Annotated in this window: 104 protein-coding genes, 2 pseudogenes and 1 riboswitch (2 of these 107 running past the window's edge); of the genes and pseudogenes, 47 read left to right on the plus strand and 59 right to left on the minus strand. The window is 72.3% G+C overall.

Features of this window, described 5'->3' with window-relative positions; all coding sequences use genetic code 11:
• Positions 1-401: the start of a class-II aminoacyl-tRNA synthetase family protein gene (locus tag BJY14_RS02495; protein WP_179842089.1), read on the minus strand. 859 nt of this gene lie to the left of the window's left edge; 401 of the gene's 1260 nt are visible here — the first part of the coding sequence; the start codon lies at positions 399-401; its stop codon lies off the left edge, out of view.
• A complete protein-coding gene (locus BJY14_RS02500) occupies positions 398-1645 on the minus strand; it encodes an acyl-CoA dehydrogenase family protein (RefSeq protein WP_246396441.1) in 1248 nt (415 codons plus the stop codon). Before BJY14_RS02500 ends, BJY14_RS02495 begins: the two co-directional genes overlap by 4 nt.
• Before the next feature lie 130 nt (positions 1646-1775).
• Between BJY14_RS02500 and BJY14_RS02505 the strand changes: the two genes are divergently transcribed.
• From BJY14_RS02505 to BJY14_RS02520, 4 genes are all read left to right on the plus strand, one after another.
• Positions 1776-2324 (plus strand): GNAT family N-acetyltransferase, encoded by a 549-nt coding sequence (locus tag BJY14_RS02505; protein ID WP_179842090.1) that lies wholly within the window; start codon positions 1776-1778, stop codon positions 2322-2324.
• Positions 2321-3334, plus strand: coding sequence for a 3-oxoacyl-ACP synthase III family protein (locus BJY14_RS02510; protein ID WP_312878923.1), 1014 nt, complete (start codon positions 2321-2323; stop codon positions 3332-3334). Before BJY14_RS02505 ends, BJY14_RS02510 begins: the two co-directional genes overlap by 4 nt.
• Before the next feature lie 88 nt (positions 3335-3422).
• Entirely contained in the window at positions 3423-3656 is a 234-nt protein-coding gene (locus BJY14_RS02515) for a hypothetical protein (RefSeq protein ID WP_179842091.1), read from the plus strand.
• 629 nt (positions 3657-4285) lie between these two features.
• On the plus strand, positions 4286-5272 hold the full coding sequence (locus BJY14_RS02520; RefSeq protein WP_179842092.1) for a DMT family transporter: 987 nt from the start codon (positions 4286-4288) through the stop codon (positions 5270-5272).
• A gap of 203 nt (positions 5273-5475) precedes the next feature.
• Here BJY14_RS02520 and BJY14_RS02525 read toward each other — a convergent pair whose 3' ends face one another.
• From BJY14_RS02525 to BJY14_RS02560, 8 genes are all read right to left on the minus strand, one after another.
• The gene (locus tag BJY14_RS02525; RefSeq protein ID WP_179842093.1) at positions 5476-5952 is read right to left on the minus strand and encodes a hypothetical protein; all 477 of its coding nucleotides are present in this window, start codon (positions 5950-5952) and stop codon (positions 5476-5478) included.
• A gap of 116 nt (positions 5953-6068) precedes the next feature.
• Positions 6069-6494, minus strand: coding sequence for a S26 family signal peptidase (locus BJY14_RS02530; protein WP_218905013.1), 426 nt, complete (start codon positions 6492-6494; stop codon positions 6069-6071).
• On the minus strand, positions 6491-8317 hold the full coding sequence (locus BJY14_RS02535; RefSeq protein WP_312878925.1) for an ABC transporter ATP-binding protein: 1827 nt from the start codon (positions 8315-8317) through the stop codon (positions 6491-6493). The genes BJY14_RS02530 and BJY14_RS02535 overlap by 4 nt, the downstream gene beginning before the upstream one ends.
• A 2-nt stretch (positions 8318-8319) precedes the next feature.
• Positions 8320-8838: a peroxiredoxin family protein gene (locus tag BJY14_RS02540; protein ID WP_179842094.1), complete on the minus strand. Its 519-nt coding sequence runs from the start codon at positions 8836-8838 to the stop codon at positions 8320-8322.
• A gap of 109 nt (positions 8839-8947) precedes the next feature.
• The gene (locus tag BJY14_RS02545) at positions 8948-9115 is read right to left on the minus strand and encodes a hypothetical protein (protein WP_179842095.1); all 168 of its coding nucleotides are present in this window, start codon (positions 9113-9115) and stop codon (positions 8948-8950) included.
• A gap of 280 nt (positions 9116-9395) precedes the next feature.
• Complete coding sequence (locus tag BJY14_RS02550) at positions 9396-13085, minus strand: caspase, EACC1-associated type (protein WP_179842096.1); 3690 nt, start codon at positions 13083-13085, stop codon at positions 9396-9398.
• Complete coding sequence (locus tag BJY14_RS02555) at positions 13082-13471, minus strand: hypothetical protein (RefSeq protein WP_218905018.1); 390 nt, start codon at positions 13469-13471, stop codon at positions 13082-13084. The genes BJY14_RS02550 and BJY14_RS02555 overlap by 4 nt, the downstream gene beginning before the upstream one ends.
• 289 nt (positions 13472-13760) lie before the next feature.
• On the minus strand, positions 13761-14117 hold the full coding sequence (locus BJY14_RS02560) for a TraR/DksA family transcriptional regulator (protein WP_179842097.1): 357 nt from the start codon (positions 14115-14117) through the stop codon (positions 13761-13763).
• 512 nt (positions 14118-14629) lie between these two features.
• Between BJY14_RS02560 and BJY14_RS02565 the strand changes: the two genes are divergently transcribed.
• The 7 genes from BJY14_RS02565 to BJY14_RS02595 are packed head-to-tail and all read left to right on the plus strand — an operon-like array spanning position 14630 to position 23974.
• Positions 14630-15787, plus strand: coding sequence for a hypothetical protein (locus BJY14_RS02565; RefSeq protein WP_179842098.1), 1158 nt, complete (start codon positions 14630-14632; stop codon positions 15785-15787).
• Between the two features lie 2 nt (positions 15788-15789).
• Complete coding sequence (locus BJY14_RS02570; RefSeq protein WP_179842099.1) at positions 15790-17136, plus strand: hypothetical protein; 1347 nt, start codon at positions 15790-15792, stop codon at positions 17134-17136.
• Entirely contained in the window at positions 17133-19826 is a 2694-nt protein-coding gene (locus BJY14_RS02575; protein WP_179842100.1) for a hypothetical protein, read from the plus strand. The genes BJY14_RS02570 and BJY14_RS02575 overlap by 4 nt, the downstream gene beginning before the upstream one ends.
• Positions 19826-20962, plus strand: a complete 1137-nt coding sequence (locus tag BJY14_RS02580; protein ID WP_179842101.1) for a hypothetical protein — start codon at positions 19826-19828, stop codon at positions 20960-20962. The genes BJY14_RS02575 and BJY14_RS02580 overlap by 1 nt, the downstream gene beginning before the upstream one ends.
• Entirely contained in the window at positions 20959-21543 is a 585-nt protein-coding gene (locus BJY14_RS02585) for a hypothetical protein (protein ID WP_179842102.1), read from the plus strand. Before BJY14_RS02580 ends, BJY14_RS02585 begins: the two co-directional genes overlap by 4 nt.
• Positions 21544-21576: 33 nt before the next feature.
• On the plus strand, positions 21577-22848 hold the full coding sequence (locus BJY14_RS02590; protein WP_179842103.1) for a hypothetical protein: 1272 nt from the start codon (positions 21577-21579) through the stop codon (positions 22846-22848).
• Between the two features lies 1 nt (position 22849).
• Positions 22850-23974: a TRAFAC clade GTPase domain-containing protein gene (locus BJY14_RS02595; protein WP_179842104.1), complete on the plus strand. Its 1125-nt coding sequence runs from the start codon at positions 22850-22852 to the stop codon at positions 23972-23974.
• A 25-nt stretch (positions 23975-23999) separates the two neighbouring features.
• Here BJY14_RS02595 and BJY14_RS02600 read toward each other — a convergent pair whose 3' ends face one another.
• Both BJY14_RS02600 and BJY14_RS02605 read right to left on the minus strand, forming a co-directional pair.
• Entirely contained in the window at positions 24000-25565 is a 1566-nt protein-coding gene (locus BJY14_RS02600) for a serine/threonine-protein kinase (RefSeq protein WP_179842105.1), read from the minus strand.
• Positions 25566-26014: 449 nt separating this feature from the next.
• Positions 26015-26887, minus strand: coding sequence for an AraC family transcriptional regulator (locus BJY14_RS02605; RefSeq protein WP_179842106.1), 873 nt, complete (start codon positions 26885-26887; stop codon positions 26015-26017).
• A gap of 193 nt (positions 26888-27080) precedes the next feature.
• On the opposite strand from BJY14_RS02605, the gene BJY14_RS02610 reads away from it, so the two are divergent.
• On the plus strand, positions 27081-27821 hold the full coding sequence (locus tag BJY14_RS02610; RefSeq protein ID WP_218905020.1) for a phytanoyl-CoA dioxygenase family protein: 741 nt from the start codon (positions 27081-27083) through the stop codon (positions 27819-27821).
• A 185-nt stretch (positions 27822-28006) separates the two neighbouring features.
• A complete protein-coding gene (locus BJY14_RS02615) occupies positions 28007-28801 on the plus strand; it encodes a LamG domain-containing protein (RefSeq protein ID WP_179842108.1) in 795 nt (264 codons plus the stop codon).
• Between the two features lie 356 nt (positions 28802-29157).
• On the opposite strand, the gene BJY14_RS02620 is transcribed toward BJY14_RS02615, so the two are convergent.
• The 7 genes from BJY14_RS02620 to BJY14_RS02650 all read right to left on the minus strand — a co-directional run bounded on the left by BJY14_RS02620 (position 29158) and on the right by BJY14_RS02650 (position 37584).
• Positions 29158-30252, minus strand: coding sequence for a TIGR03857 family LLM class F420-dependent oxidoreductase (locus tag BJY14_RS02620; RefSeq protein WP_179842109.1), 1095 nt, complete (start codon positions 30250-30252; stop codon positions 29158-29160).
• Positions 30253-30391: 139 nt separating this feature from the next.
• Positions 30392-32119, minus strand: a complete 1728-nt coding sequence (locus BJY14_RS02625) for a SulP family inorganic anion transporter (protein ID WP_179842110.1) — start codon at positions 32117-32119, stop codon at positions 30392-30394.
• A complete protein-coding gene (locus tag BJY14_RS02630; protein ID WP_179842111.1) occupies positions 32116-32448 on the minus strand; it encodes an ArsR/SmtB family transcription factor in 333 nt (110 codons plus the stop codon). The genes BJY14_RS02625 and BJY14_RS02630 overlap by 4 nt, the downstream gene beginning before the upstream one ends.
• Positions 32448-32630, minus strand: a complete 183-nt coding sequence (locus BJY14_RS02635; protein WP_179842112.1) for a DUF3073 domain-containing protein — start codon at positions 32628-32630, stop codon at positions 32448-32450. Before BJY14_RS02635 ends, BJY14_RS02630 begins: the two co-directional genes overlap by 1 nt.
• A gap of 155 nt (positions 32631-32785) precedes the next feature.
• Positions 32786-36037, minus strand: a complete 3252-nt coding sequence (locus tag BJY14_RS02640) for a DUF4132 domain-containing protein (RefSeq protein ID WP_179842113.1) — start codon at positions 36035-36037, stop codon at positions 32786-32788.
• Between the two features lie 116 nt (positions 36038-36153).
• Complete coding sequence (locus tag BJY14_RS02645; RefSeq protein WP_179842114.1) at positions 36154-36942, minus strand: alpha/beta fold hydrolase; 789 nt, start codon at positions 36940-36942, stop codon at positions 36154-36156.
• A gap of 18 nt (positions 36943-36960) precedes the next feature.
• The gene (locus BJY14_RS02650) at positions 36961-37584 is read right to left on the minus strand and encodes a LysE family translocator (protein ID WP_179842115.1); all 624 of its coding nucleotides are present in this window, start codon (positions 37582-37584) and stop codon (positions 36961-36963) included.
• A gap of 109 nt (positions 37585-37693) precedes the next feature.
• On the opposite strand from BJY14_RS02650, the gene BJY14_RS02655 reads away from it, so the two are divergent.
• Positions 37694-38641, plus strand: coding sequence for a LysR family transcriptional regulator (locus BJY14_RS02655; RefSeq protein WP_179842116.1), 948 nt, complete (start codon positions 37694-37696; stop codon positions 38639-38641).
• 27 nt (positions 38642-38668) lie between these two features.
• Here BJY14_RS02655 and msrA read toward each other — a convergent pair whose 3' ends face one another.
• The 3 genes from msrA to BJY14_RS02670 all read right to left on the minus strand — a co-directional run bounded on the left by msrA (position 38669) and on the right by BJY14_RS02670 (position 41134).
• The gene (gene msrA / locus BJY14_RS02660; RefSeq protein WP_179842117.1) at positions 38669-39178 is read right to left on the minus strand and encodes a peptide-methionine (S)-S-oxide reductase MsrA; all 510 of its coding nucleotides are present in this window, start codon (positions 39176-39178) and stop codon (positions 38669-38671) included.
• Between the two features lie 127 nt (positions 39179-39305).
• Positions 39306-40073, minus strand: a complete 768-nt coding sequence (locus tag BJY14_RS02665; RefSeq protein ID WP_179842118.1) for an NAD(P)-binding domain-containing protein — start codon at positions 40071-40073, stop codon at positions 39306-39308.
• Positions 40070-41134: a threonine ammonia-lyase gene (locus tag BJY14_RS02670; RefSeq protein WP_179842119.1), complete on the minus strand. Its 1065-nt coding sequence runs from the start codon at positions 41132-41134 to the stop codon at positions 40070-40072. The genes BJY14_RS02665 and BJY14_RS02670 overlap by 4 nt, the downstream gene beginning before the upstream one ends.
• A gap of 100 nt (positions 41135-41234) precedes the next feature.
• Between BJY14_RS02670 and BJY14_RS02675 the strand changes: the two genes are divergently transcribed.
• Positions 41235-41747, plus strand: a complete 513-nt coding sequence (locus BJY14_RS02675) for an Lrp/AsnC family transcriptional regulator (RefSeq protein WP_179842120.1) — start codon at positions 41235-41237, stop codon at positions 41745-41747.
• On the opposite strand, the gene BJY14_RS02680 is transcribed toward BJY14_RS02675, so the two are convergent.
• On the minus strand, positions 41730-42806 hold the full coding sequence (locus BJY14_RS02680) for a bifunctional NAD(P)H-dependent oxidoreductase/GNAT family N-acetyltransferase (RefSeq protein ID WP_218905022.1): 1077 nt from the start codon (positions 42804-42806) through the stop codon (positions 41730-41732). The two genes, BJY14_RS02675 and BJY14_RS02680, sit on opposite strands and share 18 nt — an antisense overlap.
• Positions 42807-42836: 30 nt before the next feature.
• Between BJY14_RS02680 and BJY14_RS02685 the strand changes: the two genes are divergently transcribed.
• The 3 genes and pseudogenes from BJY14_RS02685 (at position 42837) to BJY14_RS02690 (ending at position 44253) form a co-directional block, all read left to right on the plus strand.
• Entirely contained in the window at positions 42837-43319 is a 483-nt protein-coding gene (locus BJY14_RS02685; protein WP_179842121.1) for a MarR family winged helix-turn-helix transcriptional regulator, read from the plus strand.
• A 65-nt stretch (positions 43320-43384) separates the two neighbouring features.
• Positions 43385-43597, plus strand: a pseudogene (locus BJY14_RS46305) (transposase); the annotation flags it as partial.
• Positions 43588-44253 carry an IS5 family transposase gene (locus BJY14_RS02690; protein ID WP_312878929.1) on the plus strand — a complete coding sequence of 222 codons (666 nt, stop codon included), beginning with the start codon at positions 43588-43590 and terminating at the stop codon, positions 44251-44253. The pseudogene BJY14_RS46305 and the gene BJY14_RS02690, both read left to right, overlap by 10 nt.
• 15 nt (positions 44254-44268) lie before the next feature.
• Here BJY14_RS02690 and BJY14_RS02695 read toward each other — a convergent pair whose 3' ends face one another.
• Complete coding sequence (locus tag BJY14_RS02695; RefSeq protein ID WP_179842122.1) at positions 44269-45003, minus strand: haloacid dehalogenase type II; 735 nt, start codon at positions 45001-45003, stop codon at positions 44269-44271.
• A 129-nt stretch (positions 45004-45132) separates the two neighbouring features.
• Here BJY14_RS02695 and BJY14_RS02700 point away from each other — a divergent pair, with 129 nt between their 5' ends.
• Positions 45133-45318: a hypothetical protein gene (locus BJY14_RS02700; protein ID WP_179842123.1), complete on the plus strand. Its 186-nt coding sequence runs from the start codon at positions 45133-45135 to the stop codon at positions 45316-45318.
• A gap of 144 nt (positions 45319-45462) precedes the next feature.
• Here the strand turns inward: BJY14_RS02700 and BJY14_RS02705 are convergent, their stop codons facing one another.
• The 4 genes from BJY14_RS02705 to BJY14_RS02720 form a co-directional block, all read right to left on the minus strand.
• Positions 45463-46191 carry an RlpA-like double-psi beta-barrel domain-containing protein gene (locus tag BJY14_RS02705; protein ID WP_179842124.1) on the minus strand — a complete coding sequence of 243 codons (729 nt, stop codon included), beginning with the start codon at positions 46189-46191 and terminating at the stop codon, positions 45463-45465.
• Positions 46192-46379: 188 nt separating this feature from the next.
• Entirely contained in the window at positions 46380-47048 is a 669-nt protein-coding gene (locus BJY14_RS02710) for a CHAP domain-containing protein (protein WP_179842125.1), read from the minus strand.
• Between the two features lie 14 nt (positions 47049-47062).
• Positions 47063-47212, minus strand: a riboswitch (cyclic di-AMP (ydaO/yuaA leader).
• A 1014-nt stretch (positions 47213-48226) separates the two neighbouring features.
• Positions 48227-48868 carry a prepilin peptidase gene (locus tag BJY14_RS44825; protein ID WP_179842126.1) on the minus strand — a complete coding sequence of 214 codons (642 nt, stop codon included), beginning with the start codon at positions 48866-48868 and terminating at the stop codon, positions 48227-48229.
• Between the two features lie 6 nt (positions 48869-48874).
• On the minus strand, positions 48875-50065 hold the full coding sequence (locus tag BJY14_RS02720; RefSeq protein WP_179842127.1) for an NlpC/P60 family protein: 1191 nt from the start codon (positions 50063-50065) through the stop codon (positions 48875-48877).
• Between the two features lie 242 nt (positions 50066-50307).
• On the opposite strand from BJY14_RS02720, the gene BJY14_RS02725 reads away from it, so the two are divergent.
• The 13 genes from BJY14_RS02725 (at position 50308) to BJY14_RS02785 (ending at position 62372) form a co-directional block, all read left to right on the plus strand.
• Positions 50308-51378: a hypothetical protein gene (locus BJY14_RS02725; protein ID WP_179842128.1), complete on the plus strand. Its 1071-nt coding sequence runs from the start codon at positions 50308-50310 to the stop codon at positions 51376-51378.
• Complete coding sequence (gene cpaB / locus BJY14_RS02730; RefSeq protein ID WP_179842129.1) at positions 51375-52040, plus strand: Flp pilus assembly protein CpaB; 666 nt, start codon at positions 51375-51377, stop codon at positions 52038-52040. The genes BJY14_RS02725 and cpaB overlap by 4 nt, the downstream gene beginning before the upstream one ends.
• A 4-nt stretch (positions 52041-52044) precedes the next feature.
• Positions 52045-53640, plus strand: a complete 1596-nt coding sequence (locus tag BJY14_RS02735; RefSeq protein WP_179842130.1) for a CpaE/TadZ family protein — start codon at positions 52045-52047, stop codon at positions 53638-53640.
• A complete protein-coding gene (locus BJY14_RS02740) occupies positions 53637-54020 on the plus strand; it encodes a TadE/TadG family type IV pilus assembly protein (RefSeq protein ID WP_179842131.1) in 384 nt (127 codons plus the stop codon). Before BJY14_RS02735 ends, BJY14_RS02740 begins: the two co-directional genes overlap by 4 nt.
• Positions 54021-54023: 3 nt before the next feature.
• Complete coding sequence (locus BJY14_RS02745) at positions 54024-55355, plus strand: TadA family conjugal transfer-associated ATPase (protein WP_179842132.1); 1332 nt, start codon at positions 54024-54026, stop codon at positions 55353-55355.
• Positions 55352-56281: a type II secretion system F family protein gene (locus tag BJY14_RS02750; protein ID WP_179842133.1), complete on the plus strand. Its 930-nt coding sequence runs from the start codon at positions 55352-55354 to the stop codon at positions 56279-56281. Before BJY14_RS02745 ends, BJY14_RS02750 begins: the two co-directional genes overlap by 4 nt.
• Positions 56278-57165, plus strand: a complete 888-nt coding sequence (locus BJY14_RS47090; protein ID WP_179842134.1) for a type II secretion system F family protein — start codon at positions 56278-56280, stop codon at positions 57163-57165. The genes BJY14_RS02750 and BJY14_RS47090 overlap by 4 nt, the downstream gene beginning before the upstream one ends.
• A complete protein-coding gene (locus BJY14_RS02760; RefSeq protein WP_179842135.1) occupies positions 57149-58405 on the plus strand; it encodes a sensor histidine kinase in 1257 nt (418 codons plus the stop codon). The genes BJY14_RS47090 and BJY14_RS02760 overlap by 17 nt, the downstream gene beginning before the upstream one ends.
• A gap of 1 nt (position 58406) precedes the next feature.
• Positions 58407-59093 (plus strand): response regulator, encoded by a 687-nt coding sequence (locus tag BJY14_RS02765; RefSeq protein ID WP_179842136.1) that lies wholly within the window; start codon positions 58407-58409, stop codon positions 59091-59093.
• A 107-nt stretch (positions 59094-59200) separates the two neighbouring features.
• On the plus strand, positions 59201-59443 hold the full coding sequence (locus BJY14_RS02770; RefSeq protein WP_179842137.1) for a hypothetical protein: 243 nt from the start codon (positions 59201-59203) through the stop codon (positions 59441-59443).
• 123 nt (positions 59444-59566) lie between these two features.
• Entirely contained in the window at positions 59567-60973 is a 1407-nt protein-coding gene (locus BJY14_RS02775; RefSeq protein WP_179842138.1) for a hypothetical protein, read from the plus strand.
• Positions 60970-61179, plus strand: a complete 210-nt coding sequence (locus tag BJY14_RS02780) for a hypothetical protein (protein ID WP_179842139.1) — start codon at positions 60970-60972, stop codon at positions 61177-61179. The genes BJY14_RS02775 and BJY14_RS02780 overlap by 4 nt, the downstream gene beginning before the upstream one ends.
• A 23-nt stretch (positions 61180-61202) precedes the next feature.
• On the plus strand, positions 61203-62372 hold the full coding sequence (locus BJY14_RS02785; RefSeq protein ID WP_179842140.1) for a carbohydrate-binding protein: 1170 nt from the start codon (positions 61203-61205) through the stop codon (positions 62370-62372).
• Between the two features lie 480 nt (positions 62373-62852).
• On the opposite strand, the gene BJY14_RS02790 is transcribed toward BJY14_RS02785, so the two are convergent.
• Positions 62853-63404, minus strand: coding sequence for a DsbA family oxidoreductase (locus BJY14_RS02790; protein WP_179842141.1), 552 nt, complete (start codon positions 63402-63404; stop codon positions 62853-62855).
• A 114-nt stretch (positions 63405-63518) separates the two neighbouring features.
• Here BJY14_RS02790 and BJY14_RS02795 point away from each other — a divergent pair, with 114 nt between their 5' ends.
• A complete protein-coding gene (locus BJY14_RS02795) occupies positions 63519-64118 on the plus strand; it encodes a TetR/AcrR family transcriptional regulator (RefSeq protein ID WP_179842142.1) in 600 nt (199 codons plus the stop codon).
• On the opposite strand, the gene BJY14_RS44300 is transcribed toward BJY14_RS02795, so the two are convergent.
• Entirely contained in the window at positions 64078-64788 is a 711-nt protein-coding gene (locus tag BJY14_RS44300) for a TetR/AcrR family transcriptional regulator C-terminal domain-containing protein (protein ID WP_312879773.1), read from the minus strand. The two genes, BJY14_RS02795 and BJY14_RS44300, sit on opposite strands and share 41 nt — an antisense overlap.
• A gap of 73 nt (positions 64789-64861) precedes the next feature.
• Positions 64862-65074 (minus strand): annotated as a pseudogene (locus BJY14_RS47630) (GntR family transcriptional regulator); the annotation flags it as partial.
• A 766-nt stretch (positions 65075-65840) separates the two neighbouring features.
• Between BJY14_RS47630 and BJY14_RS02805 the strand changes: the two are divergent.
• A complete protein-coding gene (locus BJY14_RS02805) occupies positions 65841-67274 on the plus strand; it encodes an NAD(P)/FAD-dependent oxidoreductase (RefSeq protein ID WP_218905028.1) in 1434 nt (477 codons plus the stop codon).
• Positions 67274-68293 (plus strand): hypothetical protein, encoded by a 1020-nt coding sequence (locus tag BJY14_RS02810; protein WP_179842143.1) that lies wholly within the window; start codon positions 67274-67276, stop codon positions 68291-68293. The genes BJY14_RS02805 and BJY14_RS02810 overlap by 1 nt, the downstream gene beginning before the upstream one ends.
• A 114-nt stretch (positions 68294-68407) precedes the next feature.
• Here the strand turns inward: BJY14_RS02810 and BJY14_RS02815 are convergent, their stop codons facing one another.
• Entirely contained in the window at positions 68408-69847 is a 1440-nt protein-coding gene (locus tag BJY14_RS02815) for an MFS transporter (protein WP_179842144.1), read from the minus strand.
• An 88-nt stretch (positions 69848-69935) separates the two neighbouring features.
• Here BJY14_RS02815 and BJY14_RS02820 point away from each other — a divergent pair, with 88 nt between their 5' ends.
• Positions 69936-70511 (plus strand): TetR/AcrR family transcriptional regulator, encoded by a 576-nt coding sequence (locus BJY14_RS02820; protein ID WP_179842145.1) that lies wholly within the window; start codon positions 69936-69938, stop codon positions 70509-70511.
• A 40-nt stretch (positions 70512-70551) separates the two neighbouring features.
• Here BJY14_RS02820 and BJY14_RS02825 read toward each other — a convergent pair whose 3' ends face one another.
• From BJY14_RS02825 to BJY14_RS02860, 8 genes are read right to left on the minus strand one after another with little or no spacing between them, the layout of a single operon-like run.
• Positions 70552-71304: an SDR family oxidoreductase gene (locus tag BJY14_RS02825; protein WP_179842146.1), complete on the minus strand. Its 753-nt coding sequence runs from the start codon at positions 71302-71304 to the stop codon at positions 70552-70554.
• Positions 71301-72095, minus strand: coding sequence for an enoyl-CoA hydratase/isomerase family protein (locus BJY14_RS02830; RefSeq protein ID WP_179842147.1), 795 nt, complete (start codon positions 72093-72095; stop codon positions 71301-71303). Before BJY14_RS02830 ends, BJY14_RS02825 begins: the two co-directional genes overlap by 4 nt.
• Positions 72076-72915 (minus strand): alpha/beta fold hydrolase, encoded by an 840-nt coding sequence (locus BJY14_RS02835; protein ID WP_179842148.1) that lies wholly within the window; start codon positions 72913-72915, stop codon positions 72076-72078. The genes BJY14_RS02830 and BJY14_RS02835 overlap by 20 nt, the downstream gene beginning before the upstream one ends.
• On the minus strand, positions 72912-74573 hold the full coding sequence (locus BJY14_RS02840; protein WP_179842149.1) for a CocE/NonD family hydrolase: 1662 nt from the start codon (positions 74571-74573) through the stop codon (positions 72912-72914). The genes BJY14_RS02835 and BJY14_RS02840 overlap by 4 nt, the downstream gene beginning before the upstream one ends.
• Positions 74573-75343, minus strand: coding sequence for an SDR family NAD(P)-dependent oxidoreductase (locus BJY14_RS02845; protein WP_179842150.1), 771 nt, complete (start codon positions 75341-75343; stop codon positions 74573-74575). Before BJY14_RS02845 ends, BJY14_RS02840 begins: the two co-directional genes overlap by 1 nt.
• 10 nt (positions 75344-75353) lie before the next feature.
• Positions 75354-76178 carry an enoyl-CoA hydratase-related protein gene (locus BJY14_RS02850; RefSeq protein ID WP_179842151.1) on the minus strand — a complete coding sequence of 275 codons (825 nt, stop codon included), beginning with the start codon at positions 76176-76178 and terminating at the stop codon, positions 75354-75356.
• Entirely contained in the window at positions 76175-76918 is a 744-nt protein-coding gene (locus BJY14_RS02855; RefSeq protein ID WP_179842152.1) for an SDR family NAD(P)-dependent oxidoreductase, read from the minus strand. The genes BJY14_RS02850 and BJY14_RS02855 overlap by 4 nt, the downstream gene beginning before the upstream one ends.
• Complete coding sequence (locus tag BJY14_RS02860) at positions 76915-77883, minus strand: amidohydrolase family protein (protein ID WP_179842153.1); 969 nt, start codon at positions 77881-77883, stop codon at positions 76915-76917. The genes BJY14_RS02855 and BJY14_RS02860 overlap by 4 nt, the downstream gene beginning before the upstream one ends.
• An 85-nt stretch (positions 77884-77968) precedes the next feature.
• Between BJY14_RS02860 and BJY14_RS02865 the strand changes: the two genes are divergently transcribed.
• Positions 77969-78622 carry a TetR/AcrR family transcriptional regulator gene (locus tag BJY14_RS02865; protein ID WP_179842154.1) on the plus strand — a complete coding sequence of 218 codons (654 nt, stop codon included), beginning with the start codon at positions 77969-77971 and terminating at the stop codon, positions 78620-78622.
• Between the two features lie 78 nt (positions 78623-78700).
• Here BJY14_RS02865 and BJY14_RS02870 read toward each other — a convergent pair whose 3' ends face one another.
• The 5 genes from BJY14_RS02870 to BJY14_RS02890 are packed head-to-tail and all read right to left on the minus strand — an operon-like array spanning position 78701 to position 85032.
• Positions 78701-80347, minus strand: a complete 1647-nt coding sequence (locus tag BJY14_RS02870; RefSeq protein ID WP_179842155.1) for an AMP-binding protein — start codon at positions 80345-80347, stop codon at positions 78701-78703.
• Complete coding sequence (locus BJY14_RS02875) at positions 80337-81125, minus strand: ABC transporter ATP-binding protein (protein ID WP_179842156.1); 789 nt, start codon at positions 81123-81125, stop codon at positions 80337-80339. The genes BJY14_RS02870 and BJY14_RS02875 overlap by 11 nt, the downstream gene beginning before the upstream one ends.
• Positions 81122-82918, minus strand: coding sequence for a branched-chain amino acid ABC transporter ATP-binding protein/permease (locus tag BJY14_RS02880; protein WP_179842157.1), 1797 nt, complete (start codon positions 82916-82918; stop codon positions 81122-81124). Before BJY14_RS02880 ends, BJY14_RS02875 begins: the two co-directional genes overlap by 4 nt.
• Positions 82911-83786, minus strand: coding sequence for a branched-chain amino acid ABC transporter permease (locus BJY14_RS02885; RefSeq protein WP_179842158.1), 876 nt, complete (start codon positions 83784-83786; stop codon positions 82911-82913). The genes BJY14_RS02880 and BJY14_RS02885 overlap by 8 nt, the downstream gene beginning before the upstream one ends.
• 7 nt (positions 83787-83793) lie before the next feature.
• Positions 83794-85032, minus strand: coding sequence for an ABC transporter substrate-binding protein (locus BJY14_RS02890; RefSeq protein WP_179842159.1), 1239 nt, complete (start codon positions 85030-85032; stop codon positions 83794-83796).
• Positions 85033-85451: 419 nt separating this feature from the next.
• Here BJY14_RS02890 and BJY14_RS02895 point away from each other — a divergent pair, with 419 nt between their 5' ends.
• The 3 genes from BJY14_RS02895 to BJY14_RS02905 all read left to right on the plus strand — a co-directional run bounded on the left by BJY14_RS02895 (position 85452) and on the right by BJY14_RS02905 (position 89093).
• Positions 85452-86993: a serine/threonine-protein kinase gene (locus BJY14_RS02895; RefSeq protein WP_179842160.1), complete on the plus strand. Its 1542-nt coding sequence runs from the start codon at positions 85452-85454 to the stop codon at positions 86991-86993.
• A 132-nt stretch (positions 86994-87125) separates the two neighbouring features.
• Positions 87126-87950, plus strand: coding sequence for an SCO6745 family protein (locus tag BJY14_RS02900; RefSeq protein WP_179842161.1), 825 nt, complete (start codon positions 87126-87128; stop codon positions 87948-87950).
• A gap of 177 nt (positions 87951-88127) precedes the next feature.
• Positions 88128-89093: a MerR family transcriptional regulator gene (locus BJY14_RS02905; protein ID WP_179842162.1), complete on the plus strand. Its 966-nt coding sequence runs from the start codon at positions 88128-88130 to the stop codon at positions 89091-89093.
• 325 nt (positions 89094-89418) lie between these two features.
• Here the strand turns inward: BJY14_RS02905 and BJY14_RS02910 are convergent, their stop codons facing one another.
• The 7 genes from BJY14_RS02910 to BJY14_RS02940 all read right to left on the minus strand — a co-directional run bounded on the left by BJY14_RS02910 (position 89419) and on the right by BJY14_RS02940 (position 96189).
• Entirely contained in the window at positions 89419-90864 is a 1446-nt protein-coding gene (locus tag BJY14_RS02910; RefSeq protein ID WP_179842163.1) for a dihydrolipoyl dehydrogenase family protein, read from the minus strand.
• Positions 90861-91349: a VOC family protein gene (locus tag BJY14_RS02915; protein ID WP_179842164.1), complete on the minus strand. Its 489-nt coding sequence runs from the start codon at positions 91347-91349 to the stop codon at positions 90861-90863. Before BJY14_RS02915 ends, BJY14_RS02910 begins: the two co-directional genes overlap by 4 nt.
• The gene (gene gcvH / locus BJY14_RS02920; RefSeq protein ID WP_179849134.1) at positions 91349-91747 is read right to left on the minus strand and encodes a glycine cleavage system protein GcvH; all 399 of its coding nucleotides are present in this window, start codon (positions 91745-91747) and stop codon (positions 91349-91351) included. The genes BJY14_RS02915 and gcvH overlap by 1 nt, the downstream gene beginning before the upstream one ends.
• Before the next feature lie 177 nt (positions 91748-91924).
• Positions 91925-93655 (minus strand): MOSC and FAD-binding oxidoreductase domain-containing protein, encoded by a 1731-nt coding sequence (locus tag BJY14_RS02925; protein WP_179842165.1) that lies wholly within the window; start codon positions 93653-93655, stop codon positions 91925-91927.
• Positions 93652-94521: a DUF427 domain-containing protein gene (locus BJY14_RS02930; RefSeq protein ID WP_179842166.1), complete on the minus strand. Its 870-nt coding sequence runs from the start codon at positions 94519-94521 to the stop codon at positions 93652-93654. Before BJY14_RS02930 ends, BJY14_RS02925 begins: the two co-directional genes overlap by 4 nt.
• 31 nt (positions 94522-94552) lie before the next feature.
• Complete coding sequence (locus BJY14_RS02935; RefSeq protein ID WP_179842167.1) at positions 94553-95272, minus strand: SDR family oxidoreductase; 720 nt, start codon at positions 95270-95272, stop codon at positions 94553-94555.
• Positions 95269-96189, minus strand: a complete 921-nt coding sequence (locus tag BJY14_RS02940; protein ID WP_246395765.1) for an alpha/beta fold hydrolase — start codon at positions 96187-96189, stop codon at positions 95269-95271. The genes BJY14_RS02935 and BJY14_RS02940 overlap by 4 nt, the downstream gene beginning before the upstream one ends.
• A 39-nt stretch (positions 96190-96228) precedes the next feature.
• On the opposite strand from BJY14_RS02940, the gene BJY14_RS02945 reads away from it, so the two are divergent.
• Positions 96229-98997: a helix-turn-helix transcriptional regulator gene (locus BJY14_RS02945; protein ID WP_312878934.1), complete on the plus strand. Its 2769-nt coding sequence runs from the start codon at positions 96229-96231 to the stop codon at positions 98995-98997.
• A 171-nt stretch (positions 98998-99168) separates the two neighbouring features.
• Positions 99169-100197: an LLM class flavin-dependent oxidoreductase gene (locus BJY14_RS02950; RefSeq protein ID WP_446678443.1), complete on the plus strand. Its 1029-nt coding sequence runs from the start codon at positions 99169-99171 to the stop codon at positions 100195-100197.
• A gap of 162 nt (positions 100198-100359) precedes the next feature.
• Here the strand turns inward: BJY14_RS02950 and BJY14_RS02955 are convergent, their stop codons facing one another.
• The 4 genes from BJY14_RS02955 to BJY14_RS02970 all read right to left on the minus strand — a co-directional run bounded on the left by BJY14_RS02955 (position 100360) and on the right by BJY14_RS02970 (position 105143).
• Positions 100360-101988 (minus strand): MFS transporter, encoded by a 1629-nt coding sequence (locus BJY14_RS02955; protein WP_179842169.1) that lies wholly within the window; start codon positions 101986-101988, stop codon positions 100360-100362.
• Between the two features lie 115 nt (positions 101989-102103).
• Complete coding sequence (locus BJY14_RS02960) at positions 102104-103213, minus strand: FHA domain-containing protein (RefSeq protein WP_179842170.1); 1110 nt, start codon at positions 103211-103213, stop codon at positions 102104-102106.
• The gene (locus BJY14_RS02965; protein ID WP_179842171.1) at positions 103214-103651 is read right to left on the minus strand and encodes a hypothetical protein; all 438 of its coding nucleotides are present in this window, start codon (positions 103649-103651) and stop codon (positions 103214-103216) included. It lies immediately after the preceding gene.
• A 67-nt stretch (positions 103652-103718) separates the two neighbouring features.
• Positions 103719-105143 (minus strand): hypothetical protein, encoded by a 1425-nt coding sequence (locus BJY14_RS02970; RefSeq protein WP_312879774.1) that lies wholly within the window; start codon positions 105141-105143, stop codon positions 103719-103721.
• A gap of 742 nt (positions 105144-105885) precedes the next feature.
• Here BJY14_RS02970 and BJY14_RS02975 point away from each other — a divergent pair.
• The gene (locus BJY14_RS02975) at positions 105886-106251 is read left to right on the plus strand and encodes a cupin domain-containing protein (RefSeq protein ID WP_246395769.1); all 366 of its coding nucleotides are present in this window, start codon (positions 105886-105888) and stop codon (positions 106249-106251) included.
• On the plus strand, positions 106248-107645 hold the full coding sequence (locus BJY14_RS02980) for a tetratricopeptide repeat protein (RefSeq protein WP_179842174.1): 1398 nt from the start codon (positions 106248-106250) through the stop codon (positions 107643-107645). Before BJY14_RS02975 ends, BJY14_RS02980 begins: the two co-directional genes overlap by 4 nt.
• Positions 107646-107717: 72 nt before the next feature.
• On the opposite strand, the gene BJY14_RS02985 is transcribed toward BJY14_RS02980, so the two are convergent.
• A complete protein-coding gene (locus BJY14_RS02985; protein WP_179842175.1) occupies positions 107718-108548 on the minus strand; it encodes a LysR family transcriptional regulator in 831 nt (276 codons plus the stop codon).
• A gap of 95 nt (positions 108549-108643) precedes the next feature.
• On the opposite strand from BJY14_RS02985, the gene BJY14_RS02990 reads away from it, so the two are divergent.
• Entirely contained in the window at positions 108644-109375 is a 732-nt protein-coding gene (locus tag BJY14_RS02990) for an SDR family oxidoreductase (protein WP_179842176.1), read from the plus strand.
• Positions 109376-109645: 270 nt separating this feature from the next.
• Here the strand turns inward: BJY14_RS02990 and BJY14_RS02995 are convergent, their stop codons facing one another.
• Positions 109646-110323: a TetR/AcrR family transcriptional regulator gene (locus tag BJY14_RS02995; RefSeq protein ID WP_179842177.1), complete on the minus strand. Its 678-nt coding sequence runs from the start codon at positions 110321-110323 to the stop codon at positions 109646-109648.
• A 73-nt stretch (positions 110324-110396) separates the two neighbouring features.
• Here BJY14_RS02995 and BJY14_RS03000 point away from each other — a divergent pair, with 73 nt between their 5' ends.
• Positions 110397-112001, plus strand: a complete 1605-nt coding sequence (locus tag BJY14_RS03000) for an ABC-F family ATP-binding cassette domain-containing protein (RefSeq protein ID WP_179842178.1) — start codon at positions 110397-110399, stop codon at positions 111999-112001.
• Positions 112002-112103: 102 nt separating this feature from the next.
• Here BJY14_RS03000 and BJY14_RS03005 read toward each other — a convergent pair whose 3' ends face one another.
• Positions 112104-113189, minus strand: coding sequence for a helix-turn-helix domain-containing protein (locus BJY14_RS03005; protein ID WP_179842179.1), 1086 nt, complete (start codon positions 113187-113189; stop codon positions 112104-112106).
• A 100-nt stretch (positions 113190-113289) separates the two neighbouring features.
• Between BJY14_RS03005 and BJY14_RS03010 the strand changes: the two genes are divergently transcribed.
• Positions 113290-113995 carry the 5' portion of an MFS transporter gene (locus tag BJY14_RS03010; protein WP_179842180.1) on the plus strand. 533 nt of this gene lie beyond the right edge of the window, so the window shows 706 of its 1239 coding nt (coding positions 1-706); the start codon lies at positions 113290-113292; its stop codon lies beyond the right edge, outside the window.

Below are 113995 nucleotides of genomic sequence, written 5' to 3' on the forward strand. Positions count from 1 at the left end.
ATGGGCTCGCCGACCGCGACCTGGCCCTCGCCCGCCTCGAAGGCCGCGCCCCGGTCCGCCAGCGCCTCGAAGACGCCGGGCCACGTGTCCGCCGTGCGCGCCGAGCGCCAGATCACCTTGGGGGGACGGGTCAGCTGGCCGAGGACGTCCGCGCCGACCATGTGCCGGAGCTTGCGGGCGAGCTCGGCGGTCGGCTCGGCCGCGCCGGTCCGCAGCGCCACCGCGTACACGGCGTCGTCCGTACCGCGCAGCAGCCGGAAGCTCGCGATGCTCTCGGAGACGAAGAAGATCCGTCTGGCCAGCTCGGCGGCGAGTCCGGCGGGGACCGGACGCGGCAGCCGGATCGTGTGCTCCGTCGTGCTCGCTCCGGGCCGCCCGTGCGTGCTCGGCCGCGCGCTCATGGCGCACCCGGCAGGCCGAGCAGGCTCGCGATGATCGACCGCTGGATCTGCGACGTACCGCCGTAGATCGTGCCGGCGAGCGCGTCGCGCACCTCCCGTTCGATCCCGCCCTCGGTGAGGTAGCCACGCGCGCCATGGAGCTGGACCGCCTCCAGGGCGGTTTCGAGCAGGCCCTCGCTGACGACGAGCTTGAGGATCGACGACTCCAGCATGGCCAGCCGCCCCTCCCGCTTCAGCCAGCCGAACTTGTACAGCGTCAACTGCGCGAGTTCGAGGCGTATTCGCATGTCGGCCAGCGTGTGGGACACGGCCTGGAATGACCCGATCGGCCGGTCGAACTGCTCACGTTTCGCGGCGTGCTCGACACATGTCTCCAGCAGCCGCCGCATTGTCCCGACGCCGCTGGCGAAGAGGAAACCGCGTTCCCACTCGATCGTCGACGTGAATATCTGGTACCCGGCGCCCTCCCGGCCCAGCAGTTGATCCGCGTCGAGCCGGACGTCCGAGAATTGGATCTCCCCCATGGGGGCACCGCGCAGACCGGCCTTTTCCAGCTCGCGCGTGACCCGCACTCCGGGCGCGTCGGCGGGCACCAGGAACGCCGACAGCGCGCGCTCGGGGCCCTCCGATTCACTGGTCCTCGCGAACGTGACGAAGAGGTCCGCACACGAGCCGTTGCTGATGAAGGTCTTGGTCCCGTTCAGCACCCAGCCCGAGCCGTCCCGGTGCGCCGTGGCGGCCAGCGCCAGCATGTCCGAACCCGCCTGCGGCTCGGTCAGGGCGTGCGCGCCGACGACCGCTCCCCTGCACAGTTCCGGCAGCCAGCGGGCCTTCTGCCGCTCGGTGCCGTGCTTGACCAGGTAGATCGCGCAGGCCCAGACATGATTGTTGATCGCGAAGAGCAGGCCGTTGTTCGAGCATCCGTAGCCGAGCGCCTCGAAGGCCAGCGCCGAGGTGAGCGGATCGAACCCGGAACCGCCGTGCTCGCGGGGCACCGGCCAGCCCAGTGCCCCGAACTCGGCGGCCTTCCGCCAGCCTTCGGTGTCGAGGCTCCCCGACCTGTCGGATTCGTCGGTGCGTCCGCCCAACTCCTGGCGTGCAAAACGAACTGTTTCTGCGCACAGCTCTCGCTGTCTCGGGCTTATCGCGAAATCCACGCAGTACCTCCTGAGGGCATGGGCGGCGATCGGCACATGGCGAACGATGCCGCGCATGTGCCGCCGGGCGACCCACATGCAGAGCATGTCCGTCACCGCGTCCCAAGGCATGTCACGCAAACGCGGGACTTGCCCGCCCGCCACGCCTGAGGCATCTGTTGAAGCGGCCGTAGGCGTGTACTCCAGAACTGATGAGCGCCTTCACTAAGGAGAAAACGTGCTGTTGCGGATGGCTACCCCGGCAGATCTCGGCGGGCTGCTGGACATATACGACAGCACCCTGAGATGGCTGGCCGGGCGCGGCATCGACCAATGGCAGGAGCCCCGCCTGGAACCCGAGATGATGAAGGCGGCCATCCTGGCGTCCATCCACCACCGGCAGACCTGGTGCGCGATCGACGAACGCGGGCGACCGGCCGGCCTGGTGACGATCAAGCCGCACACGCAGCCCGGCCTCTGGCTGCCGGAGGAGGAGGCCGAACCCCATCGATACATTTACCTGTCGCTTGTATCCCGGGAGCACGCCGGCACCGGGCTCGGAGCCGACCTGGTGGACTGGGCCGCCTCCCGGGCCGCCAGGGAGGGAGCGCACTGGATCCGCGGTGACGCGTGGACCGGCAACACGCCCCTGACGGACTACTACCTGCGGCAGGGATGGGAACTGGTGCGGGTCGTCCACCGGCCGGACCAGCCGTCGGGTGTGCTGCTCCAGCGGCGCGCCGATGTCCGCGAGACCCCGCGCCTGGTCGAGGTGACCGAGACGTGAGCGAGGGCGGGAGTGCGGCGCGGTCCGGGATGGCCGCCGGCATCGTTTCGGTGAACGGCTACGTCCCGCAGCGAATCGTGAACAACGACGAGATCGCGGCGTGGTCGGGAGCGGCGCCGGAGTGGATCGTGCGCAAGACCGGCATCCTCGAACGCCGTTACGCATCCGCCGGCACACCGACGTCGAGGTTGGCGGTCAACGCGGCACGCCCGCTTCTCGACGACGAGCGGACCAGGAGCGACATCGGCCTGGTCATCGTCGCCACTTCCACACCTGATCGGCCGCAACCGTCCACCGCCGTGCTGGTGCAGGAGGAACTCGGGCTGGCCTACGTTCCCGCGTTCGACGTCAACGCCGTCTGCTCGGGCTTCCTCTACGCGCTCACCATCGCCGAGGCGTTCGTCGCCGCCCGCCCCGGGCTCCGGCTGGCGCTGGTCATCGGCGCCGACAAGTATTCCGCGGTGGTGGACAGGACCGACCGGCGCACGGTCAGCCTCTTCGGTGACGGCGCCGGTGCGGCACTGGTCGGCAGGGTGCCGGACGGCTACGGCATGGGCGGATCATTCTTGCTGGCGGACGGGGCGGGAGCCGCGCACGTCCAGATCAGGGGCGGGGGCACCGACAGGCCGCTCACCCCTGATCGGCTGGCGGACGGGGAGCACCTCTTCAGGATGGACGGACGCGCCGTCCGCGAATGGGCGCTGGAGTTCGTACCGAAAGTGGTCCGCCGGACACTGGAGGAAGCCCGCGTCTCCTTGAGTGAAATCGACAGAGTCGTGTTCCACCAGGGGAACGTCCGCCTCGTCGAGGAGCTGGCCGCGGCGATGGGCCTCGATCGCGAGAAGCTCGCGCTCACGGCGCCGCGCTACGGCAACACCGCCGCCGCGTCCATACCGATCACGCTCGCGGCGGAACACGCCAGGCGGCCTCTGCGGCGGGGCGAGCGGGTGCTGCTCGCCTCCATCGGCGGGGGAATGACCGCCGGGTCCGTGGTCCTCACCTGGTACTGACCACGGTGGGCCCGCGGCCGCCCGGCCCGGAGAGAAGACCGTCTCGCCAACGCTCGAAGGGCGGAGAGAGATGACACCGTTTCCTACCGTGCCCGAGGCCGCCGACATCCGCATCCCCGTGCACCCGTCACTGATCGTCGAGGACCGCAGTGGCGACCGTTACGTCCTGGTCGCCTCCGTCTTCAAATTGGAACTGTCGCTCTGGGTGTACGAACTCCATCGTGACGACAAGCGCGTCGTTCACATGTCCAGCCTCGCCGGCTGGCGCATCACCGGCGAGGCCGGCGAAACCGTTAGTGACGAGGTTCCCCGAACCGGCTGATACCGGCACCGATGCCGCGGCTTCGCCAAGCCAGGGACGTCCATCGCGCAGCGAAGCGGTCATTTCGGGCCCGCTACAACTGATTTTTAGCGGCGACAGTATTTTGGACCGTTCTAATATCTTCTGAACAGGCGCGACCGGTCCATCGCACGGTCATGCCCTGCTCGCCGGACCGTCAAGGGACCACCCGGCCGCCAGTCGAGCATTTCGGCACGCGACCAGCCTCAGGACGACTCGGCCGACAATATAGGAACGATCCAAAATGGCGTCCATTCCCGCCGTTTCATGCTCTGTCATGCCCGTGAGCTGCGAAGACAAGAAACGGCGGACCGGCCTCGTGCACCGGGCGGGACGTCCAGTGAACGTTCCCTCCGCTAAGGCCGATCCGCCGCTCCTGTGCGCCCCTGCCGACGGGTGACTAGTCCGCCGCAATGAAGAGGGGCTTACACGCTTGACAGAATAGCACTTTCGACGAAGCGATCATCCTGTTAGCATCCGATTGAAACTCAAAGAAGAGCCCGTTACGGCTCTCTCAGCGAGTTGCACTGTCAGCTAGGTGCAACCAGGGAGAGCCGGGCGGACACCCGGGACTTCCTGGTGCACCGTGCACCGAAAGGGGAGTCCCCCAAATGGGCTTCACCAAAGAGAACGGAGCGGCCAAGCTGGGTGAACCCAGCGAAGCGGTTCCGCCGCAGGGAAAGCTCGCCGCCTTCCTGGTGGCAGCACTCGTGATCGGCGAGACCGGCGTCATCCTCCAGCTGTTCTTCAACGTGATCAAGGAGGAGGGGCCCATCATGACCTCCTTCCTGCAGACCGTTGTGGGCACTGCGCTGCTGTGGTGCGTCGTCCGGCCCAAGCTCAACGCCGGATGGCCGCTGTGGTGGCGGGCGCTCGCCGTCGGGGGATCCAGCGTGGTCAGCCTCGTCGCAGCGCGTGAGGCCATGACGCTCGTCCCCTACGGGACGATCACCTGCCTGGCGTTCGTGTTCGGTCCGATGTTCGCCATGACCTTCAGGATCGGCCGCGCCGCGAAGGCAAGGACGTTGAAGAGGAAGTGGACGATCGCGTCGCCGTTCCTGGCCGCGGCGTCCGTCTTCCTCCTCGTCGACGGACTCGGGTCCGGCGACCTCGTGGGCTTCGGCCTCATCGGGCTGGTGGCCCTCGCCTACCACGTCTACGCCACCACCACCTCCGGCCTCCAGCGGGAGGACGTGAACACGGTGGCGACCCTGGCGCGGCTGCCCACCGTGCTCCTCCTCACGGGGATGCTCTTCTCCGCGGAGGCGCCCAGTGCGCTGCTCCACGTCAGCGGCCAGGCGTGGTGGGTCTGCTCGGTCTCCGGCGCCGTCGGCGTCGTGGCCCTGCTGATGATCAACGCGGCGTGGAAGCGCGGCCTGACGGTCACGACCCACGCCGGCGTCATGCCCGTGGACAACGGGCTGGCGATGGTCGACGGCATGCTCGCCGGCCAATTCCCGTCCCTGGCCAACTGGTTCGGGGCCGGGCTGGTCGTCGCCGCGGAAGTGGGCGCCACGCGCGCCCGGATCCCGGACGGGGACAAGCCGTCGAAGTTCGCTGCGTTCCTCGACGGCCTTCCCGCCAGGATCGCCCGATGAACTGACGTGCGTCACGCACGTCCGGAGTGAGGAAAAGCCCCAAGAAGGCTGATCCAATACCCGTCGGTGGGGAGGAGCAATCCTCCCCACCGAACCCTTTTGTGCGGCACTTGTGGGGGGCCAGGAACGATCTGGGCGTCGACCCGGGACGACGACCGCGACCTGGGCTCTGCCGCCAGACCTCGCGGTCTTCCCCGAGCCGATCAGTTGAAGCAGTCCTGGTCCTTGAGGTTCAGCGCCATCATCGTGACGTGGCCGCGTTCCACTTCGAACTGGTACGACGCACGGTGGTCGCGGGGTGCGGTGACGCCCCAGAAGCCGTGGACGTCGCGCCGGACGCCGGGATAGGCGCGCTTGACCCCGGAGAGCGTGGAGCCGACGTGCACGCCGCGCGGAGTGCGGGTGCGGCGGGGCGGCTGGATCATCGCGACCCCGTACTTCTTGGAGATGTAGACCGACAGGTCGTCGCGGCCCGTGGGGTGGCCCTTCAGGTCGAAACCGTCGCACCACCGTCCGCTGAACTTGCGGACCAGCATCCCGGTGCGAAGAGCGGCCCGCTCGGAACTACCGATCCTCAGAGCACCGTAACCCTGGGAAGTGAGCTGGACGGTTTCGACGGCGGTGAAGGCAAGGCTGGAGGCGGCGGCCGCGCCGGCCAAAGCCATGGTGAAGACGCGCAAGTGCTCTCCCTTTTCCCGAGTGTTTCCAGTGGCGTCACGGTCGCCTTCCTCTTGCCCGCAGAGTGTTCATCTCAATACGGATCGTGACAGTGGCGGGTGCGCCTGCCGGTGAGTGCTCACTGGCCGGACAGGCGGTAGAGCATGACGCCGACGATCCGGTGGCGCGGGACGTATCCGTAATGCCGGGAGTCCCAGCTCACCGGACGGTTGTCGCCGAGCACGACGAGCGTGCGCGGCGGGACAGAGGCGCCGCCGATCCGCGCGACGTCCGGGTCCGCCCAGCCCGCGGGCACATGGTCGCCGGGGACGGCCACCGTTCGTTTGAGCAGCAGCGTGGTCCGGGGCCGGTCGTCGGGACGCAGAAGGATCACCTGGCCGCGTCTGACCCGCCGGGTTCGGCGCACCAGGATGCGGTCGCCCGAGCGCAGGGCGGGTTCCATGCTCGTCCCGTCCACGGTGGTCAGCAGGAGGCCGCGCCGGGCCGCGAGCACCAGCAGCCCGGCCGCGGTGAGCGCCCCGGCGGCGAGGGCGGGGCGGATCACGTGACCTCCTGGTAGCCGGACGCCTGGAGCCGGAAGAGGCGGGCGTAACCGCCGTCGGCGGCCATCAGTGCCGCGTGCGTGCCCTGCTCGACGATCCGCCCCTCCCGCAGGACCACGATGCGGTCGGCGTCGCGGACGGCGCTCAGCCGGTGCGAGATGAGCAGGCTGGCGCGGTCCCGGCGGTGCTCACGCATCCGCGCGTGCACCTCGTGCTCGGCCTCGGGATCCAGGCCCGCGCCGGGCTCGTCGAGGATCATCAGGTCCCGGCCCTCGCGGACCAGCGCCCGGGCCAGCGCGACCCGCTTCCACTGCCCGCCGGACAGCACCACGCCGGTCACCTCGTCCGCCTCGCCGAGCGCGAACATGCGGGTGAGCGCCGTGTCGTAGCCGCGGGGCAGGGCGGCCAGCCGGTCGTGGACGCCGGCGAGGGCGGCCGCGGCCTCCACCCGGCTCGGCTCGCCCAGGGACGCCAGGTCGCCCAGGGCGATGTTGTCGCGAGCGGTCATCTCGTAGTTCATGTGGTCCTGGAACACCGCGCTTATCCGGGTGCGAAGCGCTTCGGGCGGGATGTCGCGCAGGTCCACGCCGTCCCAGAGGATCTGCCCGCGGGTCGGGTCGTACATCCGGCACAGCAGCTTGACCAGCGTGCTCTTGCCGGCGCCGTTCAGGCCGACGAGCGCGACGGCGTCGCCGTGAGGGATCGTCAGGTCGAGTCCGCGCAGCACCCAGGGGTGGCCGTCGCCGTAGCGGAACCACACGTCGCGCACTTCGATCCCGCGGCGCAGCGGCGGCGCGTCCGCGCCTTCCGCGCGAGGGAGGTCGGATTCGGCGCCGACGACCGCGACGTAGTGGGCGAACGACAGCAGCCGCGCCTGGCCGCCGGACACCGCCGTGATGAGCCCCGCGAGCGCGGCCTGCACGCCCGCGGCGGCGGCCAGGAACATGGTGACGTCCCCGGCGCTGAGCGCGCCGTCGCGGGCCGCGCCGATCGCCCACCAGAGACCGGCGCCGGTCACCGCGGCGCTGACCGTGGTCAGGCCGCCCTGGGTGCGCAGCTCGCGCAGGTCCATGCGGCGGGTGGCCCGGTCGGCGTCCCGCCGCTCGCGCATCATGCGCAGACGCAGGAACGCACCGATCCCGAACAGCCGGATCTCCGTGGCGGCGGCCGTGCCGGTGAGCAGCTGCCCGTAGAAGAACTCGCGGCGGTGGTACCGCTCGATGCTCCACTCCATGGCGGAGCGCCGACGGGTGAGCAGGACCTCGGCGACGAGGGCCGGCAACGCGGCGGCGAGCACCAGGCCGGTCATCACCGGGCTCAGAAGCGCGAGGGAGGTGAGGAAGCCGGCCAGCGACAGAAGCCCGCCGAGCCCCCCGCCGAAGCCGTCCACGATCTCGGGCAGGCGCTGGACGGCCTGCTGCGCGAGCCGGAGCCGGTCCTGGAAGGCCGGGTCCTCGAAGGCGCGCAGGCCGACCTGGCGTTCGGCGGCGGCGAACAGCCGGTCGGTGCCGGCCGCCCCGGCCGCCCGGCCGATCTGGGCCCGTGCGTACTGGGCGGCGAGCGGCAGGAACGCGGCCGCCGTCCCCGCCGCGACCAGTCCGAGCGCCAGGCCCGCGACCGGGCCGTGCGCGCCGGTCAGGCGGTCGATGACGAGTTTGGTGAGCCAGGCCGTGGCGACGGGCGTCGCGGCCGTCGCCACGGTGAGGGCCAGGAAGAGCGGAACCCGCACGGGGGCGGCCCGTCCGATCAGCGCCATGGCCGCGGCCGCCGAGGCGCGCAGCTCGCGCGGCCCGATGCGCCGGTCCGGCGCCGGGGCGTCGGACACGCTCAGCCCCGGGCGGCCGGCACCGGGAGCCGGTCGATCCGAGTGCCGGTCGCGGCGATCCGCCCGTCCTCCCCGACCACGTAGAGGGCGGGAGTCCACTCGTTCCGGAACGCGCGGGCCATCGGGCCGCCGTCGAGATCGGCGAGCACCACCCTGGCGACGGGCGTCAGGGCCGCCACCGACGCCGGGTCGTCACCGCCGACCACCGCGAGGACGTTCTCCCTGCCCAGGTCGCGAGCCCGTTCGACGAAGGACGGCAGGAGATCATGGCATGCCTCGCAGTCGGCGGAGAAGAACCCGACGACGCCGGTCACGTCATGGCGCGTCACCGGATCACCGTCGCTGGTCACCGCCGCGAGCTCGCCCACGGGGTCGCCGGGCCGCAGGGCGAAAAGCCCGTCGTCGCGGCCTGTGGACCGCAGCGCGTCCGCCCGCATCCGGCGCAGGATGCCGACCGTCAGCAGCAGGTTCAGCAGGCACAGCGCACCGAGCAGCACGACGGCCGCCGCAAGATATGGCATCAGGAATCCCTAGCGAAGATCGGACCATGTCGCCGGACGACGACCGGGATCGCCGCCGGACCTCTCGCCCGCCGGACGGCGGCGCGGCCGCACCGCCGCCCGGGTCGGATCAGCAGCTGCTGCGGATCTTGGTCCAGCTGCAGCCCGAGTCCACGCAGCAGAACCGGTACCAGTAACCGGGGTGCCCGTTGGCGTTGCAGAAGTAGTTGCCGCTGCACGCCGATCCGGTGGCCTTCGGGACGATGCGCTCAAGCGCACGGTCGATGAGACGACTCATCGCATCTCCTTTTCGTCATGGCCAGAGAACACCCGGAGAGAACAAATCACCACCTGACCGTGCGCGCGCTGAAATCTGCGGCCGGTGCCATTTGTTCTCCGGTTGATTCCCCGGCGCGGGGCTGGGCCAAGTATCACCCCCCGTACCGCGAACACCGCAACCCCCGGCGAACCACATGATGATCTTTGTGTGATCCTGCTGAACGCCGCCGCCGCAATGATCAACAACTCCAGAGTTTGCCGTTCCACGGCGCCCGTCCGATGGCGGGCGACGCCGGGGCTCAGACCTCGTAGAGCTTCCATGCGGGAAGACGTCGAGCGGTGATGCCCTCGGCGGGACCGAGGAGATCACGGCGTCGCAGCATGAGGCGCAGATGCCGGGCGGCGTCGACACCCGCCGGTGGGCCCGGGTCCAGGATGACAGGAATCTCCTCGTCGGCCGTCCGAACCATCGCGTCGGCCGGGTGGCCGTTGACGATGGCCCCGAGATCCACCTCTGAGCCCGGGTTCTGATTCGACAGGAATCTGAAAAGCCGCGCTTGGAGGTCGCCCAAGCCCTGCCCGCCCTCGGCGGTGAACTCGCCGGAGGCCGCCGCTCGCAGATCTGCCGCAAGGCCGCGCCGGCCTTCCCAGAGTGCCGCGTCGCCGACCACGATCAGGTGCGAACGGGCCCGCGTGATCGCGACATTCCACAAGTTGAACTGGCGCTGTATCCAGCGGATCGTTCCCGGGCGCATGCCCTCACCGGCCACCAACGAGAAGATCATGACGTCACGCTCACCTCCCTGGAAGGTGTGCACCGTGCCGACGCGCACCCGGCCGTCGACGGCTCCCCATCGCCGCTGCACCATCTCGGCCTGCGCCTTGAACGGCGTGACCACTCCGACGGTGGCGTCGCCGGGCAACTTCTCCAGGAGGTAGCGGACCGATTCCAGAACCTTCTCGATCTCTACCGGATTGATCCATGAGGTGCCGGACTTTCGCGCCTGCCCCTGGACGTCCGACCAGAGGATGGCAGGACGTGCGGGCAGGGCGGGACGGCCGCGGATGTCGGTCAGGACGTTCAGGTTCCCGTCGTAGAAGCGCTCGTTGACGAAGGCGGCGATCTGCGGGTGGCACCGGAAGTGCTCGTCGAGCAGAAGTCCGCTTCCCAGGGATCCTTCGGCGGCGTGGAAGGCCGAATAGCGCCGAAAGCCGAGACGGTATTTCTCCAGCCATTCGGGTCGCAAGCCGTGCTCGCGCCGGAGAACGGCTTCACGCTCCGCGTTGAGCCGGGACACGTGGGGCAACTGCATGACGTCACCGATGACCAGCGCCCGGCGGGCGCGGAAAAGCAGCGGCAGGACGTGCGGGATCGCGCACTGGCTCGCCTCATCGATGATGACGAGGTCGAACAGCGCCGGCTCCGGTGGGAAGCGGCGTGCGGACAGGCTGGTCACCGCCCAGCCGCGCACGGCCGTGAGCGCGTTCTTCACAGCGCGCCAGTCGCTGCCATCGCCGTTCTGGGCCCGTATCAGTTCGGTGATGAGATGGCGGTGGTGCCTGGCGGACGAACGCACCGTGATTTCCAGAAGTGCGGCGGCCGTCTCCTCGACTTCACGTTGGGCGGTAGCGAGTCGCGTGGCGAGGGCTCCGTCGTCCGGCCCGCCCACGGCCTGGGGCAGCACGCTCTGCCAGGCGGCGTCGGCATGCTCGAAACGGGCGAGCGCGCGGCAGGTGGCCTCGGTCCCGGAGGAGTTGACCCGCAATCCCAGACGGCGCAGCAGTCGCTTGCGCCGCCATTCGCCCAGCAGCTTGGCGTCGGCGGCGCGTTCGGCCCTGCGAGCGATTGCTTCCGGTCCGTCATGGTCTCGGAGGAGTCCGAGGAGTTCGGCCACCGTTGCTTCGAGTTCGGCGGCGTGCACATCGCGGGCCTCCCCCGCCTCGCGGAGGGCCCGCTCCGCCGACGCGACGCGGTCGAGTTCCAGCCGGGCCGCCCGCAGCCGGTCGCCGGCGACGTCCAGCCGGGCCTGGGCGGTTCGGGGGTTCGACGCGGGCGGCTCAACGGTCCTCAGGTAGTCGAGCGCGGCGGCCTCGTCTTCCCGGTAGCCACGCGAGCCCGTGCGGACGACACTGCCCGGCGCCAGCCGCTCGCATCGTCCGCACACCTCGTCCACGGCCTGGTTGTTGGTGGAGGCGACCAGGACCTTCTCTCCGGCGGCCTCGGCCGTGGCGACCAGGTTGGCGACGAGTTGACTCTTCCCCGTGCCGGGCGGACCGGTCGCCACGGTGAGGCGATGGGACATCGCCGAGCGCAGGATCTCCGCCTGCGACTCGTTGGCCGGCAGAGGGGTGACGAGCCGCACGTCCTGTGGTCGATGATCGGGGGCGGGCAGCGCGCGCTCCGCCGGTTCCGGAGACAGCGCGGCGAGCGCCGTGACCTTGATCTGCCCGGCGTGCCGCTCGATGTGCTCGAGGTCCTTGAGGAGCTTTGCCGTGGCGCCGGGATTCCGGGCGACGGCGTAGAGCACGGCGGAGTTGCGTGCCCCGCTCACCGGGGTGTCGACTTCGATCCGATCGCAGAGCCGGTCAGGCTCGATCTTCTGGACGGCGGGCAGCGCGTATTCGTCGCGCAACAGGTGGACGATGTCGACGGCCATGCGGTCGTGCTGCCCTGCGTGCCACGTCGGCTGGTAGGACTCGGCGAGGGCGGCGGCGTCCTCGCCGAGCCGTTCGGCGGCCAGACCCGGGTGCGGAATCACGGGGCCGAACGGCCGCAGCCGTATCTCCCCGTCCACGTGGACGGGCTCGACCGCGCGCACGAGCAACGGCGCGAAGTTGGAGGCGGCTCCACCATTGCGCGTCCCGTGCGTCACCACCGCCGGGTAGCCCGCCCAGAGTTCGCTCTCCTGCTCGATGGCCTGCTGGACGAACTTCTCCGCATCCGGGGGCGTGGAGATGCCGTGGTCATCGTCGAGGACTCCGGCCAGCAGACGCTCGGAGCCCGAGAGGCAGACGTACGCCTTTCCATGGTCACTGACGGACATGGCTTCAGGGACGTTCCCGTCCGCCATGACGCAGTCCCGGTAGTAGGCCAGCAGGCTGGACCAGGTGGGTTGTGCCGCGGCTTTGGAGTACCCCGCTCCGGTGCCGGGCGACCATGTCGCCGTTTCCGTAAGGGGCCCACGAGACAAGGGCACCAGTTGCGGCGCCGGACCCTGGGGGCAGTTGGCGATGATGATCCGGTCGTCGACCCCGAGGGACGACGCGACGGGTATCTGGTCGGAGCCGTCGCCCCTCATCCGCCGGTTGACGTAGTGGAAGAGGTCCACGACCGAGACCTCTCCACTGCCGTCCTTGCCCGCCCGTCCCGTACGCAGCGCCTCAACGATCTGTCCGGTGAAGACCGAGGGGGTCACCTCGTCGCCGGCCGGCACCGGTGCGTAGGAGTCCTGGCCTGCCCGGGACGAGGACAGCACATACACACCGCGGCTGCTGAGGAGTGGCTCCTCGCCGGATTTGGCCGTACCGGGCCCCTGCCCGTCAGTGGTGCGCAGCCCCACCGCGAAGCCCCCGCTCCGGCAGCAGTCGATCATCACGACCTTCTGCGGGGCGACGCACACCTCCAGCAGTTCGTTGACGAATCCCGCGCCCACCGCCGTCTCGGCGATGCGGTCGAAGTCGGTGTCCTTGGCGATGAAATGGAACTCGCCGCCGGACTGGACGAGACGGGTGCCGTGCCCCGAGACGTACAGCAGCGCGAACTCGTCCTCGTCGCAGCCGTCGAGGAACTCGGCGATCTCATGGCGCATGTCGTCGGCGGTGAGATCGGCCACTGGCCGGACCGCCGGGAACGCTCCGATGCCGCGGTGCTGGAGGACCTGTTGGAGTTGCCAGAGATCCGCACGAACGGACGGGAGCGGAGCGAACCTCCCGTCGTCATACCTCTCATTGCCGATCAGCAGCGCTTTGCGTCGCTTCGGTCGGCTCACTCTGGACGGTTCCCGCCGTCGATCCTGTCGAGGAACTCGCCGATGATCCGTTCCTGCGCTTGATCCGGGCGGCCGGTGATGGTGATGGAGTCATCACCGCAGGAGACTTCGATCTTCCGATGACGCTCCCGGGCACTCCATTCCCGGATCAGCGCGACCAGGACCTTCGTCGTCTGCGCTCCGGACGCGGCGACCGTCGCCCACAGGGCCAACTCACCCGTGAGGACGCCCTTGCTGCCGGGGATGGGCGAAGTGGGCGGGTCGGCGTACCCGGCGCCGACTCCGTCGATCTTCAGCAGTTCGCCGTGCAGTTCGCGGGTGAGCCGTTCCTGCCGGAGCGTGTCATCGCCCGCCAGTACCCGCAGCCGCCACTCCTGCTGGTCCATCCAGTGCACTCCCTTGTGCCGCTCCGGAAAGTCCGATCAAGAGCACCCTTTCGCAACAGCCTGTTACGTGTGTTTACATCACGACATCGACTGTGACCACACCCGGCCAGCGCTCGCCTCCTCGCCACGGGGGAGGTGGCGGCCTCGCGGGTCCTGGAGAGACAGCGGACGGCTCGTTCGGTCCTGGTGACGGGGTGGGCCAGCGCGCAGCGGGGGTCTTCGACGCGTTCGGTGAGGAGCATCGGGTCGGTGCGACCGTTCCGGCCAGGTCCACGGGGGGTGGGAGGGGTCAGGCGCAGGTGATGCAGCGGGCGGCGGCGGGGCGGGCTGCCAGGCGGGCGGCGCCTACGGGGGCGCCGCACGAGGTGCAGATGCCGTAGGTTCCGGCGGCCAGTCGTTCGAGGGCGCGGTCGAGGTCGTCGAGACGGCCCCGGGCCGCCGCGAGCAACGCCTCCACGTGGGCGCGCTCGAACCCGAGCGTCGCGCCCTCGGGGTCGTGCTCGTCGTCCACGGCCGACAGCCGGGCCGACTCCACGATCCCCTCGCGGTCGCGGTCGAGCGCGCGGACGGCGGCGAGCGTGCGCTCGCGCTCGCCCTCCAGCACCTCGCGCGTCCGCGCCGCCTCCACATCCGCCTTGTCGCTCATCACCAGAAGAACTCCCTGGCCAGACGACACATTCCCCGGTCGGCGTCCCGGAGGACCCGCCTCGGGAGCACCCTCGATCATCGGGGCTCAGGGCCGGAGACCTCGGGGCGGGGCGGTTCATCGACGCGATGCCGGTCGTCGGTATGGGGACGGCTTCTTATGGGGTGAAAAGTCGTTGCGAGCGCCTGTTCGCCGCTTTAGAGCATTTTTGTGGCGCGTTGTCCATTGCGTTTTACGCACTCCCGTGAATCTGTCCATGTCCGGTCGCGGTGTCAGGGGCGGCGGAGCGGGGGTCGGGGCCAGGAGCGGTGCGCAGCGGCCCGGCGGACGGCCCGGCGGGCCGCTGCGGCAGGGCGGTCTCGCTCTGGCCTGCGCCGACCTCAAACCGAAAAAACCGGCAACCTTCCTCCAACTCCGTGCGTCACACCTAGCGGATCACTGCATCACTTATTCGTCAGGCCGGAAATATCACCCGAGGGGGCGCTATCTACACGGAACGGGCGGGGGCGCCAGTGGAAGAGACATTCACGCTACAGAAGTCATCTTTCGGGCAATCCGGTCGGGTCACGGTCACTTTCGCGCGGGGCGGGCTGGAGCACGAGGACGCGCTCCTCAGCCACCGCTACGGTCGCGCCGACGACCGCGACGCCCTTCTCAAGACCGCCCTCTCGCCCGCCGGGGCGAAGCTGCTGCGCCGCGAGGCCGAGGTCTACGACCGGATCGGCGGGCGGCAGGCGTCCGCCGGGCGGATGATCGGCTTCCAGGCGGCGCAGCGGCCCGTATGCCTCATGGTGACCCGCCGCGGCGTGCCCGTCTCCCGGTGCGAACCGGTGCCGCGGCTCGACGACGTGCAGCTCGGCCGGGCGGCGCGCGACCTGTTCGGCGCGCTCGCGTTCCTCGCCGACCTCGGCTTCGCGCACCGGGCCGTCTCCGCGGACACCGTGTTCTGGGACGGCCGGCGCGTCGAGCTGCACGGCTTCGGGCACGTGGAGCCGCTCGGGCCGCCCGAGGCGCTCGCCGGGTCCGCGCTCGGCACGCCGACGGGGCTGCCGGTCAGCGACGTCCCGGACGTCCAGGCCGCCGCCCTCCTGCTGCTCCGGCTCGCCACCGGGTCGCCCGGCGGCGGGACGCCCGCGGCCCTCGTCGCGGAGCTCGCCGAGGTCGACGCCGTCCTCGCGCAGGCGCTCGAACCGGCCTTCCACGCCGCCGGCGGCCCCGGCGTCTCCCCCGGTGAGATCAAGGACCGGCTGTGGCGGAGCCGCCCGAAACCGCCGCCGTCCGGACACGTCCCAGAGGATCGGCACGAGACGGCTGCCCCGCCGCGGCAGCCGTCCCCGGCCCAGGCGCCCCCTCGCCCGGCTCAACAGGAGACGCGGGCCGAGGCCGGGCCGCGTTCGGCCGTCCGCGACCGGCGGCTCGCCGCGGAGGAGGACGGACGGGCCGAGTTCCGCGAGCTGCGCCGCCGGCAGCGGACGTTCCGCCAGGGCCGCCGGATCGCGGCCGAGCCGCCGCGAGAGCAGGCCCAGGCGGGGCCCGTCGCGCCGTCCTGGACGGCCCGGCCCCCGGCAACGGACGGGGCGCCCCCCGGCGGGCACGGCCCGCTGCTCTTCCTCCTCCTCGGGGTCCTCGCCGTGGCCCTGATCGTCAGCGCCGTCCTGCTCGTGAGGTGACCGTGAGCGACCCCGAACTCCCGAGGCCCAAGCTTCCGCCGAAGCTCGACGGGCCGCCCTACCAGCTGCCCGCCGGCGACCCGGACCTGGACCTGGACGCGGTCTCGACCCTGGGCGCCCGGCCGGACGGCGAGGCGCCCGGTGACGCGCCCCCCGGCGCGACGGCGGCCGACGACTTTCCCGCCGACCCCCCGTACGAGCCGCCCGCGACCGGGACGGGCGAGGACCTCGGCCCGGCGTCCCCGCACCGGCCCCGCGAGCCCGGCCCGCCGGACGGCCCCGACCGCACCATGGTGTGCCCGTACTGCCTGAGCGAGTTCGACTGGAACAGCGCCCCGCTCGTCGACCGCACCGTGGAGGGCGAGGAGATCGCGCTGACGCGGGAGCCCGGCGAGAGCGACGTCCGCTGGCGCACCCGGACGATGCACGCCTGGCGGGTCTGCGAGGCCACCGGCAAGGACCACTTCGTGCCCGCGTCGCTCGGCGGCATGACCGTCCTGATCGTCGGGATGGTCGGCACGTCGGGGTCGGGCAAGTCGCACCTGCTCGCGGCGATGACGGAGGAGCTCGACCAGTCCGCGCTGAAGATCTCGCACCGGCTGGACGTGCTGCCGCTCGACCCGCGGCTGCAGCGGGAGCTGTTCACCAGGAACCGGTTCGACCTGCTGCGCGACCGCAAGCCGCTGCCGGTCACCCGCCGGGCGCTGAGCCCGGAGTTCACCTGCGCCTACCGGATCACCAGCGGGCACACCGGCGAGCAGTACGCGCTGCTGATCTTCGATGTGCCGGGCGAGATCTTCAGCCAGGGCCACACCCGCGACGACACCCCGTTCATGAGCATCGCGGACGGGCTGATCTTCGTGGCGGACGGGACGGAGCTGGACGTCCGGCACGGCCGGCACACCGGCGACCCCGGGTTCACCGCGGTGCTCAGCCACATCGACCACGTCCGCGCCGGGCAGGGCCTGGAGTTCCTGCCGCTGCCCGCCGCGCTGGTGATCGCCAAGTCGGACACGCTGCGCGCGTTCAAGGAGGTCGACCGGTGGCTCGACCGCCGGGACGACCTCGCCCTCGGCACGGTCGAGGAGGAGTCCGAGGACGCCTACGCGCTGCTGCGCTCGCGCGGCGCGGGGTCGTGGCTCGTCCCGGTCCAGAAGTGCGAGGACGCGACCCTGCACTTCGCGTCGGCGACCGGCGTCGGCGTGGACATGGAGAGCGGCGAGTACCCCGAGCAGTCGTTCCGGCGCCAGCGGGTGCTGCGGCCGCTGCTGGCGCTGCTGGCGATGAAGGGCGTGCTGCCGCGCGAGGTGCTCGGCGCGCCCGCGGACCGGGAGGTGGCGGCGTCGTGACGACCGGTCCCCTTCCCGCGCCCGGTCGCGTCGACCAGATCGTCTTCGCCTGGTCGGACCGGCTGCTGGCAGGCGGCCGCGGCCTCGGCCCGGTCGCGACGTCCCTCGGCGCCGACGGGCTGCGCGTGTGGAACGAGCGGCTGGCCGGCGGCGACGTCGCCGTCGGGCAGTGGCTGTCCGGCGCGCCCGAGTGCGCGGCACTCGGCGCGCTGCGGTTCGGCCGGAAGGGCGAGCACGGCGCCGCGCTGCGGCTCGTGCCGGCCCGCGACCCGAACGGCCGGCCCTCGCAGCTCGTGCACGCGCTCGTCGGCTCGGCGTCGGTCGTGAACGCGGCGCTGGTGCTCGGCCTGCACGACTGGCCGGAGTGGAGCACGCCGGAGCGGCTCGCCGCGACGCCCTCGGACCTCGAGGCGCTCGAGGCGGCCGCGCTGCGGGCGCGCGCCCGGGCCGGGCTGGACGAGCCGTCCGTGCGCCGCGACGCGCTGGCCGGCCTGCTCGCCGGGGTGCTCGCCGCGCCGTGCGACTCCTACCTGGCCGAGATCTCCCCGGACGACGTCGGCCTGGTCGCCGCGCTCGTGCGCCGGCTGGACGGGGTCGCCGGGGCGGCGCCGCTGACGATGCTGCTGGGCGCCCAGGTCACCCGTCCCGAGCTGCGGCCCCGGCTGCTGGCGGTCGGCCTGCCGGACGCCAGGAACGGCCGGACGCCGCTGACGGCCTCGGGCGGCACCGACCCCGGCGTCGCCCGGGTGGCCGGGCTTCTCGCCGACCTGCCTCCGGCGTCGCTGACCCGGCCGCGCGCGCCGCTGACGACCACCGCGGCGCTCGCGGACTGGGTGGAGGCGGAGCACCAGCGGGCCACCGGCGTCCTCGACCTCGTCGACCGGGCGATCGCGGGCACGCTGGACGAGCCCACGCGCCGCTACCTGAACGGCCGGGACGGGCAGGAGCGGCTGCGCGCCGAGCTGCGGAACGCCGGCATGGCGCAGCTCACGGACCGGCTGCTGCGCTGGACGAAGGCGAACCCGTCCGGGCTGTCGGAGGCCGCCCGGACGCTGCGGCAGGTCGCCGCCGACCGGTACCTGACGGACGCGGGTGAGGACCGCGACACCGCCGACCGGCTGCTGCAGGCCGCGCGCCGCATGGACCTCACGGCGGCGGAGGCGGGGCGCGTCCTCGCGAACTGGTACGCCGGGCTGCCGAAGGTCACCTCGGCGGACCAGTACAGCGCCGTGTACTTCGCGCTCGGCGTGGGCATCGACCCCGCGTCCGACGGCACCTTCGCCCGGCTCCTCCCCGGCATGAAGGCCGCCAGCCTGCTGGAGTGGAGCAGGGTGCTGGCGCCGAGCGACCACGTCAAGGCCGCCCTGCACTTCATGCGCGCCGCGTACCGGCAGTGGGGCCGCGGGGACCGGAGCGGCGACGACGGCGTCCGCGCGCTGATGCGCGAGACCGAGATGTTCCACGAGACGATCCACGACATCGTCTCGCGCTGCGGCCTGCGCACGGATGACGAGAACGAGCTGTACCGGACCGTCGTGCACCTGGCGTACGGCCACCCCGTCACGGACCTGGCCCCGGTGCTCGGCGCGATGCCCGCCGACGCGGAGGCGACGCAGTTCCGGCCGTGGGCGGCGCTCGCCGACGTGCTCGCGGGCGACCGCGCCCACGTGTTCCAGCTCGCCGCGCAGGCGCGCCGCCGGAAGGCCCCGCCGCCGGTGCTGGAGGACATGCTGGGTGTCCTGTCCACCATCGACCTGATCCAGGGGCTGGCCGAGCAGTCCGGGCAGCCGGGCCTCCTCGAACCCGTGTGCCGGGTGGTGGGCAAGCGCACCCGCACGCCCGCCGAACAGCGCGCGACCTGCGACGTGGCACTGGCCGGACGGTTCCTGGCCGGCCTGGTGGAGGGGGCGTGGCCCGACGAGCCCGGCAAGCGGTTCCGGGCGTACTCGTTCCTGCTCCAGGCCGTCTACCAGGCCGGCGACCGAGCGGACGGCGGCGGGCTGACGCGGGACGAGGTGGACGAGCTGGTGCGGGCCGGCGGCACGGGGCCGTTCCTGCTGGCCGTGGTCGCCCACGCCGGGCAGGACGCGGTCGTGCCCGCGCTCCTGCACGCGGCTCACCGGCACGCGGCCGACCTCGGCCTCCCGTCCGAGATCGCCGAGTTCGCGTTGCGGGGGCCGCACCGGGCCGCCGAGGCGCGGGCCGCTGGAAGGACGTCCACCGGCCCCGCGCACGCCGGAACGGCGCAGCCGCGGTACGCGCAGGACACGCAGCCCGCACACCAGGGGCCGCCGGTCGGCGACGGTCCGTCCCGCACCGCGACCGCGTACCCCGAGCCGTCGAGTCCGCCGCCGCGCTTCAACCCGCCGCCCCCACGCCCGGACGGCTTCCCGTCCGACTCCGAGCAGGAGTGGACGGACGACGAGCGGCACCCGATCATCGTCTGGATCACCGGCCGCACCGTCCAGGAATGGGCGATCGCGGTGATCGGCGTCGGGGCTCTCGTCCTGCTCTGCCTCCTGCTGTTCGGCGGCTCGGACGAGGCCCCGCCGCGGCGGCCGGTCGCCCCGACCGTGACCGTCACCGTCGCGCCGTCGGCCTCCCCGACTCCCCCCTCCTCGACGACCGGCACCGGGACGCCGTCCGGCGGCGACCGGTCCCCGCAACCGACGACAGAAAAGACCCCCTGATGGCGCCTGGAGCGACGACCAGCCCGACCGAGCCCCTCACCTCCGACGACATCCTGAGCGGCATCAGCGCGCGGTTCCACCGGTACGCCGACCGGGCGCTGCACGACTCCCCCGGTGACGCCGCCAGCGGCCCTGCCCTGCTGAAACGCCTCGCCGACGACCTCGCCCCGGCCGGCGGTCCGCCGCCGGCCGGCGTCGACCTCGTCACCGCCTACCCGGCGGACGCGCTGCTGCCCGACCCGCCGCCGCGCCGCTGGCTGGAGACCGCGCTGTTCTGGGGCCGGTTCTTCCAGAACGTACTCGTCTTCGCACCGATCGTCATCACCTGGTGGAAGCTGCACGACGCCCTGAACGCCTACGGCCGGACCCACACCGAGGGCTCGTTCCTGCTCGGCTGGCAGGCGGGCTCGTTCGACCCCGACCACATCCGGCGCGGCGTCCAGGACTTCGCGCCGCTGTCGGAGACCGCGTGGTGGGTCGTCCTCGCCGTCCTCGTCGTCATCGGGTTCACCGCCCTCGTGACCACCTGCGAGAACCTGCTCGACCGTCCGCGCTACGAGGCCGAGCGCGTGCAGATCGCGCAGGACCTCGCGCTCGCGTCGCACCTGCTGTCCGGCGCCCGGGACGGCCAGGTCACCTATCGGGACCTCCAGGCGCTGGTGCAGCGGATGGAGACCAGCGTGGGCGGGCTCATCGGCCGCCTCGCCGGCACCGCCGAGGACGTCCGCGCGGCGCTGGAGGGCAGCACCGGCAAGCGCATCGAGGAGGCCGTCCAGACCTGGATCGACAAGGCCGAGTCGCTGGAGCGGGCGATCGCGAGCATGCAGGCGCCCGCCGAGACGCTGGAGCGCTTCCGGAAGCTGCAGGACGACATCATGGCCGGGCAGCGCGAGCTGCGCGCCGAACTGGCCGCGATGGTGACGCAGGTGGAGCGGGCGACGCTCGCCACCACCGACCACGCCGAGGCCGCGCAGCACTACCAGGACGCCGGCAACGAGGTGCTCGCCGACGCCGTCACCCGGCTGTCCACCGGCACCGACCGGTTGTCGAAGGCGCTCGAGCAGCTGGAGTACCTCGTCGACGACACCCGCGAGTTCGTCGCCTACGTGCGGCACGACGGCGGTGCGCACCGGTGACCGGGCCCGCGAGGAGGCGCGCGTCCCGGCAGGGCCGGCGGACCTCCCGGTTCGCCGCGGCGCACCTCGCCGGCTGGCTGTTCGCCGACCTGATGCTCGTGCTGTTCCTCGTCGCCATGGCGGTGCAGCCCCGCGCGCAGCTCACCACCGGCCTGCCGGAGCAGAAGAAGCCGCTGCCGTCCGGCCCGCGCGTCCTCGGCCAGGACTTCTGCGACTTCCTGATCCCGGTGCAGGCCGAGGGGCTCCTGTCCGGCTCCGGCGGGGCCCGCGCCGACCTGCTGAAGAAGGTCGACGAGGCGCTTCGCGGCGAGCACCCGTCCTGGCTGTACGGGGACGAGATGCGGCGCAAGGACGCCCGCGCCGCCTGCCTGGAGCAGCTCGGGCAGAAGCTCCAGGTCGGCTTCTTCCTCGCCTACGGCGCGCGGAACGACACCGGCAGCGGCGTCACTCTCGGCAGGAACGCCGCCAAGGCCGTCAAGTCCGGCAACCCGCGGTTCCGCGAGGCGATCTACCGGGCCGCGTGGACGGGCGGGGAGGGCGACGGCTCCGTCCAGCTCGTCGTCTTCTTCTACCAGAACTGATCCCAGAGCTGATCGACACAGGGACGTGACGGGGTGACCACCGAAATCGCACTGCTCGAGACGCCGTCCGGCGAGGGACGCGTCGAGTTCGCGCTGACCCTCGACCAGGGCAGCCGGGTCGGCGCCCGCTACAGGAGCCATTACGGCACGGTCCGGCCCGCCGGCGGGGGCGCCGAGGTCGAGTGCGTGTACAAGGTCGCCACCGGCGCCATGGGCAAGCGCGTGCTGAGCAACGAGGTCGCCGTCTGGGGCGGCCTCCGCATGGAGGACGTGCGCGCCGACCAGTTCGGGACGCTGCTCGGCTTCGACGTCGACTCCCCCGACGACCCGGCGCGGCTGGTGCAGACCCGGCGCGGCCGTCCGCTCACCGGGACGTCCCCGCTCACCGCCGAGCGGCTGCGGCAGCCGGCCCACGACCTGCTCACCGCGCTCCGGGTCCTCGCGGACAACGCCTACGCGCTGGGCGAGCTGTCCCCCGGGATGCTCCTGTGGGACGGCAGGCGGCTGCAGATCGCCGACCTCGGCAACGCGGTCGGCCAGCCGGACGACCTGCGGGCGGCGCGGGACGTGCGCGCGGCGGCGGGGCTGCTGTTCTGGCTCGCGTCGGGCGAGGAGTCGTCGTTCGGGCCGGACGGCGCGGGGCCCGCCGACGAGGCCGAGCTGCGCTGGCTGGTCCGGCACCACCCCGACCTCGGCATGGTGCTGCGTCCCGTCTTCGACGAGGAGGTCCCCACGGCCGCGGAGGTGCTGGCCCGCATGGAGGGCTGGCCCCGCTCCGGCGACACGACGGAGCGGGAGGCGCCCGGCGGACAGGACTCCCCCACCGAGCAGGACGTTCCCGAGGACGACGACACGCGGACCGTGGAGATCCACGCCACCGCCCATGCGGCGCGGGCCGGTCGGACCGCACGCTCCGCGCGGGCCGAGCCGGCGGAACGGGCCGAGCCGAAGCCGCCGCCTCCGGCCCCTCCGGCCCCTCCGGCCCCTCCGGCCCCTCCGGCGACGGGCGACGCCTCGCGCGCCATCGAGAACTACCGGAGGGAGAAGCAGTGGCTCGGCCAGCGGAGGCACGGCGCGCCCGCGCACCCGTCCCGGGGATCCGCGCCGCCGTTCCGTCCGGGACCGGGCACGGGGCCGGAGCCGGGTGCCGGACGGCCGGGCCCCGCGCAGGGGGTCGGCGTCCCCTCGCTGCCCCGCGACTTCCCGTTCCGCGTCGGCGACGACGGCAGGCGCCGACCGCACCCCGCGCTGGTGTGGCCCGTGGTGTTCGTCCTGGTCGTCCTCATCCTCCTGGTGGTGTTGTGACATGATCGCCCCGCCCTGGCAGTCCGGCTCCGCCGCGTACCCCGGTCCGGAGCCGCGCGCCCGCACGCTCTGCCCGTACTGCCTCAACCACCTCGACTGGTCCGACTACGGCGAGGTCCCGCTCGTCAGGAACACCCCCGACGGGCCGGAGGTGCTGACGCGGGCCCCGGACGAGCCGGAGGTCCGCTGGCGGCACCGGACGCTCGGCGCGATGCGGCAGTGCCACGGCGACGGCGACCCGCACTTCCTCCCGGCCGACTACGGCGACCTGGACCCGCTCATCATCGGGCTGGTCGGCGCCAGCGCGGCCGGCAAGACCCACCTGCTCACCGCGATGATCGCGCAGCTCGAACGGCGCAAGGCGATGCTCGCGCCGGAGCTGCGCATCGAGCCGCTCGACGGGCACATGCGCCAGCGGTTCTACGAGGACCGGATCCGGCCGTTCCTGGAGCAGCGCCGCGTCCTGCCCGCCACCCGGCGCTCCGCGCGGGCCGAGTTCGTCTACGCGCTGCGCGTGTCCAGCGAGTACACGGGGCGGACCCACGCGGTCGGGTTCTTCGACGTCCCCGGCGAGCACTACCACCGGTACGAGTACGAGGACACCCCGTTCCTCAGCCTCGCCGACGCGATCCTCTACGTCGCGGACGGCCAGCAGCTCCGCACCGGCGACGACTGGAACCCGTGGGTGCCCGACCCCGGCTTCACGCACGCGATCACCCAGCTGCTGCACACCCGCCAGACCCGCGACGGCCTCCTGCCGCCCAGCGCGATCGTCGTCGCCAAGTCCGACATGCTGGCCGGGCTCGACGGCACCGTCGCGCACTGGCTCGCGCGGGACGACGAGACGGTGCTCGGCGACCTGCGCACCGCCGAGGACGAGAACGAGGCCGCCTACGCGTTCCTCGACCGGCACGGCGCGGAACTGTGGCTCGCGCCGTTCCACTCCGGCTCGCCCACCACCCTCCACTTCGCGTCCGCGTCGGGAGTGGCACCGATCCCGGAGGAGGGCGTGTTCCCGCACCAGAACTTCCGCCCGACCCGGGTCCTGCGCCCGCTGCTGTCGCTGTTCAGCGCCACCGGGCTCGTCCCCCGGATCGACACCGAGGAGCCCGGCCAGTACCTGTGAGCCTCCTGCCCGCCTGAGCGGCCGGTCAGCGCCGGTGCGGGCCGTTCCCGCCCGCGGCTCGCCAGGCGTGCGGGGCCAGGAGCTGCGCCACCACGAGGTCGGCGCGCCCCTCCAGAGTGGCGGGGTCGGCCGCCTCCGCGAGCCGCAGCCGGTCCGGCCACCACGGGACCTCGCGCGGCACGGCCGCGGCGAGCGCGCGGACCCGCCCCGCGGCGTCGGCGAGCAGCGTGAGCTCCGCCGCCCACGCCCACAGCATCGGCCACTCCCGCGCGGACGGCAGCTCCGCCGGCGGCCGTCCCGGACGGCTCCGCAGCACCCGGCCGCGCAGCCAGCTCAGCTTCCCCTCCGCCCGCGCGACGATCTCCGGGACGTCCGCGTGCACCCGGTCCAGGACGGCGCAGCGCCCCCGGCAGCCGGGATGCCCGCAGCGGTGCCGGGCCGCGTCGGCCAGCACGCCGCCGTCCACCACCTCCCGCAGCAGCTCCCGGTCGGCGGGGCCGCCCCGGGCGAGCCCGAGCAGCCCCCGTGCGTCGATCGGACGGCCCTCGTACCGCGGCGTCACGTCCGGGATGACCTGCGCGGTCAGCCTGATCAGCGCCCGCCGCCCCCGGTCGCCGCCCAGCCCCCGCAGGTAGCGCACGTCGGCGGGGTCGGCGCCCTGCCGGACGAGCCAGTCGGCCAGCCGCCCGCCGTTGCCGGCCAGCCAGGCGGCGCCGTCCCGCCAGTTCCGCTCCAGGTCGTCGGCGAGGCCGCGGACGTCCCGGTAGGTGCGGCCGTTGAAGCGCGGCGGCCGGTGCTCGTCCGCCACCCACGCCACCACCTGCTCGTACGTCCAGCGCCGCGCCGGGTCGACGACGAGCAGCCCCTCGATCAGCCGCCGCCACTCCGGGTCGGTCACGGCGTCCAGCGCGGGCCTCCGCCCGGCGCGCAGCAGCTCGCGCACCCGCGCGGACGGCGCCCCCTCGTACGGCGTCCGCCCGAGGAGGAGCTGGTAGGCGATGATCCCGAGGGCCCACCAGGCGGCCGGAGCGCCGCGGCGGCCCCGCGCGGTCTCGGGCGCGGCGTAGGCCCAGGTGGTCAGCAGCCCGCCGGGATCCCGCCCATGGACCCGGACATTGCGAGCAATGCCCCCGAAGTCGCCGATCAGCAGTTCGTAGGGACTCCGGGACCGCACCAGGATGTTGGCCGGTTTCACGTCCGTGTGCGTCAACCCCATGGCGCCCAGCCAGAAGTTCAGGCATTCGGCGAGTTCGGCGACGATCGCCCGCAGCTCCGCGTCGCCGAGCGGGAGGGCGTCCCGGATCAGCGCGTCCAGCGAACCGTGCGCGCAGTACTCCTGCGCCATCCAGCCGACCTCGGCGCCGTCCACGGAGAGGTTCCCGTAATCGTGGATCCGGGGGACGTGCCGGGTCGCCTCCAGCCGCCCCAGCAAGACGAGCTGGTCGGTCTCCAGCCGCGAGTCCCGGTGCACCTTGACGACGACCAGGTCGGCGCCCGCGCACCCGCCGTCGAGCGGCTCCGCCAGGTGGACGACCGACTCGGCGCCGACCGCCTCGATCCGTATCGGCCGGAATCTCTCCCGCAATGCCACCGGAAAGTCACCGGCCTCCCCGGCGCCACCGCCCAGCCCCAAAGATCGACCCTTTCCCCGTCCACCCCGAATGCCCCCGATCCTATGGCGGCGAACCACCCCGAAATGGGTCCTGCGACGCCGTTCCCGAAGGGTGGCCGCCGACCGGCCGGGCGCCCGCGGGAGGTGGCGCAGGCGTCCGCACGTCTCAAAGGAACACTTGTGTTCTCATGCTATAGGGTCGGCCCGTGGCGAGAGGGGACGTGATCGTCGGCCGGTACCGGTTCGATGAGGAGATCGGCCGGGGCGGGATGGGGATCGTGTGGAAGGCGCACGGACGTCGAACGGCGGACGCGCGTCCTTCAGGTCGCCGAATCATCGAAAGGGCGCTCAAAGAAACGCTCTGAGGCGCCCCTGAATGCGGCGATGCCTGCTGCTGCGCCTTGGCGGGCCCGACAGGCATGAGTGTGCTAACCGTCGGGGCGGAAACGGGTGCGGTAGGCGGCCGGGCTGAGAGCGAAGAAGTGCCGGAACCGGCGGCTCGCGTAGTTGGGATCGTGCCAGCCGACGAGCCTTCCGATCGCTGCCACGGGCATGTCGGTCTCGATGAGGAGTGCCGCCGCGCGCTCTGCTCGCAGCCTGCCCAGGTAGGTCATGGGCGGAACTCCGAGATGCGCGGTGAACATACGAGTCAGGTAGGGAGGCGACAAGTTCACGGTGGAGGCGAGGTCGTCCAGATTCCAGGCCCGCTGGATGTCGTTCTCCACGAGCTGCGCCGCGGCCAATACCGCGGGGTGGACATGGTCGGTTCGTTCGCTGTCGGCGTCCGTGGAGCCATGTGGCACTACGCCGCCCAGAAGGCAGAGCAGGATCCCGACCCGCACGGCGTAGACGGGTCCGGGATGAAGGGCCGGATCCGAACCGGGCTCGCCCGCGGTTTCCGCCAGGCCGGTCTCGACCACGCGTAGCGCGGTGGGGTCGAGCCGCAGCGGGTGACCGGTGTGGCGCCCGGATCGGCCGGCGATGCGCACCGAGCGGCCGAGGTGCGGGGCGGCGCGCATCCAGGCCAGCTCGCGCCGAAAGGCCTCCGGGCTGACATACAGGTTGTAGACGGTCAGGCGGTCGCAGTCGTGGTAGCCGTGCCAGTCGCCCGGACGGAGCATCGTCAGCGAGCCGCGGGCGAGAGGCTGCTCGCCCGCCGCCGAGACGTGCGTGGCGGTGCCGCCCGTGACGACGGCGAGCTCGATGAAGTCGTGACTGTGGGAGGCCGTGTCGCTTCGCAGCTCGAACCGCTCGGCGGCGATGGGCGGCCGCCCCGGCGGAAACACCTCCGCGAGCCGCACCCGATGCACCGGGCCTCCTCAACCGACGTTCGTCAAGATCGTGCTACAGCTGTCGGGCTCTCGTGCTAGCCGCACGGTGGAGGCTGCGGCGACAGTTGTCGAGACGGCGACCCCCCACAAGGCAGGGAAGACGGCCATGACTGTAGCCGACGGCGAACCCCGTACAACTCCGGACAACCTTTCCCAGGACGCCGTGTCAGCGTATCGCCGTGACGGTTTCGTCCACCTGCCCGGGGTGATCTCCCGGGCCGACGCGGCCAGATTCGCCGAAGCGGCGCTGGCGGCCCGCAGCACCGTCCGGGACCACCACGAAGGGTCGGTCTTCACGCAGCTGCTCCAGCTGTGGCGTCACGATGAGACGCTGCGCGAGCTCACCCTGGACCCCGGCCTGGCGGCCATCGCGGCCCGGCTGGCGGGGATCCCGCTGCGTCTGTGGCACGACCAGCTGCTGATCAAGGAGCCGCGGAACGGGGCCGCGACAGAGTTCCACCAGGACCAGCCGTACTGGCCGCACGCCGGTTCACGGCATGCGCTCTCGGCCTGGGTGGCGCTGGTGGACGTGCCGGTCGACCGCGGTTGCATGACGTTCATCCCGGGCTCCCAGCACCTGGACGGCCTGCGACCACAGGATCTGTCCGACCATGCCGACATGTTCGCCGTGGCGCCCGAACTGCTGTGGGAGCGGCGCGTCACGGTCCCCCTCCGCGCGGGCGACTGCACGTTCCACAACTCACGTCTCGCCCACAGCGCCACGCCCAACCTCACCGGCGACCCCCGGATCGCCCACGTCATCATCTACGCGGACGCGGACCTGACCTTGGCGGCCGAACCCGCGCACCCCGTCACCGACCCGCTCGCCCTGACCGTGGGCGACCGGCTACCGGACGACCATTTCCCACGCTTCGCCAAAGAGCCACCCGCGCCGATAACGTGAACAAGAGATAACTGTTTCAGTAGACCGGGACGCGTGATCATCTAGGTTCTATAGTGTGCCGGATGACCCCCACTCTGATGGCGCGAAGGGCCGCCGCCGTACTGGCAACGGCTTTCGTATGTGTGCGGCTCGCTTCCGGAGTATCCTCGGCCGCCGACACATTCCCCTCGCAGGACGCCTGTGCGGTGACGAACAACAACACCCCCACCGGCGACTGCGGACCTTTCGTCCAGGTCTACGCGGAGAACTTCAACGGCGGCGACGTCCCCGTGGGCGCGTTCAGGACGTGCGCCGGCGACGGAGACTTCCGCTGCGCCGGGCTCAAGACCAACTACGCGCACTACTACGACACGCTGGGCGCATACCCCTCGGGCTGGCCGGACACCGCCACGAGCGGCGCCGACGGGAACGGCGGCCGGACGTTCGGCGGGTACTACCGGCCGGAGAAGGCCGTGAGCGTCTACACGGCGTCCAACGGTGACGGCCAGATGCGGGTCCACATGACCTCCGACGGTTCCGTCAACTCCGTGGCCGCCGTCGTTCCCCGGAAATGCATGAACCTGCGTTACGGGAAGTTCACCGAACGGTTCATCGTCCGCACCCGCACCCCCGGCTTCAAGATGGCCCACCTGCGCTACACGCCGAACGAGGTGGATTATCCGGAGGCGGGCGGGAACTTCTCCAGCGACCCCGTGAGCGTCTTCACGCACGGCTTCGCCGAGTCCGGCGCCGACGTGGCGCCCGGCACCGCGTGGACCTCGTGGCACACCTACTCGACAGAGATCGTGCCGGGCTCGCTGCGGTTCTACCTGGACGGCGAGCTCGTCAAGACGGTCAACGCCGACTTCCCCGAGGCGGCCGACTGGGTCCTCCAGAACGAGAGCGCGCTCGCCGGCGCCTACGCGGCCGCCGGAGCGTCGGTGGACATCGACACCACGTGGCTCACCTGCTACAAGTACGTGGCTCCCACGTCCCACTGATCTGCGGCCTTCCGGGAAAGCCGATCAGAACGCCATCCTCGAACGAGGATGGCGTTCTGCCTTCACGAGACCTTGTCGAGAGAGCCGTGATCGCGGATCGCGGCACAGGAACGGGCGGCCATGGCGAGGAACATCTCGTCGCCGCGTTCGGTGGGAGTGCCGTAAGCGCAGCCGAGCACCGTGATCAGGGGGCCTTGGAGAAAGGCGAAGACGTAGTCGTCCCAGCACTGCCCAAGGAGTAGCCGGTCACACCGTGCATCTGCCCGTCCCGCCCGGCCGTCATCGGACGCCGGTCACCGGCGCGCCGAGCACTTCGCTCAGCCAGGCGGCGTTGAGCCGGGTGGGTTCGCCGCCGGTCACGAGGCCTCCGCGGGGGCACGGCCCGGGTTGCGGGGCAGGCCGCCGAACCGGTCAGCGGGTCGCATCGCCCGGTAGGCGTCGATGATCGGGGCCAGTTCGGCGGGGGTGGCGCCGTGCAGGATGACGCTGTCGGCGCCGGCGTCGAACTGGGCGAGGACGCGTCGCGCGCACCGTTCGGGAGGGCCGGTCGCCGCCGCCTCCAGCCATTCCTGGGGAAGCAGCCCGGCGAGGTGGCGGAGTTCGCCCGGCGTGGCGAGCGCGTCGAAGGCGCCGGGGTAGCCGTCGACCAGGTCATCGGCGCGGAAACGGGCCAGGCCGGCCGGATCCCAGCCGTTGACCCGCACCAGCAGGTCCCCGTAACCCTGCAGGTAGGTGGCCAGGCGACCGGCGAGCTTGCGCAGGCGGGCCTCCTCGTCCAGGTGGTCACCGACCGTGGCCAGGACCGACCACACCCGTACCGAGGCGGGGTCGCGGCCGGCCGCCGCGGCGCCCCGGCGGATCGAGGAGACCGCACGGGCCAGGGTCTCGTCGGTGAAGAAGGTGTGCAGGACGACCCCGTCGGCGACCCGGCCGGCGAACTCCAGCGTGCGCTCGCCCATCGCCATGAGCATGACCGGGATGTCCTCGCGGAACGCGGAGTCCTGGCTGAGGTACGGATAGCTTCCGGCGGGGCCGTCGTGCCCGACGACCGCCTCTCCCCGCCACAGGCGGCGCATGATGCCGATGAAGTCGTCGAGCTGGGCCTGGGTGACGCGGCGCAGGCCCATCACGTCGAAGAGCATGTCGAAGCCCCGGCCCAGGCCGAGCGCGAACCGTCCGCCGGTCATCCGGTGCATCGTCGTGGCGAGCGTCGCGGTGACCAGGGGGTGGCGGGTGTTGTGGTTGGTGGCCGCGGTGGCGATGCCGATCCGGGTGCCGGCCGCCGCCGCGGCTCCCGCCAGCACCGCCGCGTCCTTGGTGTTGAAGCGCTCCGACAGGAACACCGATCCGAGCCCCATGGCCTCCGCCTCGGCGACCTCGCCGAGCAGGTCGCGCGGGGTCCCCGAATGCCCGGCCAGTCCATAGCAACCGAGCTCTGGCAGGTCGTCCACCACGGCCCTCCTCCGCCTGCGCCGGCCCTCGACCGTACCTGAATTGGACACCTGTCCGAAAGCCTGTCCAGGTTCGGGATGCCCGGCAGCGCGCCGGCCCGCTCGGCGGTAGCTCAGGCCCGGGCGCCGCGCCAGGAGGTCAGGTGGACGGCTTGGGAGTGAGACGGGGCTGTTCCGCGGAGCCGGCGAGTGGCAGGACGCCGCTCGTTCGCAGGTGGGCGCGGGCGTAAGCGATCGCGTCGGGCGTGGTGGGGAAGACCAGGCCGTCGCGGCGCAGGTGCTCGGCGACGCCGAGGGCGGCCAGGATCTGGTCGTGGCCGGCTTTGACACCGGAGACCAGGACCGTGATGCCGCGGTCCTCCAGCCGGGTGATGGCGTCGCCGAGGACGCCCGCGCCGGTCGCGTCCAGAGCGGAGATCCGCGACATCCGCAGGATGACGATCCGGACGTCGCTGACCTGCGTCAACTCCAGCAGAAAGCGGTGCGCGGCGGCGAAGAACAGCGGGCCGTCGAAGCGGTAGGCGACGATGTGCTCGTCCAGCAGCCGCTGCTCCTCGGCGGGTTGGTCGCCGTCGCGGTCGCCGCTTCTGAGGGGGACCTCGTCGAGCCGGCCCGAGGCGGCCACGGCGCGCAGCGCCACCACGACGGCCAGCGCGACACCGACGGCCACCGCGGTGATCAGATCGAACACCACGGTGACCGCGAAGGTCAGGACCAGGACGACCCCGTCGCCGCGGGTGGCCCGCGCGATCGCGCGCAGCGACCCGACCTCCACCATGCGGACGGTGGTGGCCAGCAGCACCCCGGCGAGCGCGGCCAGCGGGATGCGGCCGACCAGGTTCCCCGCGGCGAGGACGATGAAGGCCAGCACGGCGGCGTGGGTGAGGGCGGCCAGCCTCGACCGGGCGCCGGCCCGGACGTTGACGGCGGTGCGCGCGATCGCCGCGGTCGCCGGCACCCCGCCCAGCACCGGCGCGGCCAGGTTGGCGACGCCCTGACCGAACAGCTCGCGGTCGGGGTCGTGCCTCTCGCCGACGCTCATGCCATCGGCGACCTTGGCGCACAGCAGGCTCTCCAGCGCGGCCAGCGCCGCCACCGCCAGCGCCGAGGGCAGCAGCGCCATCGCCGCACCGGCGTCCAGGAATCCCAGGGACGGAGCGGGCAGCCCGGACGGCAGCGCACCGATCCGGGCGACGTCCAGAGAGGCGGCCTCGGCGACCAGGGTCGCCCCCACGATGCCGATGAGCGAGAAGGGGACCGCCGGACGCGTCCGGGCGCCGGCCAGCATCACCGCGGCGACCGCCACCGCCATGGCCGGAGCCGCCGCGGTGGGATGGCCGGCGAACCGGACGGCGGCCTGCCCCGCCGACTGCCACACCTTCTCCGCGTGCGGGCCGGTCACCCCGAGCGCGGCGGGCACCTGCTGGAGGGCGATGACCACGGCGATGCCGGCGGTGAACCCCTCGATGACCGGGGTGGGCAGCAGGGCCGCGAACCGTCCCGCGCGCAGCGCGGCCATCCCCAGCAGGATGAGCCCGGCCATCAGCCCGACCATGAGCACGCCGCCGGCCCCGTGCCGGGCGACGATCGGCGCGAGCACCACCGTCATGGCGCCCGTCGGCCCGGACACCTGCAGGTTGCTGCCTCCGAACACCGCCGCCAGGGTGCCCGCCACGATCGCCGTGACCAGCCCGGCCTGGGCACCGAGGCCGGAGCTGATCCCGAACGCCAGGGCCAGCGGCAGTGCCACCACCGCCACGATCAGCCCGGCCGTCAGGTCCCGGCCCGCCGACCGCCGCGCGGGCGTCCAGTCCGACCGGCGCGGCAGCAGGCCGCCCAGCCGCCGGGCCGGAGAGGCGGCGGTCACGGCGTCTCGGCCATGAGCTCGTCCAGCAGCCGCCCCTGATCGGCCAGCAGCTCGGTGAGGATGCGCCGCGCCGCGCGCATCAGTTCCGACACGTCCCCGCCGGCCAGCTCGTACATCACCGTCGCCCCTTCGCGGCGCGCGGTGACGATCCCGGCCCTGCGCAGCACCGCCAACTGCTGGGACAGGTTGGACGGCTCCACCTCGATCGCGGCCAGCAGGTCCCGCACCGGCATCGGCCGCTCGCACAGCAGTTCCAGAACCCGCACCCGCACCGGATGCCCCAGCGTCTTGAACAGCTCGGCCTTGGCCTGGAACAGCGGAACCGGCATCAGCGATCTCCGCCGGAGCCGTCCGGACCGCCCTGCGTCTCCTCCTCGCCGTCCGGGACCTGTGACGGGGAGGGGCCGACGTCCAGCTCCCGACGCAGTCGCTCAAGATCGCCGCCCACGCTGCCGTACTTCAGCCGCCGCGCGACCTTCACCTGCTTCGCCTTCGCCCGCCCACGTCCCATGACGTCGATCTCCTCGCTCTGTGACCCGCCGCACGGGCACGAACCCACCACCGGATTGCAATCCTACCAAATTGAAGAATTCTTCAACTCTTGAATCCCGCCCGCCCTGCTCGGTCGACGCCGGCACTCATGCGCTTCCGTGATGTGCGGCCGGTTCAGGGGGAGACGACCGCGGTGAGGTCGGCGAGCACTTCGGAGGCGGTCACCGCGTCCAGTTCGCCGAAGCTGTGAAGTGCCGCCCCGGACGAGCTGTGGGAGAAGTACTCGGGAGCGGGGTCGGCGCCGACCCAGACCGCCTCGATGGTCTGATCGCCGGACTCGCTGACATGGCCCACATACAGCCCTGTGGCGAGCGTGACGACGACGTAGCGGCCCTCGCCGACAGGGCGGACGAGGCACGAGATCCCGCCGTCGGAATCCACGGGGCCTCGGTACCAGCCGCGCCGCTCCAGCCGGAGCACGTTGCCGAACGGCACCGTCACCTTTTCGAACCGGGTCAGCCGGGCCGCCGCCTTCTCCTCGCCGGTGAGCGCGTGCACTTCCCGTCCGAGCTGCGGGAACGGCTGCAGGATCTCGTAGTCGGCGAACAACTGGGCCCAGGCCGGCAGCGCCTTCCCGAGGTGCAGCGGGTGCGCGATGGCGATGACGGCGTCGTCGGGCACCGCGACGGCGTCATCGTCGACGCCGGCGAACGTGCGGTCCTCCGCGAGCCGGAACGCCGTCACGGTGTCGCCGTGCTCGGCGATCCACACCAGGCGCCACGCGATGTGCCACACCAGCGGATGTCCGGCGAAGAACTCGCGGAACTCCGGCAGCGGCCACCGGCGTCCCGTCGTCATCGACCGTTCGAGGCGCTGGAGCTGGAGCCCGGCGACGGCACGGACGTCCTTCTTCAGGTCGGTGAAGCGCCGGTGGGCGGCGGGCGCCAGGGCGGCGTCATCGCGCTGCCCGGGTTTGGGCAGGGACGACCGATGCTTCCCGGCCTGGTCGATGACGTACGGCCTGAGCGCCTCGTCGAATCCGGCGGTGAACCGGCGCGGGCCGTAGTCGAGGACGAGGGTGCCGTCGGCGTCCAGCCCCAGGTCGGGGACCAGGCGGTCACCGAGCTGCTCGGTGGTGAGGCCGCGTGCGGCGGCGATCTGCTCGACCTTCTCCTGCGCCCGCTGCTTCAGCGCCTTGAACTTCGCCTTCTGCGCGATGGCATGGATCTCGCGCAGCGCGAGGTCGGACCCGATCGCGGCGAGCACGTCGAGCCCGCGCACCGCGTGGTGGTGGCCGCCCTCCCCCGGCCAGGTCCGGACCATCGGGACGAGCTCGCGCACGGTCGTGTCGTCCCCGAGCCAGGCCAGCGCGGCGAACTGCCAGACCTCACGGGGTTCGGCACCGTTCTCACGCCAGTGCCGGAACAGCGCCCAGCCGAAGCGGGACAGCGAATGCTCGTCGCACGCGTCCAGGACGCCACCGAGGTCGGGATCGGGTTCGGTGGGCGTGGACATCGCCAGCAGCGCGAGCAGGTTCCGCACGGCGGACACGGGCAGCGCGCGCCCCCCGCTCCGCAGCAGAACCTGCGGCAGCACTTCTGCGTTCACCGCCAGGTGCGCGGGTGGCTTCTTGCGGGGACGCGACGCTTCGTCCGGTTCCGCGTCCAGGGCGGTCCTGATCGGCTCAACGGCTCGCTCGTCATGCGCACGCGCGAAGTCGAGGACGGCGTCCGGGCCTTCCTGGGCGGCGATGAGGCGCAGGGCGTGCTCGGCGGCCCTGCGCGCCTTGCCGGCGCGGCCGACCGCGGCCGGCAGGAGGTAGGGAAGCGCAGCGCTTCCGTGCCGGGTGAACCAGGCGGTCGCTGCACCACGCGCCGTCGGGCTCCGCTGCAGCCAGTCCGCCATCGCGTTCGCGACATCGCCGTCGAGGAAGGGCAGCAGCAGTTCGGCGCCGTTCGCGGGCCGCGCCCGCGCGTAGCCGAGCGCGACCGGGAGGGCGTCGAGCTCGTACCGAGCGATGATGACGCGGAGCCACGAATCCGGGTCGTAGGGGTGCCCTTTCCTGCCCAGTCCCTGCTCGTGGCGCCAGTCGGGCTGCCATTCGGCCAGGACGGGGCGGACGAGGTCTTCGGGCCCCGCCGCCAGGACCGCGCCCTGCCAGTAGAGCATCCGGCCCAGATCGGTCGCCGGGGACCGGGCCTCCGCGACCCGCCGCGCCCAGCCCTCCGTGTGCGCGGCGGGGACCGGAACCCGCCCGAACGAGTGGCCCCCCGTAACAAGGGTGACGATCTTTCTGTTCAGCCAGTCGTCGCGTTCGTCCGGTGCCCACGCCATCGCCCGCTCCCGCGGAACCGGCAGGCCCTTGACGACGACCGGCTTGGCCTTCGGCTCCGGCCGCTCCCATCGTGGGACGGCCAGCGGGCGCGGCACCTCGTCCGCCGCCGCGTCCGGAGACCGGTCGTCGGCCGCCCACAGTTCCTCCACGACCGCGCGGCTCCCGGCGGGCAGGTCTGGGAGGACCTGCTTCGTCAGTTCCGCATGCGCCCGCAGATGGTCGGTCAGCAAGTCGCGTGCCTTGGCGTCCCCGGCCGACGCGGCCGCCAGGACGCGAATCGCGCGGACCGGGAATCGCCGCATGCTGTCCCGCAGCGCCGCCATCATGTGAAGGTTTCCCGCGCGCTCCAGCATCTGCCGGAACGTCTCGTCGCCGGGCAACCGGCTCAGGACGTCCAGCAAGCCTTTGCGGCGGGGCGCGCTGTCGTGAAAGAGATCGAACGCCTCGGCCATGAACGGGGCGATCGCAGGGCCCACGCCGTCCGCCAGAGTGATGAGGTTCTCGACGTAGTAGCAGTCCGAGACGGAGATATGGGCCCCGGCGCCGAGGATTTCGAGATGCTCGGCCGGGCCCAGTGACCGGAGCAGCATCTCCCGCGGCACGGAGTTCGCAGGTGCCGCGCAACATTCGGCCACCCAGTCGAGTTCGGTCGGGACGAGGTAGGCGGCGAGAATCCGCCGTGCCGGTGTTGTGCGCAGCCCAGCGAGAAGCGAGACGATGTGCCGGTATTCGGCGTCGTCGGACTGCGCGATGAATGCGCGCAGGCGCTTGAGCGCCTCCTCCTGCCGCGACGGGTCCAGGTGCGCTTTCTCGGCGCCGTGGACGGCCACGATCGCCGCCGCACCCAGCGCGCTCCCTTCGCTTTCCAGATGCTCGCGCGCCGCGGCGGCCAGAGCCGGGTCGGTCTTGGAATGGTCGAGAAGTTCCTCGATCCGGCCTGCGTAGCGAGCGAGCAGGTCGTCCTCGCGGACGTCGGCCGATGCGAGTTTCGGCCCCGGATGCCCGCCGCGTCGCGGATGCAGATGCCGCATCCACGACCTCGGCATTTCCAGGGTGTCCTCGTCCGGAAGCGCGACGCTCGACTTGATCATGGTGGGGAGCGTAGTGACGCCCACCGACACCCGCCGGCGGATTCGGCGCATTCGGTCTGCGGCCCCAAACGTCGCCGCCGAGCCCATCGTTTTGGCGAACTCGGCTCCACAGGCGCTTACGGCTTATGCGCGGTGGTGAGGAAGTCCAGGACAAGGGGGCTGGCGTGGGCGCGGAACTCCTCGAAGTAGGCGTGCCGGCCGTTGGGAATCAGGTGCAGTCGGGCGTCGGGGATGCGGTCGGCGATCAGGGGTGCGTTGGCGGCCGGATTCAGCAGATCGTCACTTCCGTGGACGACCAGGGTGGGGGCGCTGATGCCCGGAAGAAGGTCCCAGGCGTCGTGCTGGTTGCTGGCCACGAGGTGGCGGCGCCGTGCGTGGGCGGGCATGCGAGGGTCGCCGAGGGTGTGGTGGGGGCCGGGATGGGAGGCGATCCATCGCGGGGTGTACATCAACTCCAGCAGTGCCTGGCGCGCGGCCTCAGGCTGAGGTTGCGCCAGGGCTCGGCGGACGTCGTTGCCGCGTTCGACGCTGTGCGTGCCGCCGGGTGAGGTGCAGCCGAGGACCAGGGCGCCTACCCGGCGGGGGTGACGGGCCGCGATGTGCTGGGCCACTCGTCCGCCCATGGACGTGCCGTAGACGTCGGCCCGGTCGATGCCGAGCTCGTCGAGCACGGCGATGACGTCCTGGGCGAACAGTTCGGTGCTGTAGAGGGCGTCGGGCTTGTCGCTGTCGCCGGTGCCGCGGTAGTCGAGCGTGACCGTGCTGCGAGCGGGATGGAAGTCGGCACGAACCGCGTCCCACCAGTGGTGATCGTTGGCCTGGCCCGCGAGCAGGACCAGCGGCGTCCCCCGGCCCTGGATCTGGTAGGCGATGCGGGTCCCGTCCGGTGTCACGGCGTACGTCATCGGATTCCTCGCTCCCCCTCAGACACCGGCTGCCACCGCGGCGCCCAGCCCCAGCAGGACGACACCGGTGGTCACGCTGAGCCCCCTCAGGACGGTCGGCCGCGATACCAGGGCGCGCCCCCGGCCGACGGCCCAGGTGAGCAACATGTACCAGGAGGCGCTGACGAGCGCCCACAGGGCTCCCAGCGCGACGGTCGACAGGAACACCGGGCCTTCCTCGGTCACGAACTGGGGCAGCACCGAGATGGCGAACACGCCGGCCTTGGGGTTGCCGAGATTGGTGATCAGCCCGGTGAGATATCCGCCCGCGAAGCCGGTGCTGCGCTCGCCGTCGTAGGACGTGGGGGCGGAGACGGTGGTGAGCGCGGTCCGCAGCGTCCTCACCCCGAGGATCATCAGCACGATGCCGCCTGCGATCCGGAGCACCGTGTACGCGGCGGGACTGGCCAGCAGGACGGCGGAAAGCCCGGCCGCGGCGGCCGTGGACCACAGCACGAAGCCGCTGGCGTTGCCCGCGAGCGTGCCTCGGAGCGTGCGTTGGCCGCCGTCCAGAACCTGCCGGATCATCAGGGCCTGGCTCGCGCCTGGCAGCATCGCCAGCAGCAGGGTCGTGACGATGAAGACGGGCACATGCGTGGGCATGGGGAAGAACCCCTTCCGGGGAGCGCGGCCGATGGGTGCACCACCAGGCTTCCCGTCTCGTGCCCCTAAGAGAAGTTAAAAGGAAGGGGCCCAGCGTTAGGATTAGTGAATGCTGGTGGATCCGGGACAGCTCCGCCTTCTCGCCCTGATCGAGCGGCACGGCTCCCTGACGGCGGCGGCTCACGCACTCCAGCTCACGCCCGCGGCGGTCACCCAGCAGGTGGCCAAGGCCGAGCGCGACTGGCAGATGCCCCTGGTCACCCGCGGTCCTCGCGGAGCAACGCTCACCGCGGCCGGTGCGCTGCTCGCCTCCCACGGACGAACTGTGGAGGAGGCGTCGGACAGAGCCGAGGCGGAACTGGCCGCACTGCTCGGCCACCTCTCGCTCCGCCTGCGGATCGGGACGTTCCAGGCGGCGGCCCTGCACCTGCTGCCGCCGGCCCTGACGGCCCTGCGACACCGCCATCCGGCCGCCGACGTCTCCGTCATGGACGTGGTGTCCGGACGTGGAGTGGACGAGATCAGCGCGGGGCACCTGGACGTGGCCATCGTCGCGTCCTGGGGCAAGCCGCTCGCGCCGCCCCCGCACCTGCGGGCCCACTCTCTCTTGTTGGACCCGATGGTCGTGGTTCTCCCCGACGACCATCCACTGGCCAGCCGGCCCGCGGACGCCGAACTCCGCCTCGAACAACTGCGGAACGAATCGTGGGTGTCCATCCTGGCCGGCCATGCCGCCCGCGAACAGTTCCACGACGCCGCCCGCGAGGCCGGTTTCACTCCCACCGTGCGGTTCGAGACCGAGTCCTACGACGTCGCACAGGCTCTCGTCGGCACGGGGATCGCAGTGGCCCTGGTGTCACGCCTGGCCCTGACGCACGCACCTGGCACCACCCATCGCGAACTGGCCCACCCCAGGCCGTACCGCCAGCTCTACGCCGTGACCAGAACCGACGCCAGCCTCACACCACTCGCAGGCATGCTCATCGAGCTCCTCCATGACGTCGCACGCGACATCACCGCCACCTGGGAGGCTCCCCTGCGACTCCGCAACTCGTAGGCCACAGCCTCACGCCGCTCTGGGATGTCAGGCTTCGGCGGTTCGCTTGGGCAGTTTCCAGCCGGGACGGGGGAAGTGGCACGTGTAGCCGTTCGGGTACTTCTGCAGGTAGTCCTGGTGCTCCGGCTCGGCTTCCCAGAAGTCACCGGCGGCGGTCACCTCGGTGACGACCTTGCCCGGCCACAGGCCGGAGGCGTCGACGTCGGCGATGGTGTCCTCGGCGACCTTCCGCTGCTCGTCGGAGGTGTAGAAGATCGCGGAGCGGTAGCTCGCGCCGATGTCGTTGCCCTGCCGGTCCACGGTCGTGGGGTCGTGGATCTGGAAGAAGAACTCCAGCAGCGCCCGGAAGTCGGTCTGGTCGGGGTCGTAGACCACCTCGATGGTCTCGGCGTGAGACCCGTGGTTGCGATAGGTGGCGTTGGGCACGTCGCCGCCGCTGTAGCCGACCCGCGTGGAGACCACTCCAGGCTGCCGCCGGAACAGCTCTTCCATCCCCCAGAAACAACCGCCCGCGAGCAGGGCCCTCTCGGTCGTCATGTTCCTCGTCCCCCTCGTGTCCTTCGTCGGTGGCTACAGCAGGAGCCGCATCACAGTTATTCCGCGATGCCGCCGACCGCCTGTGGTCCCGCCGCGCGGACGGGGCGGTGGCACGACCGCTCCACTTTCACCCCGCAAGGTCGGCAAGGAGGCCATCCAGTGCCTGGGTGAGGGCTTCGGAGTTGGCAGGGGTGAACCAGGTGGTGCGAACACGCTCGTTGCTCCCCTTCGGGGTCTCGTGATCGGCTGCGAGTTGCCGCAGGGTCCGGTTCTTGTCGCTCAGGGCACGACCGACCTCCTGGAAGAGGCCGCGGACGTAGTTGTCCGCGTCGTCGGAGGCGATGCCGTGGCCCACGGCCCAGGTGGTGAGCGCGGCGAGGTAGGAGTAGTGGGTGGTAAGCGTCCCCGTCAGTGCGGAGAAGACGTCGAAGGCCGTCTCGTCCGCGACCGGGAGCGCCCCGCCCAGGCGCTCGAAGAAAGAGTCCGTCACCGGGTGGGACGGGCACGTCACCGTGACGGAGCGGCGTTCGCGTATGGCGGGCAGGGGGATGGCCCGTACGAGTTGGGCTTCCGTGGCCAGGGTCCTGCGCAGGTCGTCGTTGCCGACGCCGGCCATCACGTTGATCACGATCTTCTCGTCGGCCACCGCCAGGCCGGCGAGCGCTTCGTGCCGGTGCTGGCGGCGGACGGCGATGATCACGATCTCGGAGTGGTCCACCACCGCCTGGTTGCCGGGACACACCCGCACGCCTTGGTACCGCTCGGACAGCTCCGCAGCGGTGCGGGCTCCGCGAGGGGAGAGAAACACCTCGGGCGCGTCGTCGCCCCGGTAGTACAGGCCCTCCACAATGGCTCGGCCGATCTCACCCACCCCGATGATGCCGATGCGCTTCACTGTGCCTTCCTCCTTGGTGCGTGGTGGTCGTGGCCCGAGTCGTTCGGGATCGGTGACGATGTGCCGGTGTCGGTCGAGTCCGTGTCGAAGGCGCGGGTCCGGCCGTACGTGAGCCGGGTCGCCAGATCCCGGAACTGTTCGGGACGGGGGTTGGCGCCGGTCAGCACCGTCGCCACGCGGGCGCCGGGGACCGTGCCCTCGGCGATCGCCGCCAGGCCCGCCGCGCCCGCCGGTTCCAGGACGACGCCGAGCGTGCGCGCCGCCAGCTCCATGGCGTCGGCGATGGCCTCGTCCGTCACCAGGACCATCTCGTCCACGAGGGCGAGGGCGCGCCGAACCGAGGCCTCCGTCGGGTGACGCACCGCGATGCCGTCGGCGAAGGTGCGTGCGCGTTCGACGCGGACCGGGCGGCCGGCGCGCAGGCTCTCCGACATGGACGGAGCGCCTTCGGCGTTGACCCCCACGATCCGGGTGCCGGGAGCCTGCTCCTTCATCCAGCGCGCCACGCCGTTGATCAATGCGCCGTCGCCGACCGGGAGCACGACCGCGTCGAAGCCGGCCGGTGCGCCGCGGGTCAGCTCGGCTCCGATCGTCCCCGCGCCTTCGGCGATCGCCGCCTGGACGCCGTCCTGGAGGTGGACGCGGTCAGGATGGTGCTCGGCGTGGGCGGCCGCGGCCTCTCGCGCCGACGAGCCGTCCGGTCCCGCCGCGATGACGCGGGCGCCGAACGTCTCCATTCGCTCGCGCTTGCCGGGATTGACGGTCTCGGGCACGAACACCTCGACCGGCATCCCGCGCGCCCGTCCGGCGTAGGCGACGGCCTGCCCGAAGTTGCCCGAGCTTGCGCACACCACCGGCGTGCCGGGGGCGAGCGTGCTCAGCATCAGATCGGCGCCCCGGCCCTTGAAGCTGCGCACCGGGTTGGCCGTCTCCAGCTTCACCGTCACCGCGCGGCCGCCCAGCGCCCGGCACAGCTGCTCGTCGAGGTACTGCGGGGTGTCGAGGAACACCGGATCGATCACCTGTAGGGCCTGCTCGATCCGCGCCACGTCCAGGTCCATGCGCGCCACCTTTCGCCAAGGATCTCCGACCCGGCCGACGCTATTCGAACTCCCGATCGAAGCGATTGAGAATTCTTGCGCCAGGGCGCAATAATCTTGCGTGCCCGAATCACCGCCGCCGCGCCTGGACGAGATCGACGCCCTGCTGCCGGACCTCCTCCAGCATGACGCCGGGCGCACCCTTCACGACCTGGGGGAACAGGTCGGGCTCTCCCCTAGCGCCGTCCAGCGGCGGATCGCCCGCTACCGCGAGCACGGGCTCATCGCCCGGCAGGTCGCCGTCCTCGATCCGCACCGCTTCGGTCCCACCGTCCTGGCCACGGTCCTGGTGACCCTGGTCCGGGAGTCGTTCGAGCACCACCGGGCCTTCTCCGAACGGATGCGCTCAGAGCCTCAGGTCCAGCAGTGCTACCGCGTCGCGGGGCCGTGGGACTACGTGGTCGTCCTGGCGGCGCGCAGCATGCGCGACTGCGGTCGGCTCGGTGACCGCCTGCTGAAGGCGGACGACAATGTCCAGCGTTACGAGACCCTGGTCGTCTTCGACACCGTCAAGTCCGGCCTTACTCTCCCGCTTCCCGCGCCGCAGCCCGCTCGATCACGAGACGGGTGCTGAGGGCTCCTTGGTGAGGCGGATGGTGCCGTCCTCGCCGGTGAGGGGGGCGGGCTGGTATCCCTCGCTCCGGTAGAGCGCGATGTTGTTCCGGCTGCCCGCACCGGTGGAGAGCACGATGCGGCGGCAGGCCGGGTCGGCGGCGGCCTCGGCCGTCTGGAGCAGCCAGCGTCCCAGGCCGCGCCCCCGCAGGTCGGGGACGACGCCGAGCCGTCCCACGTGCCATTCGGCGTCGTCGCGGCGGGTCCGCACCATGCCGAGGAGCCGGCCGTCCCGCCACAGCCCGATCGCCTGCCAGGCCGCGAGCCAGTCACGTACCTGCTCCACGGACTCGTGCAGCGCGGGGACGGTCAGGGGGTCGTTGGCGAGGGCCTCGTCCACCCAGCAGCACCGCTGCAGGACGGTCACCTCGGGGGCGTCGTCCGGCGTCAGTCGCCGCAGGTAGGAGCCGGGTTCGGGTCCGGCCGACGATCCGGCGCGCGCCTGTTCCCGCATGGGCCGGAGCGCGTGCGCGACCCGGACCAGCTCGTCCAGGACATCGATCGCCGCCTCGCCGGCAGCGGCGGCGGGCCGCACTTCCCCGTCGTGCACGGCGTCGGCGATGCGGAGCGCGACCGTGGACCCCAGCGGTACGAGGCGCAGCGTGGTCACCACCTGCTTGGCGTGCTGCACCGCCCTCGTGCCCGCCGAGGTGTTGCCGTAGCTGACGAACCCGATCGGCTTCCACGCCCACTCGCGGGAGAGGTAGTCCAGCGCGTTCTTCAGGGACGCGGGCATCCCGTAGTTGTACTCCGGCGTCACGACGATGAGGCCGTCGACGGCGTCCACGATCGCGCTCCACCTGCGCGTGTGCTCGTTGCGGTACACGCCCGACGACGGATGGTCCTCCTCGTCGAGGAACGGGAGCCCGAGGTCGGCGAGAGCCAGCGGCACCAGTTCGGCGCCGAGTTCGGCGGCACGGGGCGTGATCGTCTCCGTCAGCCACGCCCCCACCGCGGGGCCGAGGGCACCGGGGCGGGTGCTGCACACCAGTACGAGGACGCGCACCTGTTTCGTTGACATGTAAATGAACATAGGCGATAGGTTGTTTACATGTCAAAGAAACCGTCGGACGAACCCGTGCGCTGGCTGACCCCGGACGAGGAACGAGCGTGGCGGGCGTTCCGCCGCATGGTGATCGCCGTCCAGACCGGCACCGCGCGCGACCTCTCCCAGGCCGGCCTCTCCGAGCCCGACTACGAGGTGCTCAGCACGCTGTCGGAGCGGCCGGACCACGCCGGCACCCTGCACGAGCAGGCCGCGAAGATGGGCTGGTCGCGCAGCCGCCTCTCCCGGCACGCCACCCGCATGGAGGCGCGCGGCCTCATCCGGCGCGCCCCCGACCCGGCCGACGGAAGGGGCTGCCTCCTCGTCCTCACCGAGCACGGCCTGGACACTCTGGTCGACGCCGCCCCCGCGCACCTGGAATCGGTGCGCCACCACTTCATCGACCGCCTGGCACCGGAAGACCTCACCGCCCTGGAACACATCGCCGGGAAGGTGGAGGCCCCGGGCGAGGCGGCGTCCGCGCCCTAGGCCGTGTCCGGTAGATCTTGGTGTTTGGCTGAGGTCGATCTTTGGGTGTGGGTTGATGCTGTGTCATGGTGCGACGGCATGAGTTGACCGATGCGGCGTGGCGGCGGATCGAGCCGCTTTTGCCCGCGCAGCCCGCTCGGGGCGGGCGGTGGGCCGATCACCGCACGGTGTTGAACGGGATCTTGTGGAAGCTGGCCACCGGTGCTCCGTGGCGGGACCTGCCGGAGCGGTACGGCAACTGGAAGACCGTCTATGAGCGGTACCGGCGGTGGGCCGCCGACGGCACTTTCGACCGCGTCCTCACCCACGTGCAGGTCCACGACGACTCGGTCGGGCGGATCGACTGGACCGTCAGCGTCGATTCCACCATCGTGCGCGCCCATCAGCACGCTGCCGGTGCCCGCAAAAAGGGGAACCGGGCGGGACGAACCCGACATCGAGGAGCAGTCAGGCGCTCGGGCGGTCCCGGGGCGGGTTGACCACCAAGGTCCACCTGGCCGTCGACGGGCGCGGAATGCCGCTGTCGATCGTGGTCACCGCCGGCAACGTCAACGACTGCACCGCTTTCCCCGACGTCCTCGCCGGGATCTGGGTGCCGCGACCTGCGCGGGGGCGGCCGCGGTGCCGGCCGGACCGGGTGATCGCCGACAAGGCCTACAGTTCGGCGGCGATCCGCCGGACCCTGCGCAAGCGGGGCATCGCCGTCACCATTCCCGAACGCGTCGACCAGAGGGCCGGGCGCGTACGCCGCGGCCCACGAGGCGGGCGGCCGCCAAGGTTCGACCCAGCCCTCTACAAGGGCCGCAACGTGGTCGAACGCTGCATCGGCCGCCTCAAGCAATGGCGCGGCATCGCCACCCGGTTCGACAAACTCGCCCGCAACTACCGCGCAGCGGTCGTCCTGGTCACAGCCCTGCTCTGGATCAACACATGATCCACCGGACACGCCCTAGGGCCGCCGGCCGGCCTCCAGCAGGACGGCGAGTTCACCGAACCCGCGCACGACCAGGTCGCTTTCCACGTCGTCCGCTCGGTCGGCGGTAAGAGAGGGTCCCTTCTCCAGCGGACGCTCCAGGAACGCGGTGGCGAGCCCCGCCCCTCTGGCGCCGTCGATGTCCCACTTGTGCGCGGCGACCATCAGGACCTCCGCCGGTTCCACGTCCAGCAGCCGCACCGCCGTCAGGTACGCCTCCGGCTCGGGCTTGTACGTGCGGGCGAGCTCCGCCGACAGGATGCAGTCGAACGGCAGCCCCGCCCCCTTGACCAGGTTCGTCAGCAGGGCGAACCCGCCATTGGACAGCGCCGCAACCACGTACCTCTCCCGCAGCCCGGCGAGGCCGTCCACCGAGTCGTCCCACGCCGGCAGACGGTGCCAGGCCCGGACGAGCCGCCGCCGCGCGTCCTCGTCGAAAGCGTCCGCGACGCCGTGCAGCTCCAGCAACTCGTCGAGCGACTCCCGGTGCAGCGTGTCGAGGTACGCCCACTCCCGCTCCCCGCTACTGACCCGCTGCATAGACGGCAGGTACCGCTCGCGCCAATCATCGGCGAAGGCCTCACCCTCCAACGCGACACCGCGCTCCGCGGCGATCGCCGCCACCTGCCCGGCGACCCCCGTCCGCCAGTCCACGGTCGTCCCGAAGATGTCGCAGGCGACGACCCGGATTGCTCCCACGTCGAACCCCACTGGTACTCCCTACCGCACTCCCTCGCCCAAGAGCGCTCGGATGGTGCCCCACCCCAGTCCTAACACGCCCGGACGGCACCATCTAGCGGACTCCACGCCTCCCCAGATCTGCGCAGAGCACAACGAACCATGTTCGGCTTCCGCAACCGATGGCTGCGCTCGTTCGCCGACACGACCGGCGAGTGCGTGGAGGCCGTCGGCGGCGAGGGCGGCGATGCCGGGGCGCGCCTGGCCAAGCTACGCGACTTCTCCCTCTTCGCCGCGTCGGAGATGGCGAGCATGCAAGAACGGTGGAAGCAGGCGCAAAGCGAGTAACCGCGCCCTCAGCGGGCGGCGCCAGGCCGCCGAGGAGTCCCTGCGAAGCGCCGTCCGGGACGGCAGGCTGACGCCCGGACGTGACAGGCCCCGCTCCCGTCCGAGGACGGGAGCGGGGCCTGTCATGAGACCTGGGCTGTCTGGTCAGCCGAGGGGCTTCGGGGCGCCCTTCTTGCCGGCGCCGTGGCCCCAGGAGAGGACCTCGTACTTGACGCCCTTCAGGTGGCCCGCCGAGGTACCGGTGTTGTACTTGCTGCTCGGCTTCTTGCCGTCCACGAGGTGGCGGAAGGTGTAGGTGTCTAGGTCGAGCATGACGCCGCGGTGCGACGGCTCGCCCGGCCCGCGGTCGCCGACGAAGCCGGTGACGCTGCGGCCCTTGTAGGTGACCTTCACCTTGGTGTGCATGGGCCAGCTCGGGCTGGCGAACAGGCCCTTCTGCATCGGCTTGCCGCCGGCGGGGGCGCCGGTGTCACCGTTCACGCCGGACCCGTCGTCCCAGAAGTAGGACGCCTTCGTCTTGCCGCTGAACAGGGCCTTCGGGCCCTTCTTCACGGGCTTGGCGGTGGCATGGCGGGCGGCCTGCATGTCGTTCTGCCCGGTCACCTGCTGCCCGGTCGCCTGCTGCCCGGCGGCCTTGGGCTCGGACACCCGCTGCCCGGTGACCTTGTGCCCGGACACCAGCTGGTCGGTGACGTTGTGCCCGATCAACTGCTGCCCGGCGGCCTTGTGCGCGGTCACCTGCTGTCCGGTGACCTTCTGCGCCGTCGGCTCGTCCGCCGGGCCCCCATGAGTGGCCCCGGCCGCCACGCCCGTCACCAGCAGGCCCGCGAGGGCGGTGCCGATCAGGGCGGTGTCGATGACTCGCTGCTGCATGTTCATCCTTTGCTCGGTGGTCCGGGCGCCGGGTCACGCCTTCGGGCGTGAGGGGCTCGCCGTTGGGGCATGACGGACCCGGCGCACGGCACGTGGGCGTGCTCGCGACGTGGGTGTGATCGCGCGGGGATGGAGAGGGGGCGCACCACTGGACGGTGCGGGGCAAGGGGCCGCTGAACGGCCTCAGCTCACCGGTACTCGGGGTAGCCGTAGCCGGCGACGGTGGAGGTGTCGCGGACCTTCTTCTTCACGGCGTCGCCGGTGTTGCCCTCGATGGTGTTGATGGTCCCGTCGTGGTTGTCCTTCACGACGATGCCGACGTGCTCGACGCCCTTGATACCGCCGCCGTTCCAGGCGAAGAAGACCACGGCCCCGGGCTTCGGGGTCTCGCCGAAGCGGCCGGTCTTCTTGAACCACTTGGCGTGGCTGACGGTGTAGGCGTCGGCGCCCATGCCCTTGGTGCCGGTGTGCTGGCCCAGCCAGGACACGAACATGTCGCACCACGACTGGCCCTTGTAGACCGAGGCGCTGTCGGCACCGATCCGGTGGGCGTTCTGCTCGCCCAGCGGCGAGCCGACGTACCAGTCGTTGAACTTGCTGTTGCCCGAGGCGTCCTCGTGGGTGCCGACCTGCGTGCGGGCGAGGTTGATGACGTCCTGCGCGGAGGCGCCGGCCTGGGCGCCGCTGGCGTCGGCCTTGGACACGGGGGCGACGTTCACGGTGTTCGCGGGCTTGGCGTCCGCCTGGGCTGCCGGGGCCAGGGAGGCGAAGCCGAACGCGCCCGCCAGGGACAGGACGGCTCCGGCGGCGACGCGGGCGCCCATGCGCTTGGTCAGGTCGAAGGTACGAACGGTCATGCGAAGGTTCTCCTGAGTTCTTCCAGTCCGCCTACCGGGTTAGCTGTCGGGTTCGGGCGTGGAAGTGGCCCTACCGCGGCCCCGCGCATGGCGGGGGTGCGGATTCACCCCGGTGTTTCGGTGGGTCCCCGGCTCCGCTGCGCCATGATCGGCGCTCTGCGGACTCGGCGGCGGACGTGCCTTGATCGGCCGTCCTGATGATCAGGGACTCGACGCGCCCTTCATGATCTGGTCGGGCGCTCCGGACGGGCTTTCCCGTCGGTCACACACCCACAACAGGTTCAAGCGGCCCCATATTTCGTCAAGTCCATCCCAAAGACGCGACCCACCTGCAAAGACTCTCCAAAGCTCCCTGCACGCAAGGGCTGTGGACCGGTCAAGTCCGCCCAAGATTTCTTGTCGGCCCCCTCCACCCCGAGGGATCGACCCCGCCTGACCGCCCAGGACGTTCCCTGAAATGCGCACACCACATGATCCGTTGCCTTTAAGACGCGGGCGCGGGTCTGAGCCGACCGGGCGCCGAAGGTGGGGCCGGATCCCCCGCCGCCTGCGGTGATGCCGGACGTGAGCGATGCCTGAGGCGGAGGAACAACGCAGGGAACTGAACGGCCCTCGGCACCGGCGAGCCGCTCCTTCCCGCCCGCAGTCCACCCCCGCACGCGTGGGATCTCTGTCGTCTAGGCAGGTCGACACCACAGTCCTCAGGCTGCGGAAGAGCGTCTGGTCTCACCCCGGACGAGCCCGCCCGGGCAGGTAGATCGGGATCTTGCAAGAGGGCGCGCCTTGGGTGGGTGGGGGACGCTACGCGCAACGGACCCTCGAACACGATCCGGTTGCCTAAGCCGTTGAGGTTCTTCTCGAACCGTTACTGCTCGGCCGATCGTCGGCATCGACGATCTCGGCGATGAGTACAACGCCGTCCACTCGAATCCCCATGGCGCGGGCCGTTGTCGGCCGGGCGCTCTTGGCACGCGCTATCGACGCGAGCGGGAGCAGCGAGCCGGACCCCCTGGCCGCGGCCTCGGTGACTTCGCTGAGCAGGTCACCCGGGGTTCTCGGATGCCGGAACCAGCACACGGAGCCGACCACACGAACCCAACTAAAAGCAACCATATAATCACCGCGGATGGGCTCGGAAGAGCACTGGAAGCGCTCCCATCCAAGCCGCTGTCCGATGCTCAGCTCATCGCTATGGCGAACAGCGCACCCAGTAGCATGAACGGCCCGAAGGGTATCTCGGTCTTTCTCGTCGCCTTGCGGAGCGCTATGAGCGCGATGCCGAACAGGCCCCCGAAGAAGAAGCCGGCGACCAATCCGAGCAGCCAGGCGCCCGAGCCCAGCCAGCCCAGGTACAGGCCGAGGACCCCTGCCAGCTTGACGTCACCCCGCCCGATCGACCGCGCCGCGAACAGCCGCTGGACGGCGTAGGCGGCCCACAGCGCCACCGCGCCCGCCAGCGCGCCCACCAGCGGCCAGAACTCGGCGGCCACCAGCGTGGCCACCATCAGCAGCCCCGTGCCGATCGGGTAGGACGGCAGGACGAGCAGGTCGGGCAGCCGCCTGACCGCCAGGTCCACGGCCGCGAGAAGGGTGCCGACGGTCCCCAGGTAGAGGAACGCCGGCAGCTCGGGAACGAGCCCGATGCGCCAGGCCAGCAGGGCCCAGACGGCGGCCGTCGCGGACGCCACCGCCAGTCTCGGCGCCAGCCGGGCGGCCCGCCGGGCACGCGCCTGCTCCGGCAGGAAGCGCCAGGCGTGCGGCGCGGCGAACCAGCCGACGGCTCCGCCGGCCGCCGCGCCTCCCGCGACGAGCGCGATCACCGCTCGCTACCGGTGCTGCGCGGGGCGGGTGAAGGCCGCCGGGGCGCCGGCGGTGCCGGGGGCGCCGTAGCCCGTGATCCGGGCGCGGCCGTCGCCGGTGAACTCGGCGTAGGTGCGGGCGGCGGGGTCCAGTACGATGCCGACCCGCTCGGGCCGACCGTCCTCGCCCCGGAGAAACACCAGGTCGGCGGCCTTCTCCTCGCCCGGCCGTACGGGGGCGCCGTAGGCGCGCAGGGCGCCGATCCCGTCGGGGATCTCCAGCCCTGCCAGTCGGTGCACCTCGCGGACGAATCCGGATCCGTCGCAGGCCGCGCGCCTCCAGCGCTCATCGAATTCCTTCCGTGATGCGTCGTCGCCGCCCGGCGGCCGGGCGGCGAGCCGGGTGCAGGGCCCGGTCCCAGGGCCGATCCGCCGGTAGGTCTCGGCCAGCACGCGCGCCGCGGCGGGTGGGGTGCCGGGCGGGGGGTTGGGGACGGCGCCGTCGGGCTCGCCGCCGTAGGTTTCGGGGTCGTCGGCGTCGACGAGGTTCGCCCGGAAGCGGCGGCCGACCGCGGTCCGGTCGCCATCGGGCCAGGCCCGCACGCCGTCGCAGATCAGCCGCGGCGTCCCGGCGCTCCCCGGAACGCGGGCGCAGGAGGGCAGGTCGAGCCGGGCGGCGGCCGTCGCGGTGCCGGAGCGGCCGAGGCCGCGCTCGCCGAACCTGTCCCGGCAAAGGCGGGTCTCGGTGGGGAGTGGGGACGCCGTGGCGCCGGGAGCGGGCGGCGTTTCTGGAGGCTTCGTGCTCTCCTCGGCGCCGGGCGCCCCGGCCTCCGGCACCGGACTGGTCACCTTGCAGTCGCGGGTCGCGACCGACACGCTCGCGGTGCGGCCGCGTAGCCCGCTCAACCGGACCGGCCCGACCAGGTCGGCCCCGTTCAGCCCGGCGTAGCGGGCCGCGCGCTCCCTCGCCGCGTCCTCGCCGACGTCCCAGTAGGCCGCCCCGCGGGGGTCGACCCCGGCGAGCGCCAGTTCGAGGGCGTACTCGCGCAGCGGCTGCACCGCCGCCAGGGCCGCCGCGTCCGCCGCGACCTGAGCGCGGCCGCGCAGGTCGCTGGAGAAGGCCAGCCGGCCGACCAGCATCGTGGCGGCGACCAGGAGCAGCGTCATCCCCACCACCAGCACGATGGTGGCTCCGCCGCGGTCCCGTTCGGCCCTCACCTGTCACTACGCATTCTCTGTCATTTCCCGGCTGAATCCGGCCGCCAATCGACCGTCCCGCCGCGACGGTAAAACTCGGGGCCGCGCGGCGGGCAGGGCCGATGGGCCCAATAAAGTCCCTCAATCAACGCTCGACGGAGCTTTTCCGGCTTCCTACCCCGATGCTTGACATCTCAACATAATCGGGTCTAAACAAAGACAACCAAGCACCGTTCGCCACCGACCCGAGGTCCTGGAGAGCGATGAACGAGCACCGTGTCCGCCGTGCCGTCGTGGCCATCGGCGATCTACCCAGCACCGGCCACGTCCCGGCCGAGCCGGCCGAGCGGCTGACCGTGCCGAGTGCTCTGACCGGCACCGCCGACGCCTACGAACGGGTCGCCGCCCACCTGGCCGATTTCGCCGAGATCCTGGTCGTCTACCCGGAATGGGACGCCGCCCCGGCGCGGCGGCTGCTGCCGGTCGTCCGAGGCCTCCTGGACACCGACCGGGTCGCGGAGCTCGGGCTGCGGTTGCCGCCGCTGGCCTTCTCCCTCGTCGCCGACCTGCTGGCGCACTCCGCGCGGTACATGCCGCTGGGGCTGCTGGCGCGGGTGAGCGAGCGGCTGGAGCGCGAGGTCGCGGCCGGTGCCCGGATGGGCAGCGTCACCCGGCTGGCGAACGTGCCGGCCGGGCTGCGCCAGCACGTGCGGTCGTACGTGCCGGGCTCCGGCTTCGTGGCCTGGGCCGCGCCGGTGCCCCGGGTGGACGCCGTCAACCGCCGCACCGGCACCGTCGACCCGCCCGAACCGGTTCCGGACGGGCAGGTCCACCTGCTGGTCGCGCGGCGGGACGGGGAGTTCCCCGGCCTCCGGGACAGGCTGGTCGAGGCGTTCCGGCCGGACAAGGTCCTGGACGTCGCGCCGCAGCCGCTCGGCACCCGCTACTGGGGCACCCGCCGGCACGCGGAGTTCGTCGCGTTCAGCACCGCCCCCTCCGCGTTCCGCGCGCTGGTCCAGGGCGAGCGGTTCTGGCACTGCCCCTGGTGCCGCCGCCCGACGGCCTCCGAGATCTGCCCGTCCTGCCGCATGTTCCAGACCGACCCACCGCACCAGAACCAGAGCTGGCCGCCCGCCCCGCCGGACCCGGCCCCCGGCCGCGAGGCCGCGCCGGCCGCCCGCGACGGCGCCGCGGTGCCGCTCGGCGACTCCCCCACCCCCATCCTGACCAGCGCAGTGAGGACGACCGTGAGAACGCCCATCGCCCTGCCCCCGGCGGGCACGGCCGCCGCCCACTCCAGCGGCGCCCCCGACGATCCCGCGAGGTCCGCGTGAACCCCCGGCAGCGGCGCGGCGCGGTGCTGCTGGGCGTCGCGGTCCTAGGCTCCGCCTTCGTGTTCGCCTCGGTCTACCGCTACGTCGCCTCCGTGCGCGCGGAGGTCGGCCCGAAGCTCAGCGTCCTGGTCGTGACCAAGGAGGTCGGCGCCTACCAGCGTCCCGGTCCGGACGCCCTGGCGACGCGGACGATGCCCCGCCAGTGGATCCCGCCCAGCGGGATCCTGCACCGGCCCGAGGAGATCGGCGACCGGGTGGCCGCCACCCGGCTGCGGCCCGGCACCTACCTCGTGCCGGACCTGCTGACCGCCCAGCCCGACCTGCGGCCCGGCCAGCGGGCGATCACCCTCCAGGTGACCGTCGACCCCAACGTCACCGGCCGGCTGCGGGCCGGTGCGCTGACCGACGTCTACGCCACGTTCCCGGCGCAGGGGAAGCGGCAGGCCTGCGCGTCGCGGATCGTCTCGCGCGCCCTGGTCCTGCAGGTCGGGCGGCGGGAGGGGGAGCATGTCGCGATCATGTTCGCGTTCGACGGCCGCGACTCCCTCAAGGTCACCTACGCCGAAAGCTTCGCCAACCGCATCCGGCTGGCGCTCATCAGCGAGGCCGGGGAACCGGGCGAGCTGCAACTGACCCCGCTCTGCTCCGCCCCCGTGAGGTGACGACGTGAGCATCCGCGTCATGCTGGCCGTCGGGGACCTCCCGACGGCGGCCGTGCTGCGCGCCCTGCTGGACGAGCTGACCGGCGTCGTCCTGACGGCGGAGGCGGCGACCGCCGCCGACGTCGCGGCGGCGGTGGCGGCCGAGGCCGAACCCGACGTCCTGCTGCTGCACCACACGCTCGATGGGTTCCCGACCACCGACCTGGTGCGCGAGCTGACCGGCCGGCACCCGGCGCTCGCGATCATCGTCGTCGTCGAGGAGCCCACCACCGACCAGCTGGGCCTGGCGATGGAGGCGGGCGCCCGCGGCGTGATCGACGCGCACCCGTCGCTGGCCGAGCTCCAGCACCGGACGGGCGCCGCGGCCGACTGGTCGCGGACGATGCGGCACCACCTCGACCCCGGCTCGGGCGGCGACCCCGGCGCCTCCCGCCGCGGCTACACGGTCGCGGTGTGCGGGGCCAAGGGCGGGACCGGCACCACGCTGCTGGCCGTGCACCTGGCGCTGTCCGCCGTGGGCGCCGGGCGGCGGGTCTGCCTGGTGGACCTGGACCTGCAGACGGGCGACCTGCAGTCCTACCTCGACATCACCCACCGCCGCAGCATCGCGGACCTCGGCGCTGCGGCCGACGACCTGGACGGCACCGTGCTCGCCGACGCGCTCTTCGCGCACCGCGACGGGCCCCACGTCCTGCTCGCCCCCGCCGAGGGAGAGCGCGCCGAGGAGGTGACCGAGACGGCGACCCGGCAGATCCTGGTCGCGCTGCGGTCCCGCTACGACGCCGTGATCGTCGACTGCGGCGCCCAGCTCACCGACGCCAACGCCGTCGCCATCGAGACGGCCGACCGCGTCCTGGTCACCGCCAGCCCCGACCTGCCCGCACTGCGGGGGGTGCGGCGCCTGGTCGGGCTGTGGGAGCGGCTGTCGGTGCGCAAGAAGGAGGACGTGGGCGTGGTGCTGGTCCGGCACTCCCGCCGCGACGAGGTCCAGCCGGACTTCGCCCGCCGGGTGCTGACCGCGCCGCTGCTGAAGACGGCCGTCCCGGCGGACTTCCGCGCCGTGGAGGAGGCGGTGAACACCGGGGCCCCCGGCAACGCCGCGTCCAGCTCCTACCGGAGCGCGGTGGAGGCGCTGGCCCGTGAGATCGGCCTGCACGAGTGGGGCGCGGCGCGGCGGCGCGGGCGCCCCGGGCACGGCCGCAGGACCCGCGACCGGGCCCGGCGCGGCGGCGGTGACTCGGGCGCCGCCGTCACCGAGTTCGCGGCGGTGCTCCCGCTCATCGGCCTGCTGCTGCTGGTCGCCTACCAGGTCGTCCTGGTGGGCGTGACCGCCGTGTACGCGACGCTGGCCGCCGGCGAGGGCGCCCGCGCGGTCGCGGTCCTCGGCAACGGCGCGGCCGACGGCCCGGTGGTCCGCGAACGGGTCGCGTCCCGGATCGCCGCGCCGTGGGACCGCCCCGACCGGCTGCGGCTGAGCGCGGACGGCGACTGGTTCACCGCGACGGTGCGGGTCCCGGCCGTGCTGCCCGGAACGAGCGGCCTGTTCGACCTGCACGCCCGGGCCCGGGTCGTCCACGAGGAGAAGGGCACGGAGGAATGAGCCGCACGGCGGCCGGCGGGCGGCCCGTCCGCGGGGCCCGCGACGCGGGCACCGCCGCGGTCGAGTTCGCGGCCGTGCTGCCGATCGCGGGGGTCGGCATCCTGCTGTGCCTGCAAGCGCTGGTGGCCGTCGTGTCCGTCGAGCGGGTGCAGAACGCCGCCCGCACTGGCGCGCGGGTCGCCGCGCAGCGGCAGGACCCGGGCGCGTGCCCGGCCGCCGCCCGCGGCGCGCTGCCCGGCTGGGCGAGGGAGCCGCGCGCCGTGGGCACCGCCGCCGGTGACGGCGTGAGCTGCGAGGTCACGGTGCGGACCCCGCTGCTGGTTCCGGGTGTCCCGCTGGACCTGGAGTTCACCAGGACCGTCCACATGCCGGGAGGTTGAGCGATGGCGCTGCGCAACAGGACGGGCGAACCCCATCAGAACGGGCACCGGATCAATCCGGGCTCGGTGTCGCGCTGGCGGCAGCGGCTGCTGGAGGAGGTCAGCCTCGACGAGCTGGCCGACCTCGACCTGGCCCAGCGTCGCGCCCGGCTGGAGAAGGTCACCGGCCACATCATCAGCCGCGACGGGCCGGTGCTGTCGGCCGGCGAGCGCGGCCAGATGATCCGCCGCGTCGTGGACGAGGCGCTCGGCCTCGGCGTGCTGGAACCGCTGCTGGCCGACCGCTCCATCACCGAGATCATGGTGAACGGCCCCGGCGACGTCTACGTCGAGCGCGGCGGGCGGCTGGAGCGCATCGACACCCGGTTCACCGACGAGGAGCAGCTCTACCAGACCATCGACCGGATCGTGGCCCAGGTGAACCGCCGGGTGGACGAGTCGTCGCCGATGGTGGACGCCCGGCTGCCGACCGGTGAGCGCGTCAACGTCATCATCCCGCCGCTGTCGCTGACCGGCCCCGTGCTGACGATCCGCCGGTTCCCCCGCGCCTACATGGTGGACGAGCTGGTCGCCCAGGGCAGCGTGGACCCGGCGACGGCGATGCTGCTGGCCGCGCTGATCCGCGCCCGCGTCAACGTGGTGATCTCCGGCGGGACCGGCACGGGGAAGACGACGATGCTGAACGCCCTGTCGGCGTTCATCCCGGCCGAGGAGCGCATCGTCACCGTCGAGGACTCCGCGGAGCTCCAGCTCCAGCAGCAGCACGTGATCCGGCTGGAGTCCCGCCCGCCCAACATCGAGGGGCGCGGCCAGGTGACGATCCGCGATCTGGTCCGCAACGCGCTGCGCATGCGGCCCGACCGCATCATCGTCGGCGAGGTCAGGGGCGCGGAGACCCTGGACATGCTCCAGGCGATGAACACCGGTCACGAGGGGTCGATGGTGACCGTCCACGCCAACTCCGCCGAGGACGCCGTCCACCGGTTGCAGACCCTGGGCAGCATGAGCGACCTGCGCCTGCCGTTCGAGGCCGTGCGCGACCAGATCGTCCACGCCGTCGACGCCGTCGTCCACCTCACCCGGGGCCCGGACGGGACCCGCCGGGTCGCCGAGGTCGCCGTGGCGTCCCGGACGGACGGGGCCCAGGCCGCCGTCCGGTTGCAGACCGTGTCACGGTTCGCGGCCGAGCCGCTCGGGCCCGACCTGAGGGTGCGGGGCGAGCACCGGCGGCACGCGCTCCCCGCGCAGCTCGTCGAGCGGCTGCTGCTGGGGGGCGAGAGCGTCCCCGGCGGGTTCGACGCCGCCCCCGCCCCGGTCAGGGAGGTGGGGGGATGAGCGTGACGCCCGCACTGATCCTGTGGCTGACGGCGGGGGCGCTGGCCGTGGCCGTCCTCGGGCTCATGCAGTTCCTGGCCGGCTGGGAGCGGCGCCGGGTCCTGGCCGAGCGCTCGGTGACCGGCGAGCGCCTGCTCGGCCGCGGCCCGCGCGAGGCGTTCGAGCGCTGGCTGCGCGGCACCGAAGCGGGCCGGGTCGTGGAACGCCGCCTCACCGCGTCCGGGGTGCGGATGAGCGTGCTGACGTTCCTGACGCTGCTGACGCTCAGCACCGTGGCGGTGCTCGTGCTGATCGGCGCCTACCTCGCCCCGCTGTTCGGCGTCGCCGCCGGAGTCGGGGTCGCCCTCGCGTTCTTCGGCTTCCTGCGCCGCCGGGAGGACCGGCGGCGGGAGGAGTTCATCGCCCAGCTCCCCGAGCTGGCCCGGGTGCTGTCCAACGCCTCGTCGGCCGGGCTGGTGCTGCGCACCGCCATCGAGATGGCCGCCGAGGAGCTGGAGGACCCCGCCCGCTCCGAGCTGCGCATCACCTCCGCCGCGCTGCGCATCGGCAAGCCGATCGACGAGACGCTGCACGAGCTCGGCGAGCGCCTCCCCTCCCGCGAGCTGGCGGTGCTGGTCAGCACGCTGCTGGTGGCGGCCCGCTCGGGCGGCTCGCTGGTCACCGCGCTCCAGGGCATCGCCACCACGCTCGACGAGCGCAAGGAGACCCGGCGGGAGATCCGCACCATCCTGGGCGAGGCCGTCGTCAGCAACTGGGCCGTCGGCGTGCTCGGCATCGGCGCGCTGCTGCTCATCAACCTCATCCAGCCCGGCGTCCTGCGGGAGATGGCCGGGAGCACCGTCGGGCAGGCGATGCTGGGCGTCTCCCTCACCCTCTTCGTCACCGGACTGGTCATCATCCGGCGCATCACCAGGATCGACCTGTGAACCCCGCGGTCAGCGCCGTGCCGGCGGCCTGCTGCTTCCTGGCGGCGACGGCCGGGTACGCGATGCTGCGCTCGTCCGAGCGGGTGAACGCCCCCGCGGCACCGGCGGCGGCGCGGGCGGCCCGGCGGCGCGGGGTCGTCCCGCTGGGAGGTCTGGCCGACGTGCTCGGCCGGCCGTTCACACCGCTGGCGCTCGCCATGATCGGCCGCTGGCGGATCGGCATCCGCAAGCGGATCGAGGCCGCCGGACGGCCCGGCGACATGACGCTGGAGGTGTACGCCCGGCAGACGGCCGGTTTCGCCGTCCTGTTCGGCTTCACCACGGCGATCCTGCTGCTGTCGGGCATCGGGCTGCCCAGCCTGCTGCCGCTGCTCGGCGTGGGGCAGATCGAACTGCTGCTCTACAGCCGGGTCCGCGCCCGGCGGGAGCAGATCGAACGTTCCCTGCCCGACTTCCTCGACGTGCTCGCCGTCACCGTCACCGCCGGGCTGAGCTTCCGGCTGGCGCTGGGCCGGGTGTCGAGCAGCATGCCGGGGCCGCTGGCGGACGAGTTCCAGATCGCGCTGCGCCAGATGGAGCTCGGCACGCCTCGCCGTGCGGCCTTCGAGGAGCTGCGCAGGCGCAACCGCTCGGCGTCGCTGCACCAGTTCATCACCGCGCTGCTGCAGTCGGAGGAGCTGGGCGCCCCGCTGTCGGCGGCGCTGGAGCAGATCAGCGCGGACATGCGGCGGCAGGCGGCGCAGTGGGCCAAGCGCAAGGCGCAGCGCAACACCCCGCGGATCACGGCGGTGACGACGACCCTGTCGCTGCCCGCCATCATGATCCTGGTCCTCGGCTCGATGCTCTTCACCGTGGGGGCGGACGTCGTTGCGGTACTTCGCTGAGACCGGCGGGTCCCCCGGGGGACCGGCCACCGCACAGGGCGCCGCACCGGGCGCCGCGGTCGACCGCGTCCCGGCCGGGCGGGTCACCGAGACCTTCCGGCTGATCATGCATCTGCGGACGGCGCTGGCCGGGGTGTCGATGCTGCTGCTGCCCCGCGACCGGCTGACCTTCGGCGCCATCGCCCTGGTCACCTGCGTCGGGGTGGTCTCCTGGCTGGCCGCCCGGCACGCCGGGCGGGTCGTCGCGCTGCTGGAACGGCACCCGCTGCTCGCCGCGCTGGACGCGGGCGTCCCGTTCGGCGTCCTGGCACTGGGCGGGCCGCTCGGTCCGTTCTTCCTGTCCACCCTGCTCACGGCGCTGGTGGCCGGGCTCCTGTTCGACCGGGTGGGCGTGGCGGCGCTGTCGGTCCTGCACGTCCTGTGCTACGTCGGCACGATCGCCTTCGTCCCGGAGGCCCAGCAGCACACGCTCGCGTCCTTCCAGGCGCTGGTCGGGCAGCCCGCCTGCTATCCGCTGGCCGCGTTCGCCGGCCGGACGGTGCGGCGGATGCTGGAGGAGAACGCCGACGCCGACCGGGCGCGCGTCCGCGCGGAGGCCATCGCCGCGGCCGCGCAGGAGCGGCTCCGGCTGGCGCGCGACATGCACGACTCCGTCGGCAAGACGCTCGGCGGCATCGCGCTGGCCGCCACCGCGCTGCCGTTATGGCTGCGCCGCGACCCCGAACGCGCCGCCCGGGAGGCGCACACGATCGCCGAGCACGTCCGGGTGGCGGCGGTGGAGGCCCGCGAGCTCATCTCCGGGCTGCGCGACCCGGCGCTCGACCGGCCGCTCGCCGAGACCGTCGCGGCCAGGAGCGGAGCGTGGCGCGACCGGCACAAGGTCCGCCTGCGATGCCGGATCGACCCCGCCGCGGACCTGTCCCCCAGTGGAAGGCGGGAGCTGCTCGCCATCCACGGGGAGGCGCTGGCGAACGTCGCCCGGCACGCGGGCGCCCGGTCGGTCACCGTCCGGCTCGCCGTCGAGCCGGACGCCGTGGTGCTGTGCGTGTCCGACGACGGCCGGGGCTTCGCCCTGACCTCCGTCGAGGACCTCGCCCGGGAGGGCCACTACGGACTGCTCGGCCTGCGCGAGCGCGCCGAGAGCATCGGCGGCACCCTGTCGGTCGAGTCCCGGCCGGGCACGGGCACGACCGTGACCGTCCGGGTCCGGTACGCGGGCACGTTGCGAAGGGCGGGCTGACATGGCCGACTCGGCAGACCTGACCACGCGGGCCGCCGGCCGCGACCGGGAACCGATCCGGGTCCTGGTCGCCGACGACAACCCGGTCGTCCGCTCCGGGCTGGCGTCGCTGCTGGGAGCGGCCGGGATCACCGTCGTCGGGGAGGCCGCCGACGGAGAGCGGGCCGTCGCGCTCACCGAACGGCTGCGCCCCGACCTGGTCCTGCTGGACGTCCGGATGCCGCTGCTCGACGGCATCGGCGCCGCCGCCCCCCTCGCCCGGATCAGCCGGGTGCTGATGCTGACTTACTCCGACGACCCCGAGATCGTGCGCGAGGCCGTGGCGAACGGCGCCGCCGGATACCTCGTGCACGGAACCTACGACCAGGACGATCTCGTGACCGCGGTCCACGACGTCGTCGGAGGCGGCAACCCGCTCTCCCCGGCCGCGAGCGCGGCGCTGGTCGACGCCGTCCGGGTCGCGTACGCGGGGGACCCGATCGAACGGTTCGGGCTGTCGGCCCGCGAGATCGCGATCGTGGACCTGGTCGCGCGCGGACTGTCCAACCGCGAGATCGCGGGCCGGCTGTTCCTCGCGGAGAAGACCATCAAGAACCATCTCAACCGCGTCTACCCGAAGATCGGTGTCTCCTCCCGCAGCGGGGCCATCGCCCTCTGGCTGCGCCTGCGCCCGCCGCAGGACGACTGAATTTCCGGGCCCCGGCCCAACGGAAATAGGGACCATCAGCCCTGTGATCGAGGGCCATTGGTTTCTAGCGTATTGATTGCAAAACACCGTTTCTACCGGGAGGCGACATGTATTCAGTTCGTCTGGTCCTGCTCATGCAGAATGGCTGCGACAAGCTCGGGAAGTGGTACGCCGACCGGGGCGAGGGCGAGCGCGGGGTGACCATCACCGAGTACGCGGCCCTGCTGGTCCTCGTCGGCGCCCTGGTCACCGCGCTCTACGCGGCGGGCCTGCTCAGCAAGTTCTCCAGCGCGGTGAGCAGCGCGATCAGCGCCATCTTCACGCCGTCGAGCGGCTCGGCGACCTCCTGAGGCACCGCGATGCGCCCCGACACTGACGAACGGGCGGGACGAGGCGCCGGCGCCCCGGCACCGCCGCCCGTCCCGGGTCCCGGTCGGCCGGGGCGGGCACTCCCCTGCCTCGGCCCTCCAGGAATGGTGACGCTCTACGCCGCGGTATGGATGGTGTTCGGCTGGGCCAACGGCCAGCGGCGGCTCGCCGACAGTTCCTTTCTGTGGCATCTGAGGACGGGGCACTGGATTCTGGAGCACGGGATTCCGCGCTCGGACATCTACTCCTTCACCGCGCCGGGGACGTCCTGGGTCGCCCAGTCCTGGCTCGCGGAGGTCTGCTACGCGCTGCTGGACACGGCCGGCGGCCCGGTCGCCCTCCGGCTCTTCGGGGCCGCCGTCGGGCTGGCGATCGCGGCGCTCTCGTTCCGGCTCGCGCTGCGGCTGTCCAACGACCGGCTCGCCGCCGCGCTGCTGCCCGCGTCCGGGCTGATCGCGGCCGGCCTGGTCTGGTCGGAGCGGCCGCTGCTGCTCGGCGTCCTGGCACTGCTCGTGCTGGTGTGGGTCGTGGACGTCCCCGAATCCCCGGCCGGGCGCCGCCCTCACCTGGTGATCCCCGTGGTGATGTGGCTGTGGGTGAACGTGCACGGCAGCTTCGCGCTGGGATTCGGCTTCCTGGCCCTGCATCTGGCCGGCCGCTGGCTGGACGGCGCTCCGCCGTGGCGGGACCGCGAGCGGGCGCTGGCCCGGGCGGGGCTGCTGGCGGGGGCGGTCTGCCTGGTCAACCCCTACGGACCGGCACTGCTGTGGTTCCCCGTGGCGCTGCTGATGCGCGGCGACGTCCTGGCCGCGATCATCGAGTGGAAGTCCCCGGATCTGCGGACGCCGCAGGGCATGATGTTCGCCCTGTTCCTCGCGACCGTGCTGGTGGTGCTGGCCCGCGCGCGGCGGCGGCCGTCCCGGCGGGACGTCCTGGTGCTGGTGTCCTTCCTCCTGCTGGCGCTGTGGGCGCAGCGCAACATCGCGGCCGCCCCGGTCGTCGCCCTGCCGATCGTCTCGCGCCTCGCCGGCCGCGACGCGCCGCGCCCGGACGCCCGGCGCCGCCCCCACTGGGTCCCGCTGGCGCTGGTCCTGGCGTTCGCGGTGTTCTGGACGGCCGACCGGCTGCCGCGCCCGGCGTTCGGCCATGACGTCACCGACTACCCGGTAGCGGCGATGCGCGCCGTGGAGCGGAACGGGCTCCTGGGCCGGCGGCTCCTCACCACCGACGTGTGGGCGGGCTACACGATCCACGAGTACTGGCCGCGGCAGCGCGTCTTCATCGACGACCGCTACGACATGTATCCCCGGCAGCTCATCCACGATTACCTGCGACTCCTCGGAGGCGAACCCTCATGGCGCAGCACTCTCGACCGCTATCGGGTGGAGGTGGTGGTCTGGCCCCGCGAGCACGCGTTCGCACAGATCCTCTCCGGCGACCTCCGCTGGAAGCTGGTGTACGCCGACGCCGCCGCGGTGGTCTACACCCGGATCGGAGCGACCGCGGGGTGACGACGGCCGGGTACGGCGCCCTCCTGGTCGTGGTGGGCGGGCTGGTCGTCGCACTGCTGACCGTCAACCTCCCCTGGGTGGTCGAGGCGCGCTCGTCGGTCGCGGTGTGCCGGATCTACCGCCTCGTCGGCCAGGACTGCACGCCTGACAAGCCGCCGAAGCCGGGCCCGAGCCTCCTCCAGTACGCACAGAGCTGCCCCTCCTGACCGGAACGAAGGATCGGAACGCGATGAACTCGACGGGCACGGCGGCACGGCACGAGGAGCGCCCGCGCGCGCGGCGGCTGCGGAACCGGGCGCTCACCGCGGGAGTGGTCGCCACCATGGCCGCGGCGGGCCTGGTGACGACACCCCCGTGGGCCCGCGCGGACGACGACAACTCCGACGATTTCGCAAACTGGTGCAAGGACCACACCTCCGACTGCGACTACCCCGTCGCCCCGAAGACCGGCACGGACGAGTTCGACCGGCTGCTCTACGACATCTGCGACGAGAAGGGGGGCGGGGAGGCCGAACCGACCAAGTACACCTGGCACCAGAAGGACAAGTTCCTGGGCGACTGGATGCTGTTCCAGCCCGTGAACGCGGACGGCTGCGAGTTCGTCCCGGACGGGGAGCCGATCGTCCAGACCGGCAAGGACCCCAAGCCGTACCGCAACGACCGGAACCAGTTCACCCGCAACTGCGCTCAGACGGCCGACGCCATCGTCACCACGCAGTACCAGGACACCGAAGTCAAGCTGTACACCGTGGGCACCAGCGTCTCCGTCGGCGGCAAGGCCGGGCTGTTCGGCCTCGCCGAAGTCGAGTGGAAGGTCGAGTTCAACTTCTCCTACCAGTGGGGCACCTGGACCTGGAAGGGGCAGAGTTTCGCGGTCCCGCCCGGCTACGTCGGATGGCTGGAGAGCACCGAGGACTGGGGCGTCATGAAGGGACGCTACAAACTGAACTTCCCGCACCCCCTGCGCGGCCACTACTACTGGTACACGCCCCAGGTCACCATCGAGGCTCCGCTCAAGGGAACCGGCACCACCAACTACCAGGTCCGGCCCATGACGGACGAAGAGATCAAGAGGATGTGCCCGCACTGGGACTGGGACGGCTGGGACCCTCGCGACGACCCGAGCGGCAACGGCGGCACCACGCCGCCCACCTGCACGTCGGGCTCCCCCGGCGGTCCGACCGGCCAGCCGAGCACGACACCGCCGTCCGGGACCACCGGCCCGACCCCGACGGACAGCGGAACCTCCAAGCCGCCCGAGTGGGCGGCCGGGCAGGACTACGAACTCGGCGACCGGGTGACCTACGGCGGCCACACCTACCAATGCCTGCGCGCCCACGTCTCCGACGCCGGATGGACCCCCGACCGAACCCCCGAACTCTGGCGCCGCCTCAACTGACCCCGAAGGTCCGAGTTACCTGGCGGACGGTAGCTCGGCGTGGTTCTTCTCGCGGGTCGAGGTGAGCAGGTGGGCTCCGGTGTGGACGGCCTTCAGGGTTACGGGGAGCATGATCGCGGCGTCGCGGAGTGTCCGCGCCGTGTCGCGGCGGACACCCGCGCGGCCGAGCGCGCGCCACAGTGAGCAACCTCGCTGACGCCGCCTGCGCGGCGGTTCGATGCGATTCCCCGCGTCAGGTCGATTAGGCGGCTCGGCGAAACAACATCGCCGAGCGGTCCAATGAGGCCGGGGGCTTCAATGCAGAGCGGGCACCTGGTGACAGGCGACCTGACGCCCGGCCGCCAGGTCGAGAGCACGCACTGAGCTAGGCAGACGTCGTTCCTCTGCTTGGCTGCGCCTGGTGTTGGTCAGAACACTGATTCCGCAGCCAGCAGGCGATCGGACGATGGGCGGCGGCGCGGTGAGTCGACTCGCATCAATTCACTTCGCAGCGTGGCGAGCGACACGGCTCCGACGAGGACGGTCCCGTCCGGGAAACGGAAGACCGGCACTCGCGGGCCGGACGCGCGAGCGGGGCCGCGCTGGTTCCGCGCGGGGCCTCTCGCCGTCCCACCGGACGCCGATCGCGGAGGCCAGCCCCCGCAGCACGTTCACGTCGCCGATGTCCAGACCGTCACTGAAGTAGGCGCGGTAGAGGCGGGCGGTCATGTCCTCGGCGTTGCCTTGCGCGGCCGCCAGCGCGATGAGCCGGTGGGCCTCGCCGGTGTGGGCCGGCACGATCCGGTCGAGGTTCACCACCAGGCCGTCGGCCGCCGCTGCCCGTGCGATCTGCTCGATCCGCGCGGCGGGGGCGGGCTGGAGCTGGCCGCGACCCGACGGTGTTTCCGTTGACGAAGGCTCGGTCTCGTACGGCCTGAAGTCGACCTCCAGTTCGCCGCCACCGGCCCTGTGCTCCTCGGCGGCCCGCCGGAAGCGAATGTAGGCGAGCGCCGACCAGACGCAGGCGATGTCGTGCGTGAACTCAACTTCCATGGGCTCGTCCCTCAATGGCGGCACGGATCGTTCCGTGCCGCCTCAGCATGCACGCCCCCCGCGTCTCACGTCAATACGGAACGTTCCGTGCCGCCTGAGCGGTATGCTGGCCGCATGTCACCCAGACGTCCCGAGCGCCGAAGCGAAGAGGCCGCCAACGCCGTCATCAAGGCCGCGATGGACCTGTGCCAGGAGGTCGGGTACCGCAAACTCAGCATCGAGGGCATCGCCGCCCGCGCCGGCGTCGGCAAGAACACCATCTACCGCTGGTGGCCGTCCAAGGCCGCCGTGCTGCTGGACGGCCTGCTGTCCACATGGAAGATGGACGCGACCTTCCCCGACACGGGTGACTTCATCGCCGATATCAAGGCGCAGATGGCGGCGGCCTCCCGCATCCTCGGCGACCCGGACGTCTTCCCGCACTACCGCGCGCTGATCGGCGAAGCCCAGCACGACCCCGACCTCCACCGGGCCCTGTGGGACAACTTCATCGGTCACCTGGCGGGAGCCGCCGCCGAACGCATCCGCGCGGCGCAGCGCGCAGGCCAGGTCCGTTCCGACGCCGACCCGGTCCTCGTCACCGAACTGCTCTACGGCGCCGCCTACTACCGCCGACTGCTCACCCCGCGCATCGCCGACACCGCCCACGTCAACGCCATCGTCGACCTCGCATTCACCGGTCTTGCCCCGGCGGCCGACGCACCCGCCCAGTAGCGGCCTGCGAACCCGGCATCTCGGCGCGGGGCGTGTTCGAGCGGTCGGCGAGCATCGCGGCGAGTCCGTCCAGATGCCGCGCGAGGGCGTATTCGAAGAGCCCTTCGAGGTCTTCCGCCGTTCCTTGGGGAACAGCGGAGAGAAGGGGAAACCGGGTGCGGTTGACGGTCTTCCACTCGCGCACCGGCGGGGTCGGGTTCCAACTGTGGAGACTCGTTCCGGTGGTGTTCCCGGTGCAGTCCTCCTCGGCCAGGGAGCCTGCAGCGGCGACGGCGATCGAATGGATGGTGAGAGCTTCGCGCACCCGGATTTCCATCGAGAGGCCGAGACCGTCGAGGGCGCGGAGCACCCATTCGGTGTGCGCCATCATGTTCGGCGCGAACAATGGCCGCATGAATGACACGGTCTTCGGCAGCCAGAGGTGGCGTCGACACAGCTCCCATTCGGCGCGGGCGATGAATTCCAGCTTCGCCCGCCACTCTGCCGGCCCTTTCGCCGGAAGGATGACCTCGCCGAAGACGTGGTCGGCCATGTGCATCAGGAGCTCTTCTTTGCTCGTGATGCTCTGGTAGAGGGACATCGGCCGGACGCCGAGGTGCGCGCCGAGCCGTCGTATCGACACCGCTTCGATTCCCTCGGCGTCCGCGATCGCGATGGCCGCCTCCAGCAGCCGCGTGCGCTTGGCCGGTCCCCCGGCCGGCCGGGGGGGCCTCGCTCGGGCCGGCGGCGCTGACCACGGTTCCCGCGCCGACGCGCGGTTCGACCAGGCCCTGCTCGCGCAGGACGGCGGCCGCCCTGGTCGCGGTCGCGACCGCGACCCCCCACCGCTCGGCGATCTGGCGGATCGACGGCACCCGGTCGCCGGGCCTGAGCTCGCCGGACTCGATGCGCGATCGGATCTCGGCCGCGATCACAAGGTACGGCGGATCCGGTCGCCGTGTCGCCGACATGATCATCCCCCTCCAGGCAGTCGCCCACTCTGTCCCGACCGCGATCTCCGGTGCAACTGAACTAGTTGACTTTCCTGCCGGACTAGTTCACTTCTTCCCTGCTGGGCGTAGAACAGGGGCTTTTCTGTGGTTACGGTGTATCGAGTGAAAGATACGCCGTACGAACACCCGTCTGCGGGACGGCTGCTCCGAACCGGCGCGTCCTCGACCGGAGCACCTCGCGCAGGCGGCGACACGTCCAGGGGGAAACCCATGAGAAGCCGCCGCGTCCTGATCTCGGGCGCCGGGATCGCCGGCCCCACGCCGGCGTACTGGTTACACAGGTTCGGTCTCTAGCCGACCGTCGTGGACGCGCGCCCGACCTGCGTGCGGGCCGGTACGCGGTCGACATCCGTGGCGAGTCGCCGAGCGGACGGGCATCGACCCTCATGGACGGCAGCCCCACACCGGCGCGCATGGCATGGCGTTCGTCGATCACTCGGGCAAGCGGGCCCCGGCGCCGAGCGCGGAAGTGTCCTGAGACTCCGGCGGCCCATCGCCGAGGCGGCGATCCGCCGGACGACCTCCCCGCGGATTCTGAACGCCGCACCGCGCAATGACGTCGAGTGCGTATTCGGCGGCTCGATCAGCGATATCGAGAATGACGGCGGTGGCGTCAGGCCCGCTGGGAATCCGGCGGGTCTGGAGACTTCGGGCCTGGCGTTCGGCCCGGAACAGCGCTTCGTCCAGCGTCCAAAAAATGAGCGCACACCTAAATGACCAAGGAACAGAAATGGAGCATGCGATGGTGACCAGGATCGAGACCGACTACCTCGTGGTCGGAGCCGGCGCGACGGCAATGGCCTTCGTGGACACGCTTCTCACCGAATCGGACGCGACCGTGGTGATGGTCGATCGCTACCACCAGCCCGGCGGGCACTGGACGGTCGCCTACCCGTACGTGCGGCTGCACCAGCCCTCGGTGATGTACGGCGTGAACTCGCGGCCGCTCGGCAACGGAGCGGTCGACAGCGCCGGCTGGAACGCCGGGCTGTACGAGCTGGCCGGCGCGGGCGAGATCTGCAGCTACTACGACCAGATCATGCGGCAGACGTTCCTGCCGTCCGGCCGGGTGTCGTACTTCCCCATGGCCGAGTACGACGGCGCCGGCCGCTTCCACCTCACGACCTCCGGCGATGAGTACGAGGTGACCGTGCGCCGGAAGGTCGTGGACACCACCTACCAGGGCGTGACCGTGCCGGCGATGCAGCCTCCGGAGTTCCCGGTCGCCGACGGCATTCACCTGGTGCCGCCCAACCGCCTGCCCGCCGTTCGCGCGCCCTACGACCGGTACGTCATCGTCGGCGCCGGCAAGACCGGCATCGACGCCTGCCTCTGGCTGCTCGAGCAGGGGGTCGACCCGGCGAAGCTGACCTGGATCATGCCCCGCGCGCCGTGGCTCATCGACCGCAGGACCGTGCAGCCGATGCCGCTCCGCCGGCCCGAGGAGATCGTGCGTGACCACATGGCCCGGCACGAGGCCGTCATGGGCGCCGAGTCCGTCCCCGACCTGTTCGAACGGCTCAACGCCGCCGGCACCGTGCTGCGCATCTCCGCGGACGACCGGCCGACGGCGTTCCGCTGCGCGACCGTCTCGCGGGCCGAGCTCGACCAGCTGCGCCGGATCGAGCACGTCGTGCGCCTCGGCCGGGTGAAGCAGATCACCCGGACCGACATCGAACTCGACGGCGGCAGCGTGCCGACCGGCCCCCGCGCGCTGCATGTGGACTGCACCGCCGACGCCATCAAGCAGCGCCCCATCGTCCCGATCTTCCAGGACGGGCTGATCACCACGCAGTCGGTGCGCGTCTGCCAGCCGGTGTTCAGCGCCGCGCTCATCGCGCACGTGGAGACGGCGTACGGCGATGACGCGGAGAAGAACGCGCTCTGCCCGGTCTCGCAGAATCCGCGCACCGACGCCGACTGGCTCCGCTTCGCCATCTCCGGGAACCTCGAGCAGCTGCGCTGGGCGGGCAACGCCGAGATCGGCCACTGGCTGAACACGTCCCGGCTCCAGCCGAACATGGCCCCGCCGATGCCGGAGGACCCGGCGCTGCGGGCGGCGTACGAGCAGCAGGCCATGGCCCTGGCCGAGGCGCAGACCGCGAAGCTCGAGGAGCTGCTGCTCGCGCACACGGCCCGCACCGGGACGGGGGGCGCGGCCTGATGACCGGACGACTGAACTGGCGCCGGATCAGTGCCCCGTGGGCGCTCGTCCTCCTGACGACGGCGTGCGCGGAACTGACCTTCACCGCGGTCGCCGTACCGGCGACGTGGCTGCTCCTGCCGCTGCTGCTGGTGATGTACGGGGCGGGGGTCCTGTTCATCCGGGAGGCGGTCGTCCGGGTCGGCGGCGGCTGGCCGAGTCTCGTGCTGCTGGGCCTGGCCTACGAGCTCGCCGAGGACGGGCTGGGCCTGCAGGCCCTGACCAGCCCCCGGATGTACGGCGCCGCCGACTGGGGCCTGCGTTTCCTCGGCCTGAACTGGACCTACTGGGAGTCCCAGATCGGGGTGCACGTGGTCCTCAGCGTCCTCGTCCCCATCGCCCTCGCCGACCTGCTCTTCCCGCATCGCCGGAACCGGCCGTACCTGGGCCGGGGCGGATTCGTCGGCGTCGGCGCCCTGGCGATCGTGGGCGTGTTCGGGCTGCGCACCATCGTGTCGGCGATCGTGGATCCCGGATACCAGATGCCGTGGAGCGCGATGGTGGTGTTCACCGCACTCATCATCGGGCTCGCCGTGCTCGCTCTGATGGGCGTCGCCCTCCCGCACCGTGAGGAACTCGGCCGGGCCGATCGGCGCGCGCCGCGCCCGGGGGTGGTGGGGTTCGTGTCCATGTATCTGACCATGGCGTTCCTGACGACGGTGCTCCCGCTCGGCCTCGGATCCACGATGCTGCTCGGCGACATGATGGCGCCGGTTCTCCTCCTGGTCGTGGGGGCCATGACCGCCGTCCCGTTCGGGCTGGTGGTGCTGCGCTGGCGCACGGCCGCCAACTGGAGCGACCGGCACCGGATCTGGCTCATCGGCGGGATCCTCGTGTCGCACACCGCGTTCATGATGCTCGGTTCAGTGCTCAGTGCGCTGCTCGGCGCGCTGACCCTGGCGGCTTCGGTCATGCTGCTGATCAAGCTGGCCGGCCATGTCGCACAGCGCGAGACCCAAGCGAACACAGTCCTGGTGTGACAACCACTAGGACTGTGCGCGGCCCTGCACGGGTACTTCGAGCGGCGGTGCTCCTCGAAGTACCCGTGCAGGCCGAAGCCTCGCGGTCGCTGTTCCCGGGATCCCTCGCCGCGGTCAGTGGCTCGTGGCGTTCTCATGAACGCGCGGGGCCGGGCTTGCCGGACGTGACGACTCAGTGCTCCTGGTCAGCCACAGGCCCGTGAACACGGCTGTGGCCAGGGTGACGACGCCCGCCACGACGAAGGCGCTGGTGAGTCCCTCCTCGAAGGAGGCGCCACCGGACTCCCGGGTGCGGACGACGGCTCCGAGCACCGCCACGCCGAGGACCGCGCCGATCTGCCGCGTGGTGCTGCTGACGCCCGAGGCCAGGCCGCCCTCCTGCGGGCTGACCGACTGGATGGCGGCGCCGGTCAGCGGCGACATGGTCAGGGCGAACCCGATGCCGACGACGGCCAGCCGCCACCACACGTTCGCGTAGCCGGTGTCGGCCTGCACGAAGCCCAGGGCCAGCAGTCCCAGCCCGGCCAGCGCCAGGCCGAGGGTGACCATGATCCGGAAGCCGTACCGGGCGGCGAACCGGCCCGCGAACGGGCTGACGACGACCATCGCGAGGGTGGCGGGCAACGTCTGCACCCCGGCTCGCAGGATCGAGCTGCCCTGGACGTAGACGAAGAACTGGGAGAAGAAGAACGACGAGCCCATGAGCGCGAAACCGACCACGATCATCGCCGTGTTGGAGACCGTGAACAGCCGCTGCCGGAAGAGGCGCAAGGGCAGCATCGGTGCCGCGACGCGTCCTTCGACGACCACGAAGGCGGCGAGGATCACGGCCGCGGCGGCGAAGCCGCTCAGGATCACGGGCGAGGTCCAGCCACGGGAGCCGCCCTCGATCAGCCCGTAGGTGAGCGCCCCCACGCCCAGGACGGACAGGACCGTTCCCGGGACGTCGATCGCCGGCGCGCTCGGGTTGCGGGACTCGTCCAGGGTGCGCAGGCCGGCGACCAGCAGGACCGCGCCGACGGGCACGTTGACGAGGAAGATGGCGGGCCAGCCGAAGGCCTCCACCAGGACGCCGCCGGCCAGTGGTCCGGCGGCCAGACCGATTCCGCTGAATCCGGCCCACAGCCCGATCGCCCTGACCCGCTCCTGCGGGACCGGGTACGCGGCGGTGAGCAGGGTCAGCGAGGCGGGGCTCAGCGCCGCGGCCCCGACGCCCTGCAGCACCCGCCCGGCGATCAGCCAGCCGATCGAGGGCGCGACGGAGCACAGGACGGACGCGGCGGTGAACACCACGACGCCCGTGAGGTACATCCTCTTGCGGCCGAAGCGGTCGGCGAAGACGCCGCCGGACAGCAGCAGCATGGCGACCAGCAGCACGTAGGCGTCGACGATCCATTGCAGCCCGGTCAACTGCGTGTGCAGCCGCTCCTGCATGTCGGGCAGCGCCGCACCGACGATCGTGTTGTCGAGCAGCACCATGAACTGCCCCAGGCAGGTCACCGTGAGCAGCGCCGCCCGGTTGGGCACGGCCACCGGCGGTGCGGACTTCGCCATCGCTCCTCCTAATGCAGTTCTCTACTGCGTTAGGAACCTAGATGGTGGGAGCTGTAAACGCAACTGGGAGCTGCGCTAAGGTGGGCCCATGGAGGAGAGACGGCCGGCCCGGCGGCCCGGCGGGCGCAGCGCCCGTGTCCGAGCGGCGGTGCATCAGGCCGTCACTGACCTGGTCGGCGAGCGCGGCTACGGGGAATTCACGGTCGGCGACGTCGCGGCCCGCGCGGGCGTGGCCGACACCAGCATCTACCGCCGGTGGGGCACCCTTGAGTCCCTGCTGACCGACGTGGTTCTCACGCGCCTGAACGCGCAGTCGCCGATGCCCGACACCGGGAGTCTGTCCGGTGACCTGCACGCCTACGCGGCCCAGGTGGCACGCGAGATCACGGGACCCGACGGTCTGGCGGTGCTGCGCCTGACCGTCGCCCTGTCGAACAGGGGCGAACGCGGTCTGCGGGCGCGTGACGACTTTCTCGCCGAACGCACCCGGTTCGTCCAGGCCATGCTCGACCGCGCCGGCGAACGCGGCGAGAGCCCACCCGACGTGCTGGGCGTGCTCGACCACATCATGGCCCCGATGTACATCCGCGTCCTGTTCGGCGCGGGCCCGCTCACCCCGGACTACATCGCCGGGCTGGTCGACCGCTTGCTGGAACGGCCCTGATCCGCACCCGGGCCGTCGGTGGGTGGGTATGCCGTCGGAGTCAGCGGAGGGAGTTGCCTCCGTCGGCGATGAGGGCGCGGCCCGTGATCCAGGCGGCCTTGTCGCCGCAGAGGAACGAGACGACCCCGGCGAGGTCTTCGGGGGTGCCTGCGCGGCCCAGTGGGGTGGCGCGGGCGGCGGCGGACAGGAGGCGTTCGGGGTCGGGGCTGATGTCGCGCAGCGCGTCCGTGGCCACCACGCCGCCGCTCACCAGGTTGACCGTGATGCCGTCGCGGCCGAGTTCCACCGCCAGGTAGCGGACGACGCACTCGGTCGCGGCCATCGCGGCGGCGATCGCGGCGTAGCCCGGCACGTGCCTGCTCGTCCCCGTGCTCACGGTGGTCACGACCCGGCCACCGCCGGTCAACTGCGGACGTGCCGCCGCCACCAGGGCGAGGAGGGAGCCGACGCGGGCGGCGAACATCTCCTCGTAGGTGTGCCAGGGCGTGTCGAGGGCCTCGCCCAGGGACGGTGAGGTCGAGCCGAAGCCGGTGGCGTTGGAGATGACGGCGCGCACGGGGCCGAGCCGTTCGCCGGCCGCGCGCACGAACTCGGCGCACTGGTCCCGGTCCGCGACGTCCAGCGCGAAGGCTTCGGCGCGGCCGCCGTCGCCGCGGATCCCCTCGACGACCTCGGCGGCGGACTCCGCGTTCCGGTGGTAGCCGACCGCGACGGCGTAACCGTCGCGCGCGAGCGTGCGCGCGGCGGCGCGGCCGATGCCGCGGCCGGCGCCGGTGATGACGGCGGTCCTCATCGGTGCTCCCCGAAAGCGACGCGGTCGCCGTCGGCCGCCTCCGCGTAGCGGCGGCGCGCGTCGTCCTGGAGCGTCCTGGACTCGGGACTGGCCAGCCGCTCGGCGAAGAGGGCGGCCTCCAGGCGGAGGCCGTCGGTGAGCGGCATGCGGGAGCCCTCGACCAGCGCCTGCTTGGCGGCGCCGAGGGCGGCGGCGGGGCGGGACGCCATGTGCCGGGCCAGCCGGACCGCCTCCGCCCGGAATCCCGCGGCGGGGAGCACCCGCTCGACGATCCCGCACGTCCAGGCCTGCTCGGCGGTGAACACGTCGCCGGACAGGACGACGTCGGCGGCGCGCCCGGGGCCGATCAGGCGGGCCAGGCGCTGGGTGCCTCCCGCACCGGGAATGATGCCGAGCGCGGTCTCCAGCAGGCTGACGTGGGCGTCCGCCGAGGCCCAGCGCAGCGTGCAGGCCAGGGACAGTTCGAGGCCGCCGCCCCACGCCTGGCCGTCGATCGCGGCGATCACCGGCTGCGGGATCCGCTCGATCCGCCGCATCGCGGTGTACCAGATCCGGGCGCGCGGCACCGGCCCCCGGGAGAGTTCGGCGAGTTCGTCCAGGTCGGCGTGCGCGATGAAGTAGCCGGGGACGCCGCCGGTGAGCATCACGACCCTGACGTCCGGGTCGGTCTCCACCCGGGCGAGCTGGGCATCGAGTTCTTCGAGCGCGGCGAACGTGAGGAAGTTGCGCGGGGGGTTGCGGTAGGTGAGGACGGCGACGCCGCCGCCGTCCTCACGACTCCACATCGTCATGTCGGCCCTTCGGTGAGTCGAGTCCGTGCTCGGCGAGGAACCGCAGCACGGCGCCATTGAAGAAGTCGGGGTTGTCCTGGTTGGCCAGGTGGGCGGCGTCGGGGACGACGAGGTGGCACGCCAGCGGGTCCCGGCGCTCCCAGACGGGCATGGACGTGCGGAAGTTGCCGAGCCGGTCGTGCTCGCCGCGCAGCAGCAGCTCGGGCAGCTCGATCCGGTAACCGGGCTCGGGGTGGAGCGCGCCCACCAGGCTCGCCATGACCGCGACCATGTCCGGGCGCGACATCCGGGCGGCGGTCTCGCGCACGTACTCGCGGACACGGGGGTTCCGGGCGGAGGCCCTGGCCTCCTGGCGGATCAGCGCCCCGCGCGGGTACCAGGGCAGCATGCGGACGACCGCCGCGGCCTGGATCCGCTCCCGGCGCGACAGCGGCAGGGTGTTCCCGGCGCAGCCCAGCGCGACCAGAGCCGAGACCCTGCCCGGGTGGTGGTGGACGATCTCCTGGGAGAGGTTGCCGCCCATCGACTGCCCGACGAGGACGGCGCGCTCGACGCCCTCCTCGTCGAGGATCGCGAGCAGGTCGTCCATGGCCGCGCGCAGGCTCCACGCCGACCGGTTGGGGATGGAGCGGCCGTGCCCCCGGACGTCCCACAGCACGATCCGGTGCCGGGCGGCGAACGCCTCGATCTGCGGTTCCCACGTGCGGTGGTCGAGGGTGGCGCCGTGGGTGAGGACGATCGGGGCGCCGTCGCCGGAGCCGCCGGTCCAGTAGTGGATCTCGCAGCCGGGGCGCCGGAGGGTCCGGTGCCGCGGCGTCACGGCCCCGCCCCGTCGCCCAGAAGGAGGACCGACGTCCCGTAGTGGACGCTCTGGGCGGACGGTGTGCCGGGTCCGGCCGCGGCGGCCGGTCCCCCGTCACCCTGGTTGCGGTCGAAGTGCGGGAAGTTGCTGCTGGACAGCAGCAGCCCGATGCGGTGGCCCGCCGCGAAGCGCTGGGCCGTGTACCCGAGGTCGATCTCCAGCGCCACGGGCTCCCCCTTCGGCACCGGCGTGTCCGGGCCGTCGCGGTGGCTCAGCCGGGCCACTCCCTCGCAGACCGGCAGCAGCCGCCCGTCCGGCAGGCGGTCCACCAGCCGGGCCATCACGTCGGCGTCCGCCGCGTCGGTGGCGAACGAGAGCTTCAGCCGCACCGCGCCGATCACGTCGGTGTCCTCGCCGAGCACGTCGCCGAGGTAGAGCAGGACGTCGGTCCTCTCGGCCGTCCGGCTCAGGTCCAGCGGACCGGGGACCAGGCGGCCGAGGTGCAGGACGCGCCCGCCGCGGCTCGGTACCGGGGCGGCCGGTTCGTGGACGTAGCCGTCGGGCTCCGCGGAGCCGGGCTCGGCGGACAGCCGGCCCGGCGGCCCGCCCGCGACGGCGGGGCCCGCCAGGTGGAGGGCGTGCCGGGCGGCGCCCGGGGGCGGCCACCGCTCGGCGCCGCGCCACTCGTCGGCGCCCATCAGGAAGTACCGGACGGGGGCGGGCCCGTCCGGTCCGTCGAGGCAGCGGCGGAAGAACTCCAGGTGCCGGGCGGGGAGCCGGGCCGCCGCGGCCGAGGCCGCGACGCCGAAGTTCACCTCGCCCTGCAGGTGGGTCAGGGCGCCGGTGTGCGCCCAGGGGCCGACGATCAGTTCGTGCCGCAGGTCCGGGCGCAGCCGCCGCATCTCCAGGTGGCCGCGGACGGTCGCGGTGGCGTAGACGTCGTACCAGCCCGTCACCGACAGGACGGGCACCTCGACCGCCGCGTGGTCCCAGTCGGGCAGGGCCCGGACCCGCCCGTCCAGCAGGTCGCCGACGCGGATCGGGAACCCGGGCAGGTCCAGTTCCGGCATGGCGGCGAGCGGCAGCCGCCGCATCGCCCGCTCCGGGTCGTGGATCAGCGCCGCGACCTTCGCGACGAGCGCCGGGTCGGCGTCCGGCCCCAGCCGCCCCAGCCAGTCGGCGGCCATGTAGGCCAGCCATCCGACCAGGTGGTCGAGTCTCAGCGCGCCACCGGTGTCGCGGACGTCCGCCGCCGCGCCGGTCGTCATGGCCGGGGCGATGCCGCGCAGGTGCGGCGGGCGCAGCGCGGCGCCGAGCCAGGCGACGATGCCGAGGTAGGACGTCCCGGCGAGGAACACGTTGCCGTCGCACCAGGGCTGCGCCGCCGCCCACTCCACGGTGTCGTAGGCGTCCTCGGCTTCTTGCTCCCACATGACGGGCCGCCACTCGCCGTCGGACTCGAAGCGGCCCCGCGTGTCCTGCACCAGCGCGGCGAACCCTCCGGCGAGGCAGTGCTGGGGGTGCAGCGTGTCGGAGCTGATCTGCCGCCGCCCGTACGGGGTCCGGAACACCACGGCAGGGGCCGGGGACGGCGGCCGCCACAGGTCGCCGCGCAGAACGACGCCGTCCCGCATCGGGGTCTCGACGCCGCCTTCGATGCGTCCCAGCTCCGCCATCACACGGCCTTGAGGGTGAGCATCGTCCGGGCCATCTCGTTCCACCCGGCGGTCGCGCCGCCGTCCACGGTGAGGGCGCAGCCGGTGAGGAAGGAACTGCCGGGCAGCGCGGCGAACACCGCGGCGCGGGCCTGCTCCTCGGGGGCGGCGAGGCGCCCGGCGGAGGTGGTCGCGGCCAGGGAGTCGCGGAGCGGGCCGGGCGGCCACAACTCGTCCACCATCCCGGTGTGCGTGGGGCCGGTGACCAGGGCGACCGCGCGGATCCCCTGCGCCCCGTAGTCGACCGCGACCGACTGGGCGAGGCCGATGAGGGCGTGCTTGGCCATGTTGTAGACCGGGGAGCGGGGCGTCGCCGCCACTCCGCACATCGAGGAGGTGAACACGAACACTCCCCCGTGCGCGCGCATGTGCCCCACCGCGGACCGCACCAGGTAGAAGTTCGCGTCGCAGCACACGCCCATCACCTTGCGGTAGTCGGCGTCGGTGAGGCTGTGCGGCCGGCCGGGGACGTTGACGCCGGCGTTGCCGTGGACGACGTCGAGCCGTCCGTGCCGGGAGGCCACCGCGTCGACGACCTCGGCGACCTGCGCCGGATCGGAGACGTCCGCCTGGACGATCCCCTCCCCCGCGACCAGGTCCACCCCGACGACCTCGGCGCCCACGGCCCGGAACAGCCGCACCGAGGCGGCGCCGATGCCGCTCGCCGCGCCGGTGACCAGGACGACCCGGCCGTCGAGGCGGCCGAAGACGTCGCCGTCTGTCTTGGTCATGCGTTCCTCCTCAGCGGCCGGTGAACTCGGGGTCGCGCTTCTCCACGAAGGCGCGGGCCCCTTCGACCGCGTCATGGACTTCCCTGTTGTTGCGGATGTGGAAGGCGTTCTGGATCCGGAGCGCCTGCTCCAGCGGCTGGCCGTACACCCGTTCGCGCAGCTGCTTGTAGAGGCCGATCGCGCGGGTCGGCCCGGCCCCGAGGCGCCGGGCCTCGGCGAGCGCCGCGTCCGGCAGGTCCTCCGGCGGGACGACCCGGGTGTAGATACCCAGGCGCTCGGCCTCCGCGGCGTCGAGCAGCCCTCCCGACAGGTAGATCTCGGTCGCCTTCGCCGTCCCGACGATGCGGGCCAGCATGACGGCGGTGCCGGTCTGGGCGACGTTCACCAGGCAGCTCCCGATCCGGGCCGTGCCCGACGCGATCCGCAGGTCGGCGGCGCACGCCAGCTCGGTGCCCGCCCCGGCCGCGGGGCCGTTGACCGCCGCGATGACCGGCTGCGGCGCCGTGACGATCGCCTCGACGATCCGCAGGTACACCGGGTCGGCGGTGTCGCCGAGGACCGGTGAGCGCCGCCGGTCCCCGGCGAGGTGCTCGTCCACCGCGCCGAGGTCGTCCCCGCCGCAGAAGGCGCTGCCGGCGCCGGTCAGCACGACCACCCGGGCCGCCGGATCGGTCTCGGCGCGCTCCAGCGCCCGCAGCAGCTCCTCCCCGAGCGCGCGGTCGAGCGCGTTGCGCCGCTCCGGGCGGTTCATGGTCAGCCACAGGACCCCGGGCGCCGGGCGGGAGACCAGCAGGGGTCCGGCGCCTCCGGGCGCCGCGCCCTCTCCGTGCGTCATGCTCTGACCATCCCTCCGTCGACGAACAATGCCTGGCCGGTGACGTAACCGGCGCTCATGCCCAGCAGCCACACGACCGCGGCGGCGACCTCCTCCGGGTATCCGCAGCGGCCGATCGGCAGCCGTGCGGCGACCTTCTCCGCCAGCCCGCGAAGCCCGCTCTCGTCGAGCATCGGGGTGTCGATGAAGCCGGGGCACACGGCGTTCGCGCGGACGCCGAGCGGCCCCAGTTCGACGGCGAGCGACCGGGTCAGGCTCAGCAGCCCGCCCTTGCTCGCGTCGTAGGCGGCCTGCCCGGCGAACCCGGTCACCGCGATCGAGCAGACGTTGACGACGGCAGCGCCCGGCACGCCGGCGAGGGCGGGCGCCGCCGCGCGGGCGAGCCGGAACGGCGCCGACAGGTTGATCTCCAGCACGCGCCGCCAGTCGGCCGTGGTGTGCTCGCCCAGTGCCGCGCGGTGCTCGACGCCGGCGTTGTTGACGAGCCCGTCCAGGCCGCCGAGCCGGTCGACCGCGCCGGCGACGAGCCGCCGCGGCGCGCCGGTCTCGGTCAGGTCGAGCGGCACGGTGTGGAGGCGGTCGTCCTCCAGCCGGTCGGCGAAGCGCCGTTCCAGGCGGCGGCACCCGGCCTCGTCGACGTCGGTCGCCAGCACGGACGCCCCCTGGAGGAGCAGTTCGGCGACGAGCGACGTGCCGATGCCTCCGGCCGCGCCGGTGACCAGGATCCGGCGGCCGTTCACGCCGCCGTCCGTGCGCGGGCGCGGGCCAGCAGCCGCTCGGCGTTGCCGTGCAGCCAGGCGCGGGCGGTGGCGTCGGGGAGGCCGAGCCGGGTCACCTCGGCGGCCAGCGCGGCGGGCGTGCTCGCCTGCGTCCAGCTGGTCGAGCCGAACATGACCCGGTCCCGGACGGGCCGCGCGGCCGGCGACAGCAACGCGTCCCAGCCCGATCCGCCGATCGCCATCCTGGACGGGCGGTGGGACGAGAACTCCAGGTGGACGTCGGCGTGCCGCTGCGCCACCGCCAGCATCTCGGTGACCCAGGGCCACCCTCCGTGCCCGGCCACGAGGACGAGGCCGGGGTGGGCGCCGGCGATCCGGTCCAGCACCCGCGGCGCGGAGACGTCGATCGGCACGTCCGAGCGGAAGTGCTGCCCGCAGTGCATCCACACCGGGACGCCGCGGTCGGCGGCGAGCCGCCAGAGCTCCGTGTGCCGCGGATCGGCCGGGTCCACGCCGTCGAGGAAGGGGATCACCGACAGGCCGGTCGCGCCGAGCTCGTCGAGCGCGCGGCGCGCCTCGGCGACCGCGGCCCGCGGATCGGTGAGGCTGACGCCCGCCCAGGCGCTGAGCCGGTCGGGGTGCCGGGCGGCGAAGGCGGCGACCCGGTCGTTGACGGTGCCGCCCGCGACGGGCCACGGCCCGCCGTGCAGGACCTGGTGGACGACCCCCGTCCCGGCCAGCTCGGCGACATGGCGGTCCACGTCGAAGCCGCGCCCGAGGACGGCGGCCAGCCGCTCCGCCGTTCCGGCGGGGTCGCGGGCCGCCTCGGCCGCGACGACGTCCGGTTCCCCTCCGGTGGCGGCGGCGAGCCGCCCGGCGAACAGGACGAGGTAGCGCGGCGCGGCGGTGGCCAGCGAGCGCAGATAGGCCGTCCAGCACTCGGTGTCGTAGGCGACCTCGCAGACGTCGATCACCGGTTCACTCATCCCGGCCCCCTTCTGTATGAACGTTTGTTTATCAGATTCGGCGAGCGCAGGTCAATGAACGTTCATGTGGTGATAGCGTCGGGGCGTGGCTACGACACGCTCCCGGACGACCGCCGACGACACACCGGCCACGGGCTCGATGAGCCGGCGGATCCTCGACGAGGCGGCGCGCCTGTTCTACGAGGACGGGTTCCCCGCCACCAGCGTCCGCAAGATCACCGCCGCGTGCGGCGTCACCGCGGGCTCCCTCTACAACCACTACGGGTCCAAGGAGGAGGTGCTCTACGCGATCCTCAGACGGGCCCACGAGGACTCCGAGCGCATGCTGGAGGAGGGGCTCCTGCGCGGCGGCGACCGGGCCGACGGGCAGCTGGCCGAACTCGTGCGGGAGCTCACGCTCTTCCACACCGAACGGCGCATCGAGGGCCTCGTCGCCCGGACCGAATGGCGCCACCTCCCGCCCGGGCAGGCCAGGGAGGTCCTGGACGCCCAGCGGCGCGTCCGCCGGATCTTCGAACGCACCCTGGAGCGGGGCCTGGCCGCCGGCCGGTTCCGCCTGAGCGACCCGCGGTCGCCGCGTCCGGTCCAGGTCGACGTGGTCGCCAAGGCCATCCTCGACATGTGCATCAACGCCGGGCAGTGGTTCCGGCCGGAAGGCGCCATGTCGGCCCAGGATCTCGCCGACCAGTACGCCTTCCTCGCCCTGCAACTCGTCGGCGCCGGTTCCCAGGACACCTGACGGCCCCGCCTCCGGCGCGCGTCAACGGCCGGAGGCCCCGCCCGGCACCAGTGCCGGCGGGCCCTCCGGCCGGTGGGCTCAGCGGTCGGAGGACGTCCCGCCGATGCGGTCGCGCCTGACCACCACGCCCAGCCGTTCGCGGTCGGCCGTGTCGTGCGTGACGCCCTCGGCGCGCAGCCGGTGCTTCTCGACCTTGTGCGTCGGGGTGTGCGGCAGCGCGCCGACCACGCGCACGTAGCGGGGCACCATGAAGTGCGCCATGCGCGGGACCAGGAAGCGCAGCAGCTCGGCCGGATCGACCGTCCCGCCTTCCACGGGCGCGACGACCGCGAGCACGTCGTCCTCGCCGTACGGGCTCGGGACGGCGACCACCGCGGCCTCCCTGACCGACGGATGCGCCAGCAGCTCGGTCTCCACCTCGGCCGAGGAGATGTTCTCCCCGCGGCGCCTGATCGTGTCGCCCATCCGATCCACGAAGAAGTACTCGCCGTCCACCGTGCGGAAGGCGTCGCCGGTGTGGAACCAGCCGTTGCGCCACGCCCGCGCGGTCGCCTCGGGCATCCCGAGGTACCCGGAGTTCATCGCCCAGGGCTGGTCGGTGCGCAGCACGAGCTCGCCGACCTCCCCGTCGGGGACCGGCCGGTCGTGCTCGTCGACGATCCGGGCCTCGACCCCGGGACGCAGCCGCCCGGACGTGCCCGGCACGCCGGGATCGGCGCCCGAGATGATCGGGATGGAGACCTCCGTCATGTTGAACATGGCGACCACGCCGACGCCGAAGCGCTCGGCGAACGCCGCGCTGTCCTCGATCAGCGGGATCATGAAGACGTGCCGGAGCGGGTGCGCGCGGTCCCGCGGTGACGGCGGGCGCTTGCCGAGGAACGTCGCCATCACGCCGAGCAGCGTGACGTGCGTGGTCCCCGTCGCCCGGACGGTCGGCCAGAACGACTCGGTGTCGAACGCGCTCACCAGACTGATGCCGCCGCCGAGCAGCAGTGCGGCGTAGCTCCCTATGGTGCCGCCCGCGTGGAACAGCGGCAGGTTCACCATGTAGCGGTCCTCCGCCCCGAAGCGGCCGCCGAACGCGGCCCGCGCGCACGCCGCGAGCTGCACGTACGAGCACAGGACGCCCTTCGACGGCCCGGTCGTACCGGAGGTGAGGATCACCGCGTACGGGTCCCAGGGCCGGGGCGTCGACTCCGGCCGGAACCCCGGGGCCGGCGCGGCCAGCGCCTCCGGCCCGAGCAGCTCCGGTCCCGCCGGCGCGGCCCGGCGCGGCGGCGGGGCGCCGTCGTTCCCGAGCACCACCGCCCGTTCCAGCGCGCCGGTGTCGATCTCGTCGAGGCGGCTCGCCAGGTCGGCGTGCACGACCGCCACCCGCGCCCCGGACAGCCGGATCGCGTGTTCGAGCAGCCCGCCGCGGTAGGCGGTGTTGAGCGGGACGAGCGTGCCGCCCAGCAGGTTGACGCCGAACCAGACGCGCAGAGCGTCCGGCCCGTTCGGCAGCCAGGAGACCACCGTGTCGCCCGGACGCGCCCCGAGGCCGCGCAGCCCGGCGGCGACCCGCTCGGCCTCGGCGAGGGTCTCGGCGTAGGTCCACCGCGTGCCGTCCTCGAAGATCGCGTACACCCGCCCGGGATGCTCCCCGGCCCGGCGGACGAGCAGCTCCGCGATCACGCACTCCTCGGCCTCGGGCACCGCCGGGCCCCACCACTCACCGCTCATGCCGCTCCTCGATCCTCTGCCCGCCGGCCCCGGCCGCGCCCAGGTAGGCCGCCCGCAGCGCCGGATCCCGCGCCAGTTCGGCGGCGTCCCCCGCCGCCTCGACCCGGCCGTGCCGCATGACGAGCCCCCGGTCGGCCAGGGCCAGCGCCTGGCCGACGCGCTGCTCGACCAGGATCACCGTGAGGTTCTCCGCGCGCAGCCGGTCCACCACCGCGAACACCCGCTGGATGATCACGGGCGCGAGGCCGATGGACGGCTCGTCCAGCAGCAGCAGCCGGGGCCGGCGCATCAGCGCCTGGCCAATGGCGAGCATCTGCTGCTCCCCGCCGCTGAGCACCTCCGCGTAGGCGCCCATCCGCTCGCCCAGCACCGGGAACAGGTCGACGACCCGTTCCGTCCGCTCCCGCTCGACCCTGCGCCGGTTCGGGGCGTTCCAGAGCCCGAGCCGCAGGTGCTCGGCCACCGTGAGCCCGGTGAACAGCCGCCGGCCCTCGGGGATGTGCACGAGCCCCTGCGCCACGATCCGCTCCGGACTCCGGCCGGTGATGTCGGCGCCGGCGAACCGCACCGAACCGGACGTGGGGCGGAGCAGCCCCGAGAGGGTGCTGAGCAGGGTGGTCTTCCCCGCCCCGTTGCCTCCGACCACGGCGAAGACCTCGCCCGTCCGGACCGTGAGGTCCACCGACCGGACCACCGGCACCGCCCCGTAGCCGGAGCTCAGCCCGGACACGGTGATCAGGTCTTCGCCCGGTGCCGTCCGCTCGCTCCGCGCCGTCATGCCGGTGCCCCCAGATAGAGTTCGACGACCCGCGCGTCGCCGAGGGCCTCCTCCGGAGGCCCCGACGTCACCAGCCGGCCCCGGTCCAGGACCGTCACCACGTCGGCGACGCTCGCGACGAGCTCGATGTGGTGCTCCACGAGGACGACCGTGGTGCCGGCGTCGCGGATCGCGCGGATCAGGCGCCCCAGCGCCTCCAGTTCGCGGGGGGTGAGCCCCGCGGCAGGCTCGTCCATCAGCAGCAGGCGCGGCCGCGCCATCAGCGCCCGGGCCACCTCCAGCAGCCGCTGCTCGCCGTGCGGCAGCGCGGCGGCCTCCTCGTCCGCCCGCCGGGCCAGGCCGTGGCCGGCCAGGAGGCGGTCGGCCTCCGCCACCAGCTCCGCCCGCTCCCGGCGGGCCCGCGGCAACCGCAGGACGGTCGCCGGCCCGCCCGCCCGTTCTCGCGCGTAGGCGCCGAGCAGGACGTTGTCGCGCAGGCTGGACGCGCCGAGCAGCCGCGGCGTCTGGAAGACGCGCGCGACACCGCGCCGGGCGAGTCGCTCCGCGGTGGCCCGGCTCACGTCCTCGGCGCCGAGCAGGACCCGTCCCCCGTCCTGGCGCAGCAGGCCGCTGATCACGTTGAGCAGGGTCGTCTTCCCCGACCCGTTCGGCCCGACGATCGCGTGCACCCCGCCGGGCTCGATGGTGAGGTCGACGCCGCCGAGGGCGTGGACGCCGCCGAAGGCCTTGCGGATGCCGGACAGCTCGACGCCGAGCGGCCCCCCGCGCGGCGGCCGCACCTCGGCGGTGCCGTCGGACGCGCCGGCGGCGGCCGGGGACGCCGGAGCGGCGCTCCTTCCCCGGCGTGCCCGCAGCTTGTCCCACGCCCCCGCGATGCCGTGCGGCGCGTACACCATCAGCACGAGCAGCGCCGCCCCGTAGATCAGGCCGCGCCACTCCGCCAGGCCGGTCAGCAGCTCCGGGAGCGCGAAGAACAGCAGCGTGCCGATGACCGGGCCCGCCGGCCGGGCCGCGCCGCCGATGATCACGACCAGCAGGAAGAGGATCGAGAAGTCGAGGGTGAAGTCGTCCGGGGTGACCAGCCCGTGGTGGACGGCCAGCAGCGCCCCGCCCAGCCCGGCGGTCGCGCCGCCGCAGGCGAACGCGAACAGCTTCGCCCGCGCGGGCCCGACACCGACGCTCCGCGCCATCTCGGGCGCGTCCCGCACGGCCATCATGCCCCTGCCCAGGCGGGAGTCGACGATGTTGCGGACCATGACGAACAGTACGACGTTCAGGACGAGCACCATCCAGAGGACCTCCCGCTCCCCCAGTTCCCGTGAGCCGAACGCGGGACGCGGGATGCCGACCAGCCCGGACCAGCCCCCCGTCAGCCCCTCGAACTCGACCAGCAGGCTGCGCACCGCCATCGCCGCGCCCAGCGTCACCAGGGCGATGTACCAGGACGAGAGCCGGAACGCGGGGAGCGCCATGAGCGTCCCGGCGCCCGCGGTGACCACCACCGCCACGGGGGCCGCCGTCCAGAACGTCCACCCGTGGCCGGCCATGAGGACGCCGGTCGTGTAGGCGCCGACGGCGACCAGCGCGCCCTGCCCGAGCGAGACCTGCCCGGTATAGCCGAACATGATGTTCAGCCCCGTGCCCACCACCACATAGATCGCCGCCGTGGTGGCGAGGTAGGTGATCGTCGGGTCGCCGCTCACCAGCGGCAGCGCGGCGGCCGCCGCCAGGAGGGCGAGCCAGGGGGCCGCGCGCCGGGCCGCGCCCGGCCGTGTCCGGAGACCTTCAGACATGGCGCTGCACCGCCAGACCGCGCAGGCCGTTCGGGCGGATCAGCAGGATGAGCAGCATCGCCGCGAACAGGACGACCGACTGCGAGCCGGGCGAGGCGTAGGCGGCGCCCGCCGCCTCCACGGTGCCGAGCACCCACCCGGCCACCAGCACGCCGCGGTTGTCGCCGATCCCGCCGACCGCCAGGGCGGCGAAGCCCTTGATCAGCAGGCCGAGGCCCATCGTCACCGAGGCCAGCAGCAGCGGCGCGGCCAGCACCCCGGTGAGCCCCGCCAGGGCGCCGCCGAGCAGGAACGACCGCCGGGTCAGCGCGGTCGGGTCGATGCCGCGCAGCCGGGCGCCGTCGCGGTCGGCGGCCACCGCCCGCAGCGCGGTGCCGAGCCGGGAACGGTCCAGCAGACCGAGCAGCAGCACCGCGGCGACGGCCACGACGACCACCCCGACCTGGTAGCTGGAGAACCGGAACCCCGCCACGTGCTCGACGTCCATGGACAGCGGCCACGGGGGCGCGACGGTGCTCGGCTGGTCCGTCCACAGCCGCCCGGCGGCCTCCGCGATCAGCAGCGAGAACGCCAGCGTGGTGATCACCCAGCCGGCGGCGTGGGACGACCTGCGCAGCACCGGGGTGACGGCCACCCGCTCCTCGGCCAGCGCCACCACCGCGACGACGGCCATCACGCAGGCCGCGGCGACCGCCCAGGGGAGCCCGCCGATCGGGGTGGCGGCCATCAGCATCGCGCCGATCATGATGAGCTCGCCCTGCGCGAAGTTCACTACGTTCGTCGGCCGGTGCAGGACGTTGAAACCCATCGCGACGAGGCCGTACAGGCTGCCGAAGACCAGCCCGGCGACCAGGATGTCGGCGATCATCGGGCGGTCACACCCCGTCCGCGCGGCGCCGCAGGACCCCGCCCAGGCTCTCCGGCTCCTTCGCCGACATGAGGGTGCCGATGGTGATGTCCTCGTCGGCGATGCCGGAGTGCCTCTTCGCGGTGAACGAGACCTTGGCCCGGATGCCCGCATGGCCGCTGACCCTGTCCAGCGCGGCCTTGAGCTTCGCCGGATCGAGGCTCCGGGTGTCCTCGACCACCTTGGCCATCAGCATCATGTAGTCGTAGTAGGGGCTGGTCACCGCCGAGTACCCGAGGCCCGCCGTGTCCGGATGCCTGTTGATGCGCTCGACCAGCTTCCGCACCTCGTCCGAGGGCTTCTCCTCGCCGGTGTAGGTGAGCCCCCGGTAGGTCGTGCCGAAGAAACCGTCGAGCAGCGCGCGGGGGAACTCGCCGAGCGCGTCGATGTAGTTGAGGTCATGCGAGACGATCACCGGGTGGAAGTCGCTCGCGGCCATCGCCCGCAGGATCAGGACGGTGGCCTGCGGCTGGCCGGTGAACAGGCCCAGCCCGTCCACTCCGGCGCGCTCCAGGTTGCGGACGAACGGCGTCATGTCGGAGGCGTCCACCTCGAACACTTCGACGGCGACCGGCTTGGTGGAGTAGGCGTCCCGCAGCGTCCGGACGACGGCGTCCCTGATCGAGGTACCGAACTCCGAGTTCTCCACGATGATGCCGATCCTGCGCAGCCCGCGGACCTCGTGCAGGAACCGCGCCGCCACCCTCGCCTGTTGCGTGGTGTTGTAGACGAGCTGGTAGTGGTGGGGGAAGCGGTCGCCGTCCCCGAGCAGCTCCGCGCCGCCCCACGCCGACTGGATCAGCTTCGCGCGGGCGAGCGCCGTCACCGACGCCAGCACCTGTGAGCTCCCCGTCGGGCCGACCACGAAGGTCGGCTCGTCCCGGATGAGCCGCTGCGCCACGGCGGGCTGGCTGGCCGGAGACCCCTTGTCGTCGTGTTCGGAGACCTCCACGGCCTCCCCGAGCATCCCGCCCGCGGCCTTGACGTCCTCCAGGGCGAGCCTCGCGCCGACGTAGATCGGCTTGTAGGCGGCGGCGAGCCGGCCGGTCTTCGGCTCCACCCAGCCGATCCGGGCCGCCTTCGCGCCGCCGCCCGCCGGGCTCCCGCACGCCGCGGCGCCCAGGCCCAGCGCGCCGAGCGCGGCGGCCGACGCGGCGCCCGTCAGGAACCCTCGCCGGGACATCCCGTCCATCCGGTAAGTGACCAAGACGGCCTCCTCGTTTGGTGTATGAACGTTTGTATACTTCGCTCCAATGCACGTCAAGAGACACCCGGGAGTTCGCAAGGAGGGACCAGCGTGGGCCCGCACGGCCCGCGCCACGCCGGACGGCCCGCCGCCGGCCGTCGCGGGACACGCTCACACGGGCGAGGCGACGCGCTCCGAACTGGTCGCCTAGGAGGCGTGTGCCGGGCGCAGGCTGAGACAGGGGCGCCTCCGGGTGTTCACGGCGTAGTCGCAAAACCGTGAGACAGAACCCTCCACGTCAGATGCCCCCGCGCCAGGGTCACCAGGGGTTCCGGGCCTCGACGCGCCTTCCGGTCGCCGGGGCGAAGAACCGAGATGACATGCGACCGCCGGGACTGCGATCATGCGCGCCATGATCTTGGTCTTCTCGGGGGTGCGCCGTGCAGCCGCTGCGTCCGGCTGATCCGGCCGCGATCGGCGGCTATCCGCTGCTGGGCCGGTTGGGCGAGGGCGGGATGGGGCTGGTCTATCTGGCGCTGGCCGGTGGGGGCCGGCACATCGCGTTGAAGGTCGTGCGCGAGGGGTTGGACGACCCGCAAATGCTGGCGCGGTTCCGGCGGGAGGCGCAGACCGTGGCGCGGGTGCGCAGCCGGTATGCGGCGGCGATGGTCGCCTCTGGCCTGGTCGAGGAGCCGTACTGGCTGGCCACCGAGTATGTGCCCGGTCCGACGCTGCGCCAGGCCGTGCAGCGGTACGGCCCGCCTCCCGTCGGCACCTGTGTGCGGCTGCTGGCCGCGCTGGCCACGGGCCTGGCCGAGGTGCACGCCCAGGGGGTGGAGCACCGCGACGTCAAACCCTCCAATGTGGTGCTCGCCCCCGACGCCCCCAGACTGATCGACTTCGGGATCGCGCGGGGCGAGGACCAGACGCAGATCACCCGCACCGGGGGCTGGAACGGCACCCCCGGCTACGTCGCGCCGGAGGTTCTGCGCGAGCAGGCGTTCGGCCCGCCCGCCGATGTGTTCTCCCTCGGGGTGACGATCGCCTACGCCGCCACCGGCCGTCCGCCGTTCGGGGCGGGCCCGGTCGAAGCGGTGCTGCTGCGCACCATCAACGACGAACCCGACCTGGCCGGGCTGCCCGCCGAGCTGGCGGCACCGCTGGCGGCGGCGATGGCCAAGGACCCCGCTGATCGGCCGACCTCACAAGAGCTGGCCGCGGCATGCAGGGCACCTGCGCGAACGTCCACAACCGCTGTCAGTGACCGTCCTGCCGTTCCAGGCGGCCTGCAGGACGGATTCGCCAGTGACTCCGCCTACCAGCACATCACCGCGCTGGCAGCGCAGCCAGTCCCAGCGGACGTGGCAACAGCGGTGCGCCAGGGACTGGTACCGGACGGCCACGGGAGGAAGGGAGCGCGGCGCCGCGCAGGAATCCTCGCCGGTGCCGCGGCCACCGTCCTGGTCCTGGGATCGGCGGTCGGTTTCCGCTACTTCGGGGGCGGGGACGGCGACAACGGCGACCGGCCGCCCACCGGCCGTCCCGCCGCCGGCGCGACGGTGACCGCCCCCTCCCGGCCCTCGTTCGAGGGGTCGGTCGCCGATCTGAGCGAGAGCCGCTCCGGCTTCGGCTCGTTCCTGAAGAACAACATCGGCCGCAAGGTGCGGCTCAAGGTCGGCCTCGACATGGACCTCAAGATCACCGACGGGAAGGGCGCCGCCATCGACGTGAGCGGCGCCGAACACGACAACGTCATCTTCCAGGTCTGGTCCGCCTGCGAGGGCGGCCTTCCCGAGAACGAGAAGCCCGAAATCGGGCGTTGCACCGCCTACCACGTGAACATCGGCAATGACGAGCGCCCGTGGAAGGGGCTCAACTTCGTGCACGGCGAGTTCACCTTCCAGGGCAACTTCGAGGTGTCCGGCGGACAGGACTACCAGGGCATGACCCTCTACTCCCTGCTCCCAGTGGCTGCCGACTGATCCCCACCACCCGGACCGAAGCCCCCACCCCCTCGTTCGGCCGAAGTTGTCGGATTCGGGCCGCGCTGTTCGTAGCCAGGTTGAGAGGCCGTCCACAGGGGCGGCCGTCGCGATCACAGGAGGCGCCGACCGATGCAGCACTCACAGGCCAAGGTCCACCGGATGTCCGAGCTCGTCGAGCCGATCGCCACCGTCACCTACTCCGAGATCCCGAACGAGGCGTTCCTGGCCCTCGGCATGCGCAACTACTGGGACGGATACTTCGCCGGCCGGGCCGCGCCGCTGGGGCAGGCATCAGCCGAGGTAGTGCACGCGGTCTTCTACAACTTCGCCGGCGGCGAGGTGGCGCGGCACATCCCGTGGGTCTGGGGGAAGATCACCCCGCAGGAGGCGATCGCCGTGCGCGAGCGGGGCAGCGCCGCCGCGCTGCGGCAGATGATCGGGCAGCTCGCCGACTCCCCCGGTCTGGCGCGGGCCGCCGATCTCGCCACCCGAGCAGCGGTCAGCGCGCCGACCGAAGGGCGGGCACTGTACGCCGGACTCCGGGCGCTCGACGTCCCCGAGGAACCGGTCGCCAGGCTCTGGCATGCGGCGACGCTGCTGCGCGAGCACCGCGGGGACGGCCACAACGCCGCACTCCTCGCGCACGGTATCGGCGGCACCGAAGCCCACGTCCTCATGGCTCTCTCCCTCGGCATGAGGGCCGAGGAGTTCGGCCGGATCCACCACCTGCCCAAGGCGCAACTGGCCGCCGTCGTCGACGGCCTGCGCGGCCGCGGCCTCGTGACCGCCGACGGCGCGTTCACCGACGTCGGCCGGGAGGCCAAGGAGCGGATCGAGACCCTCACCGACGAGCTGGCGGCACCGCCGTACGACGTACTCAGCGCGGACGAACTCGACGAGCTGGTCGCGGAACTCGAGCCGATCGCCGCCGCCGCACGAGACGACGACGACTGAGCAGACGACCAACAGAGACGCCGCAACCCCAGCCCAGCCGCCGAAGTGTCCAACGTCCTTAGAGGACGAAAGACTTCGGGCTTCTCACCTGTCTTCTGTCCAGCAGCCCGGCGAGGCTCCCGCGTCCGTGGGCGGGCAAGCGCGCTCTTCGCGGGCCACCCTGGGTAGGGAGTGAGCATGGACGACCTGACAGGTGGGGAGCCGGGTCCCGACATGAGCGGGCTCGGGGTGGCGGCGGTCGCGCGTCGTCTGGGCGTGGCGCCCTCCACCCTGCGCACTTGGGATCACCACTACGGCGTAGGCCCGACGGGCGGCGGCTCTGAAAGGCAGCACCGCTACACCCCGGCCGACGTTGCCCGGCTGGAGACCATGCAGCAGATGATCTCCGCGGGAGCGCCGCCGGCGGAGGCGGCCGAGGCGGTCCTGCGGACGCCGCACGGACAGGAGCAGGAACCACGGAGCCACGACGCGGCCGCCGCACACGGTGCTCTGGACATCTCTGCCATCGAGCACGCCGCTTCGCTAGCCTCGCGGATCCGGAACCTCGCGGATGCGACCATGGCGCTGGACGAGCTCGTGATGACCGGCATCCTGGAATCAGCCCTGCGGCAAGAGGGCGTCACTGCGACGTGGGAACAGGTGATCGCACCGGTCCTCGTCGACCTCGGAAGCAGGCATTCGACAACCGGCGAGTACATAGAGGTGGAACACCTTCTGTCGGCCGTGGTGTCGCGCTGTCTCCTTGCAGTGACGTCGCCTCAGGCGCAGTTTTCAGCAGGCCGGCTTCGCAGTCCCGTGGTGCTGGCATGCGCCCCGGACGAGGAGCACACCCTGCCGCTCCTCGTGCTGGCGGCCGCCCTGGCCGAGACCGGCGCGGCGAGACTCATGCTGGGTGCGCGGGTGCCGGCATCGGCCCTGGCAGCCGCGGTCAGACGGTCTGGGGCGCGCGCGGCGTTCGTGTGGTCGCAGACGTCCGAGACCGGTGACCCGTCCTGGCTCACCGACCTGGCCACCACGAATCCCGCGCTGCAGGTGGTGGTCGGGGGCCCGGGCTGGGCCCGTGACCGGCTCCCGCCCGGGGTGCCCTTCGCGTCATCGGTGTCCATGGCGCTCGGAACGTTGCTCGCAGCAGCCTCCCACTGACCGCAGAATCGCTTCTCCGCCGCCTCGTCGACGGAATCGCGGAGAAGCAGGGATTTGCCGCTCCCCTGCTCGCCGTCCACCAGCATCACCCTGCCGGCCCCTCGCCGGGCACGCCGCGGCAGGCCGCCAACGATCTTCTGCTCCGCCGCACGCCCGTGCACGGCCTCCCGGACGGATGAACGCTCGTTGGTCCCTGGCATGCCGCCGTGGTTCCTCGCCGAACACCTCGTGGACACGCCCCTCGTACCGACCGCGCAGGAGGGGGGAGCCCGTGGAGGGGGCACGGAGGGATCCCACCTCTGCGCTCCGGGGAACCGCGCACGTGTCAGCCGCGGTAGGCCTCGAGGAGGCGGAGCCAGACTTCGCTGATGGACGGGAAGCACGGGACGGCGTGCCAGAGCCGGGCGACGGGTACCTGTGCGGCGACGGCGACGGTGGCCGAGTGGATCAGTTCCTCGACGCCGGGCCCGACCATGGTGACGCCGAGCAGGTGGCCGTGGTCCTCGTCGACGACCATGCGGGCGCGCCCGGTGTAGCCGTCGGCGTACAGCCCGGCCCCCGCCACCTTCCGCCCGGGATCGACGTCGACCACGCGGATCCGGTGCCCGGCGCGTTCGGCCTGGTCGGCGGTCAGGCCAACCGAGCCGGCCGGCGGGTCGCAGAAGAACACCTGCGGGACCGCGCGGTGGTCGGCGGTGACCGCGTGGGCACCCCACGGCGCGGTGTCGAGGGGTTGCCCCGCGGCGCGAGCGGCGATCGCGGCGCCGGCGATGCGAGCCTGGTACTTGCCCTGGTGGGTGAGCAGTGCGTGATGGTTGACGTCGCCGAGGGCGTACAGCCAGCCATCGCCGAGAGCGCGCACGGCGCAGGTGTCGTCGACGTCCAGCCACGAGCCGGGCTCCAGGCCGACTGTCTGCAGGCCGATGTCGTCGGTCAGGGGCCGGCGGCCAGTGGCGAACAGCACCTCATCGGCCTCCAGGTCGGCACCGTCTCCGAGGCTCAGAGTGACCGGCCCGGCGCCGCCCGGGCGGCGTGTCCCGGTGACGGTGGTACCGATCCGCACGTCGATCCCGGCCTGGGTGAACGCGCGGGCGATCATCTCCCCGGCGAAGGGCTCCATCCGGGGCAGCAGTCCGTCCGTCCGGGCGAGCAGCGTGACGGACGAGCCCAGCCCCTGCCAGGCACTGGCCATCTCCACTCCGACTCCACCGCCGCCGACCACGGCGAGCCGTTCGGGGACGGTGTGCGCGTCGGTGGCCTCCCGGTTGGTCCAGGGACGCGCCTCGGCCAGGCCGGGCAGCTCTGGCAGGACCGGGCGGCTCCCGGTGCAGATCGCCACCGCCTGTCGGGCGGTCAGGGTGACCGTCGCTCCGTCCGGTGTCTCCACCGCGACCCGGCGGGCTCCGTCGAGCCGTCCGTGCCCGCGGATCAGGTCGGCGCCGATGCTCTTGAGAAAGTTCGCCTGCCCGTCGTCGGTCCAGTCGCTCACCCACTCGTCCCGGCGGGCGAACACGGCGGAGGCGTCCACGTGCCCGGTCACGGCCTGGCGTGCTCCGGCGACGCGGCGGGCGTCGGCGGCCGCCACGACCGGCCGCAGCATCGCCTTGCTGGGGATGCACGCCCAGTACGAGCACTCACCCCCGACCAGCTCCCGCTCCACCGCCGCCACGCTGAGCCCGGCGGCACGGGCGCGGTCGGCGACGGTCTGCCCGATCGGCCCCGTGCCGATCACGATCACGTCGTAGGTCTCTTCCGCTGGTGACCTGTTCATCGTGTCATCCCTTCTCTCGGCTCGGTGTGATGTGGCTCCGCGCCGCCCGCGGCTTGGGACGGGCGGAAGCCGATCTCCTGGATCGCCCAGGCGTTGCCGTCCGGGTCGGCGAAGTCGGCGAGGCTGGCGTAATCGCGGCGTTCAGGGTCGGTCCCCGGCCGCCAATCGCCTTTCCAGTCGTCGATAGGTGACTTGTGCCGGATGGCGCTGATCTCGACGCCGCGTTCGGTGAGCTCGCGGTGGGCGGCTTCGATGTCGGTGACGGCCAGGTAGGTGGCACGTGCGGATCCGGGTGCCGCGTCGGTGAGGCCGACACCGATCTGGACCGAGCAGGACGATCCGGGCGGCGTGAGCTGGACGACGCGGAAGCCGGGGGCGGGGTGGTAGTCGACGTCGAGGGTGAAGCCGGCCCGCCGGATGTAGAAGGCCGCCGCCCGGTCGACGTCGCCGACGGACAGGGTGACGACCTGGAGCCGGTAGTCCATCAGGCGCCTGCCAGGTCGCGGTAGGCGCGGGCGTCCATCAGGGCGGCGAGTCGCCCGTCCAGCGTCGCCGGATCGGTTTCGACCTCGAACATCCAGCCCCGGCCGTACGGGTCGGTGTTGACGAGTTCGGGCATGCGGGGAAGGTCGTCGTTGCGGGTACGGACCGTTCCCGTGAGGGGCGTGATCAGGTCGCTGACGCTCTTGACCGATTCGATGTCGCCGCAGGCCTCACCCGCCTCGACCGTGTCACCGGGCCCGGGCAGGGTCACGGCGACCACGTCACCGAGGGACTGCTGGGCGTAGTCGGTCACTCCGACCCGGACCAGGCCGGTGCCGGGGTCGGGCCGGACCCAGAGATGATCGTCGCTGTACTTCAGATCGGCCGGGATGTCGGACATCGTTCCTCCCGTCGAAGCCCGGCGGAGTGCCAGGCGTGCCGCGGCGGTCACGGCGTGCCGGATCAAGGCGTTGATGCTGGTCTGTCCTGGTGTCCTGGGGACGAGGACGGCGGGGACCGGGCCGTCGCCCGGGCTTACGGCGAAAGGCTTCTCGTCGATCGTCATGGTGTTCCTCGCCTACATGTCCAGGACGATGTCGGTGCGGGGCCTGGCGCAGCAGATGAGCACCTGCCCGTCGGGCGGGGGTTCCAGCGGGTCCGGCGCGTAGGCGATGTCGCCGGAGAGCAGGGGCGTGGCGCAGGTGTGGCACACGCCGGTACGGCAGCTCCAGCGGGTGGGGACATCGCAGGCGTCGGCGAGGTCGAGCACGCTGCCTCGTCCGGTCGCGAACGGCACGGAGATACCGCTGCGGGCGAAGACGACCTCCGGGCCGGTTCCGGCGGGCCCGGGCGGCGGGTGGGGCGGCCTGCGGCGCTGCCCGGTGAGCCCGGGATTGGTCGAGGGCAGCGCCCCGAACAGTTCGGTGCGGATGCGACCGGCGTCGAGGCCGAGGCCGGTGAGAGCCTCGCGAATGTCGGTCATGAACGGGGCCGGCCCGCAGATGTACGCGCTGGCGTCAGCCGGTACGGCCAGCGCCCTCAGCGTGTCTTCGGTAAGGCGTCCAGGCGCGGCGTGGGCGAGGCTCCGCTCGGCGGGTGTGGCGGCGCTGTAGAAGACGTGCTGGTGGACGTGCGGCAGAGAGGCGAGCAGAGCCTGCGCCTCGGCGGCCAGCGCATGCTCGCGGGGTCCCCGGGCACCGTGCAGCCACCAGATGTCGCGGTCACTGCGAGCGGTGGCGAGTGCGTGCAGCATGGACAACACCGGCGTGACGCCGATCCCGGCGGAGATGAGCAGGACCGGGCCGGTGCCACTGTCGAGGACGAAGTCGCCCCGAGGCGCCGCCACATCGAGGACCGCACCCGCTCGTACGCCGCCGGTCAGATAGCGGCTGACGAGGCCGTGCGGCTCCCGTTTGACGCTGATCCGGTAGGTGCCGGCATCGGGAGCGGACGACAGCGAGTAGCTGCGCACCGGAGCGGGCGGGCCCTCGCCGGGGATCCGCAGCGTCAGATACTGACCGGCCCGGGCGGCGGGCAGCGGGCTTCCGTCCGGCGCGGCCAGGTAGATCGACGACACGGCGCCGGTCTCGGGGACCACTTCGGTCACGCGAAGCGGCCGGAACCCCGTCCATCCCGGGACGGTGTCCTGGGCGGCGGCGGCCAGCAGGTCCCGGAACGATCCCTGCCAGCCGGGGCTCAGCGCCGGAATCCGAGACGCGTCGAGCAGCCTGGCGGGGTCGCGACCGGGCAGGTAGAGCAGCGCGTCGGCCTCGGCCACGGTCACCCCGTACGGACCGGTCCGGGTCTTGATGATCTGGTCCCCCGCCTGGATCCGCCCCTCGTGGACGACCCGCATGTAGAAGCCGGGCCGGTGGTGGGCGACCAGCAACGCGGGCAGTTCCGGCTCGCCCGTCCGAAGGCCCACCCGGTAGCAGGTGACCCGTGGCTGGGTGACCTCGAACTCGGCCGTGCCGATCCGGTACCGGTCACCGATGCAGACCTCGTCGTCCGGCAGGCCGTCGACGGAGAGGTTCTCCCCGAAATGGCCGTAGCCGAAGTCGTCCCGGCCGAAGTAGCGCCGCCAGTACTCTTGCGACTGGATCTGATAGACGAGTACGGCCCGCTGCTCACCGCCGTGCCCGTCCCTGTCGCCTTGACCGTCGCCGTCGATGTTCAGCCGGCGCACCGTCGCCGGCCCGGCCACCGCGTGTTTCCACACGCCGGTGTGGACGGTCCTGCCCTGCCAGGACACGTCCTTCGGCATGCCGACGTTCACCGAGAGCAGCACCGGCCTGGCGGTGCCCGTCATGGCTGCCCGCCGGAACCCGCCTCGTCCAGGGTGAGGTCGCGGTCGACGCCGTGCGGAAGGACGGTCTGGCCGGGCTCGAGCCTCAGCCGGGTGCCGTCCAGCTCCATCTCGGTCTTGTCCGGTTCGAAGGAGACCATGCCGGAGATGCGCCGCACCTCGGTCCAGGCGTCCTCGTATGACCACGCCGCCTTGCGGGCGTCGGCGATGTTGTAGTAGCTGCACAGGCCTTTGTAGGGGCAGAAGGTCTGGCCCTTCGCCGGAGTCAGCGCGTCGGCGGCGATGTCGGCGCGGGGAACGTACCAGCGGGGCGCGAACCCCGACTCGTAGAGGACCAGCGGGCGCCTGGTGTCGGCGATGACCCGCTCCTGGTGCCGCACGACGAGATGGCGGCTGGTCTGGCGGATGTCGATGCGGTGGTAGGGGTCGGCGGCGTGCCCGACGATCCGCTCGTCCTCTTCGTAGAAGGCGTCCATGGCCCGCCACGCGAAGGCCACCCGTCCCTTCAGGCCGCCAGCGTGGCCGGGCAGGTCGGTGTGCCGCCAGGCCGCGCGCGGCACGCTGTGCGCGCCCGCTCGCACGGTGTACCAGGAGGTTGGGCCCAGGTCGCGGTGGTGCGTGACGTGCTCGACGGGCTCCAGCGCGCCGTCGGCGATGTCGCCGAGCGGGAAGTACGCGACCGGGTAGCGGCCGGGCTCGTGCAGCAGCACGACGTCCTCGCTGTCGGCGATCCAGACACCGCCGTACCGGACCCGCATCCGCCGGCGCAGCGGCTCGGCGAACAGCAGTCGCTCCGGGAGCGGGCCGGGGACCAGGAAGTGGCCGATCGCGCCGAGGCCGAGCGGGCCCTGCTGCCAGGAAAGACCCATCGTCAGGCTCCTTTCCGGTAGTTCGGTGATGTCAGGAAAGTGGTTCGCCGCCGTCGATGTGCAGGGTCTGGCCGGTGAGGAAGGTGCTGGTCATGGCGTACAGGACGGCGTCGGCGACGTCGGCGGCGGTGCCGACGCGCCGGGCCGGGTTACGGGCGCTCATCTCGGCGAAGTAGTCCGCCTTGCCTTGTTCGCCCAAGGCGTCCCAGGCTCCGGTGTCGATCACGCCGGGAGAGACGGCGTTCACCCTGATGGGGGCCAGTTCCAGTGCGAGGGAACGGGCGAGGACGTCGGCGGCGCCGTTGGTGACGGCCACCCCGAGCGTGCCGGCCGTGATCTTCACCGCGGCGACGCCGGAGAAGACGACGAACGATCCCGCCTCGGTCATCCGGGGGGCCAGGTGCTTGGCCAGCATGAGCGGGCCGATCACCTTCGTGTCGAACGACAGCCGGACGGCCTCCCGGTCGAGGTCGGCCAGCCGTCCCCGGGCTCGCGCCGACGCGGTGGACACCACATGGTCGATGCCGCCGAGCCGTTCGCCCAGTGCGGCGATCGAGGAATCATCGGTCACGTCGACGGTCTCGGTCCTGATGGCGGGCTCCCCGGCGTAGGCAGCGGCCAGGGTGTCCTTGTCGCGGCCGGCGGCGATGACCTGTGCGCCCGCGTCGCGGGCGGCCACCGCGACCGCGCGGGCGATTCCACCGGCCCGTCCCACCACCAGCACGCTCTGACCGTCCAGCAGTCCGGTCACGGCAACGTCCTGCCCAGGAACCCGCGGATGTGGGCCGCGGCGACGTCCAGGTGGCTTTCCAGCAGGAAGTGGCCTGCGTCCAGCAGGTGGATCTCAGCGCCGGGCGCGTCCTTCGCGAACGCCAGCGCGCCCTCGGGCCGGAAGATCTCGTCGCCCCGGCCCCACACCGCCAGCACCGGCACCCCGCTGGCCCGGAGCCAGGCGTGCAACTTCGGATACAGCGGCAGATTGCCGGCGTAGTCGGCGAGCAGCGCCAACTGCACCAGATCATTGCCCGGCCGGGACACCTGGGCGAAGTCGTGGTTCCAGGTATCCGGGCTGACCAGGGTCTCATCGGGCACGCCGTGCAGGTACTGCCAACGAATCGCCTCAAGAGTCAGCGCCTGCCGTACGCCCGCCTCGGTCTGCGGGTTCTGGTCGCGCCAGTACTCCCTCACCGGCTTCCAGAACTCCTCCGCGAAACCCGCTTCGTAGCCGTTGCCGCTCTGGGTGATGACCGCGGTGACCGCATCCGGATTTCCCAGCGCGAGCCGCCAGCCCACCGGCGCCCCGTAGTCCTGGACGTACAGTGCGTACCGGTCGGCCCCGAGCTGGTCCAGCAGCTCCTCGGTCAGCCCGGCCAGGGCGTCGAAGGTGTAGTCGAACTCGTCGGCGGCGGGCGCGTCGGACAGGCCGAACCCGAGATGGTCGGGGGCGATCACGCGATAGCGGTCGGCCAGCGGCGGGATCAGATGGCGGAACATGAAAGAGCTGGTCGGGAAGCCGTGCAGCAGCACTACGGCAGGCGCCGCGGCCGGACCCGCCTCCCGGTAGAACAGCCGCCGACCGTTGACGGTCGCGTAGCGGTGATGGACGGTTGTCATGCCTTCAGCCTGAGTCGGCGGCGACGGTCCGGCATCCCCCGGCCGGGTAGCCATGACGGGTAGTGCCCCGGCCGACCGGATAGCGTGTCAGCCGTGCATCTGCCCGGAGGCGACGCGGACTTGACCGGCCGTCACGCCGAATGCGGAGCGCTCGACCAGCTGGTCGCGGCGATCGTGCAGGTCGGTGAAAGCCGGGCGCTGGTGCTGCATGGCGAGGCCGGTGTGGGCAAGACGGCCCTGCTCGACTACCTGGCCGAGCACGCCCCGGGCTGCCGGGTGGCGCGCGCCGCCGGCGTCCAGTCGGAGATGGAACTGGCGTTCGCCGGCCTGCACCAGTTGTGCGCGCCCATGCTGGACCGGCTGGAGGCCCTGCCGCCGCCGCAGCGCGATGGGCTGCGCACCGCGTTCGGCCTGAACACCGGGCCGCCGCCGGACCGGTTCCTGATCGGCCTTGCCGTACTCAGCCTGCTGTCCCAGGTCGCCGAGGAACGGCCGCTGGTGTGCCTGGTCGATGACGAGCAGTGGCTCGACCAGGCCTCGGCGCAGGCCCTGGCGTTCGCCGCCCGGCGCCTCGGATCGGAATCGGTCGGCCTGGTGTTCGCGGCCCGGACGCCGAGCGTCGACCTCGCGGGGCTGCCGGAGCTGGCGGTCACCGGCCTGCGGGACGAGGGCGCGCGCACGCTGCTGGATTCGGTACTGACCGGGCCGATCGACGGGCGGATCAGGGATCAGATCATCGCCGAGACGCGCGGCAACCCGCTGGCACTCCTGGAGCTGCCGCGGGGCCTGACCGCGGCGGAACTGGCCGGCGGATTCGGCCTCCCCGGCCCGGCACCGCTCGCGGGCAGCATCGAGGAAGGCTTCCGGCGGCGCATCGGCGCGCTTCCGCACCAGACCCGGCGGCTACTGTCACTCGCGGCGGCCGACCCGACCGGCGATCCGGCGCTGGTCTGGAGAGCGGCCGTCAGGCTCGGGATCGGCGCCGGCGCGGCGGCACCCGCGGCCGACGCCGGCCTGGCCGAGCTCGGCACCCGCGTGCGGTTCTGCCATCCGCTGGCCCGCTCCGCCGCCTACCATTCGGCGTCCACCCACGACAGGCAGCGGGCGCACCAGGCCCTGGCCGAAGTCACCGACCAGCAGCTCGATCCCGACCGGCGCGCCTGGCACCAGGCGCGAGCGGCCCCCGGCCCGGACGAGGACATCGCGACCGAGCTGGAACGCTCGGCCGGGCGAGCGCTCGCGCGCGGCGGCCTCGCCGCGGCGGCCGCGTTCCTGAACCAGGCGGCCGCACTCACGCTCGATCCGGCGCGACGAGCCGAGCGGGCGCTGGCCGCCGCCCAAGCCAAGATCCAGGCGGGTGCGCTCGACGCGGCGCGGGATCTGCTGGCCATGGCGGAGTCCGGGCCGCTCGGCCGCTACCAGCGGGCGAGTATCGACCTGATGCGAGCCCAGCTCGCGTTCATCACCAGCCGAGGGGCGCAGGCCCCGCCGCTCCTGCTGCGGGCGGCCGAGAAACTCGAACCCGTCGACCCTGAGCTGTCCCGCGCGACGTACCTCGACGCGATCTCGGCCGCGATCTTCACCGGTCGGCTGGCCGAACCCGGCAGCGGCATCCTGGAGGTGGCCCGCCAGGCCCGTACGGCTCCGCCGGCAGCACACGCCCCGCGCGCACCCGACCTGCTCCTGGACGGCCTGACCGCACATTTCAACGACGGGTATGCGGCAGGTTTCCCGCTGCTGCGCGAGTCCCTGGCCGTCTTCGGTGACGGCATGTCGGCCGAAGAGGAACTGCACTGGCTGTGGCTGGCGTCCACCTCGGCGGCGCTGCGAGTCTGGGACTACGACCGCTGGGACGCGCTCTCCGTCCGCCATGTCCGGCTGGCCCGCGACACCGGAGCGCTCAGCGAGCTTCCACTCGCCCTGACCTCCCGTACCTACGCCCTGCTGCTCGCCGGCGATCTGACGGCCGCGGTGACGCTGACCGACGAGATCCAGACGGTCAAAGAGGCGACCGGAAGCGGGCTCGCGCCCTACGGCGCCTTCGGCCTGGCCGCGCTCCGCGGCGATGAGGCCAGAGCACTGGCCCTGATCGACGCCACCGTGGAAGACGCGGCCCGGCGCGGGGAGGGAGTCGGGATCACCTTCGCCGAATGGGCGAACGCGATGCTCAACAACGGCCTCGGCCGCTACGACAAGGCCGCCGCGGCGGCGCGACGCGCCTGCGCCTTCGACGACGACCTGGGCTCGCTGGTCTGGGCGGTACCCGAACTCATCGAGGCCGCCGCCCGCACCGGCATGGCCGAAGCCGCGGCGTGGGCCGGCGACCGTCTCGAGGAGATGGCCGGCGCCACCGACACCGACTGGGGACTCGGGATTCTGGCCCGCTCGCGCGCGCTGCTGACCGAGGGTGAGACGGCCGACCGCCTGTACCGCGAGTCGATCACCCGCCTCGGCAAGACCCGGCTCCGCCCCGACCTCGCCCGCGCCCACCTCCTGTACGGGGAATGGCTCCGCCGCCGACGCCGCCGCCTCGACGCACGCGAGCAACTGCGCACCGCCCACGACATGCTCGAAACCATGGGCATGGCGGGATTCGCCGAACGGGCACGACGCGAACTCCGGGCCACCGGCGCGACCGCCCACCAACGCGCCCGGCCCACCAGGCAGCAGGAACTGACCGCCCAAGAGGCCCAGATCGCCCGCCTGGCCCGCGACGGGCTGTCCAACCCCGAGATCGGCACCCGCCTCTACATCAGCGCGCACACCGTCCAGTACCACCTGCGAAAGGTCTTCACCAAGCTCGGCATCACCTCCCGCGGCCAACTCGACCGCGTCCTGCCCAGCGACCCCCGATCGCAATGAGGCGGGATGCGCAGGGACGAGTCCCCCGATGAGGCCTGATCGTCGAGGATCTGGCCGGTCTCTCGGCCGATGCCGGGTGATCGCGCTGGTCCTGATGTGCGACGGTCGACGAGCGCGGGGTGGGCGTGTGGTCGGCCGTGCTGGAATCTCGTGGGCGCTGAGACGGTTGACGTGGGTGTGAAGAAGATCGGTTTTCTCTCGTTCGGTCACTGGAGTGACACCGCGGGGTCGCGGACCCGGTCGGCGGCGGACGCCCTGCTGCAGTCGGTCGATCTCGCCGTGGCCGCGGAGGAACTGGGCGCCGACGGCGCCTACTTCCGTGTGCACCACTTCGCCAGGCAGCTGGCCTCGCCCTTTCCGCTGCTCTCCGCGATCGGCGCGAAGACCTCGCGCATCGAGATCGGCACGGGCGTGATCGACATGCGTTACGAGAACCCGATGTACTTCGCCGAGGACGCCGGGGCCGCCGACCTGATCTCCGGTGGGCGGTTGCAGCTCGGCATCAGCCGGGGATCACCGGAACAGGTCGTCGACGGGTGGCGGTACTTCGGGTACGAGCCGTCCGAGGGCGACACCGATGCCGACATGGCGCGCATGCACACCGAGGTCCTGCTCACGGTGCTGCAGGGCAGAGGCTTCGCCCAGCCGAACCCGCGGCCGATGTTCCCCAACCCGCCAGGGCTCCTGCGCGTCGAACCGCACTCCGAGGGACTGCGCGACCGCATCTGGTGGGGTTCGGGTTCGAACGCCACCAGCGTGTGGGCGGGCCAGCTGGGCATGAACCTGCAAAGCTCCACGCTCAAGGACGACGAGACCGGCGAGCCGCTGCACGTCCAGCAGCGCAAGCAGATCGAGGCCTACCGGCAGGCGTGGAAGGACGCCGGGCACCAACGCGAGCCGCGCGTGTCGGTCAGCCGCAGCATCTTCGCGCTGACCAGCGATCTCGACCGTGCCTACTTCGGCCGCGACGCCGACTCTGACGACCACATCGGGATGATCGACGAGAACACCAGGGCCATCTTCGGGCGCTCCTACGCGGCCGAGCCGGACGTGCTGGTCAAGCAGCTCGCGGGCGACGAGGCCATCCAGGCCGCGGACACACTCCTGCTCACGGTCCCCAACCAGCTCGGCGTGGACTACAACGCACACGTCCTGGAGAACATCCTGACCCACGTCGCACCCGAACTCGGCTGGCGCTGAAGCCACAGCCAGCGCCCCACGCTCCCGGCGGCGCCGGGCACCCCGAGGCCGCCCCGGCCCTGACGGTCCTCCGCGGCGGCCCGGGACCGCAGGCAGTATGCGAACGCATGTGGGCACCGCTGGCTTGTCGGGCAGGGGCACCGTTGGGTCCTGGCCGGTGTGTCAGGCGTCGGCAGGCTGGACGGCCGCACCCTCGGCGGCGCCGGCGGTCCGCTTGGTGTCCACGCCGAACACCGCGACGACCAAAACCGCGAGCAGCAGCGGCACCGCCCCGAGCAACGCGGTCGTGTTGATCGACGGCACCGTCGCGCCCGCCACCAGCACGACCGTGACGGCGACGCCGCCGAGTTTGCCGACGCCCGCCGACAGTCCCGACCCGCGCGAGCGGATCCGCGTCGGGTAGATCTCCGAGCTGTAGGCGGCCAGGACAGCCGCGATCGTCGCGGTGCCCACGATCGGGCCGGCCAGGAGCACATAGAGCCAGGCACGGTCGTGCGCGAGATGCTCGCCAGAAACCGAGAACGCCACCAGGGCCGCCGCGACCAGGGCGGTCAACATGATGATCGTCTTCTTGGCGCTCCACAGCCCGTACATCGCGGCGGCGACGAACACCAGCGGCAGCCCGAGCAGCGAGGAGTCGCGCAGCGCCGCGTCCGCCGTCTTCTGCGCCAGTCCGAGTTTCTGCAGGTTGGACGGGATCCACAACTGGAACCCGTAGGTCACCAGCCCGATGCCCAGGCCGAGCACCACCACGGCGATGCTGAGCCCGGCGAACGGCGGCCGGAACAGCGGGGTGAACCCGGCGCCGTGCGCGGCCTCCCTGCGCTCCTCGGCGGCGTCGGTGTCCGGGTCGGCGGCGGGCGCCTCGACCGCGCCGTACCGTGCCATGATCGCGCGGGCCTCGTCCTCCCGGCCGTGCGCGAGCAGGAACCGCGGCGACTCGGGTATCCAGCGGTTCAGCGCGATGAGGAGCACGCCCGTCGGCATCCCCAGCAGCCAAAGGATCCGCCACGAGTAGTGCGGGACCAGCGCCGACGACAGCGAGCTGGTGATCGAGTAGGCCAGCGCCAGGTTCCCGCCGATCAGCACCATCACCCAGCCCCGGTGCCGGCCCGGGATCATCTCCGCCAGCAGCGAGAACGTGATCGGCAGCATCCCACCGGCGGCCAGCCCCATCATCAGGCACATCGCCAGGTTCCACCAGAACGACGGCATCGCCCCGCACACCGCGGTGGTCACGAACATCACCCCGGCCAGCAGGATCGACGACCGCCGCCCGATGTGGTCGCCGAGCCACCCCCACAGGAACGACCCGAGCACCGTTCCCGTGAGGCCGAACAGCGGCAGGAGCGCGACCGGCCAATGCCCGCCCGGGTTCAGCGCCGACTTCAGCCCGTACTCCTTGCCCATCCCGGGCGCCACGAACGACAGCGTGATCGGCTTCATCGCGTCGATCGTCACCGCCGTCGTCATCACCAGGACGAGGCCGATGTGAGCCGGCCGGAACGGCGCGTCGTGCGCGGCACGGATCCGGGCCGCGCCCTCGCGCCGGGACGCCGCGAGCCCTCGCGGGAGCAGCCCGTAGGTGGTGAGCGCGAGCCCCACGACGATCAGCGCCATACCGGTGACCATCGGGGCGTCCATCGCCATCCCGCGCATGTGGTAGTGCATGTCGGCCGAGCCGATGTACATCGGAAGGTGCAGCGCCACCCCCGCCACGCAGGCCAGGAACCCGGTCCAGAAGGCCGGCGGGTGGGCGAACGTGATGCCGCCCATGGGACGTGTTCGCATCTGTCTCCTTTCGGGGACACGGCCGGGACAGCGGCCGATGTCGATCATGGTCGAGACTGACCGAGGGGACGTGGGACGCCCTGTCCGGTGCCCGTCTGAATCCCCCCGGACCGGATCAGATCTTCCGGTTGGACTCGAAGCGGAGCGTGCGCGCCAGCCCCACCCGCACGGTCGCGCCCGGCGCCAGCTCCAGCGGGGCGTCCGGCGCGAGCCGGACGAACTCGGTCTCGCCGGGGCCGCGCACGGCGGTGCCGTTCGCCGAGCCGAGGTCGACGACGTTGACCTGCCACTCCTCCAACCGGACCAGCGCGTGCCGCCGCGAGATCGACTCCTCGGCGTCGGCCATCCGCAGCGGGTGCGCCCGTCCGTCGGTCACCTCCGGGGCCCGGTCGGGCAGCCGCCCGATCAGCTGGTCGTCCTCCAGCGGGACCGTCTGCCCGTCGTCCAGCAGCAGCACGCCGAGCGGCGGCCGCGGGCCGCGGAACGGCAACAGCGTCAACTGCAGCATCGAGATGCCGCACACGGCGCAGTAATGCGCGCGCGGATCGTTGAAATGCTCGTTCTTGCAGTTGACGCCGAGGACCGGCGGGCCGCCCGGACGCCGTTTGGGCTGTTTGCGGATAAGGCTGACCCTTTCCTGCGGGGCGGCCTCGTCCAGCATCGTCCTCAGCTGCTCAGGCGCGACGGCCCGCGGCCCGCCCGCCGCCGGCTGGTCGGCCCGCGCCGCGGAGTCCCCCGCCGGGCGCCGCACCGACCGGCGCAGCCCCCCGCCGCGCGTCACGCCCGACCCCAGCCGCAGCCGCGGCTCGGCCCGTCCCGCGCCGGGCAGTGTCAGCTCCAGGCTCGCCACCGGGCCCTCCACGACCCGGTCGGCGGCCCCGTGCGGGTCGCCTCCGATCCGGACCTCGCGCCCATCGGCGAGCATCACCCGCGCCGCGGCGTCCCCGCTGACCAGCACCGCGAACCCGGTCCGCCCTGCGGGGCCGGCGAGCGCGCAGGCCAGCGGACGGTTCCCGTGCTGCGCCGCCAGCACCCGCGCCGCGCGGCGCACCAGCGCCGGACCGTCACCGCCGCCGGCGGCGACCTGTTCCAGCGCGGCCAGCAGCCCGTCCACCAGCGCCGCGGTCACCGCGTCCGGGGCGGCGCACACCAGCGACAGCTCGCCCTCCTGCGCGACCAGCCCGTCCCCGGCCAGCGGCCGGGCGACCCCCCCGGGGCCCGCCACTCACAGCACCCGCCCGCCGCGCAGCCTCCACTGCACGAACAGCACCCGCATCGGGCCGTTGACGAAGAGCCACTGTCCGAGCCACACGAACGTGAACATCGTCCAGAACGTGGACGCGGCGACATGCTCGCCGCCGGGGACAAGCCCTGCGTCGACCAGCAGCCACATCACCAGCCCCTCCGGCACGATCGTGACCAGGCCGAACAGGGTCGGCCAGTCTTTGTCCCAGCGGAACTGCATCAGCAGGTGGTACACCAGCTCCCACCCCAGGCCCACCACGATGACCGCGAGAAGGATCAGGTAAGCCGTCCTGTAGGTCGCGCCGATCGACCCGGACGTGCCGGGCAGCACCGGCACGATCAGGCCGGTCAGCACGACGCCGACGGTGGCCAGCACGAAGATCCTCGTCTGCAGGCGTCCGGCGAGGGTGGGGATCATGGGAGCACTCCTGACGTCGGGGGACGGGGCGGTGAGGTACCCGGTGGCCGGGCCACGGGGAACCCGGTCAGACTGGGCGTCCGGCCGCCCACCTGACCCACTGCCCTACCGACCGCACCGGCCCGAGGCGCGAGCAGAAACCGCGACGGGCGAGGTCGGCGGCGATGTCCAGCGCCGCGGTCTGCATCCCCAGGAAGCTGTCCACGGCGGGGAAGTGGTTGCCCGCGACGGCCGCGCCGGAGGCGTACAGCACGCCGCCCTCGCTTTCGGCACCGAGCACCTCGAAGTGCTCTCCGACCGTCAGGCGCCCGGCGCCGTTGCGCCGGGCCCCGCCGAACCGCAGCAGATCGGCCAGCACCCGGTGCTCGGGCATGTCGGCCTCCAGCCCGGTGCAGTCGATGATGAAGTCGGAGACGTAGCGGCCGAGCCGCCCGTCACCGCTGCGGGTGAGACTGACCAGCCGCCCGTCCGGCGCCGGCTCGACCCGGTCGACCACCGCCTGGAACGGGTGGTACCAGCCGCCTTTCCTCCCCCGGCGCATCTGCTCCTGCCAGCGCCGCAGCCGCGGCGTGGTCGTCCCGCCGACCATCTTGGACAGCGCGGCCCTGCGCTCGGGGCCGGCCCGCCGGAACTGCGCCTTCAACTGCCCGCCGAACGCCGATTTCGGCAGCGTGAACGCCTGGTAGGCCCACCCATCGCCGCCCTTGCGCCGCATCCGCGGGCCGGGGCCGTGCGCGCTCGTCACGAACGTGCGGAACATGTGCACGATCTGCGTCTGCAGGCCGTACTTCTCCCGGTCGTCCATCAACCGCTGCAGCACGCGGGAGGCGACGATGCCCGCACCGCGCACCACGACCACCCCGGGACGCGACTTCAGCGCCTCGTAGACGTGCTCGTGCGGCTCATAGGCGTTGACCACCCGGTGGTAGTCGTTGTGAGTTTCGCGGAACTCCTGCAGGTCCGGCAGGAACTTCAGGCCCGGGTACCCCACAGCCAGGTGCACGTACTGCGACCGGAACACCACCCGCTTGGTAGCCGTGGTGCCAGGCGGCGGCGTCAGAACCGTGAAATAACCGCCGCCCGCCCGGCGCCGCACCATCCGCACCTGTCCCTTGGCCAGCATCTCCCAGTAGGACACCCGGTCGGCCTCGCGGCGCATCGTCTCGAACACGGTCGCGGCACGCGGGCTGAAGAAGTCGGACAGGACCGGCTCGGTCAGCACTTGCAGGAGCAGCTTCACCGACTTGTCCCGCCACGCCTCGTGCAGCGCGTACGAGGGGAACCCCCAGATGTTGTCCGGGCGCGCTCCGGCGTCGGAGCGGATCCGCTCGCCCGCGGGCAGCTGCGAAACCCGCGTCAGGTACTCCCACGACTGCCACGGCGCGTCCCGGCTGGACAGCACCCGGATCGAACCCGGTGGAACGCCTTGGATCCGCAGCACGTCCACCAGCGTGAACGTGCCGATCCCGCCCCCGACCGACACCATTGGCACGTCGTACAACGGAATTCCGGCGGCTTCCACTTGCCGGTCGTGCCAGAGCGGTGAGCGAAGCAGCTCGGGCGTGAGATCACCAGAAGGCCGGCCACCCTGCAACGACATCCCCCGCGACACTTTTCCTACAAAACCGGCGATACCTTATCCCACAGCGGACGCCCGGCAGCAGGGAAGGAGCGATTGGCGAAGCCGAGGCAGGCCGCCTCCCACCGGCGATCTCGGTGGCAATGTTCCGGCGTCCGCCCCCCGCGCCGCCTCCAAGGCACGGCCGTCCGCAGGTGGGGTGGCCGGGTCCCGGTCGGAACTCGTCCGACACCGATGCCAAGGCCAGGGTCGCCAGACCGCGCGTCCATGCGGGCAGGCCACGGCTCCCCCCACGCAGGCTCTCGCGCCCGGGCAGCCACTCAGGTACTGCCCCAGGCCACCCGGCGGGGCCCGTTGCCCGGACGGTTTATCGCATGCAAGGCTGAACAGTCCTCACAAGAATCTCTTCCGCTTACACTCCGCGCCCTCTCGGAGTGGACGGTGCACAGGCCCGCGGAGATCACTGCCGCTTTGTGCCGCCGGCGACGTCCACGAGCACGGCGCGAGGAACCCGGGCCACGCCGGGTTTCCCCACCGGAACGGCCAACAAGGGACACAATTGACTGATCACGCACGGGGGGCGGCGGCCTGGCATGGCCGCATCGAGCATGTCCGCGGCGCCGACCTGGACCCCGACACCGCACAGACATCGGGAATGCGAAGGTACGAGGCGATCTCGGGCAGGAGGGTGGGCTCGGAGCGGCTCTGGATGGGCCGTACCCACGTCGGGCCCGCGACCAGTTCCGGCGACCATCACCACGGCGAGGCGGAAACGGCGATCTACATCGTCTCCGGCCGCCCGGTCTTCGTCTTCGCCGAAGGCACCGAGGAGGTCCGAGTCGAGACCGGGCCTGGCGACTACATCTTCGTCCCGCCCTATGTCCCGCACCGTGAAGAGAACCCCTCCCCCGACGAGGAGGCAGTCGTGGTCATCGCCCGCAGCACGCAGGAGGGAATCGTGGTCAACCTGCCCAGCCTGTGGGCGGACGTCGAGCGTCCGGCGGACCCCGGACAGCCATGAGGGCCGACGAGCACGGGCAGGCCATCGGTACGGGAAGCCGCACCGCACTCGAACACTACGACAACGCCATCCACGAACTGCTGCACTTCCGCCCGGAGGTCGACGCCGAAGCGAAGCAGGCACTCGAAGCGGATCCCGACTTCCCGCTGGGCAACGTCCTGTCGGCATACCTCCAACTGCTGAGCACCGAGCCCGACAACGCGCGGGCCGCGGCGGAGCGGTTCCGACACTTCCGGTCGCGCGTGGACGGCTCCGGGCTCCTCCCCCGGGAGCGAGCACACGTCGCGGCGGTCGACCGCCTGTTGGCGGGCGACTTCCCCGGCTGCGGCCGCTTGCTCGGCAAGATCAGCGAGGAGTATCCACGCGACGTCCTCGCGCTGTTCGTCGGCCATCAGATCGACTACTTCACCGGCGACGCCCGCGCGTTGCGCGACCGGGTCGGCGGTGCGCTGACGGCATGGAGCGAGACCGACCGGCATTTCGGCCAACTGCTCGGCATGTACGCCTTCGGATTGGAAGAGGCCGGGCACTACGACCGATCTGAAGAGGTGGGGCTGCGCGCGGTCGAACTCGACCCCAAGGACGTGTGGGGCATCCACGCGGTCGTCCACACCTACGAAATGCAAGGCCGATTCCGGCGAGGAACCGCCTACCTGGACGAACGTCTGACGGACTGGTCGACCGGCACGTTCTTCAACGTGCACGCATGGTGGCACTACGCCCTCTACGCACTGGAGGCCGGAGACACGGCCCGGGCCCTGGAGATCTACGACGCCGTACTCCACGGCCCGGAGTCCACAGGCACCGCGATGGAACTGCTGGACGCCGCCGCCCTGCTCTGGCGCCTGCTTCTCGAAGGCGATGACCAGAACGCAAGGTGGAACGCCTTGGCCGACGCATGGGCGTCCAAAGCCCGGGAGCCTTTCTACGCGTTCAATGACATGCACGCGGTGATGGCCTTCGTCGGCGCCGGCCGCTTCGGCGACGCCGACCGGCTGATCGCCGACCGCGAGGCCTACCTGGCCGCCCCCCTGCCCGACGTCACCAACCAGGCGATGACCGCACGCGTCGGCCTTCCCGTCTGCCGCGCCCTGGTGGCCTTCGGCCGCGGAGACCACACCACCGCCGTCGACCTCCTCGCCCCCGTCAGGCACCACGTCAACGAATTCGGCGGCAGCCACGCGCAGCGCGACGCGGTGCAGAAGACCCTGCTGGAGGCCGCCCTCCGCTCCGGCCACCTCGATCTGGCCCGCGTCCTGGTCAGCGAGCGGATCAGCGTGCGACCGTCCAGCCCGTTCAACTGGCTCAAGCACGCCGACGTGGCCGAAGCCCTCGGTGACGCCGCCACCGCGACCACCGCCCGATCGCACGCCGCGAAACTGCGCCAGCCCTGAGAAACGGATAGTGACAATCCAAATTCTCCCGCGAGGCACCTGCTATCGCTGCCTCGACAAATGGCTCCCGCTCTAAAGGCGGGTGGCCGTCTGGATCAGCCCGGCGAGGGCCAGGGAACGGCTGTGCGGCGGCCAGGCGATCACGGTGGTGACGGTCGGCGCGTCCAGGATCGGCACGAAGGCGAGGTCGCGGCGGAGATGGATCCGGGCGGTCTCCGGCAGGAGGGCCACCGCCCTCCCCAGCGCGATCAGCTGCAGGAGCTGGGCGTGGTCGTGCACCTCGGGTCCCGGGCCGTCGGGGTAGCCGCCGTCGCAGTGCGGCCAGCGTGGCAGCGGAAGGCCGGCGATGTCGGCCATGCGCAGGTCCGTACGGCCTTCGAGGGGATGGTCCTTCGGCAGGACCAGGATCTGGCCCTCGGTGCTCAGCTCCTCGATGTCCAGGCCGGTCGTCGAGTCGAACGGCCTGTGCAGCAGGCCCACGTCGGCCCGGCCGTCGCGAAGGAGCCGCTCCTGCTCCCCGATCCCGCACAGCAGGACCTCGACGGCGACCGCGCCGGGCTCGGCGGCGTAGGCGTCCAGGAGCTTCGGCAGCAGTTCGCTCGATGCCCCGGCCTTCGTGACCAGCACCAGTTTCGGCTCCCCGGCGGCGGCGCGGCGGGTGCGGCGGGCGGCGGCGTCGACCGCGTCGAGGGCAGCCTGGCCCTCCCTGAGCAGGACCTTTCCTGCCTCGGTGAGTTCGACGGTACGGCTGGTACGTTCGAGAAGCTGAACGCCCAGGCGGCGTTCCAGCTGCTTGATCGCCCGCGAGAGGGGCGGCTGGGCGATCCCGAGGCGCTCGGCGGCGCGGCCGAAATGGAACTCCTCGGCGACGGCGACGAAGTACCGCAACTCCCGCGTCTCCATGCTCTCACCGTACCCGGGGATCAATACCCGTGAGGTATCGACCGCTACCCAGGCGGTGTTGGAGTGCTCTCGGCCGAGCGGCCAGGATTTCGGGTATGAGCGAACAGACGATCACGCTGATCACCGGCGCCAACAAGGGAATCGGATACGAGATCGCCGTCGGGCTGGGCGCCCTTGGCCACACCGTCGGCGTGGGGGCCAGGTCCCCGGAGCGGCTCTCGGAGGCCGTCGAGAAACTCCGCGCCGAGGGGGTCGACGCGTTCGCGGTACCCCTCGACGTGACCTCCGACGAGAGCGTCGCCGCCGCGGCCTCCCTGCTCTCCGAGCGTTTCGGACGGCTCGACGTGCTGGTCAACAACGCCGGGGTGACCGGCGGGATGCCACAGACGCCCACGACCGTCGACCCCGCGACCGTGCGAACGGTCGTGGAGACCAACGTGATCGGCGTCATCCGCGTCACCAACGCCATGCTGCCGCTGCTCAGGCGGTCCGCCGCACCACGGATCGTGAACATGTCCAGCAGCGTCGGGTCTCTCACCCGCCAGAGTTCTCAGTCCGCCATGGAGGCCGTAGGCCCGATCTCCGCCGCCTACTCGCCCTCCAAGACCTTCCTCAACGCCGTGACCCTCCAGTACGCCAAGGAACTGCACGACACCAACATCCTGATCAACGCCGCCTGCCCCGGCTACTGCGCAACCGATCTCAACGGCTTCCGCGGCGTCCGCACCGCTCGACAAGGCGCCGCCGTAGCCATCCACCTGGCCACCCTGCCCGACAACGGCCCCACCGGCTCCTTCTTCGAAGACGCCGGCGTGGTGCCCTGGTAACTCGTCACGCCGTCGGCTCCGCTGCCCGGCGGTTGCACCGGGGCCATGAGTGACGTTCCGGACATCCAGAACGCTGAGTGGTAGACGACGGCCACGGAAACCCCACCGTGACCGTCGGCGGGGTGCACCCGCCCGGACTGCGGACCACCCCGCGCTCGAGCCCCGTCCCTGACACCCCCGAGTCGGGGGCGGGGCTCCTTCCGGCCTGACCAAGACCCCGAGCGCTGGAAGCGACGGCGCAGCGTGGGCCGCCGAAGATGCGGCGCCGGGCTACCCGGTGCTGTTCGCGCGGATTCCGTCGATCAGGTATCCCAGGCCGCGGTGGAACGCGTCGTCCCAGTCGTTGTCGCTGGGATGACCATGCGCGGCCAGCGTCGGATACGTCTCGCGCCGGGCCGCGAGGATCTTGTCGGCGGCGTCGCGGGTGGACGGCTCGTCCCCGCCGTGCCAGGAAAGCTGGCTGATCGCGGCCCCGATCACGAAGTGCGACAGTCCGTAGGCCGCGGCGGTCAGCGGCGCGCCCGTGAGCCCGGCGCGTTGCAGGGCCGCATGCAGGAACTCGGTGCGCGTGAGGACGTTCGGGCCGAGCATCGGCCGGCCCATCAGCGTCGCGGTCCATCGGTGCCGGAGCATCACCGCGCGCCACCGCTCCACCATCGCGGTGACGTCGGCGCACCAGTCGCCGGTCGCCGGCGGCACCTCGGCCTCGGCGAACACCCTGTCGAGCGCCAGGTCGAGCACGTCGTCCTTGGTGTCGAGGTGCCAGTACAGCGTGGTCGAGCCGGTGCCGAGCCGCTCGGCCAGCCGCCGCATGGTCAGCCGGTCCGCGCCCTCCTCGTCCAGGAGCGCGACCGCTTCGGCGACGATGCGTTCCCGCGACAGCGGCGGCGCCTCCCGCCGTCCGCGCGGCTGCTTCAACCAGATGTCGCCCGCTCGGCTCGTCCCCATCCGCCCAGTCTAGTACGGTGGACGAGTACCGGATCAATGTTCTAGTTACCCGATCATCGTTCAGAGGTGGTTCGTGGGGCACATCGATGTGAGCGACCTGGCCTATGCGCTGCCCGATGGACGACCCTTGCTGCGCGAGGTGTCCTTCCGTGTGGGGCAGGGTGCGAAGGCGGCCCTGGTCGGACCGAACGGCGGCGGCAAGACGACGCTGCTCAGGCTCATCGCCGGGGAACTGACCCCTTCCGCGGGGAAGGTCGCCAACACGGGCGGCCTCGGCGTGATGCGCCAGTTCACTGCGGAGGACCGCACTGTCCGCGAGCTCCTCCTGTCGGTCGCACCGCCGCGGATCCGGGCGGCGACCGGCGCGCTCGCACGCGCCGAAGCCGCGCTGGCCGACGCCCCGGAGACCCAGATCGCCTACGCCCAGGCCATCAGCGACTTCACCGAGGCCGGCGGCTACGACCTGGAAGTCGTCTGGGACGCCTGCACGACCCTGGCCCTCGGCCTGCCGTACGAGGACGTCCGCGACCGGCCCGCGGGCACCCTGTCCGGCGGCGAGCAGAAACGGCTCATGCTGGAGACGCTGCTCCGCGGCCCCGATGAGGTCCTGCTGCTCGACGAGCCCGACAACTACCTGGACATCCCCGGCAAGCAATGGCTGGAGGAACGGCTGCGAGCCACCACCAAGACCGTGCTGCTGGTCTCCCACGACCGCCGCCTGCTCGCCGGGACGGCCGACCGGATCATCACCGTCGAGTCCGGCACGGTCTGGGTGCACGGCGGCGGTTTCGCCACCTACCCGGCCGCGCGCCGCGACCGCGCCGCCCGCATGGGCGAACTGCGCCGCCGCTGGGACGAGGAGCATGCCCGGCTGCGCCGCTTGGTCCACGCCCTGCGCCAGCGCGCCGCCGCCAACGACGCCGTCGCCTCGTCCTACCAGGCCGCCCGCAGCCGCCTGGCCCGCTTCGAGGAGGCGGGGCCGCCGGAGCCGCCGCCGCGCGAGCAGAACATCCGTGTCCGCCTGCGCGGCGGACGCACCGGAAAACGCGCCGTGGTCTGCGAAGGACTCGCGGTCGCCGACCTGACCGAGCCGTTCGACCTGGAGGTCTGGTACGGCGAACGCGTCGCCGTCCTCGGCGCGAACGGGTCGGGCAAGTCACAGTTCCTCAAGCTGCTCGCCGACCCGTCCTCAGTCCCCCATCAGGGCACGGCGAGGCTCGGCGCCCGCGTCGCTCCCGGCCACTTCGTCCAGACCCACACGCGTCCCGACCTGCGTGACCGCGGCCCTGCCGAGATCATCACGACCGGCTTCGGGACAACCCTGAACGACGCCATGCGCGCGCTGGCCCGATACGAACTCGCCCCCACGCGACGCCAGCCCTTCCAGACCCTGTCCGGCGGTCAGCAGGCACGCCTGCAGATCCTGCTGCTGGAGCTGTCCGGCTGCACCCTCCTTCTGCTGGACGAGCCGACCGACAACCTCGACCTCGCCAGCGCCCAAGCTCTCCAGGACGGCCTGACCGCCTACCAGGGCACCGTCCTGGCCGTGACGCACGACCGCTGGTTCGCCGACGACTTCGACCGCTACCTGATCTTCGAGCCGGACGGTACCGTCCACCACCGCTCCACTCCGACCTGGGAGCCAATGAACCGGACGCATGAGACAGAACAAGCCTGAAGCCCGCTCTGACCACCTCGCCGCCGCTGCCCGCCTGAGGTGGCTTCTCGGCGTTGTTCCGTTTCAGGACGCCGGTTGCCCGTGTTCGGGGATCGAAGCTGTTCAGCGCAGGACGGCCGCCAGGAGGTCGGCTCCCAGGGCGGTCAGGTCGGTCAAATTGGCGGTGTAGCGGACGTAACGGCCCTGTCGCCGGGCCGTGAGCAGGCCTGCGCGGCGCAGGACGGCGAGGTGGCGGGAAACCTCCGGGGGCGAGAGTCCCCAAGCGTGGGCCAGCTCGCCGGTGGTGTGCGGGCCGCGGGCCAGGGTGCGCAGCAGCCGCAACCGGACCGGATGGGCGAGCGCCTCCAGACGTAGCGTGACCGTTTCCAGCGATACCGGTTCCGCTGGACTCGCCTCGGCGACGGGATACTGCACCACCGGCTGCCATCCGGGCGCGTAGACCGCCACCAGGTGCGGGTGGCCGAAGACGCTGGGGAGGAAGGTGACCCCGGTGCCGCGGGCGGTGGTCGCACTGTCCTGCAGCTTGTCCACGATGATGTGGTCGCCGTCCGGGGCCAGGGTCACGGCGCTGGAGACCGACGCGAGCGCCGCCCCGATGCCCTGGTGCTTCAGCAGGTCGTTCTTCAGACGCAGGTCGGTGGCCAGTTGCACGGCGACGTCCGTCCAGGCCAGGTCGAAGAAGGCCTCGGCGCACTGCTCGAGGGTGCCGCGCACCCGGGTTCGCACGCCGGCCGGGTCCGCGAGCAGCCGTTCCGCGAACGCCTCCTGGAGCGCGCCGCGGGCCTGGGCAAGGTCCAGGGCCCGATCGCGCGCCGCCGCGTCGGCGAGCGGCGACGGTGCGGCGAAGTGGACCCGGTTGCTGCCGCACGTGGTGATGAGCGCGGCGGTCACATAGCTTTCGTCGTCGATCCGGTCCACCTCGTCCAACTCCTCGGCGAGGGTCGGCCGGGGACGAGCGGGCACCAGGAAGTCCGCTCGTGAGGAACGCCAGAGGAACTCCGCCTCCCTGAGCCGCTCGGCCAGCTCCGGTCGCAGCCCGGCCCAGACGCCTCCGGCCCAGCCGGCGAGCTGCGGGTGATGCCCGGGTTCGGCCAGCACGTGCAGCATCGCGGTCAGCTCCGCCAGCGGGGAGGCGGCGAACCGCAGTTTCCCGGACGGCGGGCCGCCGATGTCGATCCTCAACGTCATCCCCACATCCTCGCTGGTCGGAGGGCCGACGACCGTCCCGGTTGACGGTATTCGTCAACCGGGATGGGTGGGCCGGGCGGCCGAACGCACCGTTGACGCCATGGCGACCACCAAGATCCATGCGCGCGCCCTCCTCCGCGCCTCCGGAGGCCCCCGCTATGCCATCGCCCTGGCCGTGGACGCGCTCGGCACCGGCCTGCTACGGCCCTTCCTGCTGCTCTACGGGGTGATGGTGCTGAGGCTGTCCGCGTCGGCCACCGGCATCGCCATGACGACCGGCGTCGTCATGGGTCTGGTGTGCATGCCCGCTGTCGGCCGATGGCTGGACCGGGGCGCACGCAGCACGGTCGTGGCGGCGTCGATGCTGGTACGGGTGCTGGGAGTGGCGCTGCTGCTGGCCGCCCCCGCAGGGCACGTCTGGCTGTTCGCGACGGCGGCGCTCTTCCTCGGCATCGGCAACCAGGCATGGCCCGCAGCCCACGCCGCCCTCGTGGCCACGGTCGCTCACGGCCGCGAACGCGACGCCGCTCTCGCGGGAGGCCGCGCCCTGCGCAACGCCGGCCTGGGCGCGGGCGCCCTCCTCGCCACCGCCTGCCTTACGGGCGGCACCACTGCGCTGCAGGCGCTGGCAGCCGCCACCGGGCTCGCCTATCTCGCCGCGGCGACCTTGGCATGGTCGGTCCGCCTGCGTGCGCGTCCGGCCGCTGTTCCGCCCAATGGCGGGGCCGGCGGGACCGCACCTCGGATGCGTGCGTTGCTGGCCGCCAACGTGGTCTACGTCTTCTGTCTCAACGTCCCCGAAATCG

It is taken from the genome of Actinomadura luteofluorescens (assembly GCF_013409365.1).
Classification (GTDB): Bacteria; Actinomycetota; Actinomycetes; order Streptosporangiales; family Streptosporangiaceae; genus Spirillospora; species Spirillospora luteofluorescens.

Bases quoted from the DNA above. Each gene is read 5' to 3' on its own strand.
- BJY14_RS02500 (WP_246396441.1), bottom strand. From the start codon at position 1,645: ATGCTCTGCATGTGGGTCGCCCGGCGGCACATGCGCGGCATCGTTCGC.
- BJY14_RS02520 (WP_179842092.1), top strand. From the start codon at position 4,286: ATGGGCTTCACCAAAGAGAACGGAGCGGCCAAGCTGGGTGAACCCAGC.
- BJY14_RS02540 (WP_179842094.1), bottom strand. From the start codon at position 8,838: ATGCCATATCTTGCGGCGGCCGTCGTGCTGCTCGGTGCGCTGTGCCTG.
- BJY14_RS02545 (WP_179842095.1), bottom strand. From the start codon at position 9,115: ATGAGTCGTCTCATCGACCGTGCGCTTGAGCGCATCGTCCCGAAGGCC.
- BJY14_RS02555 (WP_218905018.1), bottom strand. From the start codon at position 13,471: ATGGACCAGCAGGAGTGGCGGCTGCGGGTACTGGCGGGCGATGACACG.
- BJY14_RS02560 (WP_179842097.1), bottom strand. From the start codon at position 14,117: ATGAGCGACAAGGCGGATGTGGAGGCGGCGCGGACGCGCGAGGTGCTG.
- BJY14_RS02580 (WP_179842101.1), top strand. From the start codon at position 19,826: ATGGCGCCTGGAGCGACGACCAGCCCGACCGAGCCCCTCACCTCCGAC.
- BJY14_RS02595 (WP_179842104.1), top strand. From the start codon at position 22,850: ATGATCGCCCCGCCCTGGCAGTCCGGCTCCGCCGCGTACCCCGGTCCG.
- BJY14_RS02630 (WP_179842111.1), bottom strand. From the start codon at position 32,448: ATGCCGGTTCCGCTGTTCCAGGCCAAGGCCGAGCTGTTCAAGACGCTG.
- BJY14_RS02635 (WP_179842112.1), bottom strand. From the start codon at position 32,630: ATGGGACGTGGGCGGGCGAAGGCGAAGCAGGTGAAGGTCGCGCGGCGG.
- BJY14_RS02640 (WP_179842113.1), bottom strand. From the start codon at position 36,037: ATGATCAAGTCGAGCGTCGCGCTTCCGGACGAGGACACCCTGGAAATG.
- BJY14_RS02645 (WP_179842114.1), bottom strand. From the start codon at position 36,942: ATGACGTACGCCGTGACACCGGACGGGACCCGCATCGCCTACCAGATC.
- BJY14_RS02650 (WP_179842115.1), bottom strand. From the start codon at position 37,584: ATGCCCACGCATGTGCCCGTCTTCATCGTCACGACCCTGCTGCTGGCG.
- BJY14_RS02655 (WP_179842116.1), top strand. From the start codon at position 37,694: ATGCTGGTGGATCCGGGACAGCTCCGCCTTCTCGCCCTGATCGAGCGG.
- msrA (WP_179842117.1), bottom strand. From the start codon at position 39,178: ATGACGACCGAGAGGGCCCTGCTCGCGGGCGGTTGTTTCTGGGGGATG.
- BJY14_RS02670 (WP_179842119.1), bottom strand. From the start codon at position 41,134: ATGGACCTGGACGTGGCGCGGATCGAGCAGGCCCTACAGGTGATCGAT.
- BJY14_RS02680 (WP_218905022.1), bottom strand. From the start codon at position 42,806: ATGTCAACGAAACAGGTGCGCGTCCTCGTACTGGTGTGCAGCACCCGC.
- BJY14_RS02685 (WP_179842121.1), top strand. From the start codon at position 42,837: ATGTCAAAGAAACCGTCGGACGAACCCGTGCGCTGGCTGACCCCGGAC.
- BJY14_RS02700 (WP_179842123.1), top strand. From the start codon at position 45,133: ATGTTCGGCTTCCGCAACCGATGGCTGCGCTCGTTCGCCGACACGACC.
- BJY14_RS02705 (WP_179842124.1), bottom strand. From the start codon at position 46,191: ATGCAGCAGCGAGTCATCGACACCGCCCTGATCGGCACCGCCCTCGCG.
- BJY14_RS02710 (WP_179842125.1), bottom strand. From the start codon at position 47,048: ATGACCGTTCGTACCTTCGACCTGACCAAGCGCATGGGCGCCCGCGTC.
- BJY14_RS02725 (WP_179842128.1), top strand. From the start codon at position 50,308: ATGAACGAGCACCGTGTCCGCCGTGCCGTCGTGGCCATCGGCGATCTA.
- BJY14_RS02740 (WP_179842131.1), top strand. From the start codon at position 53,637: ATGAGCCGCACGGCGGCCGGCGGGCGGCCCGTCCGCGGGGCCCGCGAC.
- BJY14_RS02745 (WP_179842132.1), top strand. From the start codon at position 54,024: ATGGCGCTGCGCAACAGGACGGGCGAACCCCATCAGAACGGGCACCGG.
- BJY14_RS02750 (WP_179842133.1), top strand. From the start codon at position 55,352: ATGAGCGTGACGCCCGCACTGATCCTGTGGCTGACGGCGGGGGCGCTG.
- BJY14_RS02765 (WP_179842136.1), top strand. From the start codon at position 58,407: ATGGCCGACTCGGCAGACCTGACCACGCGGGCCGCCGGCCGCGACCGG.
- BJY14_RS02770 (WP_179842137.1), top strand. From the start codon at position 59,201: ATGTATTCAGTTCGTCTGGTCCTGCTCATGCAGAATGGCTGCGACAAG.
- BJY14_RS02775 (WP_179842138.1), top strand. From the start codon at position 59,567: ATGGTGACGCTCTACGCCGCGGTATGGATGGTGTTCGGCTGGGCCAAC.
- BJY14_RS02785 (WP_179842140.1), top strand. From the start codon at position 61,203: ATGAACTCGACGGGCACGGCGGCACGGCACGAGGAGCGCCCGCGCGCG.
- BJY14_RS02790 (WP_179842141.1), bottom strand. From the start codon at position 63,404: ATGGAAGTTGAGTTCACGCACGACATCGCCTGCGTCTGGTCGGCGCTC.
- BJY14_RS02795 (WP_179842142.1), top strand. From the start codon at position 63,519: ATGTCACCCAGACGTCCCGAGCGCCGAAGCGAAGAGGCCGCCAACGCC.
- BJY14_RS02805 (WP_218905028.1), top strand. From the start codon at position 65,841: ATGGAGCATGCGATGGTGACCAGGATCGAGACCGACTACCTCGTGGTC.
- BJY14_RS02810 (WP_179842143.1), top strand. From the start codon at position 67,274: ATGACCGGACGACTGAACTGGCGCCGGATCAGTGCCCCGTGGGCGCTC.
- BJY14_RS02815 (WP_179842144.1), bottom strand. From the start codon at position 69,847: ATGGCGAAGTCCGCACCGCCGGTGGCCGTGCCCAACCGGGCGGCGCTG.
- BJY14_RS02820 (WP_179842145.1), top strand. From the start codon at position 69,936: ATGGAGGAGAGACGGCCGGCCCGGCGGCCCGGCGGGCGCAGCGCCCGT.
- BJY14_RS02825 (WP_179842146.1), bottom strand. From the start codon at position 71,304: ATGAGGACCGCCGTCATCACCGGCGCCGGCCGCGGCATCGGCCGCGCC.
- BJY14_RS02830 (WP_179842147.1), bottom strand. From the start codon at position 72,095: ATGACGATGTGGAGTCGTGAGGACGGCGGCGGCGTCGCCGTCCTCACC.
- BJY14_RS02840 (WP_179842149.1), bottom strand. From the start codon at position 74,573: ATGGCGGAGCTGGGACGCATCGAAGGCGGCGTCGAGACCCCGATGCGG.
- BJY14_RS02845 (WP_179842150.1), bottom strand. From the start codon at position 75,343: ATGACCAAGACAGACGGCGACGTCTTCGGCCGCCTCGACGGCCGGGTC.
- BJY14_RS02850 (WP_179842151.1), bottom strand. From the start codon at position 76,178: ATGACGCACGGAGAGGGCGCGGCGCCCGGAGGCGCCGGACCCCTGCTG.
- BJY14_RS02860 (WP_179842153.1), bottom strand. From the start codon at position 77,883: ATGAGTGAACCGGTGATCGACGTCTGCGAGGTCGCCTACGACACCGAG.
- BJY14_RS02870 (WP_179842155.1), bottom strand. From the start codon at position 80,347: ATGAGCGGTGAGTGGTGGGGCCCGGCGGTGCCCGAGGCCGAGGAGTGC.
- BJY14_RS02875 (WP_179842156.1), bottom strand. From the start codon at position 81,125: ATGACGGCGCGGAGCGAGCGGACGGCACCGGGCGAAGACCTGATCACC.
- BJY14_RS02880 (WP_179842157.1), bottom strand. From the start codon at position 82,918: ATGTCTGAAGGTCTCCGGACACGGCCGGGCGCGGCCCGGCGCGCGGCC.
- BJY14_RS02885 (WP_179842158.1), bottom strand. From the start codon at position 83,786: ATGATCGCCGACATCCTGGTCGCCGGGCTGGTCTTCGGCAGCCTGTAC.
- BJY14_RS02900 (WP_179842161.1), top strand. From the start codon at position 87,126: ATGCAGCACTCACAGGCCAAGGTCCACCGGATGTCCGAGCTCGTCGAG.
- BJY14_RS02905 (WP_179842162.1), top strand. From the start codon at position 88,128: ATGGACGACCTGACAGGTGGGGAGCCGGGTCCCGACATGAGCGGGCTC.
- BJY14_RS02910 (WP_179842163.1), bottom strand. From the start codon at position 90,864: ATGAACAGGTCACCAGCGGAAGAGACCTACGACGTGATCGTGATCGGC.
- BJY14_RS02915 (WP_179842164.1), bottom strand. From the start codon at position 91,349: ATGGACTACCGGCTCCAGGTCGTCACCCTGTCCGTCGGCGACGTCGAC.
- gcvH (WP_179849134.1), bottom strand. From the start codon at position 91,747: ATGTCCGACATCCCGGCCGATCTGAAGTACAGCGACGATCATCTCTGG.
- BJY14_RS02925 (WP_179842165.1), bottom strand. From the start codon at position 93,655: ATGACGGGCACCGCCAGGCCGGTGCTGCTCTCGGTGAACGTCGGCATG.
- BJY14_RS02930 (WP_179842166.1), bottom strand. From the start codon at position 94,521: ATGGGTCTTTCCTGGCAGCAGGGCCCGCTCGGCCTCGGCGCGATCGGC.
- BJY14_RS02940 (WP_246395765.1), bottom strand. From the start codon at position 96,189: ATGGCTACCCGGCCGGGGGATGCCGGACCGTCGCCGCCGACTCAGGCT.
- BJY14_RS02955 (WP_179842169.1), bottom strand. From the start codon at position 101,988: ATGCGAACACGTCCCATGGGCGGCATCACGTTCGCCCACCCGCCGGCC.
- BJY14_RS02965 (WP_179842171.1), bottom strand. From the start codon at position 103,651: ATGATCCCCACCCTCGCCGGACGCCTGCAGACGAGGATCTTCGTGCTG.
- BJY14_RS02975 (WP_246395769.1), top strand. From the start codon at position 105,886: ATGCGAAGGTACGAGGCGATCTCGGGCAGGAGGGTGGGCTCGGAGCGG.
- BJY14_RS02980 (WP_179842174.1), top strand. From the start codon at position 106,248: ATGAGGGCCGACGAGCACGGGCAGGCCATCGGTACGGGAAGCCGCACC.
- BJY14_RS02985 (WP_179842175.1), bottom strand. From the start codon at position 108,548: ATGGAGACGCGGGAGTTGCGGTACTTCGTCGCCGTCGCCGAGGAGTTC.
- BJY14_RS02990 (WP_179842176.1), top strand. From the start codon at position 108,644: ATGAGCGAACAGACGATCACGCTGATCACCGGCGCCAACAAGGGAATC.
- BJY14_RS02995 (WP_179842177.1), bottom strand. From the start codon at position 110,323: ATGGGGACGAGCCGAGCGGGCGACATCTGGTTGAAGCAGCCGCGCGGA.
- BJY14_RS03005 (WP_179842179.1), bottom strand. From the start codon at position 113,189: ATGACGTTGAGGATCGACATCGGCGGCCCGCCGTCCGGGAAACTGCGG.